Origin of the sequence: Actinomadura sp. 1N219, from assembly GCF_044326405.1 — a bacterium.
In the GTDB taxonomy this organism is placed as follows: Bacteria; Actinomycetota; Actinomycetes; order Streptosporangiales; family Streptosporangiaceae; genus Spirillospora.
The window spans coordinates 456,764-570,377 of record NZ_JBIRAY010000001.1; the positions used below are offsets into that span (position 1 = coordinate 456,764).

104 protein-coding genes and 1 tRNA gene (2 of these 105 cut by a window edge) are annotated in these 113,614 nt (G+C 70.2%); 55 read left to right on the plus strand and 50 right to left on the minus strand.

What is annotated here, in order from left to right:
• The 5 genes from ACH35V_RS02050 to ACH35V_RS02070 all read left to right on the plus strand — a co-directional run.
• Positions 1-270, plus strand: partial view of a GntR family transcriptional regulator gene (locus tag ACH35V_RS02050; protein ID WP_395969766.1) — the 3' end only. Its footprint begins 399 nt before the window's first position; the window shows 270 of its 669 coding nt (coding positions 400-669); the start codon falls outside the window, past its left edge; it ends in the stop codon at positions 268-270.
• A 122-nt stretch (positions 271-392) separates the two neighbouring features.
• Positions 393-1,379 carry a tripartite tricarboxylate transporter substrate binding protein gene (locus tag ACH35V_RS02055; protein WP_395969767.1) on the plus strand — a complete coding sequence of 329 codons (987 nt, stop codon included), beginning with the start codon at positions 393-395 and terminating at the stop codon, positions 1,377-1,379.
• A 3-nt stretch (positions 1,380-1,382) separates the two neighbouring features.
• Positions 1,383-1,901: a tripartite tricarboxylate transporter TctB family protein gene (locus ACH35V_RS02060; RefSeq protein WP_395969768.1), complete on the plus strand. Its 519-nt coding sequence runs from the start codon at positions 1,383-1,385 to the stop codon at positions 1,899-1,901.
• Positions 1,898-3,403, plus strand: a complete 1,506-nt coding sequence (locus ACH35V_RS02065) for a tripartite tricarboxylate transporter permease (protein ID WP_395969769.1) — start codon at positions 1,898-1,900, stop codon at positions 3,401-3,403. Before ACH35V_RS02060 ends, ACH35V_RS02065 begins: the two co-directional genes overlap by 4 nt.
• A 19-nt stretch (positions 3,404-3,422) precedes the next feature.
• On the plus strand, positions 3,423-6,134 hold the full coding sequence (locus ACH35V_RS02070) for an FG-GAP-like repeat-containing protein (protein ID WP_395969770.1): 2,712 nt from the start codon (positions 3,423-3,425) through the stop codon (positions 6,132-6,134).
• A gap of 71 nt (positions 6,135-6,205) precedes the next feature.
• On the opposite strand, the gene ACH35V_RS02075 is transcribed toward ACH35V_RS02070, so the two are convergent.
• Both ACH35V_RS02075 and ACH35V_RS02080 read right to left on the minus strand, forming a co-directional pair.
• Positions 6,206-7,432: an exo-alpha-sialidase gene (locus ACH35V_RS02075; protein WP_395969771.1), complete on the minus strand. Its 1,227-nt coding sequence runs from the start codon at positions 7,430-7,432 to the stop codon at positions 6,206-6,208.
• A 10-nt stretch (positions 7,433-7,442) separates the two neighbouring features.
• The gene (locus tag ACH35V_RS02080; protein WP_395969772.1) at positions 7,443-8,621 is read right to left on the minus strand and encodes an exo-alpha-sialidase; all 1,179 of its coding nucleotides are present in this window, start codon (positions 8,619-8,621) and stop codon (positions 7,443-7,445) included.
• A gap of 155 nt (positions 8,622-8,776) precedes the next feature.
• Here ACH35V_RS02080 and ACH35V_RS02085 point away from each other — a divergent pair, with 155 nt between their 5' ends.
• Positions 8,777-9,562 carry a hypothetical protein gene (locus tag ACH35V_RS02085; protein ID WP_395969773.1) on the plus strand — a complete coding sequence of 262 codons (786 nt, stop codon included), beginning with the start codon at positions 8,777-8,779 and terminating at the stop codon, positions 9,560-9,562.
• Between the two features lie 587 nt (positions 9,563-10,149).
• A complete protein-coding gene (locus ACH35V_RS02090) occupies positions 10,150-11,193 on the plus strand; it encodes a pentapeptide repeat-containing protein (protein ID WP_395969774.1) in 1,044 nt (347 codons plus the stop codon).
• Between the two features lie 258 nt (positions 11,194-11,451).
• Here ACH35V_RS02090 and ACH35V_RS02095 read toward each other — a convergent pair whose 3' ends face one another.
• A complete protein-coding gene (locus tag ACH35V_RS02095; RefSeq protein WP_395969775.1) occupies positions 11,452-11,946 on the minus strand; it encodes a transposase in 495 nt (164 codons plus the stop codon).
• A gap of 1,358 nt (positions 11,947-13,304) precedes the next feature.
• On the opposite strand from ACH35V_RS02095, the gene ACH35V_RS02100 reads away from it, so the two are divergent.
• Together ACH35V_RS02100 and ACH35V_RS02105 are read left to right on the plus strand one after the other, a co-directional pair.
• Entirely contained in the window at positions 13,305-14,234 is a 930-nt protein-coding gene (locus ACH35V_RS02100) for a NucA/NucB deoxyribonuclease domain-containing protein (protein WP_395969776.1), read from the plus strand.
• A 2-nt stretch (positions 14,235-14,236) separates the two neighbouring features.
• Entirely contained in the window at positions 14,237-14,734 is a 498-nt protein-coding gene (locus tag ACH35V_RS02105; RefSeq protein ID WP_395969777.1) for a hypothetical protein, read from the plus strand.
• A 1,341-nt stretch (positions 14,735-16,075) separates the two neighbouring features.
• Here the strand turns inward: ACH35V_RS02105 and ACH35V_RS02110 are convergent.
• Both ACH35V_RS02110 and ACH35V_RS02115 read right to left on the minus strand, forming a co-directional pair.
• Positions 16,076-16,151: transfer RNA gene (locus ACH35V_RS02110), tRNA-Glu, on the minus strand.
• 73 nt (positions 16,152-16,224) lie between these two features.
• Positions 16,225-18,108 carry a metallophosphoesterase gene (locus ACH35V_RS02115; RefSeq protein WP_395969778.1) on the minus strand — a complete coding sequence of 628 codons (1,884 nt, stop codon included), beginning with the start codon at positions 18,106-18,108 and terminating at the stop codon, positions 16,225-16,227.
• 32 nt (positions 18,109-18,140) lie between these two features.
• Here ACH35V_RS02115 and ACH35V_RS02120 point away from each other — a divergent pair, with 32 nt between their 5' ends.
• Both ACH35V_RS02120 and ACH35V_RS02125 read left to right on the plus strand, forming a co-directional pair.
• Complete coding sequence (locus tag ACH35V_RS02120; protein WP_395969779.1) at positions 18,141-18,482, plus strand: metallopeptidase family protein; 342 nt, start codon at positions 18,141-18,143, stop codon at positions 18,480-18,482.
• A 142-nt stretch (positions 18,483-18,624) separates the two neighbouring features.
• A complete protein-coding gene (locus ACH35V_RS02125) occupies positions 18,625-19,965 on the plus strand; it encodes an MFS transporter (RefSeq protein WP_395969780.1) in 1,341 nt (446 codons plus the stop codon).
• Positions 19,966-20,038: 73 nt separating this feature from the next.
• Here ACH35V_RS02125 and ACH35V_RS02130 read toward each other — a convergent pair whose 3' ends face one another.
• A complete protein-coding gene (locus ACH35V_RS02130) occupies positions 20,039-20,398 on the minus strand; it encodes a PspC domain-containing protein (RefSeq protein WP_395969781.1) in 360 nt (119 codons plus the stop codon).
• A 195-nt stretch (positions 20,399-20,593) separates the two neighbouring features.
• On the opposite strand from ACH35V_RS02130, the gene ACH35V_RS02135 reads away from it, so the two are divergent.
• Positions 20,594-21,613 carry an aspartate-semialdehyde dehydrogenase gene (locus ACH35V_RS02135; protein ID WP_395969782.1) on the plus strand — a complete coding sequence of 340 codons (1,020 nt, stop codon included), beginning with the start codon at positions 20,594-20,596 and terminating at the stop codon, positions 21,611-21,613.
• A 64-nt stretch (positions 21,614-21,677) separates the two neighbouring features.
• On the opposite strand, the gene ACH35V_RS02140 is transcribed toward ACH35V_RS02135, so the two are convergent.
• The 4 genes from ACH35V_RS02140 to ACH35V_RS02155 form a co-directional block, all read right to left on the minus strand.
• Complete coding sequence (locus ACH35V_RS02140) at positions 21,678-21,896, minus strand: DUF2277 domain-containing protein (RefSeq protein ID WP_395969783.1); 219 nt, start codon at positions 21,894-21,896, stop codon at positions 21,678-21,680.
• Positions 21,897-22,360: 464 nt separating this feature from the next.
• The gene (locus tag ACH35V_RS02145; protein ID WP_395969784.1) at positions 22,361-23,377 is read right to left on the minus strand and encodes a M28 family metallopeptidase; all 1,017 of its coding nucleotides are present in this window, start codon (positions 23,375-23,377) and stop codon (positions 22,361-22,363) included.
• 146 nt (positions 23,378-23,523) lie between these two features.
• Positions 23,524-25,065, minus strand: coding sequence for a M4 family metallopeptidase (locus ACH35V_RS02150; protein ID WP_395969785.1), 1,542 nt, complete (start codon positions 25,063-25,065; stop codon positions 23,524-23,526).
• 417 nt (positions 25,066-25,482) lie between these two features.
• Positions 25,483-26,532 carry an alpha/beta hydrolase gene (locus ACH35V_RS02155; protein WP_395969786.1) on the minus strand — a complete coding sequence of 350 codons (1,050 nt, stop codon included), beginning with the start codon at positions 26,530-26,532 and terminating at the stop codon, positions 25,483-25,485.
• A gap of 131 nt (positions 26,533-26,663) precedes the next feature.
• Between ACH35V_RS02155 and ACH35V_RS02160 the strand changes: the two genes are divergently transcribed.
• On the plus strand, positions 26,664-27,395 hold the full coding sequence (locus tag ACH35V_RS02160; RefSeq protein WP_395969787.1) for an isocitrate lyase/phosphoenolpyruvate mutase family protein: 732 nt from the start codon (positions 26,664-26,666) through the stop codon (positions 27,393-27,395).
• A 63-nt stretch (positions 27,396-27,458) separates the two neighbouring features.
• Here the strand turns inward: ACH35V_RS02160 and ACH35V_RS02165 are convergent, their stop codons facing one another.
• Both ACH35V_RS02165 and ACH35V_RS02170 read right to left on the minus strand, forming a co-directional pair.
• Complete coding sequence (locus tag ACH35V_RS02165; RefSeq protein WP_395969788.1) at positions 27,459-29,159, minus strand: BCCT family transporter; 1,701 nt, start codon at positions 29,157-29,159, stop codon at positions 27,459-27,461.
• Between the two features lie 125 nt (positions 29,160-29,284).
• Entirely contained in the window at positions 29,285-30,424 is a 1,140-nt protein-coding gene (locus ACH35V_RS02170; RefSeq protein ID WP_395969789.1) for a cytochrome P450, read from the minus strand.
• Between the two features lie 225 nt (positions 30,425-30,649).
• On the opposite strand from ACH35V_RS02170, the gene ACH35V_RS02175 reads away from it, so the two are divergent.
• A complete protein-coding gene (locus ACH35V_RS02175) occupies positions 30,650-31,456 on the plus strand; it encodes an SAM-dependent methyltransferase (protein WP_395969790.1) in 807 nt (268 codons plus the stop codon).
• Between the two features lies 1 nt (position 31,457).
• Here ACH35V_RS02175 and ACH35V_RS02180 read toward each other — a convergent pair whose 3' ends face one another.
• Positions 31,458-32,882, minus strand: coding sequence for a pyridoxal phosphate-dependent decarboxylase family protein (locus ACH35V_RS02180; RefSeq protein WP_395969791.1), 1,425 nt, complete (start codon positions 32,880-32,882; stop codon positions 31,458-31,460).
• A 70-nt stretch (positions 32,883-32,952) separates the two neighbouring features.
• On the opposite strand from ACH35V_RS02180, the gene ACH35V_RS02185 reads away from it, so the two are divergent.
• On the plus strand, positions 32,953-33,900 hold the full coding sequence (locus ACH35V_RS02185) for a GlxA family transcriptional regulator (RefSeq protein WP_395969792.1): 948 nt from the start codon (positions 32,953-32,955) through the stop codon (positions 33,898-33,900).
• A 169-nt stretch (positions 33,901-34,069) separates the two neighbouring features.
• Here ACH35V_RS02185 and ACH35V_RS02190 read toward each other — a convergent pair whose 3' ends face one another.
• The 4 genes from ACH35V_RS02190 to ACH35V_RS02205 all read right to left on the minus strand — a co-directional run bounded on the left by ACH35V_RS02190 (position 34,070) and on the right by ACH35V_RS02205 (position 35,715).
• Positions 34,070-34,492, minus strand: coding sequence for a hypothetical protein (locus ACH35V_RS02190; RefSeq protein WP_395969793.1), 423 nt, complete (start codon positions 34,490-34,492; stop codon positions 34,070-34,072).
• Between the two features lie 4 nt (positions 34,493-34,496).
• Positions 34,497-34,970, minus strand: a complete 474-nt coding sequence (locus tag ACH35V_RS02195; RefSeq protein WP_395969794.1) for a hypothetical protein — start codon at positions 34,968-34,970, stop codon at positions 34,497-34,499.
• A 233-nt stretch (positions 34,971-35,203) separates the two neighbouring features.
• Positions 35,204-35,416 (minus strand): hypothetical protein, encoded by a 213-nt coding sequence (locus tag ACH35V_RS02200; protein ID WP_395969795.1) that lies wholly within the window; start codon positions 35,414-35,416, stop codon positions 35,204-35,206.
• Complete coding sequence (locus ACH35V_RS02205; protein WP_395969796.1) at positions 35,413-35,715, minus strand: hypothetical protein; 303 nt, start codon at positions 35,713-35,715, stop codon at positions 35,413-35,415. Before ACH35V_RS02205 ends, ACH35V_RS02200 begins: the two co-directional genes overlap by 4 nt.
• 140 nt (positions 35,716-35,855) lie before the next feature.
• Here ACH35V_RS02205 and ACH35V_RS02210 point away from each other — a divergent pair, with 140 nt between their 5' ends.
• Both ACH35V_RS02210 and ACH35V_RS02215 read left to right on the plus strand, forming a co-directional pair.
• The gene (locus ACH35V_RS02210; protein WP_395969797.1) at positions 35,856-37,142 is read left to right on the plus strand and encodes a hypothetical protein; all 1,287 of its coding nucleotides are present in this window, start codon (positions 35,856-35,858) and stop codon (positions 37,140-37,142) included.
• On the plus strand, positions 37,139-37,708 hold the full coding sequence (locus tag ACH35V_RS02215) for a GNAT family N-acetyltransferase (protein WP_395969798.1): 570 nt from the start codon (positions 37,139-37,141) through the stop codon (positions 37,706-37,708). Before ACH35V_RS02210 ends, ACH35V_RS02215 begins: the two co-directional genes overlap by 4 nt.
• Before the next feature lie 44 nt (positions 37,709-37,752).
• On the opposite strand, the gene ACH35V_RS02220 is transcribed toward ACH35V_RS02215, so the two are convergent.
• Entirely contained in the window at positions 37,753-38,241 is a 489-nt protein-coding gene (locus tag ACH35V_RS02220) for an NUDIX domain-containing protein (RefSeq protein WP_395969799.1), read from the minus strand.
• Positions 38,242-38,545: 304 nt separating this feature from the next.
• On the opposite strand from ACH35V_RS02220, the gene ACH35V_RS02225 reads away from it, so the two are divergent.
• The 3 genes from ACH35V_RS02225 to ACH35V_RS02235 all read left to right on the plus strand — a co-directional run bounded on the left by ACH35V_RS02225 (position 38,546) and on the right by ACH35V_RS02235 (position 42,408).
• Positions 38,546-39,988, plus strand: a complete 1,443-nt coding sequence (locus tag ACH35V_RS02225) for a phosphodiester glycosidase family protein (RefSeq protein ID WP_395969800.1) — start codon at positions 38,546-38,548, stop codon at positions 39,986-39,988.
• Positions 39,989-40,594: 606 nt separating this feature from the next.
• Positions 40,595-41,065: a hypothetical protein gene (locus ACH35V_RS02230; RefSeq protein ID WP_395969801.1), complete on the plus strand. Its 471-nt coding sequence runs from the start codon at positions 40,595-40,597 to the stop codon at positions 41,063-41,065.
• 2 nt (positions 41,066-41,067) lie between these two features.
• Positions 41,068-42,408: a hypothetical protein gene (locus tag ACH35V_RS02235; protein WP_395969802.1), complete on the plus strand. Its 1,341-nt coding sequence runs from the start codon at positions 41,068-41,070 to the stop codon at positions 42,406-42,408.
• 46 nt (positions 42,409-42,454) lie between these two features.
• Here ACH35V_RS02235 and ACH35V_RS02240 read toward each other — a convergent pair whose 3' ends face one another.
• Genes ACH35V_RS02240 through ACH35V_RS02290 form a run of 11 tightly spaced genes read right to left on the minus strand, consistent with a single transcriptional unit; the run spans position 42,455 to position 50,722 of the window.
• On the minus strand, positions 42,455-43,231 hold the full coding sequence (locus ACH35V_RS02240) for an alpha/beta fold hydrolase (protein ID WP_395969803.1): 777 nt from the start codon (positions 43,229-43,231) through the stop codon (positions 42,455-42,457).
• On the minus strand, positions 43,228-43,890 hold the full coding sequence (locus ACH35V_RS02245) for a GntR family transcriptional regulator (protein ID WP_395969804.1): 663 nt from the start codon (positions 43,888-43,890) through the stop codon (positions 43,228-43,230). Before ACH35V_RS02245 ends, ACH35V_RS02240 begins: the two co-directional genes overlap by 4 nt.
• Positions 43,891-43,916: 26 nt before the next feature.
• A complete protein-coding gene (locus tag ACH35V_RS02250) occupies positions 43,917-44,540 on the minus strand; it encodes a malonic semialdehyde reductase (RefSeq protein ID WP_395969805.1) in 624 nt (207 codons plus the stop codon).
• Complete coding sequence (dapA, locus tag ACH35V_RS02255; RefSeq protein ID WP_395969806.1) at positions 44,541-45,473, minus strand: 4-hydroxy-tetrahydrodipicolinate synthase; 933 nt, start codon at positions 45,471-45,473, stop codon at positions 44,541-44,543.
• 37 nt (positions 45,474-45,510) lie between these two features.
• Positions 45,511-46,332: an ABC transporter ATP-binding protein gene (locus tag ACH35V_RS02260; protein WP_395969807.1), complete on the minus strand. Its 822-nt coding sequence runs from the start codon at positions 46,330-46,332 to the stop codon at positions 45,511-45,513.
• Positions 46,329-46,730 (minus strand): VOC family protein, encoded by a 402-nt coding sequence (locus tag ACH35V_RS02265; RefSeq protein WP_395969808.1) that lies wholly within the window; start codon positions 46,728-46,730, stop codon positions 46,329-46,331. The genes ACH35V_RS02260 and ACH35V_RS02265 overlap by 4 nt, the downstream gene beginning before the upstream one ends.
• Before the next feature lie 22 nt (positions 46,731-46,752).
• A complete protein-coding gene (locus ACH35V_RS02270) occupies positions 46,753-47,511 on the minus strand; it encodes an ABC transporter permease (RefSeq protein WP_395969809.1) in 759 nt (252 codons plus the stop codon).
• Entirely contained in the window at positions 47,508-48,050 is a 543-nt protein-coding gene (locus ACH35V_RS02275) for a VOC family protein (RefSeq protein WP_395969810.1), read from the minus strand. Before ACH35V_RS02275 ends, ACH35V_RS02270 begins: the two co-directional genes overlap by 4 nt.
• Before the next feature lie 50 nt (positions 48,051-48,100).
• Positions 48,101-49,144, minus strand: coding sequence for an ABC transporter substrate-binding protein (locus tag ACH35V_RS02280; RefSeq protein WP_395969811.1), 1,044 nt, complete (start codon positions 49,142-49,144; stop codon positions 48,101-48,103).
• Positions 49,145-49,199: 55 nt separating this feature from the next.
• On the minus strand, positions 49,200-50,147 hold the full coding sequence (locus ACH35V_RS02285) for a fumarylacetoacetate hydrolase family protein (protein ID WP_395969812.1): 948 nt from the start codon (positions 50,145-50,147) through the stop codon (positions 49,200-49,202).
• Between the two features lie 56 nt (positions 50,148-50,203).
• On the minus strand, positions 50,204-50,722 hold the full coding sequence (locus ACH35V_RS02290; RefSeq protein ID WP_395969813.1) for a hypothetical protein: 519 nt from the start codon (positions 50,720-50,722) through the stop codon (positions 50,204-50,206).
• 120 nt (positions 50,723-50,842) lie between these two features.
• Between ACH35V_RS02290 and ACH35V_RS02295 the strand changes: the two genes are divergently transcribed.
• Positions 50,843-51,544, plus strand: a complete 702-nt coding sequence (locus ACH35V_RS02295) for a TetR/AcrR family transcriptional regulator (protein WP_395969814.1) — start codon at positions 50,843-50,845, stop codon at positions 51,542-51,544.
• Here the strand turns inward: ACH35V_RS02295 and ACH35V_RS02300 are convergent.
• Together ACH35V_RS02300 and ACH35V_RS02305 are read right to left on the minus strand one after the other, a co-directional pair.
• A complete protein-coding gene (locus tag ACH35V_RS02300) occupies positions 51,507-52,559 on the minus strand; it encodes a hypothetical protein (protein ID WP_395969815.1) in 1,053 nt (350 codons plus the stop codon). The two genes, ACH35V_RS02295 and ACH35V_RS02300, sit on opposite strands and share 38 nt — an antisense overlap.
• 100 nt (positions 52,560-52,659) lie before the next feature.
• Positions 52,660-53,445: a phytanoyl-CoA dioxygenase family protein gene (locus tag ACH35V_RS02305; protein WP_395969816.1), complete on the minus strand. Its 786-nt coding sequence runs from the start codon at positions 53,443-53,445 to the stop codon at positions 52,660-52,662.
• A gap of 268 nt (positions 53,446-53,713) precedes the next feature.
• Between ACH35V_RS02305 and ACH35V_RS02310 the strand changes: the two genes are divergently transcribed.
• From ACH35V_RS02310 to ACH35V_RS02330, 5 genes are read left to right on the plus strand one after another with little or no spacing between them, the layout of a single operon-like run.
• Positions 53,714-55,312 carry an AMP-binding protein gene (locus tag ACH35V_RS02310; RefSeq protein ID WP_395969817.1) on the plus strand — a complete coding sequence of 533 codons (1,599 nt, stop codon included), beginning with the start codon at positions 53,714-53,716 and terminating at the stop codon, positions 55,310-55,312.
• Positions 55,309-56,541 carry an acyl-CoA dehydrogenase family protein gene (locus tag ACH35V_RS02315; RefSeq protein WP_395969818.1) on the plus strand — a complete coding sequence of 411 codons (1,233 nt, stop codon included), beginning with the start codon at positions 55,309-55,311 and terminating at the stop codon, positions 56,539-56,541. The genes ACH35V_RS02310 and ACH35V_RS02315 overlap by 4 nt, the downstream gene beginning before the upstream one ends.
• A 22-nt stretch (positions 56,542-56,563) precedes the next feature.
• Positions 56,564-57,322, plus strand: a complete 759-nt coding sequence (locus tag ACH35V_RS02320; RefSeq protein WP_131967243.1) for an enoyl-CoA hydratase/isomerase family protein — start codon at positions 56,564-56,566, stop codon at positions 57,320-57,322.
• 9 nt (positions 57,323-57,331) lie between these two features.
• Positions 57,332-58,270, plus strand: a complete 939-nt coding sequence (locus ACH35V_RS02325) for a VOC family protein (RefSeq protein WP_395969819.1) — start codon at positions 57,332-57,334, stop codon at positions 58,268-58,270.
• Positions 58,261-59,349, plus strand: coding sequence for an acyl-CoA dehydrogenase family protein (locus ACH35V_RS02330; protein WP_395969820.1), 1,089 nt, complete (start codon positions 58,261-58,263; stop codon positions 59,347-59,349). Before ACH35V_RS02325 ends, ACH35V_RS02330 begins: the two co-directional genes overlap by 10 nt.
• Positions 59,350-59,399: 50 nt before the next feature.
• Here ACH35V_RS02330 and ACH35V_RS02335 read toward each other — a convergent pair whose 3' ends face one another.
• From ACH35V_RS02335 to ACH35V_RS02345, 3 genes are read right to left on the minus strand one after another with little or no spacing between them, the layout of a single operon-like run.
• Positions 59,400-59,588 carry a hypothetical protein gene (locus ACH35V_RS02335; RefSeq protein ID WP_395969821.1) on the minus strand — a complete coding sequence of 63 codons (189 nt, stop codon included), beginning with the start codon at positions 59,586-59,588 and terminating at the stop codon, positions 59,400-59,402.
• Positions 59,585-59,902: a hypothetical protein gene (locus ACH35V_RS02340; RefSeq protein WP_395969822.1), complete on the minus strand. Its 318-nt coding sequence runs from the start codon at positions 59,900-59,902 to the stop codon at positions 59,585-59,587. Before ACH35V_RS02340 ends, ACH35V_RS02335 begins: the two co-directional genes overlap by 4 nt.
• Positions 59,899-60,099: a hypothetical protein gene (locus ACH35V_RS02345; protein WP_395969823.1), complete on the minus strand. Its 201-nt coding sequence runs from the start codon at positions 60,097-60,099 to the stop codon at positions 59,899-59,901. The genes ACH35V_RS02340 and ACH35V_RS02345 overlap by 4 nt, the downstream gene beginning before the upstream one ends.
• A gap of 209 nt (positions 60,100-60,308) precedes the next feature.
• Between ACH35V_RS02345 and ACH35V_RS02350 the strand changes: the two genes are divergently transcribed.
• Together ACH35V_RS02350 and ACH35V_RS02355 are read left to right on the plus strand one after the other, a co-directional pair.
• A complete protein-coding gene (locus ACH35V_RS02350; RefSeq protein WP_395969824.1) occupies positions 60,309-61,106 on the plus strand; it encodes a helix-turn-helix domain-containing protein in 798 nt (265 codons plus the stop codon).
• Positions 61,103-61,366 carry a DUF397 domain-containing protein gene (locus tag ACH35V_RS02355; RefSeq protein ID WP_395969825.1) on the plus strand — a complete coding sequence of 88 codons (264 nt, stop codon included), beginning with the start codon at positions 61,103-61,105 and terminating at the stop codon, positions 61,364-61,366. The genes ACH35V_RS02350 and ACH35V_RS02355 overlap by 4 nt, the downstream gene beginning before the upstream one ends.
• A gap of 102 nt (positions 61,367-61,468) precedes the next feature.
• Here ACH35V_RS02355 and ACH35V_RS02360 read toward each other — a convergent pair whose 3' ends face one another.
• From ACH35V_RS02360 to efeO, 5 genes are all read right to left on the minus strand, one after another.
• Positions 61,469-61,834 (minus strand): helix-turn-helix domain-containing protein, encoded by a 366-nt coding sequence (locus ACH35V_RS02360; RefSeq protein WP_395969826.1) that lies wholly within the window; start codon positions 61,832-61,834, stop codon positions 61,469-61,471.
• Positions 61,831-62,199, minus strand: a complete 369-nt coding sequence (locus tag ACH35V_RS02365) for a type II toxin-antitoxin system RelE/ParE family toxin (RefSeq protein WP_395971119.1) — start codon at positions 62,197-62,199, stop codon at positions 61,831-61,833. The genes ACH35V_RS02360 and ACH35V_RS02365 overlap by 4 nt, the downstream gene beginning before the upstream one ends.
• Positions 62,200-62,494: 295 nt before the next feature.
• A complete protein-coding gene (gene efeU / locus ACH35V_RS02370) occupies positions 62,495-63,319 on the minus strand; it encodes an iron uptake transporter permease EfeU (protein WP_395969827.1) in 825 nt (274 codons plus the stop codon).
• Entirely contained in the window at positions 63,319-64,566 is a 1,248-nt protein-coding gene (gene efeB, locus ACH35V_RS02375) for an iron uptake transporter deferrochelatase/peroxidase subunit (protein WP_395969828.1), read from the minus strand. The genes efeU and efeB overlap by 1 nt, the downstream gene beginning before the upstream one ends.
• Positions 64,567-64,576: 10 nt before the next feature.
• Complete coding sequence (gene efeO / locus ACH35V_RS02380) at positions 64,577-65,716, minus strand: iron uptake system protein EfeO (RefSeq protein WP_395969829.1); 1,140 nt, start codon at positions 65,714-65,716, stop codon at positions 64,577-64,579.
• Positions 65,717-66,196: 480 nt separating this feature from the next.
• Here efeO and ACH35V_RS02385 point away from each other — a divergent pair, with 480 nt between their 5' ends.
• Both ACH35V_RS02385 and ACH35V_RS02390 read left to right on the plus strand, forming a co-directional pair.
• Complete coding sequence (locus ACH35V_RS02385; protein WP_395969830.1) at positions 66,197-66,838, plus strand: hypothetical protein; 642 nt, start codon at positions 66,197-66,199, stop codon at positions 66,836-66,838.
• Entirely contained in the window at positions 66,835-67,563 is a 729-nt protein-coding gene (locus ACH35V_RS02390) for a hypothetical protein (protein ID WP_395969831.1), read from the plus strand. The genes ACH35V_RS02385 and ACH35V_RS02390 overlap by 4 nt, the downstream gene beginning before the upstream one ends.
• 45 nt (positions 67,564-67,608) lie before the next feature.
• Here ACH35V_RS02390 and ACH35V_RS02395 read toward each other — a convergent pair whose 3' ends face one another.
• From ACH35V_RS02395 to ACH35V_RS02410, 4 genes are read right to left on the minus strand one after another with little or no spacing between them, the layout of a single operon-like run.
• Positions 67,609-69,120, minus strand: a complete 1,512-nt coding sequence (locus ACH35V_RS02395; RefSeq protein WP_395969832.1) for a hypothetical protein — start codon at positions 69,118-69,120, stop codon at positions 67,609-67,611.
• The gene (locus ACH35V_RS02400; RefSeq protein WP_395969833.1) at positions 69,117-69,980 is read right to left on the minus strand and encodes an OmpA family protein; all 864 of its coding nucleotides are present in this window, start codon (positions 69,978-69,980) and stop codon (positions 69,117-69,119) included. The genes ACH35V_RS02395 and ACH35V_RS02400 overlap by 4 nt, the downstream gene beginning before the upstream one ends.
• Positions 69,977-72,463 (minus strand): Hsp70 family protein, encoded by a 2,487-nt coding sequence (locus ACH35V_RS02405; RefSeq protein ID WP_395969834.1) that lies wholly within the window; start codon positions 72,461-72,463, stop codon positions 69,977-69,979. The genes ACH35V_RS02400 and ACH35V_RS02405 overlap by 4 nt, the downstream gene beginning before the upstream one ends.
• A complete protein-coding gene (locus ACH35V_RS02410; protein ID WP_395969835.1) occupies positions 72,460-73,008 on the minus strand; it encodes a hypothetical protein in 549 nt (182 codons plus the stop codon). The genes ACH35V_RS02405 and ACH35V_RS02410 overlap by 4 nt, the downstream gene beginning before the upstream one ends.
• A 151-nt stretch (positions 73,009-73,159) precedes the next feature.
• On the opposite strand from ACH35V_RS02410, the gene ACH35V_RS02415 reads away from it, so the two are divergent.
• The 7 genes from ACH35V_RS02415 (at position 73,160) to ACH35V_RS02445 (ending at position 81,250) form a co-directional block, all read left to right on the plus strand.
• Complete coding sequence (locus tag ACH35V_RS02415) at positions 73,160-74,365, plus strand: sensor histidine kinase (protein ID WP_395969836.1); 1,206 nt, start codon at positions 73,160-73,162, stop codon at positions 74,363-74,365.
• A gap of 126 nt (positions 74,366-74,491) precedes the next feature.
• Positions 74,492-75,238 carry a LytR/AlgR family response regulator transcription factor gene (locus ACH35V_RS02420; RefSeq protein WP_395969837.1) on the plus strand — a complete coding sequence of 249 codons (747 nt, stop codon included), beginning with the start codon at positions 74,492-74,494 and terminating at the stop codon, positions 75,236-75,238.
• A gap of 74 nt (positions 75,239-75,312) precedes the next feature.
• Complete coding sequence (locus tag ACH35V_RS02425) at positions 75,313-75,684, plus strand: DUF485 domain-containing protein (RefSeq protein WP_395969838.1); 372 nt, start codon at positions 75,313-75,315, stop codon at positions 75,682-75,684.
• The gene (locus tag ACH35V_RS02430) at positions 75,681-77,411 is read left to right on the plus strand and encodes a cation acetate symporter (protein ID WP_395969839.1); all 1,731 of its coding nucleotides are present in this window, start codon (positions 75,681-75,683) and stop codon (positions 77,409-77,411) included. The genes ACH35V_RS02425 and ACH35V_RS02430 overlap by 4 nt, the downstream gene beginning before the upstream one ends.
• 224 nt (positions 77,412-77,635) lie before the next feature.
• On the plus strand, positions 77,636-77,986 hold the full coding sequence (locus ACH35V_RS02435; protein ID WP_395969840.1) for a DUF485 domain-containing protein: 351 nt from the start codon (positions 77,636-77,638) through the stop codon (positions 77,984-77,986).
• Positions 77,986-79,596: a cation acetate symporter gene (locus tag ACH35V_RS02440; protein ID WP_395969841.1), complete on the plus strand. Its 1,611-nt coding sequence runs from the start codon at positions 77,986-77,988 to the stop codon at positions 79,594-79,596. The genes ACH35V_RS02435 and ACH35V_RS02440 overlap by 1 nt, the downstream gene beginning before the upstream one ends.
• A 265-nt stretch (positions 79,597-79,861) precedes the next feature.
• A complete protein-coding gene (locus ACH35V_RS02445) occupies positions 79,862-81,250 on the plus strand; it encodes a hypothetical protein (RefSeq protein ID WP_395969842.1) in 1,389 nt (462 codons plus the stop codon).
• A gap of 27 nt (positions 81,251-81,277) precedes the next feature.
• Here ACH35V_RS02445 and ACH35V_RS02450 read toward each other — a convergent pair whose 3' ends face one another.
• From ACH35V_RS02450 to ACH35V_RS02460, 3 genes are all read right to left on the minus strand, one after another.
• A complete protein-coding gene (locus ACH35V_RS02450; RefSeq protein WP_395969843.1) occupies positions 81,278-82,669 on the minus strand; it encodes a beta-propeller fold lactonase family protein in 1,392 nt (463 codons plus the stop codon).
• Between the two features lie 111 nt (positions 82,670-82,780).
• Complete coding sequence (locus ACH35V_RS02455) at positions 82,781-83,431, minus strand: GNAT family N-acetyltransferase (RefSeq protein ID WP_395969844.1); 651 nt, start codon at positions 83,429-83,431, stop codon at positions 82,781-82,783.
• A 106-nt stretch (positions 83,432-83,537) separates the two neighbouring features.
• Complete coding sequence (locus tag ACH35V_RS02460) at positions 83,538-83,747, minus strand: DUF397 domain-containing protein (RefSeq protein ID WP_395969845.1); 210 nt, start codon at positions 83,745-83,747, stop codon at positions 83,538-83,540.
• Positions 83,748-83,826: 79 nt separating this feature from the next.
• Between ACH35V_RS02460 and ACH35V_RS02465 the strand changes: the two genes are divergently transcribed.
• Positions 83,827-83,997, plus strand: a complete 171-nt coding sequence (locus ACH35V_RS02465; protein ID WP_395969846.1) for a hypothetical protein — start codon at positions 83,827-83,829, stop codon at positions 83,995-83,997.
• An 86-nt stretch (positions 83,998-84,083) separates the two neighbouring features.
• On the plus strand, positions 84,084-84,710 hold the full coding sequence (locus tag ACH35V_RS02470) for a hypothetical protein (RefSeq protein WP_395969847.1): 627 nt from the start codon (positions 84,084-84,086) through the stop codon (positions 84,708-84,710).
• Positions 84,711-84,720: 10 nt separating this feature from the next.
• Here the strand turns inward: ACH35V_RS02470 and ACH35V_RS02475 are convergent, their stop codons facing one another.
• Positions 84,721-87,657 (minus strand): ATP-binding protein, encoded by a 2,937-nt coding sequence (locus tag ACH35V_RS02475; RefSeq protein WP_395969848.1) that lies wholly within the window; start codon positions 87,655-87,657, stop codon positions 84,721-84,723.
• A gap of 357 nt (positions 87,658-88,014) precedes the next feature.
• Here ACH35V_RS02475 and ACH35V_RS02480 point away from each other — a divergent pair, with 357 nt between their 5' ends.
• From ACH35V_RS02480 to ACH35V_RS02490, 3 genes are all read left to right on the plus strand, one after another.
• Positions 88,015-88,488: a hypothetical protein gene (locus ACH35V_RS02480; protein ID WP_395969849.1), complete on the plus strand. Its 474-nt coding sequence runs from the start codon at positions 88,015-88,017 to the stop codon at positions 88,486-88,488.
• A gap of 281 nt (positions 88,489-88,769) precedes the next feature.
• Positions 88,770-89,651 (plus strand): ATP-binding cassette domain-containing protein, encoded by an 882-nt coding sequence (locus ACH35V_RS02485; protein WP_395969850.1) that lies wholly within the window; start codon positions 88,770-88,772, stop codon positions 89,649-89,651.
• Positions 89,651-90,397, plus strand: coding sequence for a hypothetical protein (locus ACH35V_RS02490; protein WP_395969851.1), 747 nt, complete (start codon positions 89,651-89,653; stop codon positions 90,395-90,397). The genes ACH35V_RS02485 and ACH35V_RS02490 overlap by 1 nt, the downstream gene beginning before the upstream one ends.
• 29 nt (positions 90,398-90,426) lie before the next feature.
• On the opposite strand, the gene ACH35V_RS02495 is transcribed toward ACH35V_RS02490, so the two are convergent.
• Positions 90,427-90,696 carry a hypothetical protein gene (locus tag ACH35V_RS02495; RefSeq protein WP_395969852.1) on the minus strand — a complete coding sequence of 90 codons (270 nt, stop codon included), beginning with the start codon at positions 90,694-90,696 and terminating at the stop codon, positions 90,427-90,429.
• Between the two features lie 98 nt (positions 90,697-90,794).
• Complete coding sequence (locus ACH35V_RS02500; RefSeq protein WP_395969853.1) at positions 90,795-91,226, minus strand: hypothetical protein; 432 nt, start codon at positions 91,224-91,226, stop codon at positions 90,795-90,797.
• Positions 91,227-91,625: 399 nt separating this feature from the next.
• Here ACH35V_RS02500 and ACH35V_RS02505 point away from each other — a divergent pair, with 399 nt between their 5' ends.
• On the plus strand, positions 91,626-93,563 hold the full coding sequence (locus ACH35V_RS02505; RefSeq protein WP_395969854.1) for a sensor histidine kinase: 1,938 nt from the start codon (positions 91,626-91,628) through the stop codon (positions 93,561-93,563).
• Positions 93,560-94,228: a response regulator gene (locus ACH35V_RS02510; protein ID WP_395969855.1), complete on the plus strand. Its 669-nt coding sequence runs from the start codon at positions 93,560-93,562 to the stop codon at positions 94,226-94,228. Before ACH35V_RS02505 ends, ACH35V_RS02510 begins: the two co-directional genes overlap by 4 nt.
• A gap of 12 nt (positions 94,229-94,240) precedes the next feature.
• Here the strand turns inward: ACH35V_RS02510 and ACH35V_RS02515 are convergent, their stop codons facing one another.
• A complete protein-coding gene (locus ACH35V_RS02515) occupies positions 94,241-94,978 on the minus strand; it encodes a BTAD domain-containing putative transcriptional regulator (RefSeq protein ID WP_395969856.1) in 738 nt (245 codons plus the stop codon).
• 401 nt (positions 94,979-95,379) lie between these two features.
• Between ACH35V_RS02515 and ACH35V_RS02520 the strand changes: the two genes are divergently transcribed.
• The 11 genes from ACH35V_RS02520 to ACH35V_RS02570 all read left to right on the plus strand — a co-directional run.
• On the plus strand, positions 95,380-96,489 hold the full coding sequence (locus ACH35V_RS02520; protein ID WP_395969857.1) for a DegT/DnrJ/EryC1/StrS family aminotransferase: 1,110 nt from the start codon (positions 95,380-95,382) through the stop codon (positions 96,487-96,489).
• The gene (locus ACH35V_RS02525) at positions 96,486-97,502 is read left to right on the plus strand and encodes a Gfo/Idh/MocA family protein (protein WP_395969858.1); all 1,017 of its coding nucleotides are present in this window, start codon (positions 96,486-96,488) and stop codon (positions 97,500-97,502) included. Before ACH35V_RS02520 ends, ACH35V_RS02525 begins: the two co-directional genes overlap by 4 nt.
• On the plus strand, positions 97,492-99,120 hold the full coding sequence (locus ACH35V_RS02530) for a glycosyltransferase family 2 protein (RefSeq protein WP_395969859.1): 1,629 nt from the start codon (positions 97,492-97,494) through the stop codon (positions 99,118-99,120). Before ACH35V_RS02525 ends, ACH35V_RS02530 begins: the two co-directional genes overlap by 11 nt.
• 3 nt (positions 99,121-99,123) lie before the next feature.
• Complete coding sequence (locus ACH35V_RS02535; protein ID WP_395969860.1) at positions 99,124-100,446, plus strand: nucleotide sugar dehydrogenase; 1,323 nt, start codon at positions 99,124-99,126, stop codon at positions 100,444-100,446.
• Between the two features lie 62 nt (positions 100,447-100,508).
• Positions 100,509-102,098: a glycosyltransferase family 4 protein gene (locus tag ACH35V_RS02540; protein WP_395969861.1), complete on the plus strand. Its 1,590-nt coding sequence runs from the start codon at positions 100,509-100,511 to the stop codon at positions 102,096-102,098.
• Between the two features lies 1 nt (position 102,099).
• Positions 102,100-103,344, plus strand: coding sequence for a glycosyltransferase (locus ACH35V_RS02545; protein WP_395969862.1), 1,245 nt, complete (start codon positions 102,100-102,102; stop codon positions 103,342-103,344).
• Positions 103,341-103,892, plus strand: a complete 552-nt coding sequence (locus ACH35V_RS02550) for a hypothetical protein (protein WP_395969863.1) — start codon at positions 103,341-103,343, stop codon at positions 103,890-103,892. The genes ACH35V_RS02545 and ACH35V_RS02550 overlap by 4 nt, the downstream gene beginning before the upstream one ends.
• Positions 103,885-105,267: a glycosyltransferase gene (locus ACH35V_RS02555; protein ID WP_395969864.1), complete on the plus strand. Its 1,383-nt coding sequence runs from the start codon at positions 103,885-103,887 to the stop codon at positions 105,265-105,267. The genes ACH35V_RS02550 and ACH35V_RS02555 overlap by 8 nt, the downstream gene beginning before the upstream one ends.
• Before the next feature lie 20 nt (positions 105,268-105,287).
• Positions 105,288-105,869 carry a hypothetical protein gene (locus tag ACH35V_RS02560; protein ID WP_395969865.1) on the plus strand — a complete coding sequence of 194 codons (582 nt, stop codon included), beginning with the start codon at positions 105,288-105,290 and terminating at the stop codon, positions 105,867-105,869.
• Between the two features lie 254 nt (positions 105,870-106,123).
• Positions 106,124-108,628, plus strand: coding sequence for a hypothetical protein (locus tag ACH35V_RS02565; RefSeq protein ID WP_395969866.1), 2,505 nt, complete (start codon positions 106,124-106,126; stop codon positions 108,626-108,628).
• A gap of 114 nt (positions 108,629-108,742) precedes the next feature.
• Positions 108,743-113,614: the 5' portion of a DNA/RNA non-specific endonuclease gene (locus ACH35V_RS02570; protein WP_395969867.1), read on the plus strand. The gene runs 4,464 nt beyond the window's last position; the window shows 4,872 of its 9,336 coding nt (coding positions 1-4,872); the start codon lies at positions 108,743-108,745; the stop codon falls past the right edge of the window.

The window sequence follows — 113,614 nt, forward strand, 5'->3', positions numbered from 1 at the left end:
GCCGACCTGGAGTTCCACAGCCGCTTCTACGAGCTGTCGGGCCACCGCCGGCTGGTCAGCGTCTGGGAGCACTACCGGCCCACGTTCTCGGTCCTGCTCAGCGTCACCAACCACCAGGACTCCGACCTGCACCCCTCCGCCGAGGCGCACCTGGCGCTCCTGGACGCGGTGCGCTCCGGCGACGTCGAGGTGTCGCTCCAGGAACTCTCGCAGCACCTGCTCGGGGCCAAGAACCGGATGCGCGACGCGCGCTCCAAGGGCACCGGCTGACGCCGGGCCCGGCCCACATCGCGGCCGCCGTCCCGGGGGAGCGGCGCGCCGGCACCACCCCGTCAGTCACGTCTCAACCAGTCGTGCCCTCATCCCGAGGCATCTCCCGGAAGGAGGCGGCCATGGCCGCCATTCGCCGTGCCGCTCCAGCAACCGTCCTCGCCTGCGTGCTCGTCGCCGCGTCGGCCGCCTGCGCGGGCGACCGCTCGTCCGGCGGCTCCGCCGACGCCGACAAGTACCCCACGAAGGACCTGCACCTCATCGTGCACGCCGCTGCGGGCGGGGCGTCCGACATGACCGCCCGCGCGCTGGCCACCGAGATGGAGAAGGACCTCGGCCGCAGCATCGTGGTCGAGAACCGGCCGGGCGCCTCCGGCTCCACCGCGATGAAGTACCTCGCCTCGGCCAAAGCCGACGGGTACACGATCGGCTACCTGCCGGTCGAGGTGTCGATGCTGGGGCACCGCGGCTACGAGGTGAAACCCGGCTCGTACACCCTGCTCGGGCAGGTGGTGAACGTCCCGGCGGTCGTCGTGGTGCCGGGCAAGAGCGAGCACAAGACGCTGGACGACCTCGTCAAGGCGGCCAAGGCCGAGCCCGGCGAGGTCAGCGTCGCCAACTCCGGACCCGGCTCCATCTGGGAGGCGGCCACCACGCTGCTCGGCAAGCAGGCCGGCGCCACCTTCAAGCCGGTGCCGTTCGACGGCGGCGCCCCCGCGGTGGCCGCCGCGGGCGGCGGCAAGGTCGACGCGGCCGTGGCCGGGGTCAGCGAGGTCGCCCCGCTGCTGAAGGACGGCCGGGTGCGCGCGCTCGCCGTCCTCGACGGGGAACGGTCCAAACAGCTCCCGGACGTGCCGACCGGCAAGGAGCAGGGCCACGACGTCACCGTCGGCGGCTGGGGCGGGATCGGCGCGCCCGGCGGGCTGCCCGCCCCGGTCGCGCAGAAGCTGCGCGAGGCGGTGCGCAAGGCCGCGCAGTCGCCGGGCTTCACGCGGACGCTCACGAACGCGGGCGCCGTCCCGACGTACCGGAGCGCCGAGGACTTCGCGACCTTCGCCGAGCAGGAGTACGCGCGGTTCGGCGGGGTCCTGAAGTCCGCCGGGTCCTGACCGATGCGGAACCCGAAGATCGTCCGTGCGGCGCGTCCGGCCGCACGGGAGATCCTGATCGCGTGCGGCGCGCTGGCCCTGGCGGCGGCGGCACTGGTCTCGGCGGCACGCATCGACTCCGCGGTGCGCAGCCAGGACATCGGACCGGCCGCCTGGCCGCTGGCGCTGGCGGCCGGGATGGCCGTCTTCGCGCTGGCGATGCTCGCCCGCGCCCTCGCGACCGCGCGCGGCACCCCTGTCGACCCGCCACAAGCCGAGCCCGCCGAGCCTGCTGAGGGTGCGCAAGCGGCGGAGGAGATCGCGCCCGGTGGGGTCGTCAAGGTGGTCGCGGCGCTCACCGCGTTCGTGGCCTACGGGGCGGCGTGGCAAGTGCTCGACTTCCGGGTCTGCACGCCGCTGCTCGCCGCCGCGCTGGCCGCGATCGGCGGCGGCCGGAACCGGCGCTCGCTGCTGGCCTTCCCGATCGGCGTGACGGCCCTGCTGTGGCTGCTGTTCGGCTACCTGCTGGAGGTGCCGCTGTGAACGCCATAGCCGACGGCCTTGGCGCGCTCGCCGAGCCGGGCGTGCTGGCCGGGATGCTGCTGGGCACCGTGCTCGGAATGCTCGTGGGAACGTTCCCGGGGATCAGCGTGACGATGGCCGTGGCGCTGGCCAGCGGGTTCACTCTGACGCTGGAGCCGGTGCAGGGCCTGGCGGTGCTGCTGCCGATCTACGTCGCGGCCAGCTTCGGCGACCGGGTGCCCGCGATCCTGATCAACACTCCGGGCACGCCCGCCTCGATCGCGTCCACCTTCGACGGCTTCCCGCTCGCCCGGCAGGGCAAGGCGGGGCTGGCGCTGACGGTCTCGGCGGTGGGCTCCCTGGTCGGCGGGCTCGCCGGGATCGTGCTGTTCGTCGTCGCGGCCGACCCGCTCGCGGACGCGGCCCTGCGGTTCGGCCCGGCCGAGATGTTCGCCCTGGTGGTGTTCGGCCTCACCATGATGGTCAGCGTCGCCGAGGGGCAGCTGGTCAAGGGGCTGTTCGCCGGGCTGGCCGGGCTGCTGCTCGGCGTCGTCGGGCTCGACCCGATCACCGGCGATCCCCGGATGACGTTCGGCCTGGACGCGCTGACGTCCGGCCTGCCGTTCATCGCGGTGATCATCGGGCTGTTCGGGATCGCCGAGGTCTTCGAGCAGATGCTGACGCATCGCGAGGGCGCGAGCACCGTCGTCACCCAGATGGGCCGCTGGACGCCGACCCGCGAGGAGCGCAGGCTCATCCGAAAGCCGATCGCCATGGGCAGCGGGATCGGCGTGGTCGTCGGGGCGATGCCCGCGGCGGGCGGCGACATCGCAGGGCTCGTCTCGTGGTCGCAGGCCCGGCGCTCCTCCAAGCGTCCCGAGGAGTTCGGGAAGGGCTCGCTGGAGGGCCTGGCCGCCGCCGACACCGCCAACAACGCCCAGGTCGGCGGGGCGCTGATCACCTCGTTCGCGCTGGGCCTGCCCGGCGACTCGGTCAGCGCGGTGCTGCTCGGCTCCATGATCATCTGGGGGCTGACGCCAGGACCGACCCTGTTCCGCGACCATCCCGACCTGATCGCCACGGTCTCCGGGATCCTGCTGCTGGCGACCGTGCTGGCGTTCGCGCTCAGCCTGCTGCGGCTGCGCGGCGTCGTCCGGCTGCTGGACCTGCCGCGCCACTACCTGTGGGGCGCGATCCTGGTGTGCTGCGCGGTCGGCACCTACTCGATCAACAACAGGCCCGGCGACGTGCTGGTCATGCTGATCGCCGGGCTCGTCGGCCTGGCCATGCGGCGGTACGGCTTCCCGGCCGGGCCACTCGTCCTCGGGCTCCTGCTCGGGCCGCTCGCCGAGGCGAACCTGCGCCGCGCGCTGGTGATCGGCGGCCCCGGCGAGATCCTCACCAGTCCCATCGCCGGGGCGCTGCTGGCCGTCAGCGCGCTGGCCCTGGCCTGGCCCTTCCTGTCCCGCCGCCGCAGGCGTCCCGCCGTCGACCCGCGGGAACCCGCCGACATGGGCGGCTGACCTCCACCTGGAGGAGATCATGCACACCACTCACCCTCGATTCCGTCGTCCGTCCCGCGCCGCCGTCCTGCTCGGTTCGGTGCTGCTCGGCGCCGCCCTCGCGCAGGGCCCGCCGGCCGCCGCCGACCCGCCGCCCCGGCTCGCCAACCCGCCCTCCCTCGAACCGCTCCGGTACGGCACCCCCGGTCAGACCACCGACCTCGGCGTCGGGCTGTGGGCCTGGCCGATGCCGCTGGACGCCGACGGGGACGGCGACTTCGACCTGCTCGTCTCGTCCCCGGACGTCCCCTACAACGGCACATGGTTCTTCGAGAACACCACCGGCGACGTCGCCTATCCGGTGTTCGCCGAGCCGGTCAGGCTGAGCCAGGGGCTCCAGGACACCGCCGTCTCGCACGTGAACGGCAGGGCGATCGTCACCCGTCCGGGCGCGACCTATCCGGACGTCGGACGCACCGGGCTCACCCGCGCCGAACCCATCCCGGCCGAGCGCCCGGTGCACACGCCCGTCGTCCCCGGCGGGGACCTGCGCAACGAGCAGTGGATCTACTCCGACCTCACCGGCGACGGCGAGCTGGACCTCGTCGTCGGGGTGGGGGACTGGAGCGAGTACGGCTGGGACGACGCCTACGACGAGGACGGCAACTGGACCAACGGCCCGCTGCACGGCTTCGTCTACCTGCTGCGCAACACCGGGACCACCGCGAACCCCGCCTACGCGGACCCGGTGAAGATCCAGGGCGGCGGCAAGCCGATCGACGCCTACGGCAACCCGACCCCCGCCGTCGCCGACTTCACCGGCGACGGCAAGCCCGACATCGTCACGGGGGAGTTCCTCGACAAACTCACCTTCTACGGCAACGCAGGCGGGGCGACAACGTTCACCGAGGGCCGTCAGCTGCGCACCGACCGCGGCGACCCGCTGGCGATGGACCTCCAGATGATCATCGTCAGCGCCGTCGACTGGACCAAGGACGGCCACCCCGACCTGGTCGTCGGCCAGGAGGACGGACGCGTCGCACTGGTCGAGCACACCGGCCGCGTCCAGGACGGCACGCCCGTCTTCAAGGCCCCGCGGTTCTTCCAGCAGAAGGCCGGCCGGGTGAAGGTGGGCGCGCTGTCGACGCCCACCGCCGTCGACTGGGACGGCGACGGGCGGCAGGACCTGATCTCCGGCGACACCTCGGGCCGGATCAGCTTCGTCCGCAACCTGGGCGGCGGCGACCCGCCCCGGTGGGACCGGCCGCGCCCGCTGGCGGCGGGCGGCAGGCTGATCCGTCACCAGGCGGGCCCCAACGGCTCGATCCAGGGTCCCGCCGAGGCCAAGTGGGGCTACACCGAGCCGGTCGCCGCCGACTGGAACCACGACGGCCTGCCCGACCTGGTCGTCAACGACATCTGGGGCAAGGTCGTCTGGTACGAGAACATCGGCACCCGCCGCGCGCCGGAGCTGGCCGCCGCCCGCCCCGTCGAGGTCGACTGGCCGGGCACCCCGCCGAAACCTGCCTGGAACTGGTGGAACCCCAAGGGCCGGGAGCTGGTCACCCAGTGGCGCACCACCCCCTACGCCACCGACCTCAACCGTGACGGCCTGACCGACCTGGTGATGCTCGACCACGAGGGCTACCTGGCCTTCTTCGAACGCCGGCGGGACCTCCTGCTCAAGCCCGGCAGGCGGATCTTCATCGGGGAGGACGGATCGTCCAGGTTCACCGACAACGGCACCCCGCAGGCGGGCCCGCGCGGTCCGCTGCAGCTCAACACCGGCGTGGGCGGCAAGAGCGGCCGCCGCACGTTCACCATGGTCGACTGGACCCGCGACGGCCGCCTCGACCTGGTCGTCAACGACACCACGAACGTCGGGCTGCTGGAGAACGTCGGCACCGACGACGAACCGTGGGTGTTCCGCAACCGCGGCAGCATCGGCGAGGGCGACCTCGTCGGCCACACCACCTATCCGACCGTGGTCTCGTGGGACCGCTCGTCCCCGGCGGGCGACCGCCGTCCCGCCCTCCTCATCGGCGCCGAGGACGGCGGCCTCTACTACCAGCCCTGGAACGGAGACCGGCGTCCGGAGAGGATCTCCACCCCCGCTCCCGGGCCGCGTGCCCTGGTCGGCTCGTGGGGCTTCGGCGAACGGCACGGCACCGTGGCCCGCGACGCCTCCGGCTACGCCAACCACGGCGTCGTGGACGGCGCCGCCTGGCTCCCGTCGGGCGCCCTCCGATTCGACGGCTTCAACGACCACGTCGATCTCGACCGGACCGTGAGCCCGTACCTCGCCGGCGCGACCGGCATCACCCTCGCGGCCCGCGTGCGTCCCGACACCCTGGATTCGCGCCAGGCCCGTATCTTCGGCACCCGCATCAATGGCGGCACCGCCGGGTTCGAGGTCACGTTCGAGAACGACAACGGCCGTCCGCGGATCGCGATAGCCGGGCGCAGCGCCGCGTCCGACTCCTATCAGAAGGTCGCCTTCGACGCGGCGGGCGTCCGCCTCGGCGAATGGCACGAGATAACGGCGTCCATCGATTTCACGGCGAAGCGAATGCGCCTTTTCGTGGACGGCGCCGAACGTCCCGCGATAGGGACTCCGCAGCTCGCCTTCGATAGCCCGACCTACGTCCTGGGCACGCCGACCCAACCGGACACGATCGGCCGCGGCCCGGACGGCTCGGCCCCCTTCCGAGGCGCCCTGGACGACGTGCGCCTCTACCGCACCCCCCGCTGATCAAAGGAGCCGGGGACTGTGCCTGGCACAGTCCCCGGCTCCAATACGCACTACGCCGGTTTCAGGGGGTATCAGTTGCGGGCGGAACGGACGTAATGGCACTTGTCGAGCTGCCGGAAAGCGCCGTGGCGGTACTCGACGGGCTTGGTCCGGATCGGTTCGCCGAGGTACTGGCGGCGCCCGGACGCCGGGTCGGACACGATGTCGGGTCCCGAGCGCACGAACTCCTCGTTGAAGGTGACGCTGCGCATGTTCTTGGTCAGCCGGGTGTGGGTGTAACCCAGGTGGATGTAGCCGTCCTTTGACTGCCACAGATAGGGGTACTGGTACCGGTCGTCGCGGTTGGTTTCGACATCGACGGAGTAGGGCCAGGTGCCGCCGCCGTCCTCGGAGAGGAGCACCCGCATGGGCGAGCGTTCCGGCGCGGTGCCGTCGACGGGATTCATCGCGAACACGAGGTTCCCGTCGCGCAGCTTGATGAGGTCGACGCGGGCGCCCCGGTTGGGGAAGTCGGTCGGCCGTGCGGGCGTCCAGGTGCGCCCGTAGTCGAACGACTCGGTCCGGTAGACGAGGTCGGCGTCGGTGCGCATGAAGGCGAGCAGGTGGCCGGGGGACAGTTCGACGGTCGCGGGCTGGATCCCCGGGGTGGGCCAGTCGGCGGGGTCGGACGGGTAGGAGCGCCACGTCCTGAACCCGTCGCCGGAGACGATCCACCCGGACGCGCCCCGCTCGTGGTAGATCGGCAGGATCACCTCGCCGTTGGACATGCGCAGCGGGCGGTTCGCGACGTTCCAGCCCCACTCCTGCTGGAGGGTGGTCGCCGCCGACCACGTGCGGCCGTTGTCGCGTGAGGTGGCGAACTGGAGGATCGCCTCGTCCCACCCGTCGCCCTCGATCGTCGAGAAGAACAGGTAGATCGTGCCCTGTCCGTCGTGCCAGATGACGGGGTTGCCGTCGATGGCGTCCGCCGACTTGCGGATCGGGACCGGCGTCGACCAGGTCTTGGAGCCGCGCTCCATGCGGGACAGGAACGTCGCCTTGTCGCGGTCGATCTCCTCTGGCCCGCCGTAGAAGGCGTACAGCAGGTCGCCGTTGGGCGCTTCGGTGATCGACGCGACATGGACGAACTCGCCCGGCGATTCGCGGTCGTGGGGGTGGACGTCCTGGCGGCAGGCGTAGGCGCGGCCCGGGCCGCCCGCCCCCGCCGAGGCGGGGACGGCCAGCACGGCGCACAGCGCGAGGGGAAGGGCCAGGCCGGCCGCCCGTCGGGCGGCCGGCCTGCGCATGATCTGGTTCATCAGATCTGGTTCATCGCTTTCCGGTGTTGACGTAGTGGCAGGCCGCCGCCTCGGCGAGGCTGCCCTTGCGGTACTCGGTCCGCCCGGCCGCGTGCCGGGACGGGATGTCGATCCCCGCGCGCACGAACGCCTCGTTGAACACGACGTGCCGCATGTTCTCCCGGCGGTGGGTGTACGACAGGTGGATCATGTGGTCGGGCGTCTGGATCAGGTACGGGTAGGAGAACTCGGTGCCGTCCTCGGACTCGACGTCCGAGCCCTCGCTCCACGTCTTGCCGCCGTCGTCCGACAGCGAGAGCCGCAAAGTGCCGCGGCCGCTCGCCGCAGGGTTGTGGGCGAGCAGCAGCCGGCCGTCGTGCAGCTTCAGCAGGGCGATCCGGGCGTTGGGGTTGGGCAGCCCGGTGCTCACTGCCGGGGACCACGTGCGGCCGTAGTCGAACGACTCGGTCCGGTAGATCTCCTTGTCGCTGGTGCGCATGAAGGTCAGCAGGTGGCCGGGTTCGAGCTCGACCGTGGACGGCTGGATCGCGCCGTTCGGCGAGGTGGGCCAGTCGGCGTTGTCCGCCGGGAGCTGGACCCAGGTGCGGTAGTCGTCCTTGGGGATGTACCAGCCCGACGCCCAGGTGCGCTCGTCGTAGATCGGGACGAGGACCTCGCCGTTGGACATCGTGAACGGCCGGGTGCCGAACAGGTAGCCCCACTCGGACCGGACGGTCTCCGGCGCCGACCAGGTCCGCCCGTTGTCGTCGGAGCGGAGCAGCCGCAGGATGGCCTCCTCCCATTCGTCGCCCATGATCGTCGAGATCATCAGGTAGGTGGTGCGGCCCTCGGCCCACAGCACCGCGTTGCCGTCGGGCTTGCCGGGCTCGTCGAACGCCAGCACCGGGGGCTGCCACGTCCGGGATCCGACGGGCATGCGCGAGACGTAGGTCCCGACGTCCTCATCACCTTCTTGGGTGCCCGCGTAGAAGGAGTACAGCAGGTCGCCGTTGGGCGCCTTGACCATCGAGGCGACGTGGGTGCTCGGGTAGTTCGCGTCCTGCGGATGGATGTCCTGGCGGCACGCGTAGGCCCGATCGGTCCCGCCGCCGCCCGGCGCCGCGGCCCCCATGAGGAGGGGCCCGGTCAGGGCTACGGCCAGGGCGCTACCGGCCAGGGTTCTGCGCGTGCGGTGTGGGGGGCGTGGCATGGAGCTGCTCCCTCCGTCCCGTTTCGTTAACGGTAGACGGTAGTCGGTTGACTGGATAATCAACCAGAACCACCCCGACGTCAACCCCCCACCCGACCCTGACCTGGCCCGATGAGGCTCAGGCGAGGAAAGCGGGGCCGGTAGCATTCACGGCCGTGGGCATCGACTGGATCCGCATGCGGCCCCGCCAGAGTGATTCACGGCCGTTGCTGGTCGAGCTCATCAAAGGCCAGGCGGACGAATTCAGGATGCGACTCGGCTCGGTCTGGACTGCTTGGGATTTCCTCGGCGGCCCAGCGGCGGAGTCGTCCACCGAGCATGTGAACGGGGAGCAACTGCTCCGCCGAATAGAAGTGAACTCCGGACCCGGCTGTTGCCGCCGCCTCGCCATGTTCTCGCAAATCGAGGTGATTCCGGCCGAGTGGCGGCTGTCCGCCCACCGATCCCATCTACCTGACGAAGTGCCCATCCTGCTCGACACGTCCGTACGCCACATCGAGGAGGTGAGCAGAGGCGAGCATCGGGCGCACCTGGCGGCATGGCACGCCTACCTCACCATCCGCACGTTAAGAGAGGAGTGGGAGTTCGCCCGCTCGTCCGCTCTGTCGGCACAGGAGCGGCCACATCTTTGGGCGCGCAAGCCAGGAGTGCTCGCAGCCATTGAAGGGATATTGGCGCTGCCCGTTCCCGAGGCATCACCCCCACCGCACTGGGGCACCGAGCCCAAGTCACCACCGCCGTCTCTGAACTGGACGGACTACGCGGACGCGGCAAGAAATTGGAATGAACAGGTGCGCAGCAGCCGCCGCCTTCGGCTCTCGCCGATCCAATCGTTCGACGAGTTTACAAACGAACAATTGGCCGCCGACAACGTCGTCCATTGTCTCGACTGGTTGGAAATGACCTGCCGGCACGGCTACGGACTCTGGCTCGACTACTAGTGCTCCGCGAGCCGGTCGGCCACCGGCCCCGCCGACGCAGGCCGATGGCGGCCGTGAACCCTGATCCTGCGCATGTGAAGTGCCCCGGCTTCCGTGATGGGAGCGAAGCCAGGAGAAGCTCGTGCCGCCCTGGTCCGACGCTGTGCTGTCGTGCTAGGTAGGCCGGCGATGCGGCTGCGAGGATCCGGACGGTGGCCGCGCCCTGGGTGGCGCTGGCGTTGATGTAGGTAGTGGGCGATTTCGGCCTTGATCGCCGCCGCTTCGGCTTCGGGCTATCCGGCGACCGCCATCTCATCGGCCAGGTTGGCGTAGGCGCGACTGACGGCTGCGACGGGACGCACGAGTGGAGGGCCCTTCCGCAGAGACGAAACGCGCGCCGTAAACGTATGAGGAGTATGGCCGACTCCACCAGCCCCGCCGATTCCGGCGACGCTCCCGACCGGGAGCCCGCGCTGCCTTCGCCCTCTCCGAGGAGACGGCGCTTACCGTTCTGGCACCTAAGAGGCCGACGTCGGCGGCCGGCCCGGCCGACTCCGCCGACCCAGGCAGAAATCGACGCGATCCCGGCCGACCGGCGGCTGGAGCTGATGGACCTGGACAAACAACGGATCCACCGCCGGGTCAACACCTTGGTCCTGGTCGGAGGTGTCCTGGCCACGGTCGGCACGCTGCTGATCAGCGTGCAAACGCAACGCACGGCCCAGCAGGGACAGATCACCGACCGCTATACCAGAGCCGCCGAGCAGCTCGGCTCCGACAAACGCGACGTGCGCACCGCTGCCATCTACGCCCTGGAACGCATCGCCGCCGACTCCTCCCGCGACCGCCAGACCATCCGTAACGTCCTGGCCGCCTTCATCCGCGAACACGACCCCGCCCCCACCGTCAAAGACCACGAGCTGCCATCCGAACCCGACACCGACGTCGCCGCCGCACTCACCGTCGTGGCGCGCACCTCTTCTGAAGTCGACCTCCCTCGGCTGGACCTGCATGGCGTTCGCCTGCCCGGAGCCACTCTCGCCCACCACGAACCCCTGACCTGGCTGAACCTGGCCGGCGCGAACCTGCGCGGCGCCCACCTGAAAGGCGTGGACCTGGTCGCCACGGTGATGCCCGGCGCGCACCTGGAAGGCGCGCACCTGGAATACGCGCGCTGGTCAGGCGCGCATCTGGAAGGCGCGCACTTGAGCGGCACGCACCTGGAAGGCGCGCACCTGGAAAACGCGAACCTGGAAGGCGCGAACCTGCAAGGCGCGCACTTGGGCGGTGCGCGCCTGGGCGGCGCGCGCCTGACCGATGCGGACCTGACCGGCGCGGACCTGGAAGGCGCGGACCTGACCGGCGCGGGCCTGCACCAAATACCACGCCCGGACGGACTCAGACTGACCTACGAGGAAATGGAACTGCTCCCCGCAAAGCTGCCCGGCGCGGACCTGCGCGGCGCGAACCTGCGCAACGTGAACCTGACCGAGGTGAATCTGGCCGGCGCAGATCTTCAGGGAGCGGACCTGCGCGGCGCGAATCTTCGAAAAGCGGACCTGCGCGGCGCGGATCTTCGAAAAGCGAAGGGTGTGAGCCCGAAGGCCGCAGGAGATAGCGGCGCACGCACCGACGGCTTGACCCGGTGGTGAGGACTCCCCGTTGTGGCGATGAACTGCCGCTGTTGAATCCACGTCCCCTGGCGGGGTTCCAGCGCTGCACGAGGGGATCGAGGTCGAGGCGATGGCGGCGGTCGCGGGGTCCGGGCGAAGGATGCGGACATCGCCGTGCTGAGAGGGGTGACCAGATACTGGCCGGTGCTCACCACCGGATTGCCTTCCCAGGAGCGATAGACGACGTTTTCGTCCTCACACCGCAGGGCGCGTTATCCGGTGCGGTCCATGTGCGGGTCACGCCGCTTGTGCTGCGCCGGGACGGTTCGTGGTCCATCCCCGGGTGGGCTGCTTGCGGGTGATCCTGCGGGTCATGAGCGTGATTGCGGCCACGATCAGGTGGGCTTCGCTGTGGGTGGGTTTGCGTTCGTAGTCGATCACGTTGCGGCGGGTGTTGAGCAGCCACGCCAGTGACGGCTCCACGATCCACCGGCGGGCCAGCACAGCGAACCCGCTCTGCCCGGGCCGTTCAGTCACGATCCTGACGGTCAGGCCCAGGAGCCGCCGGGCCCAGGCCACCAGCGCGCCGGCGTAGGCGCTGTCGCCCCAGACCAGTCTCAGCTGCGGGTGCATCATCCGCAACCCGGCCAACACCTCCCGGGCGGCGTCACGGTCGGGTTGGCCGTGGGAGCGCAGGAGGTCGAGGGCGTGGGAGTAGGAGATGAGCGCGGCGACGGCGGCGACCGTGACCACCGCGAGCGCCGTGGTGGCTTTGATGAGCCGGTCGGTCACCGTGTAGTTCCTTGTGCGCCTCTTTTCGTGCCCCGGTGCGCGGTAGGGCGGGTGAAGCCGAGCAGGGTTCGGCGGCGGTACAGCAGCGATGCCGCCAGCAAGCGGCTACGACTGGGCCGCCGCCCTTGGCGCTGAGCGGTGGGCGACTCGGCGCCGGGCTGGTCGGTCGAAGGTCGCGGTGGGCGACCAATGGAGGAGCGTGAGCGGTCGCGGTGTGCATGGCAGCGTCTCCAGAAGTTGACGGCGAGTAACAGCTGCCAGGCGAGACCACCAGTGACGGCGCGACCGGGGACTGCGGGGTCCTCCCTAAAGGGGATGCGGGTGACGGTTGGATGCGGCGGGGACCGGGTTGTGACCGTCCGCCCCTGGCCGTACCGGCACCGGTGATCTCGACAGGCACCCCTGAAGCACCTCGCTCCGCCCCAGAATTCACCGCCGGCCGACGACCATTACCAAGATTTGACCCAGATCCCCGGTGGAACAGCACACATGGAAACCGCCTTACCCTCTGGCCCCGGTGCGCTCATGCTTCGTGAGTCGCGTTCCAAAACGTTGATGGCGGCGGCCGAGCAGGCTTGATCTGAAAAGCGATAAGACGCGCTCTATTTGGTGCAGCGGCGGCAGCAGACGGGCGCTGAGACTTTGCCGACGAAGACCAGGAAGTGCCCCTGGTGGCGGTGCAAGTTCCGGCAGTCGGTCGACGGGGCCACCGTCGGCTTGACCATCTCAATGACAAGGGTCGGCCACATCAGGACAGCGATCAGTTCACCTTGCTTCACCAGTAAGAACAAGGTTGTCAAGTCCCTTGTAGGGCCCACCACCACGAAGATTTCTAGCGAGCGGAGACTTGATCTCCGATGGCACTGTAGCTAGCGTCACAATCGAACCCCGCAGGCTCTTGTTCGACGAATTGCTCGGGGCCCTGTCGAGCATGGAACCCGAGCTCCCGACCACCCGGAAGGGGTTTCTACGTGCACAGATTACGCCCCGTATTCGCAACGATACTGGGACTCTGCGTTCTGGTCGCCGGACAGCCGGCGTTCGCTGAACCGTCACCCTCTCCAAGTCCGACCTCCCTCCGGTCGAAACTGCAGCCGAAGCTTCCACCTGGAGCTTTCAAGAGCAAGAAGGGTGCCACCTGCATCCCGAACTCGAACAGTGCGGGTACCCGCGGAAGAGCCAAGGGAACCTGCCAGATGCCCAGAAGGGTCGACGCACGCACCCTGCGCCGAGAAGTGGACCAAGCGCGCAGCAGACTCGCCCGCAAGCAAAACAAGAAGCTTACGGACTTCCCTGGATGCGAGCCTGAGCGGGGCCACACGGTTCTCGCGATCAGTCGAACCGAAACGTGCAGCGCAGTGACCTGGGTCGCCTTCAATTACGTCGGAGACCCCGACGACCCCTCGAACTGGACCGGGTCCATGAACATGCTGGACGTTCAATGGATCGACTACACCTGGAACCGGACCAACTGGAACCATGACGCCGTCATCCAAGGCACCAACGCCACGGGAGATCTAGCCGACGGCATCGATGTCTCCGTCGCCTCGAGCTGCCACATCCTCCTGGGTTTCTGTGGCGTCACTCAAGAATCCGTTCCGCCAGGAACCGTCCTCGCCATCAAGAACGATTCAATCGTCCTTCTGAACTGGCAGGAGGAACTTACCGCACCCCTGCGTCAGGGTTATGAGAACGCCGTCGAGCTCGACGGTCTGCTCGGAATGCTGATCACCTGGTTTCCGAATGCCCCGCACCGGCCGATCGTCGTCGTGGACAACGGGTCGTACAACACGGAAGGCGAGAACCTGACGGGCCGCTGCGACAACAATGACGGGCCAGTCCGGAGAAACCGCGGATGCGTCAACCAGCACTTCATCACCACGCTGACCTACGACGAACGCGAATACCCGGCCGTCGGTCCGGTTGCCGAACATATCTACGATCGGCAAGTGGACGTCTCGAAGGGCGGTCACCCCCTCCCGTCGCGCTGGGGCGTCCCCGCGTACGGGAACTTCCTGAACCGCACTCAGGACGAAGACGTTGAGGCCGACAACCGCAGGGTCGCCTGCCAGAACGTCCCGCCGAGCTGCGACGAATGGCCGCTCGCGACCACCTATCAAGGGGCGGCGCAGGTACCGCCGAATGATTGGTCGGCGCGTACTGTCCCGGACTCGGCCAACAGTTCCCAAGGCGCCATCACCGGCGCTTTCTACCGCACCGAACGCATGCTCGACGGAGACGCGTTCTGGGTCCGGGTCATCCTGAAGGACGGTCGGGCATCCTGGTAGGCATGTCCCACTCAGACGAAGAAACTCAGGAACTGGTCGTCGAGGCACGGGAAGGCCAGTACCTGATCGAGGCGGCGGCCGGGCGCGATAACGTCTGGCCGCCGCCCCTCGATGGACTCACCACCGGCGAAGACTCCTGGACCGCAGTGCTCACCGGCACCTCCTGGGGACCGGTCACCGTTCACCTCCAGAGCCTCGACCGCCAACCGGACACCATCGCAGGCGACTGGGAAATGATCGTTGAACGCGACATCGTGACCGACGAGAGCGGCGGCCTAGAGGTAAGAGGTATCTTCCAAGAGGGCGCCGCGGGAGGAGTACCGCTGCCTCCAGGCCGCTATCGCCTGCGAATCCACGTTCGCGGCCGCAGCGCCGCAGCGCCGCACAACATTCTAGAGACGCCCGTAGAAGCCCACCTGATCCAGTTGTGGCCCACCACCGCCGCACACCCGCCCGCCGTCCTGGTCGGCCCTGACGACGAGGCCTCTCGCAAATCATGAACTACCTCATCCTCTTTCGGTGTGTGCTGGAGGATGAGGATGGCCTTGACGGGTTGCGGCCGGACAGCAGGGTGAGCAATAGGTTTCCGCAGGACCTGCCAGGTCTTGGGCATGCCGACCCGCGGTGCTCGCCGACCGCGCAGGCTTAGCACCATGAAGCGCTTCTTGCGTTCTCCGAGCCTGTGCCGCTGGCGACATTCGCCTGCTCAGTGAGGTTCTGGACAAGGCTGTGCTCGCCGGCAGCAGTCAGGCCGTAAACCGACACGGCCACCGCGCAGCGCGTCGGAGGTCGACTTGGCGGCGTCGGAACATGGGCGACTACTCGGGGAGGTCTCGAGGGTCCTGTCCGGTCGGCGCATCCGACGAGCCCTCCGGGTCGATCTTCTCCCGACAAGCCTCCGGATCCCCTTCCTGCTCGATGCACTGCCGGATCTGTTCTTCCTTCGGCGGAACCCCCGGCGCCTCTTCGGTCTCTTCGGTCGACGGCTGAACCGGCTCAACCGACCCGACGCCCTCCGGCCCATACTTCTCGATGCAACTCTGCCGAACACTCCCTCCTGCCGGGTGCCTGCACTCGGCTGGAAGGCTCCGCTCGGGCTCGTGAGTCGTCCGCCGAGGGTTTGATGTCGAAGCGTCCCTAGTCGGGCTCGGGTCCGATGCCGTCGGGCTGGGCGCTTGAGTCGTCGGCGGCGCTTGAGTCGTCGGCGGCGACGGGGGTTCGGATGGATCCTCCTCCGCGCACCCCGCGGCCAGTATCGCCGCCGCCCCGGCAATCGTTGCGATCGCGATCTTCATACCTGGCTTTGGGCGGGTGCGCTCCGACCCGCCAGGGTGGCCGGTGATTGAAGGTCTTTCCGTTGATGGACCACATTCGGGGTGCGGTCCTCGGACTCGCACATCCGCGGGTACGGGCCTGGCCTGCCTCACCTTCATCGGCTGGCCCCCTCGTTGGTTCGTTTTCCCAGGTCATAGCAAGGATCTATATGAGGGAGTTCCCGGAGCGAAGTGGCTCGAACACGACCACCGCACATGGCGGCGGCAGGTGATTTGACCAGACCGTGACGCGGGTTCAGGTGAAGTTCGGGCCGGGTGGCGGTGCTTCATGGTGCACGGGGATCGGGTGGCCGTCTCGGGTCACCCAGCAGATGAACCACACACCGTCCAACCCGAACCACTCACCCACCGGGCCCGACACCACCGGTACCGCCCGGCACCGGATGGCCGGAACGCCAACGAGGTGGAGTGCGAAGTCACGATCACGTCCGAGATCGTGGGAACTCAGCAGGACGCAGCGTCTGCGGCGATCGGTGGTGACGGAACCGAATCGCGCGCCGGTCTGCGTGGTACCCCCTACCGGATTCGAACCGGCGCTACCGCCTTGAAAGGGCGGCGTCCTAGGCCGCTAGACGAAGGGGGCCTGGGTGTGGCGGAGATGGTCGCCACTAGACCTGGTCAAGTGTAGAGGACGTGGCGGGGCGGCGCGCAAACGGTTAGCCGGGGCGGGTGGTGCGGGGGACGGGGGTCGGGCTGCGGGACGGCCAGTCGGACGGGAACTCCGACGGGAACGGGGAGGTCGGGGACGGGGGAGGGGAGGTCGCCGGGGGCCGGGGAAGGATGGTGCGGTCGGGCTCGGGCTCCAGGTGGCGCTCGATTTGGGCGGAGGTTAGGCCCAGGCCGCCCAGGCGTAGGTCGTCCCAGCCCTGGAGGCGGTGGGTGGCGCGGCTGAAGTAGAGGACGGAGAGGTCGATGGACGTGGGCTTCTCGTGTTCGAGGCCGCGGAGGCCGGCGCCGCCGGTGGAGCCCTGGACGAAGAGGCGGGTGCCGGTGGGGAGGAGTTTGGTGGAGCGGGCGTGGGCGTGGCCGGAGAGGATGAGGGGCGTCAGGCCGGAGAAGGCTTCGCCTTCGGTGGGGTCGTGGACGACGGCGAGGTCAGGTGTCGTTCCCGAGGCGCGGAGTCTCTCGGCCAGGAGGAGGCCCTCGGCGCGCATCTGGTCGGCGCCGACGAAGTCGTCGCGGGTGCTCTTGTCGGGGGTGAAGCGGGGGTCGCCGACGCCGTAGACGCGCAGGCCCTTGACCTCGCGGGTGTCGTCGTCCAGGACGATGGCGTTCTTCTCGCGGCCGACGGCGCGCTGGGTCTCCTTGGAGTCGTGGTTCCCGCGGACGTAGACGTAGGGGACCTTCAGGTCGGAGATCTCGCCGGCGAACTTGTTCTCGGCCTTGCTGCCGTGGTCCATGAGGTCGCCGCTGTCGATGATGAGGTCGACCTTGAACTGGGTGGTGACGGACTTTATTACGTTCCACGCGGCGGGGTTGAGGTGGATGTCGGAGACGTGCAGGACGCGGATCGTGGACGGGTCGGGCTCGTAGGTCGGGAGGGTCGAGGTGGCCGCGTACAGCTCGGAGACGTTGCCGACGAGGCGGGCCAGCTGGGCGCGGTAGGCGGAGAAGCGTTCGACGAGGCTGCGGGTGTCGCCGACGATCTGGGGAGCGTTGGCGAGCAGGCCGGTGTAGCGGGGCTCGGCGATGGAGTGGGGGTTGAACGTCGCCCAGGTGAGGAGGGTGAGTGCGACGAGGCCGAGGGCGGCGGACGCGAGGCCGAGGAGGGCGCGGCGCAGGGAGCGGAACAGGACGAGGCCCGCGGCGAAGCCGGCGAGGAGGGCGAGGAGGACGGCGCGGACGAGGAGCTGGGTCACGCCGTCGGCGATCTGGTCCGCGATCTGGTCGGTGAGCCGGTCGACCTCGGCGTCGTTCTCGATGAGCTTCTGCGCCTGCTCGGGACGGACGTCGGTCAGGCTCGCCTCAAGGGCGACCGGGCCCCAGTGGGTGTCGAGTTGGAGGGAGCCGAGCGGCGGCAGTTCGAGGGTCGTCCCGCCGTGGAGGGACGGGCGGAGGGACAGTTCGACGTCGGTGGGGCCGACGGGGGTGACGTAGCGTCCGCCGAGGAGGAGGCCGGCGTAGGCGGCGGCGAGTCCGATGGCGAGGACGAGGAGGAGGCGCGTCCAGCGGCTGGTGACGACGGGGCGGGCGCGGCGGACGACCGGGTCGCAGAAGGCGTGGATGCGGGCCGCGGCGGGGGCCGTGCGGTGGCGGACGCGGGCGCCCCAGCGGCGGACGGCGCGGGAGGCGCCGGTGGTGCTCCGGGCGATGGCGCGGGGTCCGCGGGCGGCGGTGCGGGCGGCGCGGCGCGAAGCGCTGGCGGCGGCGCGGGCGGCGTTGCGGGAGGTGCGGGCGGTGTTGCGGGAGGTGCGGGCGGTGGCGCGGGACGCGCGGACGGTCTGGCGGCGGGCGGCGCGCGAGGCGTTGGCGGCGGCGCGGGCGGCGCGGCGGGCGCGGGTCGCGGGGGGCTCGGTCGACTCGTCGCGGGCCTGTGGCACGTGATCCCCTTCTGTCGAGCAGAATTGTCGGCGTGATGGAGTTGTCGCGCGATGAGTTCGAGGACCTGGTGGCTGAGGCCCTCGACACCATCCCACCCGAGCTGACCGCGCACATGCGCAACGTCGTCATCGTCGTCGAGGACGATGCGCCCGAGCGCGGGCTGCTCGGCCTGTACCAAGGCGTACCCCTCACCGAACGCGGCGACTGGTACGGCGCCGTCCTGCCCGATCACATTTCGATCTACCGTAATGAGATTCTCCAGATATGCGACACCCCGGACGACGTGGTGGAAGAGGTGAGGATCACCGTGGTGCATGAGATCGCTCACCATTTTGGTATCGACGACCGAAGGCTCCACGAGCTCGGCTACTGAGCCTTTCCTCGTACATGCCGGGTTCGGTGGCTGAAATAGCCGGCCGGTGCGAGGAATTGTGCACTGTAGGTCACATCAAGGCCACGCAGCGTGAGTTAATGGGAGGGCCGTCCAACACCGGGCGGGCTGAACTGGAGCGAGCGTGGCGGGAAGGCAGACCGGGCGGCATCGCCGTCCGCCGGAGGAGCAGGCGACCTACCGCGAGGTGTTCGCGGTGGGCGAGTTCCGCGCCCTCTGGCTGGCGCAGGCGCTGTCGTTCGTCGGCGACCAGCTGGCTCAGGTCGCGCTGGCCGTGCTCGTGTACGACCACACGAAGTCGGCGCTGCTGACCGCGCTGGTGTACGCGCTGACGTACATCCCGCCGATCGTGGGCGGGCCGGTGCTGTCCGGGCTGGCCGACATGTTCCCGCGCCGCACCGTCATGATCGTCTGCGATGTGGTGCGGGCGGGCCTGGTCGCGGTCATGGCGCTGCTGGAGATGCCGGTCGGCGCGCTGTCGGCGCTCGTGTTCCTGACCGTGCTGCTGGGGACGCCCTTCTCGGCGGCCCGTGCGGCGCTGCTGCCGGACGTCCTGGAGGGCGACCGGTACGTGGCCGGGTCGGCGATCAACAACATCACGCACCAGGGCACGCAGATGCTCGGCTTCCTGGCGGGCGGCGCGATCGTCGCCGTCGTCGGGACGTACGAGGCGCTCGCGCTGGACGCGCTGACGTTCGGCGCGTCCGCCGTCATCCTGGTCGGCGGGCTGCGGCGGCGAGGGGCGTCGCCGCGGCGCGAGCGCGAGCCGTTCGGGCTCTGGCGCGGGACGCGGGACGGCGTGCGACTCGTGTTCGGCGACCCGGTGCTGCGGTCGCTGGTGCTGTTCGCGTGGCTGTGCGCGTTCTACGTGATCCCCGAGGGCCTCGCCGCGCCGTACGCGGCGACGTTCGGCGGCGGCGCGGTCACGGTCGGGGTGCTGCTGTCGGCGATGCCGACGGGGATGGTGATCGGCGCGTTCCTGTTCAGCCGGTTCGTCCGCCCGGCGAACCGGCTGCACGCGATGGGCTGGATGTCGATGCTGGCCTGCCTGCCGCTGATCGGCGCGGGCCTGCGTCCGCCGCTGTGGTGCGTGGTGGCGCTGTGGGCGCTGTCGGGCGTCGGCAGCGCCTACCAGCTCGCGGCCAACGCCGCGTTCGTGGCGGCGGTGCCGGCGTCGGGACGGGGCCGGGCGTTCGGCCTGGCCCAGTCCGGCATCCTCGCCGGACAGGGCGTCGGCATCCTCGTCGGCGGCGCGGCGGCCCAGGTGCTCGGGCCCGAGACGGTGGTGTCGCTCGCCGGCGTGCTCGGGCTGTCGGTCGCCGCGATGCTCACGCTCGGCTGGAACCAGGTCCGCGGCGGCGTCATCGCCGGCATGCGGGAGCGCGTCGAGCCCGTCGTCGTCGCCGCGCCCCCCGCGGGCGACGACGAGCTGTCCGGCGTCAGCCGATCCGCTCCCGCCCCTTGACCCCCGTCAGCTCCTTGGCCCCGCCTTGACCCCCGTCAGCGCCTCCTTGGCCCCGTCGCGCCTCCTTGCCCTGTCAGGCGTGGGTGCGGGGCTTGTTGAAGGCGTCCTTGGTCTTCTTGACGGCGTCCTGGACGGTCGGGGAGTCGCTCGCCTTCTTGATCATGTCTTCGGCGATCGTCTTCTCGGCGCCTTCCTCGGGGATCAGCACCCAGCCGATCGCGTAGAGCGCGATCCCGGCGCCGCCGAAGAGGGTGAAGACCGCCAGGCCGGCCCTGATGATGTTGGCGTCGACGCCGAGGAAGCGCCCGGCGCCCGAGCAGACCCCGGCGAGGATCCGGTCGTCGCGGGTGCGTCTGAGCTTCTTCTCGCCAGCCGTGCTCGGCTCGCCGGCCTTGGTGGCGGCGGCGGTGGCGGTGTCCTTGTTCATGTCCATGCCTCGATCATGCCCACAGCCGGGTAACCCTGACATCCGGATTCGCCCTGATTCACCCCTGAATGCACCCCTGGCGGCTCAGGGTGGCGTCCCCGAGCTTGAACCCGCTGCGTAGGGTTATTGATTGGACGACCTGAACGGCCTGGGCGACACTCCAGGTCAAAGCGATCTACCAGACCTACCAGAGGGAGCGGCATGAGAATCGGGATCGTCGGGGCCACCGGCCAGGTCGGGGGCGTGATGCGCGAGATCCTGGCCGAACGCGGGTTCCCGGTCGACGAGCTGCGGCTGTTCGCCTCGGCCCGCTCGGCCGGACGCAGGCTGCCGTGGAACGGCTCCGAGATCACCGTCGAGGACGCGGAGTCCGCCGACTACTCGGGCCTCGACATCGTGCTGTTCTCGGCCGGGAAGACCACGTCCAAGGAGCTGGCGCCGAAGGTCGCCGCCGCCGGCGCCGTCGTGATCGACAACTCGTCGGGCTGGCGGATGGACCCGGACGTGCCGCTGGTCGTCGCCGAGGTCAACCCGCACGCCGCGACGCGCCGTCCCAAGGGGATCATCGCCAACCCGAACTGCACGACGATGGCCGCGATGCCGGTGCTGCGGCCCCTGCACGCCGAGGCCGGGCTGACCGCGCTCGTCGTCTCGACCTACCAGGCGGTGTCGGGCAGCGGGCTCGCAGGCGTCGCGGAGCTGCACGACCAGGCGACGAAGGTCGTCCAGAACGCGGACCGGCTGACCCATGACGGGTCGGCGGTGGAGTTCCCCGAGCCGTCCGTGTACGTGCGGCCGATCGCGTTCAACGTGCTGCCGATGGCGGGGTCGATCGTGGACGACGGGCTCGCCGAGACCGACGAGGAGCAGAAGCTCCGCAACGAGAGCCGCAAGATCCTGGAGATCCCGGACCTGAAGGTGTCGGGCACCTGCGTCCGCGTCCCGGTCTTCACCGGGCATTCGCTGCAGGTGAACGCCCGGTTCGAGCGTCCGGTGAGCCCTGAGCGGGCGAGCGAGCTGCTGGCCGGCGCGCCCGGCGTCCTGCTGTCGGACGTCCCGACGCCGCTCCAGGCCGCGGGCCAGGACCCGACCTACGTGGGCCGCATCCGCCGCGACGAGACCGTCGAGAACGGCCTCGCCCTGTTCTGCTCGGGCGACAACCTCCGCAAGGGCGCGGCCCTCAACACCGTCCAGATCGCCGAGCTGGTCGCCGCCGAGTAGCCCGGCAAGAGCCGCCCGGTAGACCCCGGCTAGGCCGGGGCAGGCCGGGTGGGTCCCGGCGGGGTCAGCTGGCGCGGCGGCCGCGGATCTCCAGGGAGTCCAGGAGTGCGGCGGTGCTCTGGGCGATCTCCTCGACGGCCCGTTCGAACGCCTCGGCGTTGTGGGACGCGGGCGCGCGGAACCCGGAGATCTTGCGGACGTACTGGAGCGCGGCCGCCCTGACGTCCTGGTCCGTCACGTCGTCGGAGAAGGGCGGGCGGAGAGTCTTGATACTGCGGCACATGCCCCCATTGTGACCCCTGGGCCCGACATCCCACTCCGGCGCCCGGCGGCGCGGGGGATTTGAGGGCCCCGGGCCCCCGTCCGGCGAAGGGCCGGACGAGGGCGCCAGGGGCCCGGCGGGGGGCGGGGCCCCGTCTGGGCGGCGGTACACGGGCCGGGCCGAGATTCGTACCGTGTGACCGCCTTAGGTCAGCCCTTGGGAGTGGTGTCGGGCTGTCCAAAATTGGACCGTGGCGGCGGGTCGGGTGTCAACGGATCCATCCGCCACTGGATTTTCAACATCGCTGAACGGGGCCATCGAAAATTCTGAAAAGCCTCGTTGAGCTGGGCGAATGAATTGCCTCGCCCGGTGGTCTCGATGGAGTCGAGGCCGACCTCGACGAGACCGTCCGAGCGCGCGTCCGCGGCCTGCACGACGAGACGGACGCTTTGCCCGCCATATGCGGAGACATTCGCCGTCTGTGGTTACCGCGTGCCGCCGCCACCGCCCAGCGTCCAGACCGCGTACGCGATGGCGTCCGCGTTGCGGTCGAGTGCCGGGTCGTTGATGTTGGACGTGGTGTCGCAGGACGCGTGGTAGCACCGGTCGTACGCGGTGCCCGCCGTGCCGCCCCACTTCTGCGCCTGCGCGGACGTCTTGCGTCCCTCGGCGCCGGTGAACAGGCCGCCGGCGGCGATCCCGTACCGGATGAAGGGGCCGTAGTCGGAGCGTCCGTCGAACGCCGTGTCCTCGACGGGGACGTTGATCGTGGCGAAGTGCGCGCGGAGCACCCGCTCGATCTCCGCGGACCCGGCGGGGCCGCCGCCGCCGCTCGACCCGTCGCCGTCATAGGCGAAGTAGCCCGGGTTGGGCGAGCCGACCATGTCGAAGTTCAGGTAGCCCTTGATCTTCGACCGCTCGGCGGCCGGCAGGTTGTTGACGTAGTACGTCGACCCGATGAGGCCGAGCTCCTCGGCGCCCCACCAGCCGAACCGCAGGTGCCGGTCCGGCTTGTAGCCCTCGCGGGCGACGGCGAGCGCGACCTCCAGGTTCGCGGCGGAGCCGGAGCCGTTGTCGTTGATGCCGGGGCCCGCGTTGACGCTGTCGAGGTGCGCGCCGGTCATCAGGGTGTTGTTGACGTCGCCGCCCGGCCAGTCCGCGATCAGGTTGTAGCCGGTGGCGCCGTTGTAGCTGAACGACTGGATGGACGTCGTGTACCCGGCCGCGTCCAGCTTGGCCTTCACGAAGTCGACGGACGCGCGGTAGCCGGGACGGCCGTGGGCGCGGTTCCCGCCGTTGCTGCTGGCGATGCTCTGCAGCTGCGACAGGTGCGCCTTGACGTTGGCGACCGGAATGTCGGGCGCGGCGGCCCGTGCCGCCGGAGGCGCGGCCGGGGCCGCGGGGGACGCCGCGGGGGACGCCGAGGCGCCCGCGCCGGGCAGCAGGGCGGAGAGGGCGAGAGCGGCGGTCGCCCCAATGGCCGCGATAGTGCGCGATCTCATGAGATTTCCTCCAGGGAAGGGAGCGGCCCGCGACGGGGGAGCGGGCCCCGTCACGGGCCGCGAGTTTTGACGGCGGTCTGGAAGCAGTGGTCACCCAGCCGCAGGGGCTCAGTGGTCACTCAGCCGCAGGTGGACTCAGTGGTCACTCAGCAGGCGGGCTCACCGGACTGCGCGGGGACGGTGACCGCACTCCACGCCGCCTTCACCGACTCGCACTCGGCGGTGGAGCCGGGGAACAGCTGCTTGGCGGCGTTCACGGTCGCCGTCCGGGCGGCTGCGTGGCTCCAGGCCGTCGTCTTCCGGTTGAGGCCCTCCATGAAGACCTTGCCGGCCTTCTGGATGCCGATCCCGGTGACGGTGGAGTTGTTGCACGTCGGGCTGGACGGGGATCCGTTCGAGCCCACCGCCAGCAGCACGAACCAGTGGTTCTGCGGGCCGGCCGCCGCGTGCACCTCGGTGCGCGGGATCGACGACGAGTAGCAGTTCGGGTCGCCGAGCGCGCTCGGGTTGTACATGTTGCGGATCGGGCCCGAGCCGACCAGGTCGATCTCCTCGCCGACCAGGTAGTCCGGCGGGTCGAGGTCGGCGGGCTCGTTGGCGTAGAACTCGACCAGCGTGCCGAAGATGTCGCCGGCGGACTCGTTCATCCCGCCCTTCTCGTTGCCGTTGCCGCCGCTGGAGCCGCCGGGCGTGTTCTGGAAGATGCCGTGGCCGTTCTCGTGGCCGACGACGTCCATGCCCGTGGCCTGCTTGGTGCCTGCCTGGTTACGGCCGTAGTTGGTGTAGCTGCCGTTCCAGAACGCGTTGGCCTGGTTCAGGCCGACGCGCATCGGGAAGCCGCCGCCGCTGCCGTTCATGCCGTTGCGGCCGAGCCACTCCTTCAGCATGTCCCATTCTTTTTGGGCGGCGTACATGGCGTCGACGCAGGCGGTCTCGAGGTTGGTGCCGCTGCCGGTGCCCCAGACGTTGTCGGTGCCGGTGAACGTCTGGCCGTCCTGGCCGCCGCACCGGAGTCCGCTGCGCGTCGGGTCCTGCATGGACGTGGCCGCGGTGCTGATGTCGACGGTGCCGTGGTAGAAGCTGCGGTCGTCGGGCGCGGCGTCGACGACCTCGTCGAACGTCCGGACGACCTTGCCGCTCTTGGCGTCGACGAACACGTGCAGCTTCGTCGGGGCCTTCTTGTGGACGCCGCTGACGACGGTCTCGTAGGCGAGGCGTCCGGCGCCCTCGGCCATCACCGTCAGCTGCGGCGCGGAGGCGCTCTCGACCTTGGACACGCGGGCGCGGGACGTCTTCGCGGCCTGCGCCGCGGAGACCTTCGCCGTCGTGTCGACTTCGAGCGCCTTGGTCTGGCTGACGGAGCTGCTCAGCACGGCGCCGCCGGCGTTGGTCGTGACGACGAAGTCGCCGCCGAACACGGGGAGGCCGGCGTGCGTCCGCTGGTAGGACACGTGCTGGAGGCCGTTCAGGCTGGACACGACGCCGGTGCGGTAGATCTTGTCCTCGGGCGCCGTCTTGAACGTGGCGGGCTGCGCCGCGACGACGCGGTCGGCCGAACCGGCGGCGACGGTGCGTGGGTCGGGCTTGGCGGGGGCGGTGCGGGTGGTCGCACCTGTGGCGGGGGCGGACAACGCCACGGCGAGGCAGGCGGACAACGCCGCAGCCCCGATCGCGGTCTGGTGTCTCACGGGGGTGCTCCTTCCACGTGCCGGGCATGGCGCGGCACATGGAGGTCCTTGTGGGAGCGCCTCCGCGTGGACCGCCACCCGTCCGGCGGGGGTTGGGATGGGGGTGTGCTCATCCGGATGAGCTGTCCCGAAGTGCACTCCTAGTTATGAAATGTGTCAATGAGTCCAAGTAGGACTGGATTTTCAATCCGCGACGCGTTGTTAAGTGAAAGCTCGAAACCCCGCCTCTGCGCAGCGCGGACGCAGGCGAGCGCAAGCGGACGTCAGCGAACGCCCCTGGAACGTCAAGGGGAGGCGGAGGGGAGGGACAGGGGAGGCTGAGGGTCAGGGCGCGAAGCGGCAGGGGTGGCGGAGCGTCAGGGAGAGATGCGGAGCGTCAGAGGGATATGCGGAGCGTCAGAGGGTGATGACGCGGCGTCAGGGGGAGATGACGCGGCGCCGGGGGGCGATGGCGCGGCAGAGCCAGGCGAGGGCGAGCGGGTAGCGGTAGTCGATCCCGCCGTGCCCCGCCTCGAACAGCTCGAAGTGGATCACGTCCTCCCGGACGCCGGCGTCCAGCAGCGCCTGGCGGTACGCCTGCGCGCCGACGTCCAGGAACCACTCGTCGCGGGTCCCGCCGTCGATCCAGATCGCCCGCTGCGAGCGCATCGCCTCCGCGTGCCCCGGCACCATCCGGACCGGGTCCCAGGCCAGCCAGCGGTCCCAGACGTCCTGCCGGATCGCGCCGGTGACCGGGTCGAACGGCAGCTCGGGCGTGCCGTCGTCGCGCGCGGAGTAGCACAGCGCCATGGCGAGGACGTTGAGCAGGTCCATGTCCTCGGGCCTGGTGAACGAGACGCGGCCCTGGAAGTCGTCCCACCAGCGCCAGATGTCGCCGTCGTACTTCCGCAGATGCCGGACGCACTTGGGGAACTCGGGCATGTAGGAGTACTCGAACAGCGCGTCGCCCGCGTGCGTCGCGAGGGCGCCGAACAGGTCGGGACGCAGCATCGGCGTGATCATCGCGCCGTAGCCGCCGCTGGACTTGCCGCTGATCCCGCGGTGCTCCGGGGCGTCGAGCGTCCGGTAGTGGGCGTCCACCCACGGGACGACCTCGTCGCAGATGTAGGAGTGGTAGCGGCCCGTGCCCGGCGAGTCGACGAACTGGCTGCCGCCGTGCGCCGTCCAGGCGTCCACGAACACCACGATCGCGGGCGGGGCCTCGCCGGACGCGAACACCGCGTCCGCGGTCTCCGGGAACGGCTGCCGGTACGGCATCCGGTTGCGCCACATCTCGAGGTGCCCGGTGAACCCCTGGATCGCGTACACGCTGGGGTAGCGGCGCTCCGGATCGTCGTCGTAGCCGGGCGGGACGTACACCAGGACGGGCCGCTCGTGCGGGTCGTCCAGCGGGTTGCCGCGCAGCAGCTCGCTGCTGACGACGTGCTCTTCCAGGCGGCCGGCGAGCTCGGCGGACCACGGCAGCATGCGCACTCCCTCATCGCGGACAGCTGATCATCTTGACGCTAACCCAGCTCGGCCTGGCTGGGAAATGTCCGGGGCGGGTGTCACACTTCAGCGGTCTGCCTAGTCCATTTGATGATGGGAAAGGAGACCGAATGACCAACCACGCCGCACTGCTCCGTGACCTGCACTGTCCCGGTGATCCGCTGCTGCTGCCGAACGTCTGGGACGCGGCGAGCGCCACGACCGTCGAGGAGGCGGGCTTCCCCGCGCTCGCGACGGCCAGCGCCGCAATCGCCGCGATGCTCGGCTATCCCGACCACGAGGGCGCGCCCGCCGAGGAGATGTTCGCCGCCGCCCGGCGCGTGATCCGCGCCGTGTCCGTCCCCGTGACCGTGGACGCCGAGGCCGGGTACGGGCTGCAGCCGGGCGAGCTCGTCGCGCGCCTGCTCGCCATCGGCGCCGCGGGCTGCAACCTGGAGGACACCTATGCCGGGGAGCTCGCCGAGCCGGAGACGCAGGCGGAGTACATCGCCGCCGTCCGGGCCGCCGCGGGCGACGCGCTGGTGATCAACGCGCGGGCCGACACGTTCGCCGCCAAGGTGCCGGACCCGGTGGACGCCGCGATCGTCCGGGGCCGCCTGTACCTCGAGGCGGGCGCGGACTGCGTGTACCCGATCATGGCGCCGCTGGACGCCGTCCCGACCCTGGTCAAGGAGCTGCCGGGCCCGATCAACGCGAACCAGATGCCCGGCTCGTCCCTCGCCGACCTGACCGCCGCCGGCGTCGCCCGCGTCTCCTACGGCCCGATGCCGTACCTCCGGGCCCTGGACGCCCTGAAGGAGTTCGCCAACCGCGTCAAGGAGGGCCAGAACCCCTACGCCTGACCCGGCCGCAAGGGTGCCCGTCCCCGGGCGCCCTTGCCGGTCCGGATCAGCGATCGGTCCGGATCAGCGATCGGTCGGGGTGTCGTCGTCGGGGGACGGCTGGGTCACCAGTTCGAAGTCGCCCTCGTGCCGCTCGGAGCCGGAGACGACCGCGTCCTCCAGCACCTCGGCGCCCTTGATCTGGCGGCGCATCATCGGGTCGTCGCGGACGTCCTTGGCCAGCGAGAAGCACAGCAGGATCAGCACGATCGCGAACGGCAGCGCGCCGATGAACGTGATGTTCTGGATGCCGTTCAGCGCCTTGTCCCCGCCGATCACCAGCATGATCGCGGCGACGCCGCCGGTCATCGCGCCCCAGAAGATCACCATCCAGCGGGCGGGCGAGGTCGAGCCGCGCTGCGACAGCGTGCCCATGACGATCGACGCCGCGTCCGCGCCCGACACGAAGAAGATCGCCACCAGCACCATCACCACGATCGCGGTGAGCATCTCCCACGGCAGGTTGCCGAGCACGTTGAAGGTGATCTGCTCCTCCGAGCCGTCCCCGTACGGGTCGAGGCCGTCGCGCTGCTGGTTGATCGCCGTCCCGCCGAAGATCGCGAACCAGACCAGGCTGACCACGCTCGGCACGATGATCACCCCGGCGACGAACTGGCGGATGGTGCGGCCGCGGCTGATCCGGGCGAGGAACATGCCGACGAACGGGGACCAGGAGATCCACCACGCCCAGTAGAAGATCGTCCAGTCGGCGAGGTAGTCCTGCATCGGCGTGCCGCCGGTCGCGCCCGACCGCGACGCCATCTCGCCGAAGTCGCGGATGTACACGCCGATAGAGGTGGGCACCAGCTCCAGGACGAACACCGTCGGCCCGACCACGAACACGAAGAACGCGAGGACGGCCGCCAGCACCATGTTGATGTTGGACAGCCACTGGATGCCGCGGGCGACGCCGGACACCGCCGACAGGATGAAGCAGATCGTCAGCACCACGATGATCAGCACGAGGATCGTCGTGCCGAGCGTCTCGATCCAGCCGGCCTCCTGCATCCCGGTGCGGATCTGCAGGGCGCCGATGCCGAGCGACGCCGCCGACCCGAACAGCGTGGCGAACAGCGCCAGGATGTCGATGAGCTTGGCGAGCGGGCCCGTCCCGTGCCGTCCGATCAGCGGTATGAACGCCGAGCTGATCAGCTGGCTGCGGCCGCGCCGGTAGTGCCCGTACCCGATCGCCAGGCCGAGGACGGCGTAGATCGACCACGGGTGCAGCGTCCAGTGGAACATCGTCGTCGCCATCGCCGTCTCGATCGCCGGCTCGCTCTGCGACGGATCGGTCCCCGGCGGCGGCTCCACATAGTGCGTGAGCGGCTCCGCGACGCCGAAGAACATCAGCCCGATGCCCATGCCCGCGCTGAACATCATCGCGACCCACGAGACCGTCCGGAACTCCGGCTCCTCGTCCTCCTGGCCGAGCGGGATCTTGCCGTACTTGCTCAGCGCCAGCCACAGCGAGAAGATCACGAACCCGGTCGCGGCGAGGACGAACAGCCAGCCCAGGTTCGCGAGCAGCCAGTCCAGGACGGACTGCGCCGTCGAGCTGAGGTTGTCCGTCCACACCGCGCCCCAGACCACGAACGTCGTGGACAGCCCCGCGGTCAGCCCGTACACGATCCAGTCGGTGCGCGCCGGCCCCTCCTTCTGGAGGGACGCGGGCAAACCGCCGGGTTCGTCGTCCCGCCCACCGGATCCGCTCTTGAGGGTCTCCATGACCCTCACTCATTCCCCGATCATCCGCCGATCATTTTCACGAACGAGTAATTCGTTCGCGACCAGCGTTTTCGGCCCGCGTGAGGCTTTCAGCGTCCGCCGCGAGGACGGGGCCGCCAGGTGTTTCAGCGGCGAGGGGTGATGTGGGTGGGGAGGGAGGCGAAGCCTCGGTCGTTGGAGGAGCGGACTCGGCGGGCCTGGGGGATGTCGATCTCGTAGTCGGCGATCGCGGCGGTGAGTTCGGTGAGGGCTATGCGGGCCTCCAGGCGGCCGAGGTTCGCGCCCAGGCAGTGGTGGCGGCCGTTGCCGAACGCGAGGGAGGCGCCGGTGTCGCGGTCGAGGTCGAAGCGGGACGGGTCCTCGAACACGGCCGGGTCGTGGTTGGCGGAGCCGACGAGCAGCAGGACGCGCGCGTCCGCGGGGATGGTCGCGCCGTGCAGGTGGACGTCCTCGGTGGTGGTGCGGGCGAGGGCCTGGGACGGCGGGTCCCAGCGCAGGGTCTCCTCGATCCAGTCGTCGATGCGTCCGGCGAACGCCTTGGCGCGCTCGTCCGGGTGCCGCCATGCGGCGTGCCAGGCGTTGCCCAGCAGGAGCATCGTCGTCTCTATCCCGGCGCCGACCAGGAGGATCAGGACGCCGACGATCTCCTCCGGGGTGAGCCGGTCGTCGCCCTCGGCGGCGTCGAGCAGGCCGGACAGGAGGTCGTCCCTGCGCTCCCTCGCGCGCTCGATCGTCAGCTCCGTGTAGTAGCCGACGAGGGCGCCGATCGCCTGGAGCGCCTCGGGGGGAAGCTCGCTGGGAGGAGTGTCGCCCGTTTCCTCCCGGTACATGATGGCCATGCCGAGGTCGCGGACCTTGTCGCGGTCGGCCTCCGGGACGCCGACCAGCTCGGAGATCACGTCGGTGGGGAACCGGGCGGCGAAGTCGGTCATCAGGTCGAACGAGCCGGCCTCCAGGTGCGGGTGGAGGCAGTCCCGGGCGATCTGGCGGAGTCGCGGTTCGAGTTCCTGGACGCGCTTCCGCGTGAAGGCGCGGGAGACGAGGCCCCGCATCCGGGTGTGCTTCGGCGGGTCCATCGCGACGAACGAGAAGAACCTCTCGGCGTCCGGGCCCCAGAACGCGGGCTCCAGCCGGAGGCCGTTCCTGCTGGAGAAACGGTCCGAATCCTTGAGCGCCGCGACGACGTCGGCATGCCGTGACAGCGCCCAGAAGTCGTCATTGTCGTTCCGGTGGACCGGTGACTTCTCGCGCAGTTGTGAATACACCGGGTAAGGGTCGTCCTGAATCGCAAAGTCGAATGGACTGTAGAAGAGGCCCACTGCCCCGCCTTCCGTGTGAGCGATCTCTTTGCGTTCCCTGCGCGTCCTCGCCGGCCTGGCGCAAGGAGCGGACCCCGGTAGTGTGAACTCCAGTGTCCCCCCTGCACAATAGGGAGTTGCGATCTTCAAATCCGCCGCGGGGCGCCGCGGCGGCGACGAATCGAGGGCATCGTGGAGGTTCCGCCGGGGGTCGACCCGACGAAGGCGCACCCGTCACGCCGCTACAACTACTGGCTCGGCGGGAAGGACAATTTCGCCGTCGACCGGGAGTCGGCCGAGGTCGTCGCGTCCGCCTTCCCGACCGTCGCGCTGTCCGCCCGCGAGAACCGCGCGTTCCTCAAACGCGTGGTGACCTACCTGGCCGGTGAGGCGGGCATTCACCAGTTCCTCGACATCGGCACCGGGCTGCCGTCGGCGGGCAACGTCCACGAGGTCGCGCAGTCGATCGAGCCGACGTCCCGGATCGTCTACGTCGACAACGACCCGGTCGTCCTCGTGCACGCCCGCGCCCTGCTCACCAGCGAGCCCGCGGGCCGGACCGCCTACATCCAGGCCGACCTGCGCGACCCGGACAAGATCCTCGCGGACGCGGACCTGGCGCGCACCCTGGACATGTCGCGTCCCGTGGCGCTGATGCTGGTCGCGACCATGCATTTCATCACCGACGACCACGACCCGTACGACATCGTCGCCCGGCTGCTCGGCGCGCTTCCATCGGGCAGCCACCTCGTGATGACGCACGCGACCAAGGACTATCTGACGGCCGAGCAGTACGCCTACAGCGTGGAGGCGAACGAGCGCAGCGGCGTCCCGTTCCGGCTCCGCAGCCGCGACGAGTTCACCCGGTTCTTCGACGGCCTTGAGCTGCTCCCACCGGGTGTCACTTCGGTTGTCGATTGGCGTCCGGAGGTGCCGGAGGAGAAGCGTCCCTCCGTCGAGGACGTCTCCATGCTCTGCGCCGTCGCCCGCGTCCCCTGACTCACTTCCTCGCGTCGTCCACCGCCTGGACGAGTTCGTCGATGTCGGACGGCGTCGTGCGGTGGCTGATGACGCAGGCGCGGAGGGCGGCGCGTCCGGCCAGCCGGACGGGGCTGATCCAGGCCCGGCCGCTGCCGACGACCCGGCGGGCGAGCGCGTCGTGGTGCTCCCACGTCCCGTCGGCGGGGTCGGCGAAGCAGACCACCGGGAGTGGGGTGTCGTTGACGATCGTCCAGCCCGTGCTCTTGAGGCGCTCGCGGAGGTCGTCCGCCAGGGCGGCGTCGTGGTCGAGCTGCTCGGCGTATCCGCCGCGGCCCGCGACGGCCAGGCTGAGGAACAGCTTCAGGCCCATGAACCTCCGCGACCACTGCTGGCTGGACGTGTACGGGTCGACGGTGTCGGGGACGTCGTCCGGCATATAGGACGTCGTCACCCGGAACGTCTCCGCCAGCCCCGCGCCGTCGGTGGTCAGCAGCGCGCCCGCGCCCATCGGGACGCTCAGCCATTTGTGCGCGTCCACGGTGATCGAGTCGGCGCGCTCGATGCCGGACAGGGCCGGGCGCAGCCTGTCGGAGAGCGCCGCCGCGCCACCGTACGCGGCGTCGACGTGCAGGCGGAGCCCGAGGTCCGCGCAGAGGTCGGCCAGCTCGGGCAGCGGGTCGATCGCGCCGGCTCCCGTGGTCCCGGCGGTCGCGACGACGAGGAACGGCAGGTCCCCGTCCGCCCGGTCGGCGGCCACGCGCCGTGCCAGTGCTTGGACGTCCAGCCGCAGGTCAGGCCCGGTCGGGACGAGGTGGACGGCGTCCCGCCCCAGACCCGTGCCATGCGCGATCTTGAGCCAGGCCAGGTGGCTCTCCGCGGACGCGTACATCACCGGACGGCCGGGCAGCCCCCGCAGACCGTCCTCGCCGTACCGGGGCCACGTCCTGGTGAGCGCCAGCAGCACGCCCGTCAGGTTCGCCTCCGCGCCGCCGCTGGTGAACGACCCGGCCACCTTCTCGGACGGGTAGCCCAGCCGTCCGCCCAGGAAGCGCAGCAGATGGGCCTCGATCTCGGCGGCGGCCGGAGCGTGCGACCACGCCGCCATCTGCGGGTTGAACGCGGCCGCCAGCGTTTCCCCGACGACGCCCATCAGCGTCGGAGTCGGGTTGAACAGGCCGAAATAGCGCGGATGCGTCGTGTGGACGGTCGTCGCGCGCAGCAACCCCGCGACGTCATCGATCACATCGTCAGGCGACGCCGGACGTGCGAAGTCGTACGCGCCGACCGCGTCCCGCAACCGCCGGACGTCGACCGGTGCGCTCACGTCCCGTCCGGCGATCTCCGCGCGCTCGCGCTCCAACAGCTCAACGACGTGCCGCCATACCCGCTCGGCGACAGCCGGGGCCGGGTCGAAGGACCCCCGCCCCACAGGGAAATCGTCCATACCCTCACCTTCGCCCCACCGGACCTGCACTCCAAGTGGCACAAACGACCATCAGCGCTAAATTAGTGACATGCACAAACTCGCCGTCGCCGTGACCGAAGGGGTGCCGATCTTCGAGCTCGCCATCCCGTGCGAGGTGTTCGGGTACGAGCGGCCGGGCCTCGCCGACTGGTGGTACGACTTCCGCCTCTGCGCCCCCGCCGGGACCCGCACCGCCGCCGGATTCGCCGCCGACGCCCGGCACGGCCTCGACGCGCTGGCCGAGGCGGACACGGTCGTGATCCCCGCGTGCGCGAACGTCGTCGACGACCAGCCGTCCGACCTGGTCGAGGCGATCCGGGCCGCCCATGACAACGGCGCCCGCATCGTGTCGCTGTGCACGGGCGCGTTCGTCCTCGCCGCCGCCGGCCTCCTGGACGGGCGTCCGGCCACCACCCACTGGATGCACGCCGACCAGCTCCGTCACCGCTACCCGAAGGTCAAGGTGGACGCGTCCGTCCTCTACATAGACGACGGCGACATCCTGACCAGCGCGGGCACCGCCGCCGGACTCGACCTGTGCCTGCACATCGTCCGCGCCGACCATGGCGCCGCCGTCGCCAGCGCCCTCGCCAAACGACTCGTCATGCCCGCACACCGTCCCGGCGGCCAGGCCCAGTACATCGACGCGCGCGTATCCGTCCACGATGCGGCCGACCTGGGCCCCCTCCTCGACTGGGCCCGCCGACGCCTCCACGAACCCCTGACCGTCCCCACCCTCGCCCGCCGCGCCAACGTCACCCCGCGCACCCTGATCCGCCGCTTCCACGCCACGACCGGCACGACCCCGATGGCCTGGCTCCGCGGCATCCGGATCGACCACGCCCGCGAACTCCTGGAGACGACGTCCCTCCCCGTCGACCAGATCGCCCAACGCTCCGGCCTGGGCAGCCCCGCCAACCTCCGCCACCACTTCACCCGCGTCGTAGGCGTCCCCCCGACCACCTACCGCCGCACCTTCTCCGCGACCACCCGCTGATTTCCGTCAAGATGTGGAGGGCGGCATGACGCTGACCACCGCTCGGATCTCCGCTTACGGCGGCTCGCCGTCCGCCGGCTGCTGACACGTCGCGGACGAGACGCGGTAATCCCGATACGGCGAGCGCCCCTCGCCCACGTCGGTGGTGAGGGGCGCTCTTTTGCCGTGCTCAGTGGCAGGTACCGTCCGTGCCGACGACGGCCATGAGCGCGATCACGCCACCGGCGAGCCACTGGCTGTAGGACGGCCAGCACCCCGTCTCGATCGCCCGAAGCGCACGCGCCGCCCGCTCCTCGCGGCACACCCAGTCGGGGACGGGGTTAAGCGCCTTCTCGCACGCCTCTCCCCACTCACTCATCAGCCAGTCGCACGCGGCCCTCGCGTCGGCGTGGACGGCCGCGATGAACCGGGCCGACTTGATCAGCCAGTCGACCGTCCGCACAGGCGGCCGGTCCGGACTGTTGAGGTCGAGCGTGTCGGTCCTCCCGAGCCGCTCCCATTCCCGTCCGGCGGCCGACCACGCGTAGCAGTGGTAGTGCGTGGGCTGGACGCCGGTCCGCTTGGTCGTGTCCGGGGCGATCTGGTGGGTCACGGTGCTACTTTCCGCCCATGTTGTTGCATTCGGGCGGGCAGCACGGCGACCGCTCGCCGTGCCAGAACTCCACGTCCACCCGGTACCCGGTCGCCTCCAGCACCGGGATGGTGGCTTCGAGGGCCTCGCCGTTGAGCATGGCCACATCCTGGTACGGGACGTGGTGGATGTACTCGCCCGCGTGCTCCTGGCAGAACGCACCGTAAGCCTGGGAGCGGAGGATGAACGCGTGCCATGCGGGGTCGACCGGCGTGGTCGGGACGATCCGTTCCCATGGCCGTCCTTCGCGGCGGGCGCGGACGATCTCGGCCTGCGCCCTGAGGAAGACGAGCGCCTGGCCCATCATCTGCTCGGCGTAGGCGAAGGTGACGTGGTGGTAGCGGCGCAGGTCCTCGACCAGGACGCGCCACACCTCGGGCGGGACGAGCTCACGCGGTTCCTTGGCAGTCTGTGCCGCCCGGTCGGTGGTGATGGTCATGGTGCCCTCCGGCAGCGCGCCTGATGGTTGATGCCGCGGTCCGGGTGCGCGCCTGCCGGCCCGGGGCCGCGGGGTCTCTTGGGATCTATGGGCCGCGCACCCCTGGGCACCCGCGCGTTGAGCCCGGGAGTGCGGCGTCTAGAAGGGGCGGCGCACCCAACCGGGGGTTTGTGGGCACGCCGCCCCGCCCGCAGCCCTGGCCGCCGCGTTTATGACCTGGGGCCGCGGGAGTCTCATCGCGGTTGCCGCGCCGACTTGATCTGCTCGCCGAGCGCCTGCGGGGTCGTGGCCGCGACGAGTTGCCGCTTGTCGACCAGCGCCCAGTACAGGCCGGTGAAGCCGCCGAACCAGGCCAGGACCCCGAAGCGGCGCTGCATCTCGGCCGCTGCGGCCGCCCGAATCTGCTCATCGGTGCGGAGGTCCCGCACGTACCGCGGCGCGCTCACCGGACGCACCCCGCGTCGGTCGCCACGGTGGCCTTGGTGCCGCGCCCGGTCTCGATCTCGTGCGCCGCGGCGAGCAGTTCGCGGAGCCGCTCCTCCGATTCGGCGCGGATCCAGGCGAAGCCCCCGCTGACCGGACCCCGGTAGGGACGCCGGTGCGCCTCCCACGGCAGCAGCTTGACCCATAGCTCGTACCGGCACGCCCACTCGGGGAAGTCCTTGAGGAGCCCGGCCAGTCGGGCGTCAATGTCGTCCGGCCGGTCGGACTCGGCGTCCTGGGGTCGCGGGGTAGGGGCGTGCACCGTGCGCTCCCTTGCTCGTGGCGGTTTGGTCACAGCAAGTGAAAGCCCGTGTACCTGTGGCGCGGTAGGCCGGATACTGCGGTCAGAGGGCGGTCAGTTCGGAGAGCCCGCCTGTCCGTCCGGCGAATGGTGTGCGCAGGATGAGCGACGTGGAACGCCCCGAATGGGCAATTCGGCTGCAGGCAGAACGAGAGGCGCGCGGCTGGTTCAAGCCCGACATGGCCAGAGCCCTCTACAAGGCGCGTGACTTACGCCCCAATCAGACGCAGGTGAAGTCGCTCGCCCGGCAGATCCGCAAGTACGAGCATGGTGACCACCACCCCCGGGACTGGGCGGCCGAGTACGCCACGGTGTTCGAAACGAGTAAGGAGGACCTGTTCGGGCGAGCTGATGACGATGACAATGAAGATATGAACCGCCGCACTCTTCTCGGCCTCATGGCTACCGCTACCGCCAGTTCCCTGGCCAGCGATGCCGAGCCGCTGCGAGACGCGTTCGAGACTGCACTCGCCGCTGACGCGAGCGACCGTGACGCAGATACATGGGAGCGCGTCGCCTACGAATACGCCCGCGAGGTCGGCTTTTCTCCCGCCGCTGTCATCCAGCCGGAGCTCGCGGCGGACTTTGCCGAACTGACGCGCCTGATCCCGTCCGGCCAGGGAACCGCCCGGACTCGCCTGATCCATGTGGCCGCGCAGTTGGCCGCGCTCATGGCGATCAATCTGACCAGCCTGGGAGAGAGACCAGCCGCGCGCCGCTGGTGGCGCACCGCCGCCCGCGCCGCCGACCAGACCGGCGACCACACCGCAGCCGCCTTCGTCCGCGGCCACGCCGCCATCTCCGGGCTCTACACCCAGACCCCCCGTCTGTCGGTCATTGAGGCGGCCGAAGAGGCGATCGGTGTCGGGCAAGGCTCCCCCACCGGCGTCATCTCCGCCCACGCCGCCAAGGCTCAGGCTCTCGCCGAACTCAATCGGCACGACGAGGCCGAGGACGCAATCAAGGACCTGCGCGGCGTATTCGAGAGGCTTCCTGACACGGTTCGGACGTTGCGGGGCAGCCAGTGGGGATGGTCGGAAGGCCGTCTCCATTTCGTCACCAGCCTCGTCCACACCTGCGCCGGGAACGTCGAACCCGCGATGGCCGCCCAAGACGCCGCGCTGGCCCTCTGCCGAGGAAACCCGAAGAGCTTGTTCGCCGGACAGATCGAAATGCACCGGGCCGGAGTGATGATCCGTGCCGGAGACATCGACGAGGGCACCCGGCACATGACGCGAATACTGGAGAGCATGCCAGCCGAGCAGCGCGGTGACGGATACCTGCAAGGCAGCGCACTTACCTCGCTGCAGCTCGTGACACCCACCCAGGCCGGGCGACCCTCGATCCGGCAGGCGCACGAACTACTCGCATCGACAGGAGACCGATGATCTCGGGCCTCACCTTCACCCGCCATGACCCCGCCGAGGCGGAGAAGATCCTCGACAGCGTGATCGTGCCGATCTATGTCGCGTCGCATCAGGAATTGATCGACCAGCCGTTCTTCACCGCGGAGCGGTTCGCCGAACGGTTTCCCGGCTACGCCAACGCTCCCGGGTTCCAGATCGTCATCGCTCACATCGGCGGGGAGCCGGTCGGGCAGGCCTTCGGGTACGCGCTGCCGATGAAGGCCCGCTGGTGGGACGGGCTGACCACGCAGGTCCCGGACGGGTTCACCACCGAGACGGGGTCGCGGACGTTCGCGTTCAACGAGCTGATGGTCGTCCCGCAGTGGCAGGGCAAGGGGGTGGCGCACGCCCTGCACGATGCCCTGCTCGGCGGCCGGGCCGAGGAGCGGGCGACGCTGCTGGTTCGCGAGGACAACGAGTCGGCGCAGCGCGCGTACGCGCGGTGGGGATGGCGCAAGGCCGGGAAGGCGCAGCCGTTCCCGGATTCTCCGCACTTCGATGTGATGATGGTCGACCTGCCCCTCGGGACCACTTCACCCGCGTCGTAGGCGCCCCCAACCACCTACCGCCGCATCTTCTCCACCAGAATCCGCTAGCTCCGCGGAGTCGCCCAATGCGGCTCGATGTGGCTCAGCCAGGCGTCCTGCCCGTCCGCCAGCGGCTTCTCTAGTGGCAGTGTCAGAAAGCGGCAGGCGAACGTCATGCCCGCGTCGGCCCCCTCCCCGCGCACGGTGTGGATCCACGCGCCGGCCGTGCCCACGGGAACCCGGAGATGGAAGAACGCTGTTCTTCGCGGTTGCCCGGTGTCGGGATGCGGCTTGTCCTCCAGCGCGACCTGCCGAACAACAGAGGCGGTGAACAGACCGGTCTCTTCCGTTAGTTCCCGTAGGACCGCCTCCTCCAACGCCTCCCCGGGACGGACGCCTCCGGCAGGAACCTGAGTACCCGCCTCGGGCCTGCCGACGTGGTCGAAGACCAGAAGTTCAGGGACGAGAACTTCCCTGATCACATAGGCCGCAACACGCTTCCTCGGCCGGGTTACCACCGCATTCTCCGCCCGGCCAAGCCTGCGGTCACCCACCGCCGGGATTGGGCGATGCCCGCCGTGTGGTCGCCTGCTCTGGCAGCTGTTTCCGTGTCGTTACGCACAGGCCGCTTTTAGGTTGATTTCGGGCAAGGTGCGGAGCCTTTGATGATCGCGCTGTTCCGATCTTGCCTGATCAGAGAGGTTCTCAATGCGCTCGAAACCCGTCCCGGCCCTGGCGGCGGTTGTGACCGTGCTGGCCGTGAGCCTACCCGTCGCGGCGACTGCCCAGACTGCTCCCAATACCTGGAGCGCTCCGGAGTCCTTCGCCGGGGGCGGGCTTCCGCTGAGCGCCCCACCGGTGACCACCACGGTCGCGCCCGGGGTGACGCTGACCTCGATGTCGCTCGGGGCCAAGGACGCCGACGACTACTGGACCGTCCATGTGTACCTTCCGGCCACGATCGACGGGCCGCTGAACAAGGCCGCCACGGCGCTGGGCCCGGAGGAGATCGCCCGCCGGGTGGCCGGCGCGGTGCGGGACAAGGGGTTCGAGCCGCGGCTGGAGCGGGTCTCCACGCCCGCGTTCGCCGACCGTCCCGCCGGCCCCCTCGGGTGGACGGTCCGGATCGGCCGGTACGCCACCGGCGCCGAGGCGTCGGCCGCGCTGTCCGCGATCAGAACCGCGGGGTTCGCGGGCGGCACGCGCTACACCGCGCAGGACGGCACCGACCGGCGTGCGCCCCAGAAGGTGCACGTGATCCGCGTGGACTTCGGCGAGTTCCGCGGCACGGTCGGCACCGAGTTCGGCCCGGCCCTGAACGGCACCGAGAAGCTGACCGACCTGGCCGCCGCGACGGGCGCGGTGGCGGGGATCAACGCGCAGTGGTTCTACAACAGCGCGCCCGGCGGCCTGTACGTCAAGGACGGCAAGCTGATCGGCGGGGCCACCCAGGGCCGCGGCGGCATCAAGATCACCAAGGGTGGACGCGCGGTCGACGTTGACGCCTACACCGCGCACGTGACGCTGCGGGCGGGCCGGAGCACCGTCGAGCTCGACGGCGTCAACCGGGTGCCGGGCGAGATCTGGAACTGCGGCGGCGTCGGCGGCGACCAGCCGACCGAGAAGGCGCAGCACGACCTGAAGTGCACCGATGACAGCGAGCTGGTGCTGTTCACCCCAGAATGGGGCGTCCCGCCCACGGGCGCGGGCGCCGAGGTCGTCCTGGACGCCGACGACCGCGTGACGGCGGTGAACACCTCGCGCGGCGCGGGCGTCCCCGCCGGGGGTTCCACCGTCCAGGCCACCGGCCAGAGCGCTGCCTGGCTGCTCGACCACGTCAAGCCGGGGGACCGGCTGCGGGTGAGCGAGCGAGTCGAGGACAGCCGGGGCCGCCGTGTCGCGCTGACCCCGGACACCACGATCCTCCAGGTCGGCCCGACCCTGGTCAGGGACGGGAGGGTGTCGGTGAACGCCATGGCCGACGGGCTGATCCGCGAGGGCGGCGACCAGACGTTCACCTACAACTGGACCGTGCGCGCCAACCCGCGCTCGATGATCGGCATGGATCGGCGCGGACGGCTCATGCTGGTCGTGGTCGACGGCCGCCAGGACGGCTACAGCGAGGGGCTCGGAATCGCCCAGACCGGCGAGCTCATGAGGCTGCTCGGCGCACAGGAGGCGATGAACCTCGACGGCGGCGGCTCCAGTGTCATGGTCACCCGGGACGGCGGCATCGTGAACCGCCCGTCCGACGCCACGGGCCAGCGCTCACTGGGCAACGTCGTCCTCGTCCGCCCGTAGTCGCGCCGTCGCGGTGCCTTAGTGAAATGCGTAGAACGTACCTATTGTCTGGCGCTAAATGATCTGCATCGGTCGACGCAAGGCTTGGCTTTTCGGTCGGCCTTGATAGGAGAAGTGGCGTATCCGTAGGCGAATTCCGCTTTTTCGGGTTCGGTGTCGTGGTGGATATGGGATGCTCGGCCACGCACTTCACCTGCTCTCGCCGATTCGTAGTGTCGGCGCGTCGAGTGGTGGCCCGGTCCCGACCAAGTAGCTGGTTTGCCGCGGAATATGATGAGACCAAGATCTCGTGTTGGGCGCAGCGCCCGCCGGACAACGAATCCTCCTGCTCGCGCCCATGAGCGCCAGGGGTTGCCCAAACGTTTTCGCAGGGCTGCCTGGGGAGTGGCGGCAGCGGTGCTGTTGGCCGTCACCACCAACTCTCTCACCGGCGTGTTCTCGACGGGACTTCGATCCGTGACGGAGCGCATGACCGGCGGAAAGTCATTGTCGGTTCATTCGAAACCATACGTCACTCCGTGTAGTAACAGCTGGGTAATCCCTGATCGGAAACCCACTCCGGAGCCACCGACCATGCCTTCCTCGGCGCTGCGGTCGCAAGAGACGATGGAGACCTGGCTCCGCCGCAACAAAGCCGTGGACGCGGGCGACACCACGGTCGAATTGACCCTCCGAGGCAGGTCGGGCACTGCGCTCGTGCTCAAGGAGATACGAGTCAGAATCGTGCAGCGGCAGGCACCCGTCCCGGCCATGGCAATCAGTAACAGATGCGGGGGCGATCCATTGCCCCCGCGCCTCTATAAGGTGGATCTCGATGCCGTCCGGCCCGTCGCACGCCCCGTCCGAGACGCCGGTGAGCTCCAGGGGGCTCCGGCCGTGCCGTTTCCGTACAAGGTGACCAACGCCGATCCGGAGGTAATCCGGGTGTTGGCTGTGACGGATGCCTACGACTGCCGCTGGACGCTTGAGCTGGTGTACGTCGACGGCGACAAGGAACTCGTCAAGGTGATAGACGATCACGGCAAGCCCTTTCGGACCATTGGTGCCGGAAAAGGGCCGGCCACGGAGACGAACTAACGATGTCGACGAGCCGATACACGCGTCCACTGGTCGTGGTGGCGGCCACGGACCTGGTCCTCGCCGTGACAGCCGGCAACCCGTGGATGTCGCAATGGGTACTGTCGTGGCAACATGAGGGCGGCGGTTCGCTCGCCAAAGAGGCCGCCCAGGTCTTCCTTTTCTCGGCGTGGGGGGCGGAGGAGAACTGGGAGCTGACCCAGCCGTCGGGGCACTGGCGCATCGGGATACTGCTCCGCATCCTCGTCTTCTTGATCCTTCACCTGTGGGTCGTGCGCTGGTTCGCCAGGAGAGCCGCCGCTGCCGGTTCCCGTCCCAGCTGGATATTTGAACGCTCGGCGGCGTGGGTATTCGCTCCGGCCGTCGGGGCTGTCGCCGGGCTCGCCCTGGTCATACCGGACGCATTCGATGGGACCGTCACCGACGAGGAACGGGGGCTGATACGTCTCGTCGCCGTCCATTCCGCCGAACGCGGAGCGTACTGGGGGCTTCTCTCCGGCGCCGTATGCTGGATCGTCTTGACGATCTTTTCGCGGTTCGCTTACCGCCGCTCGGAGGTCGTGAGCCCGGATGCCGCGAACGGTGACCGTCCGGCCCCCCGTCTTACCGGATGCCTGCCCGTTCTCCTGGTCCCGTCCTTCGCGCTGATCGCTGCCGCCGCGGCCGCCTTCGCGGGAGGGGCGGCCGCGCCCGACGATGCGGGAAGAGCCGAGGAATCCAACTATCCGACCGCGCACGGCCAACTCGGGATGCTCGTCTCTCATCTGCACTGGCCGACCCACAATCAGGACGACGGCGACACCGGGCTTCATACGATGGCGCCCACCGTGGCATTGACGATGTACCTCGTGATGCTTTTCGGGCTGCTGATGACGCGACTCGGGGAATACAGCGGCAATAAGCGGCCGTCGTCAGCGCAGTATCCTCCGGCCCTGCCGCTGACGAGTCCCGATACGGTCGCCGCCTCCCCCGGATTGGTCGCCTTTGCCAAGGGCTGGCACGCAGCCATCTGGGCCGCGATCCTCGCCGCACTGGCCGCTGCGGAGATGGACACACTGATCAGCATCGTGACACCGGTGACCTCCGGCGGGGAACGAGGGATCAACATCCTGGCGAGAGAATTCGTTGAGGAGTTGCCCGGCACCGCAGCGTATGCGGCCGTTCTCGGATGGGTGCCGGCCGTTGCCGTCCTCCTTGCCGCCCGTGTCCTACGGGGTCTTCTCAGACTGCTCGATGACGACGACGAGGAGAATGAGGAGCCAGCCGACGCGGCCCACAACGAAAGGGTCGCTGAGCAGAGCAATACTGATGGCGGCTTGCCCGAACGTGACGACTCGGCTTGAATTCATGGCCGGCGGGCCGGACCAGGGGCGTGCGAAAAAGAGAGAGCTAAAGCCGTCCGGCGTGGCGAGTTATCAAGTTGGCTAGGGCGATGGGGGACTCTAGCTCGATTATGTGGCCCAGGTCTGGGAGCAGGACCAGTTCTGAGCCGGGTAGAGCGTCGGAGATTGGGTGGGCGTGGTCGGCGGGTGGGGCGACCTTGTCGGCGGTGCCGCAGACGATCAGGGTGCGGGCTTGGATGTGCGGGGTGTAGGTGAGGATGTCGCCGCTGGCCAGGGCGTGTGCGGCTTGCATGTAGGCGGCGGGGTCCAGGGCTCGGGTCGCCGCCTTGACCGCGTGGAGTGGGCCTGGCGGGTTGCCTGCGATGAGTTGGGGGGCTCGCGTTTCCGCCATGCGTTCGGGACCCAGGGCTATGAGGTCCGCGCGGGCGGTCAGTTCGGCTTGGCGGGTTTGGGGCGTCTGGCCCGCGCCGGTGGCCGGCGCCGTCAGGAGGAGGGACTCGACTCGGTCGGGGTAGGTGGCGGCGATGGCAGCGGCTATCAGGGCGCCTAGGGAGCTGCCTACCAGGTGGCAGGTTGGGAGGGCTAGGCGGTCCAGGAATGCGACTAGGGCGGTGGCGTAATCGGTGACTGTTGGGTGGGTGGTGGGTAGTGGGTCCGAGCCGCCGTAGCCGGGCAGGTTTGGGGCGATGCCTTGGTGGGCGGGGGTCAGGAGGTCTAGGACGTCGCCGAACGCGTTCGCGTTGGAGCCGATGCCGTGTAGGCAGACCACGGCCGGGGCGTCGGGACGGCCCGTCCGGACGTACGTGATCGGCTCGCCGCTCACTTGTGGAGGCTTTCGCGTAGGAAGCCGATGACGTTGACCGACGAGTTGGCGATGTGGGAGTACATGGCGGCGTAGGCGGCCTGTGCGTCCTCCTGGACGATGGCCGCCAGCAGCGCCCCGTGCTCTGCGTAGGAGTTCTTCATCCGGTCGTTCGTGATGTAGAACTGCGGCACCCGGAACGGCGCGGTGCGGTGACGGAGCCCGCGGACGATCTCGTACAGGGCGTGGTTGCGGCTGCCCTGGTAGATCGCGTTGTGGATCTGCTCGTTCAGCCGCGCGTAGCCCTCGTGGTCGCCCGCGGTGACGTACGACTCCGACTCCTCGTGGAGCAGTTCCAGCCGCCGCCGGTCGATCACCGAGAGCCGTACCGCGCACAGCCGCGCGCACAGCGCCTCGATCTCGGCGAACGCCTCGAAGAGCTCCTCCAGCTGGTCGGAGTCGATCTCGGCGACCCAGGTGCCCCGGTTGGGGCGGATCTCGACCAGCCCCGTGCCGCTGAGCTCGCGCAGCGCGTCGCGCACCGGGGTGCGGGACACGTTGAACTGATCGGCGAGCTGCAGTTCCTCCAGCCGCTGGCCCGGTCTGAGCCGGCCGGAGACGATGTCCTCCGCGATCCGCTGCCGGATTTCCTCCGACCTAGTCCCAGCGATGTGGACCATCCTCCATATCGGTGTCCAATTCCCGGCTACAGAAGCGCGCAGGCTTCGTCGAACGGCAGCCGGGGAAGCCTCGGGAACTGCGCGGCGCGATCGGCGAAGCCGAGGTTGCACAGGAAGTTGACCCGCGTCTTCCGGTCGGGAAAGAAATCCCTTTCGATTACTTCTGGGTCGAAACCCGACATCGGCCCGCAATCAAGGCCCAGCGCTCGGGCGGCAATGATCATATACGCTCCCTGCAGGCTGGAGTTCCGGAATGCGACCTCCCGCCGGGCCTCCTTCCGCTCGTCCCCCGCGTGGACGGCGACGAGGTCGGGCCGTCCGGGGAAGAGTTCGGGTCCCCGGAGATGAAAGTCCTCGGCCCAGCCGACGATCACGGTGACCGGAGCCTCCCTCGTGCGCTCCACGTTCCCCGGATCGAGCGCGCGAAGCAACCGTTCCTTGGCCTCGTGTCCGCGCACAAAGGTGAATCGGGCCGGACATAGATTGCTTGCGGTCGGGCCGAATTTCACCAGGTCGTAGAGTTCGCGCAGCAGGCGGTCGGGGACGGGACGCGCCGAGAACCGGTTCGCCGTCCTGGCCCCGGTGAACAGGCGCTCCAGCACATGATCCGCGAGAGCGCCCGGCGCGGCCGCGTTCATCACCTCCGCCATTCACGCCCCGCTTATCGCCGGAACGGCGGCCCGCTCGAATTCCCTGATCTCCGCCACGACGGCGTCGAGCTGAGCTCGACGCTCGGGCGGGAGCGGGGAGATGGGGGCGCGGGCGGGGCCGGGGTCGCGGCCGACCGCCGCCATCGCCTCCTTGATGACGACCGGGAACGAGCCCAGTCCCCAGGCCCGGCGCAGCGGCGCCAGCGCGTCGTTGATCCGGCGCGCGGTGGCCAGGTCGTCCGCGCGGACGGCGTCGTACATCCGGCACACGAGCTGCGGGAACACGTTCGCCGCCGGTGAGATCGCGCCCGCGCCGCCGTGCGCGAGCAGCGCCATCGTGATGGTGTCGCGGCCGGAGAACAGCAGGCAGCCCGAATCGGCGAGCAGGTACTCGACGGCCTGGCTGAGGTCGCCGCTGCTGTCCTTGACTCCGATGATGTTGCCGGAGCGGGCGCAGTCCGCGTAGACGTCGGGGGTCACGTTGACGCCGGTGCGCGGCGGATTGTTGTAGAGCAGCACGGGCAGCGAGGTGGCGGCGGCGACCGTCCGGAAATGCTCGGACAGCTCCCGTCCGGACGGCGACAGGAAGTACGGGGTGATCACCATCGCCACGTCCACGCCGATGGACTCGGCCGCCCGGGTCAGCGCGATCGACTCCCGCGTGGAGACCGTCCCGGTGCCCGCGTACACCGGGACCCGTCCGGCGACCGTCTCGACGGTGATCTCCATCAGCCGCAGCCGCTCGGCCGTGTCCAGGACGTAGAACTCGCCCTGGCTCCCGGCCACGGAGACGCCGTGCACGCCCGCCGCGACGTAGCCCTCCACCAGCTCGCGGAAACGGCCATCGTCGAGGTCGCCGCCCGCGTCGAAGGTGGTCGGCGTGGCGGTGACCACGCCGTGGAGGCGCTCGCGCGTCCGGTTCTGTTCGTTCAAGGTCGTTCCTCCTGGACGGCCATGTGATCCTGCATGGCTACGTGACGCCCATCAGGCGGCTCAGCCGCTGTGCGGTCTCGGTGAATTCGGGGAGCGCCCGGGTGGTCGCCGGGTCGCGGGGGCGCGGGATGTTCACCCGCAGGTCCTCGACCACGGTCCCGGGACGCTGGGACATGACGATGATCCGGTCGGCCAGGAACACCGCCTCGGCGATGCTGTGCGTGACCAGCAGCACGGTCTGCCGCAGCTCCTGCCAGATCTTCAGCAGCTCGACGTTGAGCCGGTCGCGGGTGAGCGCGTCGAGGGCGCCGAACGGCTCGTCCAGCAGCAGGATGTCCGGGCGGCACACCAGCGCCTGGCCCAGCGCGGCCCGCTGGCGCATGCCGCCCGACAGCTCGTGCGGGTGCTTGCCGGCGAACCCGGACAGGCCGAGCATCTCCAGCATGGGCGGCACCCGGCGGGCGACCTCCGCCTTCGGGATCCCGGCGAGCCGGGCGCCGAGGCCGACGTTCGCCTCGACGGTCCGCCACGGGAGGAGGTTGTGCGTCTGGAAGACGACGCCGAGGTCGGGCGGGGTGGTGCCGTCGACCGGACGGCCCTGCACCTCGACTCGTCCGCCCTTGTCGGCGTCCATCAGCCCGGCCACGATGCGGAGCAGCGTGCTCTTGCCGCAGCCGCTCGGCCCGACGATCGCGACGAACTCCCCGGCCGGGACGGTCAGGTCGATCGGGTCGAGGGCGCGCACGTCCTCGCGGCCCCGGAAGGTCTTGGACGCCCCCGCCAGCCGGACGGCGGCCGACGCGCCGTCCGCCGCCCCCGCGCCTGGGGGCTCCATGACCCGCCGGGTGGACCGGATCATTTGGCCGCTCCCACCCAGCCGTTCTCGGAGATGTCGAAGATCACGCCGTCCGGGTCGCGGTACTTGGCCTCGTAGTAGAGGGAGTCCTTGGCCAGCGGGAGGTCCATGAAGAACCGTCCGCCGTTGGCCTCGATCCGCTTCCCCTGCTCGTCGAGGTCGTCGCACCAGAACCCGAAGTGGTGGACGCCGACGTACTCCTTGCCGCGTTCCAGCCCGGCGGCCTCGTCGGTCTTGTAGTTCAGCAGCGCCAGGCAGACCGTGCCGTCGGTCAGGTAGACGCCGGACGCGATCGGCGACTCCGTCTCGCCCGCGACCTCCATCTCGAACGTCTCCTGGTAGAACTTCGACGCGGACTCCAGGTCGTTGACCGCGATCGCTATGTGCCGCAGCTTGGCCACGGGGATCAGCTCCAATCAGATTTCAGGCGGCCGCTCGGCCCCGCCACCACACCAGGCGGCCGAGCAGCTCGATGACGCCGTACAGGACGAAGGACAGGACGGTGACCAGCAGCAGGGAGGCGAAGACCAGGTCGGTGCGGTTGCTGGACGCGGCCGACTGGATCAGCATCCCGAGCCCCTCGTCCGCGCCGACGAACTCGCCGACGATCGCCCCGATCACCGCGAGCGGCATCGCGACCTTGCAGCCGTCGATCACCGCGGGCAGCGCGTATGGGACGCGCAGCTGCGCGAACGTCGCCCACCGGGACGCGCGCAGCGCCCGGAAGTGCTCCTCCAGGTGGGCCGGGGTTCCCGCCAGCCCGCCGAGCGTGGAGATGGCCACCGGGAACAGCGCGAACAGGAAGGCCATCAGCACCTTCGAGCCGAGCCCGTACCCGAACCAGATGACGAACAGCGGGGCCAGCGCCACCTTGGGCAGCCCCTGAAGGGCGACCAGCAGCGGGTACAGCGTGCGGCGCAGGAAGGCCGACCCGTAGATCAGCACCGCCAGCAGCAGCCCGCCGGCCGCCGCGAGCAGGAAGCCGAGCAGCACCTCCCGGGAGGTGATCCAGAGGAAGTCGGTCAGGCTCGACCGGGCCGTCCACCCCGCGGACAGGACGTCGCTGAAGGCGGGCAGCAGGTAGGGCTTGACGTCCAGCGCGCCTGGGATGAACTCCCATGCGGCCAGGATGACGGCCACCAGCAGCACCGGCTCCGCCACCCTGAGCGCGCGGCGGATCATGGGCGGCCCTCCGCCTTCTCCTCATAGAGGGCCGGGGCCGGGACGCGGAAGCGCTCGAACCGCCACTGGTCGTACGCCTCGACCGTGTCGTCCCACACCTGCGCCGTGTGCGGGTGGTCGGCGTCGACCTTCACCATGTCGGCGTAGAACTCGACGTAGTTGCCGTCCGGGTCGAGGAAGACGAGGAAGAGGTTCTCGCCCGGCCCGTGCTTGCCGATGCCGCGGACGATCTCCACGTCCCGTTCGGCGAGGAAGTCGGCGGCGGCCTCCAGCTCCTCCAGCCCGCCGACCTCGTAGGAGAAGTGCTCCAGCCCGGCGCGCTCGCCGACCCGGCGCGGCGGCTGCGCGGCCTCCTCCGGCGGAAGCTGGGCGAGGCCGAGGTCGTGATGGTCGGGCCCGCAGCGCAGGAAGACCATCTGATCGGCGATCCAGTCGGACACGGTGAGCCCGACGATCTCGGTGTAGAACTCGACGGACTTGTGGATGTCGCGCACCTGGAGCACCAGGTGGCCGAGCTTTCTGGGACGTGCGGCCGGCATCGCGGTCACCTTCCTCGCGGGGTCTGACGGGCCCGGGGTCTGACGGGGTCTCACTTGAGGTGGTCGTTGGTGTAGACGTCGGAGGGCGCGATCTCCCGCTCCACCTTGAAGGCGCGCCGGATGGTCTCGACGGTCGACTTCATCCGGGCCGCGTCGAACCAGCCGGGGCCCTGGGACGCGGTGCGCGGGTCGTTGATCAGCTTGTTCATGTCGGTGGCCTGCTGCGTCAGGACCTTCGGGTCGAGCTGCGGGTTCTTCGACGAGATGTACTCGGCGACCTTGTCGGGGTTGTCGCGCATGTACGCGTAGCCCTTGTACGTGGCGCGCAGGAACGCCTTCACCACCGCCGGGTCCTGCTGGATCTTCTGCGCGGACGTGACGATCCCGTTGCCGTACATGTCGAGCTTGTGGTCGCGGTACTCGATCCACTTGACGTTCTTGCCTGCCTGCTCGGCCAGCTTCAGGACGTTGGCGCGGTTGCTGGCGGCCCAGCAGTCGTCCAGGTCGGTCTTGCCCTGGATGAAGGAGGTGTCGACGACGGCCGGGTCCATCTTGAGCAGCTTGACGTGGTCGCGGGGGAGGCCGTTCGCCTCCAGCCACACCGGCAGCAGGCTCTGGATCGGGGACGTGGCGCCGCCGCCGAGCACCAGGCCCTTGAGGTCCTGGAGGGTGTTGATCTGGTGCTTTCCGGCGTCGTAGCACAGCCCGCCCGGCCACACGGTGTTGAGCGCGCCGACCATGACGGCCTTCCCGCCCGCCGCCCGGTTGAGGATGACGCTGACCGGGTCGCCGTAGCCGAAGTCCCACTTGCCCTGGTCGATCTCGTTGACCGTCCGGGTGCCGCCGTAGCCGCGGACGGCCTCGACGTCGAGCCCCTCGGCCTTGTAGAAGCCCTGGTCGATCGCGGCGAACACGCCGCCCGTGCTGCCCTGCGGGAAGTACGCCAGATTGAAGGTGATCTTGCGGAGCGGCTTGCCGGACTCCGTCTCGCCGTTCGAGCCGCACCCGGCCAGCGCCGCGATCAGCGCCGCGATGAGCGGCACCGCGATCATTATGCGGCGCGAGCCGGCCGGACGCCGGTCTGCTTTGTTCATGGGGACTCCCACACAGGAATGGACGAAGGAAGAAGCACCACCCCCCGATGACCGGTCAGCGGACCGGGTTCTCCAGGGCCCCGATGGCCTCGATCTCGGCGCGCATCACGTCGCCGCTCTTGAGGAACACGCCCCGTCCCATGCCGACGCCGTCGGGGGTGCCCGTGGCGATGAGGTCGCCAGGCCGCAGCGTGAGGATCCCGGACAGGTAGGCGATCTGCTCCGCGATGGTGAAGATCATTTCGTTGGCCTTGGCGTCCTGCATGACCTCGCCGTTGACGGCCAGCCGCAGGGTGAGCGACTGCGGGTCCGGCATGCACCCGGTGGGCACCAGCCAGGGCCCGAGCGGTGCGAAGGTGTCGAAGCACTTGCCGCGGAACCAGTCGAACTTGAAGGGGAAGTCGTCCCGCATGTTGAGGTCGCGGGCGGAGACGTCGTTGATGATCGTGTACGCGACGACGTGGTCGAGGGCCTCGTCCACCGGGATGTTCCGGCCGCCTCCGCCGATCACGGCGGCGAGCTCGACCTCCCAGTCGACCTGCTCGGACGACTCCGGCATCACCACGGTCTCGCCGGGGCCGATGACGCTGGAGTCGGCCTTCATGAACACGTACGGCTGGCTGTTGGCCTTGGCCGCGAGCACCGTGCCCATCTCGTCCGCGTGGTCGACGTAGTTGGAGGTCGCGGCGAAGATCCGGGCCGGGCGGTAGGGCTCGGCCAGCCGGTCCGCGCCGCCGGGGACCTCGGTCAGCGCGTCCGGACGGGCTTGGGCGGCGGCGGCCAGGGAGCGGAGCGCGTCGAGGGTCCGCGGCCAGTCGGCGAGCAGGTCGGCCACGGAGCCGGCGAGGGCGTCGCCGCCGTGGCCGAGGGCGTCGCGCGTTCCGGCGAGGTCGTAGATCCGCCCGTGGTCGAGGACCAGCGCGGGACGGATCGCGCCCTCCGCCCCGGAACGGTACGAGGCGAGCGCGAACCAGTCCACATCCGCTTCATTTCGTGTGCTCATAGCTCAGTATGTATACATGTGGCCCTCTGGGCGTGCAATAGGTCACACGGGATTTCTCAGCCGAGGGTGACGGCGAGGAGGGCGACGGCGGATCCGGCGAAGACCGTCGTGTTGCGGACGTGGGTCTGCGCGCGCACCCAGCCGGGGAAGGCGTTCTCGGCGGCCTTGAGGAAGGGCGCGACCTCGACGCGGGCCAGCTCCGGGTCGTTCTTGCGGCGGAAGGCGGCCTGCACCGACTTCACGGCGGTGCGGTTGCTGTGGACGATCGCGAGGTTCATGAGGATGACCAGGGACGAGAAGATCCAGGTCAGCGGCCGGGCCAGGTCGGCGCCCGCGAGGTTGAGCGCGGCGACGGAGATCATGATCGCGGCGACCGTCGCGGGCGCGGCGGTCTCGTGGCCGCTCGCGTCGAAGCGGAGCCTGTTCTCGTCCAGGACCTCCGGACGGACGTTCTGGCGCCGCAGTTCCGCCACGGCGGCGGCCTTCGCGGCGGGCCCGAAGCGGTGCCGGACGACCGGGATGCTGACGAAGGCGGCGGCGACGAGCAGCTGCATGGCGGCGGCGAGGGCGGTCATGGGCTCTCCCTGACTTGTACATAGTTCAAGTTCTCGATCGAGCTGACGCTAACCCACGACTTGAACTAAGTGCAAGACCTGGCTTGAACTTAGTGAAAGAGGCTGCGTACGGTGGTGGCCATGGCACGCGACACGCTCACCCGGGACCGCATCGTCCAGACCGCCGTCGAGCTCCTGGACGCCGAAGGACTAGAGGGCCTGAACATGCGCGCCCTGGGCAAGCGGCTCGACTCCGCCGCCACGGCCATGTACTGGCACGTCAAGAGCAAGGACAACCTCGTCCTGCTGGCCACCGACCGGGTGTGGGGCGAGCTGGCCCTTCCGGACCCGGCGGCGGTCGGCTGGCGCGCCGCTGCCGCCGCCATGGCCGCCGACCTGTTCGGGATGTTCACCCGGCACCCCTGGCTGGTCCCGGCCTTCGCGGCCCACGTCGTCTACGGGGAGGGCAAGGCCCGTCACGACGATCACCATCTGGCCGTCTACGAGGCCGCGGGCTTCACCGGCGCCCAGGCCGACCAGGCCGCCGCCGCCGTCTTCACCTACGTGCTGGGCAACGCGGCCGGGGCCGCCGCGTCCGCCTCACACGCCCGGAGGCTCAGCCGGGACGGCGCCAAAGCCGAAGCGCAACTCAACGACGCCATGACCAAGGCGCAGGAGATCGCCATGAATTACCCGCACCTGCGCGCGCGCTTGGACACCGCAGCGGCGGCCGACTATGCCGCCGCTCCCGCCGAAACCTTTGAATTCGGTCTCCAAGCCCTCCTCGACGGCCTGGAGCGAAACGTCACGAACTGCGGTTCCGGTCTCGATGGTTCGCGATGAAGTCGCGGAGCATGACGACGAGCATTCCGACGTTGGCCGTGTCGCCCCATGACCGCACAAGCCGCTGACCTCCCTGGCCACGGATGACGATGCGGCCGTTCTGGATGTCGACGGCGGCGAGTTCCGAATAGGGGATCAGGCCGTCGGCGCCGCCCACGCCATGAGGGGTGAACTCGGTGTAGCTCGCCGATCCCCATTTCGGGAACAGGTACGTCTCGCCTTGCCGCAGCATCTCCAGGACCTTGGGCCGCAGATGGTCGGTCACGTATTGGACGATGTCCTTGCCGAAGCCGGCGAGGTCCTCGATCTGCTGGTCGGTGAGGGTGAGCCAGGCGTCGCCGCCCGTCCAGACGACGTACTGGCGGCCGACCTTGTTCCGGACGGTCTCGTACCGCTCGAACACCCCGCGGATCTCGTCCCAGCGGTGGACGTCGATCTCGCCGTCCCAGGAGAACGCGAACCCGTGCTCGAACGTCACGACGCCGCGCGTGGCGCTGCTGGGCGCCCAATATCTCGTCCGCTCGGCCCCGAGGTCGCGGGACTGGGCGAGCGTTGTCATCTCGTCCGGGAGCGGGCGATCGCGCGCCTCCGCCCAACGCGCCTTGCCGGGACGGATGGCGAACGCCAGCGCCAGCGAGACGGCGCCGACGCCGCCCGCGAACGGCGCGGGGAGCCCGATCGTCTTGATCCACGTGCTCGGCTCGGCGTAGGCCGTCCCGCCGCCGGCCCGCAGCGTGACGGTCTGGCCGAGCCGGACGTCGCCGAGGGTGCCCTCGATCGACCCCGTGTGCTGCTCTCCGTCGGCGCTGGTCCAGCTTCCCCGGCAGTCCGAAAGGGTGCCCGAGCCGGACAGATACGAGCACGACTTGGCCACCTTCACCCGCACTTCCTCGCCCAGCTTCCAGCCCCAGGCATGCTGGATGGAGCCGAGCGCCGCCAGCCCGCAATAGAGGAGAAGAACACCGCTCAGCGGAGCGATCAGCGCGAACGCCGAGGCCCTTTTCTCAATCGACATACCGCCCCGTCGAGCACGATCCGGATCGTCTGACGGAAGGTAACGGGCTGCCGCTGTCCGACGGCTATCTGTCGGCTATCAGCCCTGGTCAGGGCTAATCTCAGCGGGGTTGGAGCGCCTGGATGATCGCGGTTTCCACCGGGGATGCCGCCTCGGCCGGGCCGTTAAGGCGGAATGGCTCGGACGGGCTGAGTTTGGGTTGGGCGAGAAAGCGCGGAGTCGTCCCGTGGTGGGGCTGGCCGGCGTGCACCAGGAATGGATGGCATAGGTAGACGTCGCCCGCGCGGCCCGTGGCGAGGGCGGTCGGGAGATGACCGGTGGCGGCGTCCGCGCGCCGGGCCAGTTCTCGTGCGTCCAGGCCGTCCTCGCCCTCGGGTTCGAGGACGCGCGCCACGTGCCGGTGGGAGCCGACGCGGAGCCGGGTCGGGGCGTCGTCGGGGCCGACGTCGGAGAGCAGGAAGAACATCAGCAGCGCGCGGTCTCTCGACGCGACGTTCGCGCGCCAGGTCATGTAGTCGTCCGGGGACGAGCCGGGTCCGGGGAAGCTGACGTCGACGTGCCACCCGTCGACGACCGCCGGTTCGTCGGCGGGGAAGCGGATCACGAAACCGCCGAGGCTTTGGCGCGGCGTCCAGCGGCCCTTGCCGGCGAGGGCGTCGAACGCGGCGTGGAGGCGCGGGGTGTTGGCGGCGGCGACGAAGGGCGCGTCCGCGTGGTCGGGGCGGGCGGCGACCGGGCGCGGCCAGGTGGACGGGTCGCCGGGCTCGGCGCCGAGGTCGGCGCTCAGGTCGCGCCAGATGATCGTGCGGCAGTCGTCCGCGAGCCTCCTGGGGAACGCTTCCCTGAGGTGGACGAAGCCGTCCTCGATGAACGAATCGACCTGCATGACCCCAACGATGACCGCGGTGGCGGCGGTGCTGCCACCCATTAACGGCCGGGGTGGCGGACGGGGTCAGCCGTCCGAAATGAGGCCCCCGGTGGGGTGTGGTTCTTGTCACAGTGATCGACTGCTGTCCCAGTAGATTCCCTGCAGAACGCCCTTGTTCACTTTCGTCGCTGTTGCCGGGTATGACGTTTCGTGTTCATCTATTGAGGGCGATGTCCGGTTGCGGCCAGCCACCGTCCGAAGAGCCGACGGCGACAGCGGAGGTCCGATGCGGAAGGAGACGCTGGAGAGTTTCGTCCTCGGGGACGTTCTCCGGTCACAGGCGCAGATCCACCGACGACAGACGTTTCTCAAGTTCCGGGACGGCGAGATCACCTACGGCGAGGTCGACGCCGCCGCCGACCGGATGGCCCGCGCGCTCGCCGGGGCCGGGATCGGGCGCGGCGACCACGTCGGGCTGATGCTGCCCAACTGCGCCGACTTCGTCCAGCTGATCTTCGCCCTGGCGCGGCTCGGCGCGGTGGCCGTGCCGATCAACATCGCGTACCGGGGCGAGCTGCTGCGGCACGTGCTGGACAGCTCCGACTCCCAGTGGCTGATCATCGACGGCCCGTACGCGGAGCGGATCGCCGAGATCGCGGAGCGGCTGCCGAAGCTGGGCGGGGTGCTCGTCCGGGACGCCGCCGCCAGCGGGGTCCTGCTCGAACGGCTCGGCAAGCCCGCGCGGGACCTGGCGAGCCTGCCGGACGACGGCCGCGGCGGCGGGCGCGTCGAAGTGCCGGTCGGGTTCGCGGACATGCAGGCGATCATGTACACGTCCGGGACGACGGGCCCGTCCAAGGGCGCGATGGTGCCCCATGCCCTGGCCTTGACCTGCGCCTATGACTCGCTCGACTTCCTCGACCGCTGGGGCAAGACGATCTACTGCCCGCTGCCGCTGTTCCACGCGGCGGCGCTGTGGGACGGCATGCTGTCCGCGCTCCTCGGCGGCGGCTCGATCGCGATCGTGGAGCGTTTCAGCGCGTCCAGGTTCTGGGACGACGTCCGCCGCTTCGACGCCCAGGTCTGCATGAGCGTGTTCTCCATGATCCCGATCTTGCTGAACCGGCCGCCGACGTCCAGGGACCGGGACCACCGGCTGGAGACGTTCTACATGGGCAAGTCGAACCTGGACGAGCCGATGCGGGAGCGGTTCGGCGTCCGGTCGGTGGAGACCTACACCAGCACCGAGGCGGGGATCGCGACGGGCAGCCCGTACGGGGAGTGGCGGCTCGGGTCGTGCGGGCAGGCCCACGAGGAGCGCTTCCAGGTCGCCGTGGTGGACGAGCACGACCGCGAGCTGGGCCCAGGTGAGCCGGGGGAGCTGGTGCTGCGGCCGAAGCAGCCGTTCGTCCTCACGACCGGCTACTACGGGAACTGGGAAGCGACCACGCACTGCTTCCGGAACATGTGGTTCCACACTGGAGATCGGGTATGGCGCGATGACGACGGGTATTTCTTCTTCCTCGATCGGATGAAGGACGCCATCCGCCGGCGTGGTGAGAACATCTCCGCCTTCGACCTGGAGACGGAGATCAACCAGCATCCGGCGGTCTTGGAGTGCGCCGCGATCGGCGTGCCCTCGGAACTGGAGGACGAGGACATCAAGGTGTCGATCGTGGTGCAACCGGACACCGGCATGGACCCGGCCGAGCTGGTCGCCTACTGCGAGGAGCGGCTGCCGCGCTCGATGGTGCCCCGCTACGTCGAGTTCGTGGAGGCGCTGCCGCGCACCCCGACCGACAAGGTCGCCAAGTACAAGCTGCGGGCCGAGGGCGAGCGCGGCATCACCGACACGACCTGGGACCGGGAGGCGGACGGACGGTGAACTGGGACGACACGCCAGAGGAGGCCGCGTTCCGCGAGGAGGTGCGAGCCTTCGTCCAGGAGCGGTTTCCCGAGTCGTACCGTCCGGCCGGGGACGAGGAGCAGAGCCTGGAGCCGGAGGACGTCGCGGGCTACAACTGGCCCGTCGACCGCGTCGCCGACGATCCGGGCCGCCGCGAAGGCGCGCGCGCATGGGCCGATGCCCTGGCCGAGCGCGGCTGGATAGCCCCGCACTGGCCGAAGGAATACGGCGGCGCGGGCCTGTCGGCGCTGGAGGAGTTCGTCCTGCACGAGGAGATGATGCGGGCGCGGGTGCCGACCGTGAACGGCATCGGCGCGTTCCTCCTGGGCCCGACCCTCCTGGTCCACGGCACGGACGAGCAGAAGGCCGCACACCTCCCGCGCATTGCCAAGGGCGAGGCGACCTGGGCGCAGGGCTTCTCCGAACCGGGCTCAGGCTCCGACCTGGCGTCCCTGCGCACCCGGGCCGTCCGAGACGGCGACGACTACATCGTCGACGGCCAGAAGGTATGGACGTCCCTAGGCCAGTACGCCGATTGGCTATTCGTTCTAGTCCGCACCGACCCCAACGCAGACCGCCCGCACCGCGGCATCACATTCCTGCTCATCGAGGCGAATGCGCCCGGCGTGACGATCCGTCCCATCACCGACATCCGGGGCGCGGTGCCGTTCTGCGAGATCTTCTTCGAGGGCGTCCGGGTGCCGGTGGCGAACCGGGTCGGGGAGGAGAACCGCGGCTGGTACGTGGCGATGTCCGCGCTCGGCTTCGAGCGGGCCGGCATCGGCGCGACGATCAAGTACGAGCAGGCCCTCGCCGAGCTGGTCACATACCTGCGCTCCCCGGACGGGCAACGCTTCGCCCGCCGCAGCCCCGCCCTCCGCCAGGAGATAGCCCGCCGCCAGACGGAGATCCGCGTCCTGTACAACCTGGCCCGCTACACCGTGTCGCGCCAGGCCGCAGGCGACGAACCCGACTTCGAGGCGTCCATCAACCAGCTTTTCGGTGCCGAACTGCACCAGCGCCTAGCCCGGACGGGCGCGCGCGCGTTCGGACGATCCGCCGCGCTATGGGAACGCGACGGCGCACCCATGAACGCGACATTCACCCACATGCGCAGAGACTCGGTGGCGTCCACCTTCCTAGGCGGCACCACCGAGATCCAGCGGAATGTCATCGCCACCCGGGGCCTGAACCTGCCCCGCAGCTGATCACCAGGAGGAGCGAGCACGCATGCCCGACGAGAACGCCTACGAAACCGTCGATCTGCGGATCGAAGAACGAGTGGCCTGGCTGACGCTGAACCGGCCGGAGAAGCTCAACGCGCTGACGCCGACGACGATGACCGAGCTGCGCGACATCTTCACCCGCGTCGACGATGACGAGGACGTCTGCGTGGTGGTGCTGCGCGGCGCCGGCGAACGCGCGTTCTGCGCCGGGATGGACCTCGGCTGGTCGGAGAAGCTGACCCCCCGCGAGCGGATCGAGCAGGGACGCCTGGGCGAGAAGACGTTCGCCATGATGGAGCGGCTGTCCGTCCCCGTGATCGCCGCCGTACACGGCTACGCGGTCGGCGGCGGCCTGGAGCTGGCGCTCGCGGCCGACTTCATCGTCGCGTCCGACAACGCGAAGGTCGGCCTGGTCGAGATCACGCTGTCGGCGCGCCCGCCGTACCGGCCGAAGATGACCGAGGACGGCGACCCCGACCAGCCCGAGTTCGGCGGCTCCGCCCCCGGCTGGGGCGGCGTGAAACGCCTGCCCGAACGCATCGGCAAGGCCCGCGCCAAGGAACTGCTCTTCACCGGCGCCCGCATCGACGCCGACCGCGCCTTCAAGCTGGGCCTGGTCAACGACGTGTACCCGGCGGACGAGTTCGACAAGCGGGTCGGCGAGCTGGCCGAGCGGATCGCGGCGATGAACCGCTACAACCTGCGCCTCGTCAAGGAACTGGTCAGCTACGGCTACGACTGGATCGAGCCGCACCCGAGCTAGGAGGACCCCGTGCAGATCTACCGCATCGATCACGTCGCGCAGGTGACGGGCGACCTCGACGCGCAGGTCGCGCTGCTGGAGGGGCTGTTCGGGTTCCGGCGCGTCCGGAGCTGGGACAGCCCCGACGAGGGCGCGCGCGGCACCCGGCTGGAGATCCCCGGCAGCCACGGCCAGGCGTGGGAGGTGGTCGCGCCCGCCGGAGAAGGCTCCGCGCTCCAGACATTCCTGGACGACCACGGCGGACGCCCCGGCCTGCACCACGTGGGCGCGGAGGTGCCCGACCTTGAGGCCGTCCGCGCGGAACTCGAAGTACGCGGCATCAAACCGACCGACGGCGCACGCGGCCGCTGGCTGGAGGCGTCGCTGACCCCGCCCGAGCACGGCCCCGGCGTCCTGTTCCGGCTGCGCGGCCCCGGCAACCTCGACATGTGCGGCGACTCCTCGGCCTCCGTCCCAGAGTCTTCATCGCCGCCCGGACCGTCCCTGGGCATCGTGGCGCTGGACCACATCTGCCAGGCGTTCCCCGACCGCGACCTCCTGGCGGGCTGGTACCACGGCCTGGCCGGGTTCACGCAGGTATGGCGGACGCCGGACGACGAGCATCCCGACATGGCCGACCTCGTCCTGAACATCCCCGGCTCCGCGATCTGCTGGGAAGTGATCATGCCGCGCGGCGAGGACTCGTTCATCGAACGCTTCCTGGACCGCAACGGCGCCGCCGCCCACCACGTCACGTTCGAGGTGGCCGACTGGGACAAGGCCCTGGCCGCCTGCGAACACCACGAAATCCCCACCTTCGATGACGAAGAGGGCGTCACCGACGGCGCCGCCTGGAAGCACACGTTCATTCATCCGAAGCACACCGGCGGCGTCCTAGTCCAGTTGTTCTGGGAAGAGCGCCCCGGCGTGTGGGTCCGCTCCGACAAGGTCCCGCCGCCATGGACCTGAGCCTCACCGAGGACCAGGAGCTGATCGCCGCCACCGCCCGCGAACTCCTGGAGTCCCGCGCCCCGACCGCCGGGGCGCGGGCGATGGACGGCGACCCGGCCGGCCATTCGGCCGCGCTGTGGAAAGAAATGGTGGAACTAGGCTGGACGGGCCTGGCCTTCCCCGAAGAACACGGCGGCGTAGGCGGCGACTTCCTGGACGTATGCCTCCTGTTCGAGCAATTGGGCTACGCCCAGGTCCCGAGCCCACTTCTCACCTCAGTGGCGTCCTGCGGCATGCCCATAACCCGCCATGGCACCCCCGACCAAAAGGAACGCTGGCTGACGGCCCTCTCAGAGGGCCAAATAGCAACCGCAGCCCCCCTCCCCTGGGACCGTCCCGACGAAGGCCCAATCGCCTCACCCGACGGCACGGACTTCGTCCTCAACGGCACGGCCGAGTTCGTCCCGTTCGCCGCGTCCGCCGAGAGCCTTCTCATGGCGGCCCGCGTCGACAACGAGCCCCGCGCGTTCTGGGTGGACGCCTCATCGCCAGGCATAGCAATCCGCCCCCTGAACGCGATCGGCCTGGACCGTCCCTGCCACGTAGAACTCTCTGACGTCCGCGTCCCCGCCACCGACGCCCTCAACGCGGACGCCGCCCACGCCATCTCCCATTTCGGCGCCGCAGCCACCTGCGCCGAAATGGTCGGCGCCGCCCAGCGCGTCCTGGACATGACGGTGCAGTACGCGACGGAACGGGAGCAGTTCGGACGCCCCATCGGGTCGTTCCAGGCCGTCCAGCACCACTGCGCCGACATGGCCATCGACGTCCTGGGCTCCCGCTTCATCGCCTACGAAGCCATTTGGCGCCTCTCAGCGAACCGGGACGCAGAACAAGAAGTGTCAATGGCCAAGGCATGGGTGAGTGAGGCATACGAACGCGTCTGCGCCCTAGGCCACCAGGTACACGGCGCGATCGGCTTCACCCAGGAACACGACCTGCACTGGTTCTCCCAACACGCCACGTCCGCGTCCCTGTCCTTCGGCGACGGCGAAGCCCACTACGAATCCCTGGCAACCAACCTCAACATCCCCTAACAACCGCAACGAAAGCCCGGCCGGACCACCCACCGGCCGGGCTTTCCGCATCAACGGCGGGCCAACTCAAGAAGCCGCTGGCGCAGAACAAACCTGTCGCTGGCCCTGATGAATATGTCATTGCCCCTAACGGCCATCCAGATGGGACGGGCCGGGTCGGCGATGATGCCGAACGTCGGGAACTCGGCTCTCAACTCGGCCAGCTCGCGTCGCCACGCCCCGTCGTCGGCGGCCTTCAAGCCGGGGCTCCCAGGTACCCCTTGATCATCACCAGGGCGTCGGTGATGCGCTCGGACTCGGCGATGGGCTGCTGCCAGGACGTGAAGAACCAGTACCGCCCCTCGTCCTCGTCGTACGGACGGCACGTGATCGTGTCCCCGGCGACGCCCCGCGCCCCGCAGCAGGTCCGCGCGGTGGACGTCAGGTTGCGGACGACGAGCCCACCCGCGACCTGATGCTGGACGACCGTGAACCCATGCGCCCTGAGGTGCATCCCCAGAGCCTTGAGCCGGACGTACGACTCCACGGCCTCGTTCTCCTCGGAGACGCTCACGGCCGCCCCCTCGTGAACTCGGCGAACGCGATCCGCTCGGACAGCCGGGTCTGCGCGTCGCACAGCAACCACAGCTCGCCCTCGTCCTTGGCCCGCACCAGGTCCAGGCAGCCGTTCGACACCTGGTAGTCGCTCAGCTCGCCGACCCGTCGCGCCAGGAACCCATCGTCCAGCGGCTCACCTCGCCAACCGGACATGAGGGGCATTCCCCTCTCTTTCTCGGAATTGGTCGATACCGACGCCTTTGCCATATCGAAGACCTCATTGTCGTGTCGCTGCGCCGAAATGCTTGCAACACGCTCGCAGGCAAGGTAAAAGGAAACCAGTGACCGTTCCACACTTCCGGTCAATCCAAGTAGAGATCACCTCAACCACCACCCCCAGGTGAACCCTCCGGAGGCCCCCGATGAGTGAAAATCAGGCACGCATCTTTTTCGGCGGGGAACTCCGCCGCATGCGCGAAAAGGCCGGACTGACCGGCAAGGAGCTGGCCGACGCGCTCGGCTGCACCCCGCAGTGGATCAGCACCATGGAGAGCGGCCGCAAGGTCTCCGAACCAAGCGCCCAGGACCTCGACACCTTCTTCAAGACCGACGGCCACTTCCACCGCCACTGGAAGCTCGCCAACGACATCGAGATGCAGTTCGTCCTCCCGCCCGGCTTCCCGGAATACCTGGAGTACGAGAAGAAGGCGGCGACGTACCGCATCTACTGCGCACTTCTCATCAACGGCCTCTTCCAGACCGAGGACTACACCCGGTCCATCCTCCTCGCCAACGACGGGACCAACGTTCCGGAACTGACGGCGAAGCGCATGGAACGCCAGGCGGTCCTCATCCGAGAAAATACGCCGCACACGTGGCTGGTGCTGGACGAGACCGTTCTGCACCGCACCGTGGGAAGCCCCGCCATCATGCGAGAACAGCTCAACTACTTGCTCACGGCATCCGAACGAATCAACACCATGATCCAGGTCGTGCCGAATGGATCGGGCTACCACACAGGACTCGAAGGAAGCTTCACCATCCTGGGCTTCGACGATGGGACAAATCTCGCCTACACGGAATCGGCCGGTGAAGGGCTTCTGATCGAGAAGTCTGCCAGGATCAGGGACAAGGTCGTACGCTGGGACCTGCTCCGAGGCTACGCACTCCCCGTCGAGGAGTCGCGGGTCAAGATTAGGACGGCAATGGAGAGCCTATGAAGGACATGCCCAGCGTCCACTGGCGTAAGAGCAGCCACAGCGGCCACAGCGGCGGCGACTGCGTCGAGGTCGCCGGACTTTGGCGCAAGAGCAGTCACAGTGACCATCAAGGCGGCAACTGCGTCGAGGTGGCAGGGCTCGCCCCGTTGATCGGTGTGCGGGATTCCAAGGATCCGGACGGGCCGAAGCTGACCTTCTCCCCGGCCGCCTGGAGTGCCTTCACCACCAGCATCAAGTCCGGCGCACACACCCCATCCTGACGTCCCCCTGCACGGTGAGCCCTCGGCCGACCAAAGGCCGGGGGCACTTCTCATGCTCGCCAACACGGACCGATGAGGAACTCCCATCGGGGACGGGCCGTGTTATGCCGCCGAGGTGTGTCCGCCACTGGACGCGTCGGGGCCCGGCGGGTGGTGGGGCGTGAAGACGAAGTTGGAGTCGCCGTCGTCCAGCTGGATGGTCAGGGACGCGTCCAGCGCAACGGCGAGCCGCGTGAGCAGAGGCAAGGTGGGCACCGAGTCTCCGCCCTCGATATTGGAGATCTGTGGCTGAGTCATGCCGGCGCGGTGAGCCAGTTCGGCCTGGGAGATGCCGAGTGCGACGCGACGGTCATGGACGGCCTGGCCAAGCGCGAGGGCGTGTCCGGCCTCGACGTAGGCAGGGGACTCATCGACCGTTTCGCCAAGAAGTCTCTTGGTCTGGCGGGTCTTCCACTGGGAGTGGTTCACGGCGTCTCCTCCTTGCTCCGGTCGTAGGTGTGCTCGGCGGGATCGTGCTCGGCTTCGCACACTTTCTGCGCCTGCCGTGCCCGTTCGATCTCCGCCTCCTCGCGTGGCCGGGTCTTGCGGAACACGGTGAGCAGTACGATCCGTTGCTGCGGGGCGAGCCAGTAGGTGATGCGGACGGAGTTGCCGTCCAGGATGAAGCGTAACTCGCGCACCTTGCCGCCGAGGTGGCGCGAGTACGGTTCGCCGAGCGTGGTCGGCTCGGACGCGAGCATGTCGGCCGCCCGTTCGGCCTTGGCGTAGTGCCGGTCGGTGAGGAGCTCCAACCATTGCCGAACCTCCGGCTCGATCTCGATGCGCCACATCATGCTCACGCTCCGATTATACAAAAATTCATATGACACGGCACCTGCGCGGCTGCACCGTCTGGTCCGACCAGGCCACCGGAATCGCCATGGCGGTGGCCGATGCCGACCAGGTCCAGGGTGATTGGTCGGCGCACACGGCGGCGCGGGGACAGTTGGTGATGTCGGCGGCCTACACCGAGGCGCATGACGGTGACCGGACCGGGAGGCGTGATGCTGACTGGCTTTGGCGATGGCGCTCGTCGTGCGCAAGCTGTAGGTAGGGCCTTCTACGTGTACACGCTGGGGTGTGACCGGGTTAGGAGGACGCGGCTGGGACGGGCTTGCGTCGGGTGGGGAGGAGGAACAGGGTCAGGGTTGGGATTACGTATAGGAGCCAGACGGTCACTTGTAGGACTGTGGGGTCGGGCTGGAAATTGACCGTGCCCTTTAGGAGGGTGCCGTACCAGGTTTCTGGGGGGATCGTTTCGCTGATGTCGAATGCCTTGGTGTTCAGGCCCGGTAGGAAACGGGCCTCTTGGAGGTCGTGGAAGCCGTATGCCAGGACACCGGCCGCGACTATCACCAGCATCGCGCCCGTCCAGGTGAAGAAGCGGGCCAGGTTGATCTTCAGGGCGCCGCGGTAGAACAGCCAGCCCAGGACCACTGCGGTGGCCAGCCCTAGGAGCGCGCCTCCCAGGGGGCGGACGCCGTCGCCGGTGGCCTGGACTGCCGACCAGATGAACAACGCGGTTTCCAAGCCCTCTCGGCCTACTGCCAGGAAGGCTGTGACTACGAGGGCGCCGGTGCCCATGACCAGGGCGCGGTCCAGTCTGCCGTGCAGTTCGGCCTTCAGGTAGCGGGCGGTGCGGCGCATCCAGAACACCATCCAGGTGACCAGGCACACCGCGATGATCGACAGTGTGCCGCCGAGGAATTCCTGCGCCTCGAAAGTCAGGGTGGTGGTGCCGTACTGCAGGATCGCGCCGAAGGCCAGGCTGACGGCGACCGCGATGGCGACGCCCGTCCAGATGGCGCGCAGCGCGTCCCGCCGCTCCGTCTTGACCAGGTAGGCGATCAGGATGCAGACGATGAGGCTGGCCTCCAGGCCCTCCCGCAGTCCGATCAGGTAGTTGGCGAACATCAGGAGAACAGCTCCTTGCCCCACCAGCCGGTGGCGTCCCGGACACCGGGCGGAACCGCGAACACGGCCGAGCCGACGTGCTGGATGTACTCGTTGAGGGCGTCGATCCGCGCGAGCCGGGTCTGGACGGGGAGGAAGCCACGGCGGATGTCGCGCTGGTAGGCCAGGAAGAACAGGCCCGCGTCGAGCCGTCCGAGCCCGTCGGTGCCGTCGGTGAAGGAGTAGCCGCGCCGCAGTAGCCGGGCGCCGTTGTTGCTGTCGGGATGCGCCAGCCGGACGTGTGCGTCAGGGAGCATCGCTTTCAGGTCTGGTGCGTCGTGCTCGCGTTCGTGGCCTACCGGTGCGCCCTCGCCCTTGGTGCGGCCGAAGATGTCCTCTTGTTCTTTGAGGGAGGTGCGGTCCCAGGTTTCGATGCGCATCGCGATCCTGCGCGCGACGAGGTATGAGCCGCCGGCCATCCATGGTGGGCCGTCCTTGGCCGACACCCACACGTGGTCGTCGAGGGCCGATGCGTCGGTGCCGGAGATGTTGCGGGTGCCGTCCTTGAAGCCCATCAGGTTGCGCGGGGTCTGCGCGTCCGGCGTCGTCGAGGACGTCTTGCCGAACCCCAGCTGCGACCAGCGCACCGACACCTTGCCGAAGCCGATGCGGGCCAGGTTGCGGATCGCGTGCACCGCGACCTGCGGGTCGTCCGCGCACGCCTGGACGCAGATGTCGCCGCCGCCGCGCGCCGGGTCCAGGTCGTCGCCGGGGAACACCGGCAGGTCGACCAGCGCGGGCGGGCGGCGCGCGGCGACGCCGAAGCGGTCCTTGCCGTCCTTGGTGAACAGGGTGGGGCCGAAACCGACGGTCAGGGTGAGGCGGGACGGCTTGAGCCCCAGCGCCTCGCCGGTGTCGTCCGGCGGTCCCTCGGGCGGGCCGCCGACCGCGCCGCCGCCGACCGCGTGCCCGGCGGTCATTTTCGCGGCGGCCTGCGTCCACTCCTTGAGCATCGCGATGAGCTTGTTCCGGTCATCGGTGGTGACGTCGAACGCGGCGAAGTGCAACCGGTCCTGGACGGGTGTGGCGATCCCGGCCTGGTGCGCGCCGTGGAACGGCACGGCCTGCCCCGGCTCGGCGTCGTCGGCGATGCCGATCGCGGCGGCGGCCACGCCGCCGGAGGCGGTCACGCCGAGCGCGAGCCCGGTGCCGCCCCAACCGAGCAGCGCGCGGCGCGAGACCGACTTCGGTGCGCGTTCGGAACTCACGGCGCCCTCCTCACGACGCGACCGCGGCGGCCAGCTTCGAAAGCGGTTCGGCGAGCGCGTTGACCGCGTCCGACAGTTCCTTGCGGTCGTCCTTGCCGACGGTGTCGTAGGCGACGAAGCCGTCAGGGGAACCCTTGTCGCGGTACTTGCCGAGCAGGGTGAACAGTGCCTTGAACTGCTTGTCCAGTTCTGTCGACAGTGCCGGGTTCCGCTCGGAGGCCACCGGCTTGAGCAGCTCGTAGGACTTGTACGCGCCCTCCACGTTGGCGTGGAAGTCGACCAGGTCGGTGTGGCTGTAGCGCTCTTCCTCGCCGGTGACCTTGCCGGTGGCGACCTCGTCCAGCAGTTCCTTGGCGCCGTTGGCCATGCTCGTCGCGTTGATCTCGGCGGTGCCGACGCGCTTCTGCCAGTCCCGCAGATCGGTGATCAGCTGGTCGGCGAGCTTCTTCTCCTCGGCGCCGATCTTCCCGTCCGTCCACAGCGCCTTCTCCAGGCGGTGCCAGCCGGTCCAGGTCTGGCCCTGTTCGAGACCGTCCTCCCGCACGTCCACCTTGGGGTCGATGTCGCCGAACGACTCGGCGACGGGCTCGGTGCGCTCCCAGCCGACGCGGGAGACGGCGTAGGTCTTCTTGGCGCCCTCGACGTCGCCCGCCTTGACGGCGGCGGCGAACTTCTCGGCCTTCGGCAGGGTCTCGTCGGCCTGTTCCTGGACGTACTTGCGGTAGTCGGCGACGGACTTGTCCAAACGCGGATCCTGCGGCTTTGCCGCGCCCTGCCCGGTGGCGGTCACCTTCTGCCGGATGCCGTCGCCCTTCATGCCGGGCTTGCAGGCGATCTCGTACGTCCCGGCCTTGACCTCGGCCGTGATGTCGGCCTTGGTGCCGGGCCCGATGTTCTCCCGCTCGGTGACGATCCGGTCGCCGGGCGCGTAGATGTAGACCTCGGTGACCTTGGAGCCCTTGTTCTCCACGGCGAGCTTGACGTGCCCCGCCGGGAACTCGGTGCGCGAGACCTTGCATTCGCTGTCGCTCGCGGTGACCTGGACGGCGCCCGCCTCCCCGCCGCCGTCCTTCTCGGCGCAGCCGGAAACGGCCAGGAGGGTGACGGCGGCAGCGGCTGCGGCGCCGCGGAGGTGATGGACGGCTCTCATGCTGTGAGCTCCAGAAGTCGGTGGCGCGGCCCCCCAACCCGCCAGGAAACTTAGGCAAACCTAATTTAGCTTAACTTTGCCTAACCTTCCGCCTCCGGGTCGGTGATCCGTCCCACCGCTGACCTGCATGATCATCAATCTGGGCGGCGGGCCCGCGGTCTCGCCGGCGGCGAATCCTCGGGTTTCGGGCCGATGGTGGACGCGGATTCGAGATTCCTTTCCAGTGGTGAGCGCGGACTAAGGTGCGTGCGCCTGTTGACCACATTAGGTCAATGTTCTGTTAATTCAGTTTTGATTGGACATGGACAACCTGTGAGCGCGTGGCCGTTGGCACGGTCTAAAGGGTTCTGCGGTGCCTGTTCGGAACGGTGTTGGTGATCTTTGGTGGGGTCTTGTCGGCATTTGGGGCGGGGGTGATCATGGCGATGTCCGTGATCATCGAACGAGAGGACTTCAATGCCCGGCTCGCTGAGGAGATCCATGCGAACGCCGATTGGCATCATCGCCGCCGTGACCACCGCGTTAACGCTGATATTGGCGCCTGGGACCGCGTCCGCCGATCCATGGGGAACGGTTCGTGACCGGAATGGCGTCCCCATCCACCCCGACGGTGAATATCACTGGTGGTGCATGTGGACGGACGGAGCCTGGGGTATCCCGCAGAACATGCAGGACAACGCCGATGCGGCGACCCGCGACGCGCTGGGGAACCGGACGCAGGCCACGGTCAGGCGGGATTCGGAGTGCGACCTGGTCGCCGACGACGGCCGCACCGACACCGTCTTCGAGGAGATCTATCTGGAGGAAGGGGTCCTGGGCGAGACGTGGTGCCACGAGCGGTGGCCCCAGAGTCACCAGTGGGCCGGATACTGCGATCGCGTGGCGGCCGTGCTCAACCAGCAGGTGATCGACGAGAACGCGAACAATGACGAGAGCCAATACACCAAGACGGCCTGCCATGAATTGGGACATTCGGTCGGCCTGTCTCATTACCCTGACGACCCGCCCGGTAACGGTCATGACTGTATGAGAAGCGGGATCTGGGACAACGGCGACATCGCCTACCGCACCTATAATGGGCATCATGTCGGCCATCTCAACGATTGGTTCGACGAGCAATGAGCGGAGGTATCCCGATGAAGGCGAAGCTCGGCGCTCTCGGTTGCGCGTTGTTGCTCGTCGCCGGCTGGGCCGGTCAGTCGCAGGCCAAATCCGACTCAGGCACGCGGAAGTCGCGGGACGCGGCGCCCGCCGCGCATGGTCAGCGCCTTGACACCTCGGTGCTGCGGGCCGGCCACGCCGACTACATTTCCTTCGCCACCCCGGCGAAGCTGGCGAAGGCCCGAGCCGGAAGCGGCGGGACGGTCGTCGTCGGCGTCGTGGAGGGATTCGAGCGGGGCCGGCGGCTCTTCAGCTTCGATGACGAGCCGATGAACCGGGTCGTGATGCGCGTCCGCGTCGGCGAGACCATCACCGGCGACAGCAGGTACGTCTACGGTGGGCGCGCCTACTTCGAGCTGTGGGGCGGTGTTGGGTGGGCCGACCCGTCCGAACGGTTCCGCCGGGCGATTCCCGCGGGGACGCCTGTCGTGGTGTTCGGCGCGACGAAGTTCGTGCCCAGCGACTCGCGCACCCAGGGGGTGGACGACGGCCACCCCAAGGGCACCCGTGTGCAGTCGGCCACCCATCCGCAGAGCCTCTTGTTCGAGGAGAGCCGCACCGTGCGAGGGCAGAAGCAGACCCGGCTGGTCGGCGGGCGTGAAGATCTTGACGAGTTCGGGACGGGCTGGTCCCGGCACGCCACGCTCGAAGATCTCGTCGCTGCGATGAAGCGGGAACTCGGATAGCACCCAGGAGGGGCGATCTCGCGAACGGTGCGGATCGCCCCTCCGTTATTGGACGCCCGGCGGCTTGTGGCCGAAGGTCCAGCCTGCCTTGAACTTTTCCTGGATGGCGGGGAAGGCGTGCAGGACGTCCTGGGCGTCGCGGGAGAGGGGGGTGGTGGCGGCGAAGCCGGTGGTGAAGGCGAAGCCGGCGAAGGTGAGGATCATCAGGACGATGCCCGCGCCGAAGGCGTCCGTCGAGGTCAGGACGAGGCCGAGCATGAACAGGGCGACGTTGGAGCCCAGGCCGTAGGCCCAGACTTTGGCGCGGCGGGTTCGGTGGGCGGACGTGCAGGCGGTGCAGCGCGGCACCGAGATCGTCAGTTTCCGCCAGGTGATCCGGCGGGTGTAGTACTCGGTGATCTCCTCGTTGACCTCGCCGTGCATCTTCACCTTGAAGCCGGAGCCGTCGTGGCTCGGGTGCTCCTTGCAGAACCAGCAGGTGGCGTAGACCTGGTTCTCGCGGACGGTCTCCAGGTTCTCCGCGATCCGCGTCCGGATGTTCGCCGAGACGGCGGTTTTCTCGGCGCGCTCCAGGACGCCCTCCGCCGGGTGCCAGTCGTCGGTCTCGTTGCCGTAGAGGATGACGCAGCGCATGGCGGAGTCGGCGATCTCGTCTCGCAGGCCCTCCAGGATGGAGTGGTCGCTGGGCAGGATTGTGCTCAGTCCTGCGAGGACGGGGTCGGCGCGTTCGAGGAGGCGTATCGCCTCGCCGTAGCCGGTTTCGGGAGTGGCGTCGGCGCGTTCTAGGGCGGTCCGGCTCTGCGATCTGAGCCGGGACACATCGGGGTTGACGGCGTCGCGGAGCGCGGTGTCGACCAGGTCGGCGTGGAAGCCGGAGCCGCGCATCAGGTCGACGTGGGCGGACGCCTTCTCGTGCTCCCCATCCTGGGATTCCTGGACGGCGAGGCGCGCGCTGATCGAGAGGAGCGCGGCGGGCAGGCGTTCGCGCAGTTCGGCGGCGGCGCCGGGGCCGATGCGGGGGTCGTCGGCGGTGCGGGCGCGGGCGGCGACCAGGTCCCAGAACGCGTCGGTGTTCAGGGTGGTTCGCCAGTGGCGCAGTGCTTGTTTCCAGAGCTTGGGGTCGTCGTCGTCCAGGGCTCGGGCGTGGGCCAGGACGGCGAGGTTGTGCGCGGCGACTGCGGACGGGCGTCCGGGGCCGGGGTTCGTCCAGAGCTGCTCGGCGTCCTCTATGCGGCCGTCGCGCAGGGCGTTGAGGGCCTCGTCGTCGTTTTGGGAGGGCCAGAACCAGAACAGCTCGTCCTCCAGGCGGCGGACCGGGTCGCGGAGGCGCTGGATCGCCCGCTGAGCGGCGTCGGCGTCGGGTGGCGGGTCCAGGGGCAGGAGTGGTGAGCCGGTGCCGGGTGCTGTGCCGAGCTTGGCCTTGACCTGGAGTTCCTCGGAGCGGCGGCGGATGTCGCGGGCGGTGGCGTCCACCGCTAGGCCGGTTACTCGGAAGGGGTTTTCCCGGTAGAGGTCTGGGCCGATCTGGTTGAGGTAGGGCGTCTTCGTGGTGTTCATCGTCCACCTGCCGCGGAGATGCGGACGCTGACCGTCCGGTTGCGGGGATCGCGGGACGCCCCATCGCCTGGGTGCGGGGGCAGGAGACCGGCCAGCGTCGAGATCGAAAACTGGGCGGTGGGGATCCGCGCGGACGAGCGCAGCACCTCCCGGACGACCGTGGCCCGCAGCATGCCCAGCTCGGCGTTGCTCGCGTACCCGCCGCCAGGGTGGACGGCGCGGTTGTCGGTGTGGCCGATCACGGTGACGGAGAGCTGGTCGGCGTAGGGGCGGAGTTGCCTGCCGAGGTTCGCCAGGACGGCCCGGCCGCGTGGGGTCAGCGTCGCGTCGCGGCGGAAGAGGCCGCGGTCGAACGTCACCTCGATCTCGCCGGTCCGGTGGACGGCGTGCAGGCCCGGGCCTTTGAGCTTCAGGGCGGCGATCGGGTCTGTTGAGGGGGTGGGCGTGGTGGCAGGGCGGCTCGACGGGACGGGCGCGGGGGTGGCGGGCTCGTCTCGGTCCTGCCAGATGTCCGCCAGCATGACGAAGGCGAGCAGGATCACGGCCGCCGTTCCCAGCCGGAACACCGAGCGGGCGAGGACGAAGCGCCGGGGAGACGCCGCCGCCCGGATCTGGGCGATGCGGCGGCGTCCCTCCGCGGCGCCGGGGTCGCCGGGGGAGAGGGCGGCGACCTCGGCCCAGCAGCGGTCGGCCTCGTCCAGCCGGCCCTGCTGCGCGTACATGCGCGCCTTCAGGTCGAGCACGACGGGGCCGTGCTCGCCGTCCAGCAGTTCCTCCGCCTCGGCGTAGCGGCCTGCGCGGGCCAGCGCGCGGGCCTGCGCGACCGTCACCTCCCGGACGGCCTGTGTCGCGGCGGTCATCGGCCCGCCCTCACCGTGCTGAACGGGTCGGTCGGGGGCGGGGCCGAAGGCAGCAGGTCCGCGAGGGCCGTGTTGACGTCGCGGAGCGTGCTCGTGTCGCCCGCGTCGGCGGCGCGGCGGCCGGTGGCGATCAGCGCGGACGCCTCCCGCTGGTCGCGCATGTCCGGCTGCAGCGAGCACAGCTCCCGGAAGGCGATGAACGGCAGGTCGCCGGACGCGTCCAGCACCCGGGTCGCGAGCCGCCGCAGCTCGGTGACGCGCTGCCGCAGCAGGTCGGCGTCGTGCGCGGCGATGGCCTCCTGCACCGCGGCCTCGGCGGCCTCCAGCGCCGGGACGTCGGCCGCCCGGCCGCGGTCCTCGACGACCTCGCGGACGAGGGGGAGGACCTCGCGCGCCTCGCTGACCAGGCCGGGCCATTCGAGCTCGTCCTCGACCTCGTCGGCGGCTGCGCGCAGGTCGAGCAGGCGCTTGCCGCCCGCGACGGCGGCGTCCGGGTCGACCTCGGCGGCGTTCACCTCGGCGTCCAGGTTCGCGACGATGCCCTCCGCGTCGATCCGGGCCAGCACCTCGGCGGCGCGCGAGTCGCCCAGCTCCCCGGCCTGCCGCCGCGCGGACTCCAGCCGGCGCTTCTCCGCGGCGGCGTCCTTCGCCAGCGCCGCCGGGTCGGGGACGGTCTCCGTCTGCAGGTTGACGGCGCTCTGGAACTCCTCGTCCAGGATCGGGACGTAGGCCCGGGCGACCACCATCCGGGACTCGTCGATCAGGATCGTGAAATCGACCTCGCTGCCCTCCGGCACGTCCCGCCTGACCTGCTCGGGGTTGATCTCCAGCCGCCCGATCCTGCGGTTGCGGTCGGCGCGGTGGTGCTCGCCCTCCAGCACCGGGATCCGGATCATGCCCTCGCCGGGGCCGCGGAGGACGCCCACCGTCGTGCTCAGCAGGATCCGCCGCCGGGCGGGGAGCGGGGTGCCGCGCTTGAACAGCCACTCCACCTCGTTGCCCTCCAGCCCGACCCCGATGGAGTGGGTGAGCGGCGGCTGCGTGTCGACGGCGCCGACCGTGTACGTCAGCGTGTTGGGGGTGACGGGACGGCCCGCGCCGGTCGCGTCCGTCAGCTCGATCTGGAACGTGTTGGCGCGGCCCTTCTCCGCCCACAGCGTCGTCGTGAACGTCCCGTCTGCGGGCAGCGGGATCAGTCCGCTGCGCCAGACCGGCAGGGTGTGCGGGTTGACGAACTCGATCGAGCATCCGGCCGGGTCGGCGCCGGTCACGCGTCCGCCGACGAACGGCTCGATGTCGGGCCCGAGGGGGCGGTACTCCAGCTCGACCGCGTACTCGCCGCTCGGCGGCGGCGGGCCCGCGAGGGACGGGTCGAGCCGCTGGCCGCCCGCGAAGACGGCGGCGCCGCGGGCGACGGTGGTGATCGGGTCCTGGGTGTGGTCGAGGGGGATGCCGAGTCCCGCGCGGGGGTCGGCGAGCCGTTCCCGCAGGTACGGCGACAGGGTCGGGCCGCCGACCAGCAGTGCCCGCTCGACGTCGCCGGGCCCGAGGCCGCTCTCCTCCAGCGCCTTGCGGCACAGGTTGACCGACCGGACGATGAACGGTTCCGTGAGCCGCTCCACGTCCGTCCTGGCCAGCTCGTACTCGAACTCCACCGACCGGCCTGACTCGTCCTCCAGGTCCAGGAACAGCTCGGCCGACTCCGCCCGGGACGCCTGGATCTTCGCGGCCTCGGCGGCGACCTTCAGCTTGTTGATGTTCTTGCGCCAGCGTGGGTTGCCGCGGCGCAGGTCGGCGAGCCCGTGGTCGCGGGTGACCGCCGGGATCAGCAGCTCCTCGACGATCGCCCAGTCCAGCAGCTTGCCGCCGAGGAAGTTGTCGCCCCGGTGGTTGACGACGGTGAACTCGCCGTCCCGCATCTGGATCACGGCGGCGTCGAACGTGCCGCCGCCGAAGTCGTACACCAGCCAGAACGCGTTGTCGGCGTCCTGCTGGAAGCCGTGCGCGAGCGCCGCCGCGGTCGGCTCCTGCAGCAGCGGCGCGTGGACGATGCCCGCCATCTCGGCGGCGCGGCGGGTCGCGTCGCAGGCGCTGAGCTCGAAGGCCGCCGGGACGGTGATGACCGCCGCCTTGATCTCCTCGCCGGTCCGCTGCCCGACGTCGCGGCGCAGCGACCGCAGCACCTCCGCGGACAGCTCCTCGGGCTCCATCGACCGGTCGGCCGCCGTGAAGTGCTTGGGCTGGCCGGTCGTCCCCATCCGCAGCTTGAACTCCACGCAGGTGTTCTCGGGGTCGTGCTCGCTGCGGTCCTTGGCGGCGCGGCCGACGGTGAGCCTGCCGCGGCGGTCGACCAGCACCGCGGAGGGCGTGGTCTCGGCGCCGTCGTTGTTCTTGATGATCTCCGTCTCGACGCCGTCCAGCCGCGCGATGGCGCTGTTGGTGGTGCCGAGGTCGATGCCGAAGTCGATCGTGGTCCTGTTCATCGCTTGTGTGCTCTCTCCGTCACTCCGGTCGGCGGCGTCCCGGGGGTGCCCGGGGTGCCGACGATCACCTCCGCCATCTGGACGGCCCGTCCCTCCAGGTACACACCGGGCCGCAGGGCCTCGGTGATCTGCTCGCGCGCCAGGCCCGGCGTGGGCTCGTACGCCACCACCGACATCGCCAGCCCGGGGTCGAACGGCTCGCCGACGTGGTCCCTGATCGTGATTCCGGTGCCGGCGAGGACGTCCCAGGCCGCCTCCAGATGGCGGACGACCGGGCGCGGCGGGTCGTCCATCCGCTCGATCCGGGTGCGCAGCCGCCACAGGTTCGTCGCCAGCTCCGCGAGCAGGCGGTCCGGCAGTTCCGGAGCGCCCGCGTGCGGGACGTCGGCCGGGACGTCGGCCGCCGGGCCCGCGCCGTGGACGGCGACGGAGCGGGCGAGTTCGGCGAGCGCGTCCGCGGGCCACGCGGACGCCCTGATCCTGAATTCCGGCGGGTGCCGCCACTGCCGGAGCGCACCCCCGGCCCGTGCAAAGACACGCCCCATGTTCGTGAGTCCTCCCCATCGGGCCCGCGGCCCGTCCCGGTCTCGCGGCGGGCGTCCGATCGGCCCGCCGGGGTGCCTGGTCCGCCGTCACGGTGGCAGGGACGCCGCGGGACCCCTCCCGGGAGAGGCGCGCCACCGCTAACTTCGCGGTATGAATGTGGGCATAGCGGTCGTCGCGACGCTGCTGGTGACGTGGGTTCCGGCGCTGGTGTGGCTGCGCCGCCGCGGCCGTGGCGGCGATCTCGGCGGGCCCGCGCGGCGCGCGACGTTCGAGACGCTGCACACCGCGTCGCGGGCCGCGCCCGCGTTCCGGGCCGGGCTGACCGAGCAGGGCGCGCAGAAGGCCGCCCGGCACCTGCGGACGCTGCTCGGCTGCGCCGCCCTGGCGATCACGGACGGGGAGCGCCTCCTCGCCTGGGACGGCGAGCACGACCACCACATCGAGGAGGGCCCCAAGCACGCCGGGGACACGCTGGCGAGCGGGCGCACCCAGGTCCACGACGTGGTCTGCGACCGGCTCGACTGCCCGATCCGCCGCGTCGTCGTGGTGCCGCTCGCCACCGACGACCGCGTCGTCGGGACGCTCGCCGCCTACGGCGAGGAGGTCCCCGCCGGGCTGATCCGCGCCGCCGAGGAGGTCGCCCTCTGGGTGGACGCGCAGCTCGAACTCGCCGAACTCGACCATTCCCGGACGCTGCTGATGGAGGCGGAGATGCGGGCGCTGCGGGCCCAGATCTCACCGCATTTCATCTACAACTCGCTGACCACGATCGCGTCGTTCGTCCGGTCCGACCCGGAGCGGGCGCGGGAATTGCTGCTGGAGTTCGCCGGGTTCACCCGCTACTCGTTCCGGCGGCACGGCGACTTCACCACGCTCGCCGAGGAGTTGCGGTCCATCGACCGGTACCTGCTGCTGCAGCGCGCCCGGTTCGGGGAGCAGCTGCGGGTGACGCTGCGGATCGCGCCCGAGGTGCTGCCGGTCGCGGTGCCGTTCCTGTGCCTTCAGCCGCTCGTGGAGAACGCCGTCCGGCACGGGCTGCAGGACAGGTCGGAGCCCGGCCTCATCACGATCGTCGCGGAGGACGCCGGGTCCGACTGCGTGATCAGCGTGGACGACGACGGGATCGGCATGGAGCCCGACGACGTCCGGCGGCTGCTGTCCGGGGAGTCGCGCCCGCTCGGCGACGACGGCGAAGCGGCCGGAATCGGCCTCGCGAACGTCGACGGGCGGCTGCGCCAGGTGTACGGCGACGAATACGGCCTCGCCGTCGAAACAGGGCCTGGCGCGGGGACTAAGGTGACCGTTCGCGTCCCTAAATACCGCCCCGGAGTGACGGCTTCGTCGGGTCCGCTCTGAAGGCTTCAGGACGAATCGACCAGGTGAGGCGCGTCCCGGCCCCTTGACTCGCGGACGTCCTTTTACTGGAATGTGGCGGGCGGCACAGGAAGGGCGGGGTTTGTCGTGGGCCTTCGTGTCCTTGCGGTGGATGACGAGGCACCCGCATTGGACGATCTCGTCCACCTCCTGCGCGCCGATCCGCGCATCGGCGAGATCCACACCGCGCGGGACGGCGCCGCCGCGCTCCGCAAGCTCGACCGCGCCCTCGCGGAGGGACGCCCCATCGCCGCCGTGTTCCTCGACATCCGCATGCCGGGCCTGGACGGCACCGTCCTCGGCCGCGTCCTCGCGCAGTTCGCCCGCGCGCCGCAGATCGTCTACGTCACCGCCTACGAGGGGCACGCCGTCGACGCGTTCGAGATCAAGGCGACGGACTACATCCTCAAACCGGTGCGCCCCGAGCGGCTGAACGAGGCGATCAGGCGCGTCACCGAGTCGACCGAGGACTGGATGGTAGAGGACGACGGGACGGGTGCGCCGACGCCGTCCGAGCCCGAGCCGATGCCCGTCGAGCTGGGCGGCGTCACCCGGTTCGTCACTCCCGCCGAGGTGTTGTACGTGGAGGCGCAGGGCGACTACGCGCGGCTGCACACGTCCGGCGGGAGCCACCTCGTGCGCATCCCGCTGGCGGCGCTGAGCGAGCGGTGGAGCGGTGCGGGATTCGTCCGGGTGCACCGCAGCCACCTGGTCGCGCTGTCGGCGATCAAGGAGCTGCGGCTGGACTCGGGCCGCTGCACCGTCATGGTCGGCGGCGCGGAGCTGCCGGTGAGCCGCCGGCACGTCCGGGAGCTGCGCGACCTGCTGGTCCGCAGGGCGAGGCGGTCCCCCTGAGCCCCGCCGACCGGCGAGCCGCCCCCGCCGACCGGCCGCCCGGGGCCGCGCCTCCGGCGAAGGGACGGGTGCTGGTGACGGGCCCGCGGACGCGCGCCGTCCGCCGCCCCCGCTACCCCGTCACGCGGGAGATCGACGAGCAGACCGGGCTCGGCGAGGCGTACATGCGCTCGCTGGTCCGCACCCAGCTCCGGCTCGCGATGCGGCTGTGCCTCGTCCTCGCCGTCGTCGTGGCCGGGCTGCCGCTGCTGTTCGCGGTGTTCCCCCAGGTCCGCGAGCAGGAGGTGTTGGGCGCGCCGCTGCCGTGGGTGGTCCTCGGCGGGCTGATCTACCCGTGGTTCGTCGGCTGCGGCTGGTGGTACGTCCGGCAGGCCGAACGCAACGAGGACGACTTCGCCGAACTCGTCGACCGCACTTCGTCCACCCGCGACAAGGATCGAGCGTGAGCGCCGCGTACGGGATGGCGGGCGTCCTGCTGGTCGTCGTCGCCACCGTCCTGATCGGGGTGCTCGGGGTCCGCATCTCCCGGACGACGTCCGACTTCTACGTCGCGTCCCGGACGGTCACGCCCCTGCGGAACGCGTCCGCGATCGGCGGCGAATACCTGTCGGCCGCGTCGTTCCTCGGCATCGCGGGCCTGATCCTCGCCTACGGCGCCGACATGCTGTGGCTCCCCGTCGGCTGGACGGGCGGCTACCTGGTGCTGCTCGTCCTGGTGTCGGCGCCGCTGCGCCGCTCCGGCGCGTACACGCTGCCGGACTTCGCCGAAGCGCGGCTGGAGTCCATGGCGGTGCGGCGCGTCGCGTCCGTCCTCGTGGTGCTGATCAGCTGGCTTTATCTGCTGCCGCAGTTCCAGAGCGCCGGGCTCGTGCTGCGGACGGTCACCGGCGCCCCCGTCTGGACGGGCGGCGTCCTCGTCGCGGTCGTCGTCGCCGTGAACGTGTGGGTCGGCGGCATGCGCAGCGTCACGCTCGTCCAGGCGTTCCAGTACTGGATGAAGCTGACCGCGCTCAGCGTCCCGCTGATCTTCCTGCTGCTGGCGTGGCGGTACGACGGCGCGCCCGGCCTGACGACGGAGACCCCGCCGCGCTTCGACGACCGCACCACCGTGGCGGTCGGGACGGCCGTCACCGTGGACGTCGCCGCGCCCGTCCAGGTCGTCGTCGACGGACGGCTCGACGGCCGCGCCTACGAGGACGTCCCGCTGACCCTGAACCCCGGACGGCACCACCTCGACCAGGACGCGTCCGTCACCTTCCCGGCGGGCGCCGCCGTCCCGCACGTCACCGGCGAACCCGTCACCACCGACCGCGAGTGGGCCCTGCCCCTGCACGGCCGCGAACACTCCCTCTACGCCACGTACTCGCTGATCCTCGCCACGTTCCTCGGGACGATGGGCCTCCCGCACGTGCTCGTCCGCTTCTACACCAACCCCGACGGGCGCGCCGCGCGCCGTACGACCGTCATGGTCCTGTCGCTGCTCGGCGCGTTCTACCTGTTCCCCGCCCTGTACGGGGTCCTCGGACGCCTCTACACCCCGGAACTCCTGATGACCGGACGCGCGGACGCCGTCGTCCTCACCCTCCCCGGACGGCTCATCGGCGGCGTCGGCGGCGACCTGCTCGGCGCGCTGGTCACGGGCGGCGCGGTCGCGGCGTTCCTGTCGACGTCGTCCGGGATCACCGTGTCGGTCGCCGGGGTGCTGGCGCAGGACATCCTGCGCGGCGGGGTCCGCTCGTTCCGCGCCGCGACGCTGCTCGCGCTCGCCGTCCCGCTGGGCCTGGCGATCGCGGCGCGCTCCCTCGCCGTCGCCGACGTCGTCGGGCTCGCGTTCGCGGTCGCCGCGTCCACGTTCTGCCCGCTGCTCGTCCTCGGCGTGTGGTGGCGGCGGCTGACCGTCCCCGGCGCGCTCGCCGGCCTCGTCACGGGCGGCCTGCTCGCGGGCACCGCCGTGATCGTGACGATCGCGGCCGGGCCGCCGGACGGCTTCGTCGGCGCGATGCTCGCCGAGCCCGCCGCCTGGACGGTCCCCATCGCGTTCGCCGTCATGATCGCCGTGTCGTGGTGCACGCCGGGACGCGTCCCGCGCGGCGTGGCCCGCATGATGGTGCGCCTGCACACCCCCGAGTCGCTCGACGTCGACCGGGGCACCTGGCGTCCGAAACGAGTGTGACCGCCGGGGCCCGGCGACCGAGACGGGCGCGACCATCGGGACGGCCCGGCGGCCGGAACGGGTGCGACCGTTCGTCGCGCCAAACGGACCGTTCACCGACACGGCACGCAGACCAGCGACGATGAGCGGCAGCTGAACGCACCCTCCCGCCGGTCCCCTTCGCCTGCGCTGACACTCTCCTTACGGTGGCGCGTGACCGGCGTCACTACAGAGGAGGGACGGTCGTGTCCGTCGATAAGAGTGCCTCCGGGACCGTCTACGAACGGTTCCAGAGCAGCACGGAGTTCCAGGAACTCCGACGCAGATTCCGCAGATTTGCATTCCCGATGACCGCGGCTTTCCTCAGCTGGTACCTGCTTTACGTCGTCCTGTCCGGATGGGCGCGCGGCTTCATGGGCACCGAGTTGGTCGGCTCCATCAACGTCGCGCTGGTGTTCGGCCTCCTCCAGTTCGTCTCGACGTTCCTCATCGCATGGCTGTACGCGCGGCACGCCGACCGCAGCCTCGACCCGCTCGCCGACAAGATCCGCGGTGACATCGAGGCCGAGGCGGCCGGGAAGTCGGGGGACGCCTGATGAGCCACGAGACCCTGTCGATCATCCTGTTCCTGACGTTCGTCGCCGGGACGCTGGCCATCACCGTCTGGGCGAGCCGGAACACCAAGAACGCCACCGACTTCTACGCCGGCGGACGCTCCTTCTCCGGCGTCCAGAACGGCCTCGCGATCGGCGGCGACTACATGTCCGCCGCGTCCTTCCTCGGCATCGCCGGCCTGATCGCCCTCTACGGCTACGACGGCTTCCTGTACTCGATCGGGTTCCTCGTCGCGTGGCTCGTCGCGCTCCTCCTCGTCGCGGAACTGCTGCGGAACTCGGGCCGGTTCACGATGGCGGACGTGCTGTCGTTCCGGATGAGCCCCCGTCCCGTCCGGACCGCCGCCGGAGTCTCCACCATCGTCGTGTCGATCTTCTACCTGCTGGCGCAGATGGTCGGCGCGGGCGCGCTGGTCTCCCTGCTCTTCGGCTTCACCAGCGAGTTCGCGAAGGGCGCGACGATCGCGCTGGTCGGCGTGCTGATGATCGTGTACGTCGTGTTCGGCGGGATGAAGGGCACCACCTGGGTGCAGATCGTCAAGGCCGTCCTGCTGATGACCGGCGCGACCCTCATCACGGTCCTCGTGCTGAGCGAGTTCGGCTTCAACCTGTCGTCGCTGCTGAACGACGCGGCCAACGAGAGCGGCAAGGGCAAGAGCTTCCTTGAGCCCGGCCTCCGCTACGGCACCGAGGCGCAGGGCCTGGAGGGCAAGCTCGACCTGATCAGCCTCGGGCTGGCGCTCGTCCTCGGCACCGCCGGGCTGCCGCACATCCTGATCCGCTTCTACACCGTCCCGACCGCCCGCGACGCCCGCAAGTCGGTGCTGTGGGGCATCGGCATCATCGGCGCCTTCTACCTGCTGACCCTCGTCCTCGGGTTCGGCGCCGCCGCCCTCGTCGGCAGCAAGGAGATCGCCAAGGCGAACCCGGCGGGCAACACCGCGGCGCCGCAGCTCGCCGAACGCATCGGCGAGATCGTGTTCGGTGAGGCGGGCGGCACCATCCTCCTCGCGATCATCGCCGCGGTCGCGTTCGCGACGATCCTCGCGGTCGTGGCGGGCCTCACCCTCGCCTCGTCGTCGTCCTTCTCGCACGACCTGTACGCCCACGTGTTCCGCAAGGGCAAGGCCACCGAGCGGGACGAGGTCCGCGTCGCCCGGATCTCCGCGTTCGTCATCGGCGCCGTCGCGATCGTCCTCGGGATCTACGCGCAGCGCCTCAACGTCGCGTTCCTCGTGGCGCTGGCGTTCGCGGTGGCCGCGTCCGGGAACCTGCCCGCGATCCTCTACAGCCTGTTCTGGAAGAGGTTCAACACCGCGGGCGCCGTCTCCGCCATCTACGGCGGCCTCGGCTCCGCGATCTTCTTCGTCACCTTCTCCCCGGTCGTGTCCGGCTCTCCGAAGGCCCTGTTCACCGACGTGGACTTCCACTGGTTCCCGCTGGAGAACCCGGGCATCGTCTCCATCCCGATCGGCTTCCTGTGCGGCTGGCTCGGGACGATCCTCAGCAAGGAGTACAACGCCGAGAAGTACGCCGAGATCGAAGTCCGCTCCCTCACCGGCGCGGGCGCCGAGCAGGCGGTCAAGGACTGACCGCTTCGACGCCGACGCTGTGCCGCGCGGGCGACCGTCGCCCGGCCCCGCGCGGCCCGCGGCCCCGCCCCCGTACCTCCCGGGACGGGGCCGCGCCCCGCGTCCCCCTGACGCTCAGCGGACGTCAGGGGGACGCGCCATTTCACCGCCCTTTGTCGGCGACGTCGGGATGGTTGCGTCTCGGTGAGTGAGATGGGCCGGCCGGTCTCTGCGTTGCGGCGCCTTTAATCGCCGGGATGGTCAGGGCGCCTTTGGTGGAGGGTCGATGCGTCGTTCTGGGAAGCTCCTTGCTCTGGTCGCCTTCGGCGGTTCTGCTCTGTGCCTTGCGGTGATTCCGGCGGAGGCGGCGGCGCGGGACGGGCGGAATTGCCGGGACTTCCGGCCGGACGGAGCGCTCGCCGCGGGCGGGCAGGCCGCGGGCGGGCAGGTCGCGAAGGAGAGGCTCGCGGCCCGGCTCGTCGCCGACGGCGAGGTCCAGGCCGCGGCGCGGGCCCTGGTGCCGGTCTTCAAGAACGATCCACAGGGCAGGACGCCGAGCGGAGCCGCGACGCTCCACAGCGCGATCGGCAACACGGCGCTCGCGGCCGCCCAGTACGCGCTGACCGAGGACGGCGCCAGGCCGTCGTTCATGTGGACGGTCAACGCCGCGCACTGCTGGTTCGGCCAGAAGGTGAACGGCTCGGGCTACGGCATCGACAATCCCGACAGCGTCTACCGGCAGACCGCGATCGACGGATCGTCCCGCTATGTGATCCGCGGGAAATTCAACGGGCCCGCCCCCGTGGACACCTCCCTCGTCCTCTACGGAGAGATCCCCGGGACCGGAGAGGTGCGCAAGGAAGGGGCGCCGGTGCTCGGCGGGCTGACGAGCGACCAGATGCGGATCGCGCCCGACGGGTCGTTCGAGATCACCGTCGGTCCGGATCCCGCCGGCGGGCCGAACCACATCCAGACCACGTCCGAGGCGAAGCTGCTGATCGTCCGCGACACGCTGTCGGACTGGTCCACCCAGAACCCGCCCGCGTTGTCGATCAGCCGTGTGGACGGCCCGGCGCCCGAGCCGCAGCCGGACGAAAAAGCCCTGGCACGGCGGACGGCCGAACTGCTGAAAGCGATCGCACCGTACTGGCTGAAATACAACAACACGTACTACTACCAGTATCCCGCCAATCGGATCAGCAGCCCTCGTTCCCGTCCGGGCGCGCTCGGCCTCGCGACGTCCGGACGATTCTCGCTCAGGAACGACCAGGCGCTCGTCGTCACCGTCGACCGGCTCAAAGGCAGGCACCTCGGCTTCCAGGTGACCGACCCGTGGGGCGTCGCCCGCGACTATCCCACCCGCACCAGCAGCCTCAACAGCGACCAGGTGCGGCCGGAAACCGGTGAGACCGCGACCTTCGTGATCTCCGCCCGCGACCCCGGCGTGTGGAACTGGCTCGACACCTCCGGACTGACCTCGGGCCTGATGGCCGTCCGCTGGCGCGGCGTGCCGGCCGGCGCCGACACGGACGGGGCCATTCGCAGCGTCCAGGTGACGGACCTGAAGGACCTCCGCGACCACCTGCCCGCCGGGACGGTCTTCACCGACCGGCGCGAGCGCCACGCTCAACAGGAAGCCCGCGCCGCCGACTACGAACGACGCCTCACGACATAAGAACCTCGGCCGAATGGCTTCTTCGGCCTATTCGACAGTGACGGTTCGGGTTGTGCGGGCCGCCGGGGAGCCGGTGCAGTGCGGTGTCTGGCCGGTGAATATCAGGGTGGCACTGCATCCCTCGTCGTCGGTGACGGTGAGGGTGACCTGGTAGGCGCCTGGACGCCGGTAGACGTGAGCCGGGGTCGGACCGCCGTTCTGGAGTGCGGTGCCGTCGCCGAACTCCCAGTCGTAGCGGGCGATCGTGCCGTCCGGGTCGGCGGAGGCGGTGCCGTCGAAGCGGGCGGTGCGGTCGGTAATGGTGGCCTGGAAAGCCGCCTTCGGGCCCTGGTTCGGTGGGACGGCGACGCCCTGGAATGTCGGATTGCTGCCGCCGGTCGGGAATGGGGAGCCCGCGAGCTGGGTGAGCACCCCGGTCCTGCCGATGTCGAAGGCCGCCAGGTCGTGGGTCTCGAAATTGCCCACATAGAGGTTCCGGCCGTCCCGGCTGGGAGTGATTCCCACGGACGCCCCGGCCGATTCGAATGGCGATCCCGGGACGGGCCGCAGCGCGCCGTCACGTCCTATCGAGAAGGCGGTGACATTGCGTGTGACGGTGGTGTCGTGGTTCGGGCTGGTGACGTAGAGGTGCCGGCCGTCGGGCGTGACCGCCGCGTCCTCGGGGAAGACGGCCGTGGGGAATGGCGAGCCGGGGACGGACGACAGGCTCCCGTCCTGGGCTATGCGGAAGCCGTACACGACGTCGGATCCGGTGCTCGCGACGTAGATGAAACGGCCGTCCGGGGTGATGTCGGATCCGTTTCCGCCCGAGCCGACCGGGACCGGCGGTGCCAGGGTGCGCTCCAGGCTCCCGTCGGGGCGGACGGCGAATACGACCATGACGTCCGCGCGTCCTTTGGCGGGGAGGCCGTGGCTGACGAAGACGAAACGTCCGTCCGCGGAGGCCGAAACGGTTCGTGGTTGGGGCGCTCCTGTGGGCACCGGCTTGCCGATGAGGTGGGGTTTTCCGTTCGCGTCGAGCGACAGGGCCGACACTGTGCCGGATTCCAGATTGGCGGTGTAGAGCGTCCTGCCGTTCGGGGATATGGCGATGCCGAAAGGCACCCGCCCTCCGGCCGGTGCGGGATCGCCCAGTGGGGCGAGGTCGCCGCGCTCGTCGACGCCATATCCGGAGATCGTGCTGTCGCCGCCGTTGGCCGTGTAGACCCTGCGTCCGTCGGGTGTGAAGACGAAACCGCGCGGCATGGCGCCGGTCGCCACGCGGTCGCCGACCGGGGTGGGGCGTCCCGTGGCGCCGAGTGTGAACGTGGTGATGTCGTTGGAGAAGAGATGCAGCACGTACAGCGCGTTCCGGCGGCTCGGCGGCTCGGCCTCCGTTTCCGCCGAGGCGGGCGATTGGACGAGCGGCGGTGTCAACATGACTGCGCTCAGTAAGCAACCCAGGACGCGGCTTCGACCCTTCATCGGCTGACCTTCCCGTCGCCATCTTTGTGACTTCGTCAATGGTCACGGAAGGCGCGCCGCCTCGGTTCAATCCAGGCCGGTTCGCGGTGCCGCGGTTCCGTGCGCGGCGGTTCCGTGCGCGGCGGAGAACTCCTCGGCCGTGAGGCCGAAGATCAAATTGTCGCGGTAGCGGCCGGCGAAGAAGTCGTGCCGTCGCAGCCGGCCCTCCAGAGTGGCGCCGAAGGCGAGCATGCCCGCTTGTGAGACCTCGTTGAAGTCGTGCACATAGGCCTGCGCCTTCTGGTAGCGGCGTTCGCCGAACATGTAGCCGAGCAGCAGGATCCCGGCCTCCCAGGCATATCTCTTACGCTGATGCTCCAGAGCGACCGCCAGACCCAGATAGAAACGTCCCGCCACCGGATCGGCTTGGGTCGTATTGATGCAGCCCACCATGCCGCCGTGCTGCCGATCGGTGATCGCCAGGATGAAGTTGTCGTCCAGGGGGTCCTTCGCCGACTCCTGCTTCAGCCATTCTCGGCAGTTCTCAGGCGAGCGCGGCGCGGTGACGCGTTCCCAGGCGCGCTGATAGGAAGACGAAGCTTCGAGGGCCATGACGACTTCCCAGTCGCCGGGTTCCACGCGGCGCAGAACGGTATTCTCTCCCCGCCAGACAGGACGTGACATGTCCCCGCACTCTGTGTCCTTTGGCGGGTGCGTCGGCAGTTCGTTATCGATCACGTGTCACCCCAGGTTCCGTGAGTGATCCGACGTTGCAAAAGGGCCGAACACCGGCAGGCGGCCCATGGCCGTCCGCCGGTGCCCGGCCGCTAATATCCCCGAAGGTTCAGAACTCGCCCGCGCGAATTCCCTCGCGGAAGGCGTTCCACTCCTCGGCGGTGAAGCGGAGCTCGCCCATGCCCGGGTTCTTGGAGTCCCGCATCGCCATGGCGCCGCCGCCGATCTCGGCGACCTCGACGCAGATCACCAGACTGTGGCTGCTCTTGCGCCACTGCGCGCCACTGATGTCCCGTGCGTACAGTTCCTCTTTCTCCATGCTTCGCTCCTAAGAATGCGGATGTGTCCGCACCAGTGGGTGCCCCGCACGTCGATCAGAGGTGAGGCATCATGGATCTATGAGCGATGGCGAGCAGGCGCACGAGCCCGGGGCGGAGCGGTGGCGCAGCCTTCCGCCGCGCATCCGGCTGGAGGACACGGTGGCCGGGCAGGAGGTTCCGCCCAAGCCCCAGGTGATCGCGGATCCGAGCAGCACGGAGGTCGACGAGGCCACGCGATACCCGGCCTGACCTCGGTAAACGCCGTCCGGCGTCTCGGTGGGATCTTCAACCGGGGATGACGTCGGGTTTGCGCCGCGATCGGTAGCGTCAGAAAGGTGTTTGGCCAGCGTAAGACGTGTGTCCAGGTGGTCAAGGGCCGGACGAACGACGCGACGGGCCTGTCCGAGGCCGCCGACCGCTGGCACCGGGAGGTCGCTCCCGGGGCCCGGGGCTGGCTCGGCAGCACCGGCGGAGTGACCGATGACGGCGTCTACTTCAACCTGATGCGCTTCGACTCCCCGCGCGCGGCGCACCGCAACGACAGGCGGCGCGAGCAGGGGCAGTGGTGGGACCAGGTCGCCGACCTGTTCGAGGGCGAGGTCACCGTCGAGGAGTCCACGGACGTGGAGACGTTCGGGCAGGGCGGCTCCGACCAGGCGGGATTCGTCCAGATCCTGCGGACCCACGTCCGCGACCGGGAGGCGGTGCGTCCACACGTCCCCGAGGAGGCCCAGCGGACGCTGACGCGGCTGCGGCCCGACATGATCGGCGGCATGTTCTGCATCCACCCCGACGGCACGTGCACGGGCGTGGCCTACTTCACCTCACTCGAGGCCGCCCGCGAGGGCGAGCGCACGGAGATGCCGCCGGACTACAAAGCCTGGCGCGACGAGCAGATGACCCATTTCGACCAGGAAGCCGTCTTCTACGACCTGGACGAATTCTGGCTGCAATCCCCGTGACGGCCGCCGGCTACGACACCTTCCCGAACTCCGCGACCGCCCCGCCGGAGGACACACCCTGCTCACTGACCCGGCGGAGCGCGCCGGAGACGCCCGCGCGGGAGGTGACGCCGAGTTTGGCGAAGACGTGGCTGAGGTGGCCCTCCACCGCACGGACGCTGACGATGAGCGACTCGGCGATCTGCAGGTTCGTCCTGCCCTCCGCGACCAGGGCCGCCACTTCCAGTTCGCGCCGGGAAAGTCCGTACGGGGCGGCGGACCGGCCGGGAGGCGCGGGGACGGGGACGCCGAGGCGGCGCAGCCCCGTGACGGCCCGCCGGGCGAGGAGATGGGCGCCGCACTCGGCGAGTGCCTCCGCGGCCGCTTCGAGCGATTCCCGCGCGGGTCCGAGGTCCTTGGCCCGTGCCCCCGCGGCGCCGGCGGCGAGCAGCGCCCGGCCGGCGTCGAGCCGCATCTCCGCTTCGGTGAACGCGCCGGCCGCCTCGCGTGCCTTCGCGGCGGCCGCGCGGGGATCGGCGCTCTCCAGGGCATGCGCACGCGCCAGGGCGGCGAGCCCGACCGTGCCCGGCAGGACGGGGTGGGCATGTGCCTCGGCCCGGTCAGCCCACCGTGCCGCCTCTCCCCGGAGGCCACCTGCCGCGTTCAGGGCCGCCAGGGGCTCGGCGCAGCGCAGGACCGTGCTCGGGTCGAGAACGGAGAGACTCGGGGAGAAGCGGCACGCGGCGAGGAGCAGCTCACGACCCTCGTCCGGACGGCCGGCGCCGGCCAGCGCCAGGCCGTAGGCGTACTCCGCCTGCCTGCCCCACCACTCACGGATCTCACCGGACGCCCGGACCGCCTCCCTGCCGATGGTGAGCGCCGCTTTGACGTCGCCCGTCCAGTGGTCCACGAGGCACTGCTCGGTGTGGGCGAACACCAGCTGCTGGGGGGAGCCCAGCAGCCGGGCCGACTCGGTGGACTCCCTGACGGCCCGGGCCGCGTCGGCGAGCCGGCCGAGCCCTATGTACGACCGTGCCTTCCCGGCAAGGGCGACGGGGATGATGAACTGCCGGCCGGTGGCCTGGGCGACGGCCATCAGCCGGTCGAAGCACCGAACGGCGCCGGCGTGCAGGCACATCAGGCATTCCGTCCAGCCGAGCCAGGCCAGCGAGTCCAGGCAGTCGACGAGATGCTCGTCCGGAGTGGCGGCCAAGGCCTCTTCGGCGGCCCGCACACCGGCGAGGGCCTCGTCGACGTGACCGCTCACATAGTCGGCGATCGGCCGGATCGCCAGCCGGGAGAAGGTCAGGCTCGGGTCCCAGCCGCTCCGGGGCTCGGGGATCAGCGCGATCGCGTCCAGCGCCGCCCTGCCGTCCAGCCTCAGGAGGGTGTCGTTGACCAGCCGCATCCTCAGCCGGACCGCCGCCTCGGACTCTCGGTCGGGGATGGCGCGCAGCTCGCTGACGAGCAGGGCGTGGCTCTGGTCGAGGCCGCCCAGCAGCCGCTGGGTGATGGCGCAGAACCGTACGGCGACCGAGCGGCGGGCGTGGTCGTCGGCGGGCAGCAGCCGGAGGACCTCGGTGGCGGTCTCCCTGCCCTCCTCCAGGCATCCGCTGACGGCCTGGGCCTCGGCCATCTCGAGCATGAGCGTCAGCCGTCCGGCCGCGTCGTGCGGCATGAGCCGCAGCGCGGACGCGAACCACCGGGCCGCGGTGTGCGGGGCCTGGGGGGCCACGTCGCGGGCGGCCTCGATGAGGACGCCGGCGGCCGCGTCGTCGCCGGGGCTCGCCGACCGGTCGACGTGGTGGGCCAGCTGGGCGGCGGGGACGCCGAGCCCGGCGAGATGCGCGGCGACGCGGGCGTGGGCCGCCAGCCGCCGGCCGGGCGGAGCGGAGCCATAGACGACGTGCCGGATCAGCGGGTGCCGGAACCGGAACCGGACGCCCCCGGCGGCCGGCCGGACGACGTCGCGGGCCGCGAGCCGGTCGAGCGCGGTGAGGGTCTCCTCCTCGGAGGTCCCGGCGGCGACGGCGACGAGGCCTGGATCGAACTCGTCGGCGACGATCGCGGCCGCCTGCGCGACCAGCGAGAGCGAGTCCGAAAGGCCGCTCAGCTCTGCCTGGATAGTGGTCTGGACGTCATGGGGCAGTTCGTCGGGTCCGCCGGCCGATGCCGTCCGGACCAGTGCGTCCAGATAGAAGGGGTTGCCGCCGCTGGCCTCGTACAGGGCCTCGCAGCGGGTACGGCCGACGCCCGGCCCCAGGAACTCGGCGGCCTCGTCGAGGGTGAGCGGGGCGACGGTGAGGCTCGGCCCATGCTCGGCGGCCGTGCGGAGAGGGGCCGCCAGGGCGGCGCCGACCTGGTCTGGACGGAAGGCGACGGCGAGGAGCACCCCGGTGCGCGGCGGCCGGCGGACGAGATGGCTCAGCAGCTCCAGGGAGGAGTCGTCGGCCCAGTGCAGGTCGTCGAGGACGAGGACGAGGCCGTCGGGAACGGCCAGCCGCTCGATGAGATCGCGGACGGCGCTGTAGAGCCGGTAGCGCACGAGCCCGGCCGGCCTGTCGTCCTCCGCCGCGAGGGTGTCGCCCGGCTCGGCCGCGGACTCGTCCGAGATCGCCGGGAACACCATCGCCAGCTGCCGCACGGCGGTGGGACCGAGTCCTGAGACCAGCGCGGGGAGGTTCTCCTCGACCGCGTCGTCCAAGGCGTCGACGAACGCGCCGAAGGGCATCTCCTGCTCGTACTCGGAGGCCCTGCCGGCCGACACCGGCAGCCCGCGTTCCTCGGCCGCCGCGGCGAGTTCGCTCAGCAGCCTGGTCTTTCCCATCCCGGGCGTCCCGGCCAGGGTGAGGACGTGGAACCCGCCGCCGGCGGCGCCGTCCAGTACCTCGCGCATGGTTCGGAGGACGTCCTGGCGCCCTACTAAGGGACGTCGTGAATACGCCGATTCCCGGCCCGGTTTCCCCATGTGTGAACCTCGCTGTTCCGGAGAGTCGACTCGCCCCTGCCCCGATGATTCGCAAGGATTTACACGACATATTACTCGATTTTGAGGTCATGTCAGTTCTCGCTCCGATGCCTTGTTCGGCGCGGCGATGAACGGCAGGACGCGGCCGTCACCAGGCCGAAATCGGCCAATTTTGTGACCGCGCGTGCTTAAGCGGTCGATGTGCTCCCGGCCTGTTTTGGGAGACGGCCTGGAGATGGACCGTGCCGAACCGGGCGACGGCCGGGAGACGCTGCGGAGACAGCGTGCCGTTTGGCTCTCCCCATAGCCCAGATCGGGCTTTGGCGGCCGAATCGCCGTCGATGGAAAGGGGCACGTATGAGCAAGAGAACTCTCGCCGCCCGCACGGCCGGGGTGGCGCTGGCGGCCGCGCTCGGCCTCGGTGTGGCAGGTCCCGCCGCCTCCGCCGCCACGGCACAGAGCGCGCGCACCCCCGCCGCGCTCCAGCAGGCCCCCGCCGCGCTCCAGCAGGCCCCCGCCGCGGTCCAGCAGGCCGGCCTGCCGGCGACCAGCGGCGTCACCGTTCCGCAGAGCTCCCCGATCACCGCCGCTCAGCAGGCCGAACTCCAGCGGGCCATCGTCGCCGGAAAGGTCCCCGCGTGGCTCAAGAGGGTGATCAAGGAGCTGCGGAAGTCGCCCGCCATCGTCATGGCGTTGCGGAAAGCGGCCAGGCAGGGCTACCAGACCTTCAAGCTGACATGGGACGCGCGGGTGCCCAAGTACATTCGCAAGCTCGTTGGTTCGGGCATCAAGCTGCGCTTGGTGTACGCCTACTTCCGCACCCTTCGCTGACCGAGCTCCACGAGTCGGCCTAGCGAGAATTCTTCACCCGTCATCGCCCCGGACGGGGTGTTCCTTCCGGGACGCTCCGTCCGGCGGCGCCTCCACCCACGGGTGGACTCCGCCGCCGCCCAAGGTTCGAGCCGGTCTCCGTTCCACCGGAGGAAGCGACCGCAGCCGATGAATGGTCGACTCGATCAAGACAACCGGGTGGACGGCCCGGCGTGCGCGGAAAGAAGGCGACATTGATAGTCGTTGAAGGATTGACTAAACATTTCCGGAGGAGAACGGCGGTGGACGGACTGTCCTTCACCGTCCGCCCCGGCGTGGTGACCGGTTTTCTCGGGCCGAACGGCGCGGGAAAGTCGACGACGATGCGGATGATCGTCGGACTCGACCGTCCCGACGCCGGTTCGGTGCTGGTCGACGGCAGGCCGTACGCCGAACTCGACGCGCCGCTGCGAACCGTCGGCGCCCTGCTGGACGCGGGCTGGGCCCGGTCGCGGAACTCGGCGCGCACGCACCTGCGCTGGGTCGCGAGCCTGAACGGGATTCCCCCAGCACGGGTCGAGGAACTGCTCCGGCTGGTCGGCCTGACGGCGGTGGCCCGCCAGCGAGTCGGCACGCTCTCGCTCGGGATGCGGCAGCGGCTCGGCATGGCGATGGCCCTTCTCGGTGATCCCCGGATCCTGCTGTTCGACGAGCCGATGAACGGCCTGGACCCGGAGGGGATCCACTGGGTCAGGCAACTCCTGCGGGGTTTCGCGGCCGAAGGGCGCACGGTGCTGGTGTCCAGCCATCTGCTCTCGGAGATGGCGATCACCGCCGACGAGGTCGTCGTCATCGGCGCCGGGCGGCTCATCGCGAGTGGCCCGACCAGGGAGTTCGTCGAGCGCACCACCCGGGCCGAAGTGCTGGCCCGCACACCCCGCGGTGAACGTCTGACCGAGGCCCTCCGGCGAGCGGGACACCAGGTCGACACCCGCCCGGACGGAACACTCGCCGTCACCGGGGCCACGGCGGCGCGTGTCGGCGAACTCGCCGCCGAATGCGGTGCGGTGCTGCATGAGCTGCGCACCGACCACGGATCCCTGGAGGAGGCGTTCATGCGGACGACCCATGACGCGGTGGAGTACCGGGCGGCGGCCGTCGCCCCGACGGGAGGTGACGCGTGATGGGAGGCGCGATGAAGGGCGCGGTGGCGGCGGAGTGGATCCGCCTGTTGTCCAGCAGGTCGACGTGGTGGGGGCTCGGTGTGTCAGGTGCGCTCGCCCTCGGGGTGGCCGCGCTGGCCGTCCGGGTCCCGCCCGGGGAGGGGGAGGTCACGACCCTCGTGGACGTGGTGTCGGGGGCCGTGTTCGGCCAGCTTGTCCTGCTCGTGCTGGCGGTGCTGGCCATGACGTCCGAGCACCGGTCCGGCACCGTCCGGCTGGCCTTCCAGGCGATCCAGGGCCGCTGGCAGGTGGTGGCCGCGAAGGCGGCGGTCATGGGGGCCGCGGGCGGTGTCGCCGGGTTCGCGCTCGGGTTCGCCGCCTACGGGTTCGCCCTGATGCTGGCGCCGTCCGGTCTCGATCTGGGCCTCGGCACCGTCGCGGAGTGGCGCCAGGTGGCGGGTGTCGGCCTGGTCTACGCGATCACCGCGGTGATCGGCGTCGCCGTCGGGACGCTGGTGCGCAGCAGCGCCGCCGCAGTGGGCGGGGCGCTGATCTGGGTACTGGTGGCGGAGAGCGCGATCGGCCTGCTCCCCAGGGTCGGGGACGCCCTGGCCCGCTGGATGCCGTTCGCCATGCTCGTGTCCCTCACCGACTCCGCGAAGATCGACGTACCGTTCGGCGCCGCCGGAGCCGCCGTGTACTGCATCGCGGTGGCGGCCGTCCTGCTCGCGCTCGCCATGACGCTGGTGCGCAGCCGCGAGCTGTGACGTCCTGGGCCCAGCGCGCCGCGGCGGTCCTAGAGCAGCAGGCGGATAAGTGCCGCGGTCACCAGTGACAGCGCGACGCTCGCCCAGGACCACGATTCGGTCCCTTTCCGTAACGAACGCACCAGGAGGACGACCGAGAGCGTTGCGGCGATCGCCGTGAGTGCGAGACTCGCGTACCAGAGGAAGCCGTCGTGGGACAGCATTCTCGCTCCGAATGCTGCGAGGGCGATGAATGACGTCGCCGCCCAGGCGGCTTCCGATACGCGTGCGGGTGATTTCGTGTCCGGTTCTGCGTCCATTGACGACCTCGCTCTATCGATTTGCCGATGTCCGTGGCGGGCCCGAAACCGGGCCCTGGCCGGGGCCCGGTTTCGGGTGTTTCAGTGGCCGGGTATTCCTACCAGCCGCGCATGACCCGGTAGAGGTCCCATGCGCTTCCGCCCCAGCCGGCGGCCCGCATCGCCCAGCGCACCGGGCGCGGGATCTTGTTGAGCCACTTCTTGAAAGCGGCGTAACCCTTGTCGGCGGCCTTGATACCGCTCTTCAGCTTTCCCGCCCTCTTGAGGACGTTCCAGACCACCGAGGGCCAACCGCGCTGGGCCGAGATCTGGTTGAGCTCCTGGATCTCCCGTGAGCTGAAGCCGATCTGGCCGAGGGCGGCGGTCTCGGCCGGGGTGAACGGGCGGGCGACCGACTGCGCGGCGACGGGGGCGGGGACTCGCTCGGCCGGCGCCGTGCCGGCCGAGGCCGCCGGGCCCGCGATGCCGAGGCCGAGCGCGGCCGCGAGGGTGACCCCCGCCGTGCGCTGTGCGAGACGCTGTTTGTTCATCCGGGAATTCCCTTCGATCTGCGGGTCGATGCCCGCCGTAGCCCGATGTGGGCTCCCGGAACATGACAGCGGGGGCGCGTCTCATCACCGTCCCTTCGCCGTCGTGCGGACGACTCGACCGCGGTCTCCGCGGTATCTCCGGTCCTGATCAGGTCGTACTACGAAATTAATGGTGGTGGGGGCCGTCGGCCTCCTCCGGTGGAACGGACGCGTGCCAGGCCGGGAGTTCCAGGAAAGGTCCGTCCACGGGTGGAGGCGTTCGGCCTTTTGTGGCCGATATCGGCGGCCGGTCGTTGACGGCGCCGCGCGGATCGGGATTAGAGTCGCGGAGTGCCCTCGTCCCGCGAGTCGACACAATGGCCAGGCGCGAGTGACGTAGCGCTTCCCCTGGTTCTTCTGATGATCCAGCTCGTCATGGGTCCGAGCCTGGCGGCGTTTCTGGAGGAGCCCGCGGGCCTGCGGGAACGGGTGCCCGGGCTGATCGCCGGTGCGGCCGTGGCGGTGGTGCTGTGCCTGCGCAGGGAGCGTCCGGCGGCGGTGCTGGGCGTCACGGTGGTGATCGGGGCCGCGGCCGACCTGACGCTCCCGTCCTCCGCCGGAGCCCCCGTGCTCTGGGCGGCCGACCTCGTGGCGCTGTACTCGCTGGCCGTGCACCGCCGGGCCCGGACCGCCGTCATCGGCGGTGCGCTGGCCGCCTCGGCCGCATGCCTCGTGACCGCGGTGATGGGAAACGCCCCGGTGGAGGTCCTGGGCATCGCCGTGTTGACGGCCGCCGGCTACGCGGCCGTCATCGCCTTCGGCCAGTTGCGCCGGCAGCGGGTGGACGTGCGGCGGCGGCTCGCCGCGCGGCTGGACGCGGCCGAGCGGGAACGGGCGCTGCTGGCCGCCGCCGAGCGGGAGAGACTGGCCCGCGACCTGCACGACGTCGCCGGCCACCATCTCAGCGCCGTCAGCGTGCACACGGCCGCCGCCATCCGCCTGGCGGACCGGCGGCCCGAGATGGTCGCCGAGGCCCTCGACGTCGCCGTCGGCATGGGCCGGGAGGTCCTGGCGGCGCTCAACCGCCTGGTGGACGTGGTGGCCCGGCCGCCAGAGGGCGGGACGTCCGATGGCCGGCCGTCCGAGAGCCTGCCGGACGCCGACCTGCCGGCGCTCGTCTCGCGCCTGTGTACAGGGCTGGCGCGCCTTGGCATTCCGGTGTCGGTGACCGTGTCCGGCGGCTCGCGCCCGCTGCCCGGCGAGACGGTCGCGGCCGCTTACGGTGTCGTCCAGGAGTCCCTGACGAACGCGATGCGTCATGCGATGGGAGCGCCGGTCACCGTCCGCGTCGAATACCGCACCGGTGCGGTCGATCTGCTCGTGTGCAACGAGAAGGGCGAGGACTGGAACGACGGCGCGGAGCTGGGCGGAGGACGCGGGGTCGAGGGCATGCGGAGCCGCGTGGCGGAGGTCGGCGGCATGCTGCGGGCGGGGCCGACCGGGGCGGGCGGCTGGTCCGTCGATGCGAGCTTCCCGGCGCCGGGCCGCTCCCGCCGCGAGTTCGGCTGGCCCGAGCTGGTGGACGTGATGGCGGTGAGCATGTGCGTCGGGCTGCCGCTGCTCGCGGTCGCCCCGCTGGACCCGGCCGGGCGCGCCGCTCCGCTCGGCCTGGCCGGGCTGCTGTCGGCGCATGCGCTCGTCCTGTGGTGGCGGTGGCGGGCCCCGGTGGCGACCCTGGCCGCCGTGGCCGGTGTCGACGTCCTCTGGGCCGCGCTGACCCTGGCCGGTGCGATCCCCGCGAGCTGGCTGCCGGCGCTGGCGTTGGCGTGGACGACCGAGGCGATCGCCGTGTACTCGCTGGCCGCCTACGGGCCTTCGGTGGCCGCGGGGCTGCTGGGCACGGCCGCGGCCGGTGCGGCGGGCGGTCTGCTCGCGGTGACGGGGCTCTCCGCCGATCCGGCCGGGGAGCCGTTCACGGCGGGGGACGCCGTCGCCGGCCTCGTGTTCTTCGGGGTGATCGTCACGCTCGCGATGCTGCCCTTCTGGGGGTGGGGCGCCGCCGTCAGGTCCGGGCGGAGCCGGAGCAGGAAATGGGAGCGGTCGATGGCCGAAGCGGTGGCGGTGCGCACCGACCACATCGTGCGAGCCGAGCGGTACCAGGTCGCCGTCGGGCTGCGGGGCGCTGTCTTCGGCCACACCGTCCGGCTGGTGCGCACCGGCGAGTCGGCGCTGGGCGGTGGGTCGGCGGGCGACCGGCGGGCGGCGCTGGCCGTGGTGGCGGCCGAGGCGCGGGCCGCGCTGGCGGGCATGCGGGAGCTGCTCGACACGATGGACGCGGCGACGGGAGCCAGGCCGTGACGATCCGCGTGCTTGTCGCCGACGACCAGCCCGTGGTCCGGGTGGGGTTCGCCGCGATCATCGACGCGGAGCCCGACCTGACGGTCGTCGGCCAGGCGGCCGACGGGGCCGAGGTCCTGCGGACGGTCGGGGACCGCCGCCCGGACGTCGTGCTCATGGACATCCGGATGCCCGGCATGGACGGGCTGGAGGCCACCCGCGAATTGGCCGCGGTCGCGCCCGCGACGCGGGTGCTGGTGCTCACGACGTTCCGGCGCGACGAGTACGTGTTCGGCGCCCTGCGCGCCGGCGCCTCGGGCTTCCTGCTCAAGGACTGCGAACCGCAGGAGCTCCTGGACGCGATCCGCGTCGTGGCGGCCGGTGAGGGGATGCTCGCCCCGGCGGTGACCCGCCAGCTCATCGACGCGTTCGTCGCGGGTTCGGTCGGCGCGCGGCCCCGTCCGGACGAGCGTCTCGGGCTGCTCACCAACCGGGAGATCGACGTGCTGCGCAGCGTCGCGCAGGGCCTCACCAACGCCGAGATCGCCGCGTCCCTCGGCATCGGGACCGCGACGGTGAAGACCCACGTCAACGCGATCTTCGGCAAGCTCGGTCTCCGCGACCGGGTGCAGGCCACGATCTTCGCCTACGACATGGGCCTCGCCAGCCCCCGGGGGCGGACCTGACGCGGCGGGCCGCTACGGACGGGGGCCGGACGGCGCGGGGAGATGAAGGCCGGAGACGAGTTCCCGGAGGGCCGGGCCGGGCTCCACGCCCAGCTCCCGGCGCACCACGGCGGCGTAGTCGAGATAGGTGCGGTAGGCGGTCACGGTGTCGCCGCGCCGCAGGTGGGCCTGGACGAGGACGCGCGGCGGGGTCTCGGCGAGATCGTCCACCTGGGCCGCCAGCGTGGCGAGGACGACGGCGTTCTCGGTGTCGCCGATTTCCAGGGCTGTCGTGGCGAGCCGTTCGAGGGCGAGCAGGCGGAGCCGGTCCCATCGGCCGCGCTCGTTCAGGACCTCCTCGTCGTAGCCGTCGCGGAGGAGTTCGGTGCTCAGCAGGCGCACGATCAGTGGATCGACGTCGTGCAGGGTCGCCGGGGCGATGTGGAGGATGTGCTGGGCCAGGCTCTTGGCCGCGTGGTAGTCGACGGTGACGTCGTCGGCCAGGCGGAGCGAGTCCGTGCCGATGACGATCATGGACCGGGTCTCTGGGCGGAGGCGCCAGAGGAGCTGGCGGAGCCGCTTGGCGGAGTTCGCCGTGTCCAGATCGGGCCAGAGGCGTGCGCCGGCGGCCTGGCGTGACAGGCCGCCGCCCTCCAGTGCGAGGTGGACGATCAGCCTGCCGACGGTCTCCTCGGGGCCGACCTCGTGGCCCACCAGGCAGCAGGCGAAGCGGGGGAGTAATTGGATCGTGTCCTCATCGGGGTCCTGCATACCCGCCTCCTGTGGTCGGCGTCGGTCGGATTTCCAGGGCACTCGGGCCGCGTCCCATCGCCTTCGGCGGACGCGCGGGCGCGCCCGCACATCGCTGTCGGGCATGCGCCCCATTAAACGGGTGATGTCGGACGTCTTGGGCCGTGAGGCCGCCGGTGGGCGTGGCGACCCTCTTTGCGCGTCGAGATGCCGGCGGCCCGCTGTAGGCGAGCTGTTTACCGTTGGCGACCGATTGGGCGCCCACCTTCGGGGAACGTGATCAGCAACGTCCTTACTGCCATAGGATTTGGCTAGAATCCGTCTGTTAGGCGAGGCTTCCGGCCAATTTGTGAGCATCTTGTTGCGCTCCGTTTTCCTTCAGGAAGCCGCCCGCTCACCGTTATGCCCTAAGGAGTCTGTGCATGCCCGTGGAATCTGAAGGGCTCGTCCCCGCGGCGAGCCCCGTGATCGGGGAGGCGGAGATCGAGGCCGCGGTGCGCGTGCTGCGCAGCGGACGGGTCGTCCAGGGGCCGGAGGTCGCGGCGTTCGAGGAGGAGTTCTCCGAGATCGTGGCGGGACGGCACTGCGTGGCGGTCAACTCGGGGACGTCGGCCCTGCACCTGAGCCTGCTCGCGCTGGACGTCGGACCAGGTGACGAGGTCATCGTCCCGTCGTTCACGTTCGCGGCCACCGCCAACGCGGTGCGCCTGGTGGGCGCCGAGCCGGTCTTCGTCGACATCGACCCGCGCTCGTTCTGCCTCGACCCGGACGCCGTCGCCGCCGCCGTCGGCCCCCGCACCGCCGCGATCATGCCGGTGCACCTGTACGGGCACCCGGCCGCGATGGAGCGCATCGGGCCGCTCGCTGAGCGGCACGGGCTCGCCGTCGTCGAGGACGCCTGCCAGGCGCACGGCGCGTCCGTCGGCGGGACCCCGGCCGGGGCGCTGGGCACGGTCGGCTGCTTCAGCTTCTACCCGACGAAGAACATGCACGCCCTGGAAGGCGGCATGATCACCACCGCGGACGCGGAGACGGCGCGGACGTTGCGGCTGCTGCGCAACCAGGGCATGGAGCAGCGGTACGCCAACGAGATCGTCGGCGCCAACATGCGGCTCACCGACGTCGCCGCGGCCGTCGGGCGCGAGCAGCTCAAGAAGCTGGCCGGATGGACGGAGCAGCGCCGCGCCAACGCCGCGTTCCTCGACGCGAAGATCACCGCCGCGGTCACGCCGCCGGTCGCGGAGGGCGCGAAGCACGTCTACCACCAGTACACCGTGCGGGTGAGCGGGGACCGGGACGCCGTCCAGCGGCACCTGGACGCGCGGAAGATCGGCAACGCCGTCTACTACCCGACGCCCGTCCACCGGCTCAGGCCGTTCCTGAAGGACGGCGGCCCCGATCCGCGCTGGGACCTGCCGGAGACGGAGCGGGCGGCACGGGAAGTGCTGTCGCTGCCGGTGCACCCCACCCTCGGCGAGGACGACCTGGCCCGCGTGGCCGACGCCGTCAACGAGACGGGGAGCGCGTCGTGAGCGCGCCGCTGCGCGCGGGCCTGATCGGCCTCGGCGTGATGGGACGCAACCACGCGCGCGTCCTGGCCGGCCTGGACGGCGTCGACCTCGTCGGCGTCGTCGACCCGGCGGGACAGCCGGACGGCGCGCCGCACGGCGTCCCGATGCTGGAGTCCCTCGCGGACCTCCTCGCCCTCGGCATCGACTACGCGGTGGTGGCGTGCCCGACCGCGCTGCACGAGGAGATGGGGCTGGAGCTGGCGGACGCCGGCGTCGGCGCGCTGATCGAGAAGCCGCTCGCCGACTCGGTGGAGGCGGCGGAGCGGCTGGTGAAGTCGTTCGAGTCGCGCGGCCTGGTCGCGGGCGTCGGGCACATCGAGCGCTACAACCCGGCGCTGCAGAGCATGCGGAAGCGGCTGGAGGCGGGCGAGCTCGGCGACGTGTTCCAGGTCGTCACGCGCCGCCAGGGGCCGTTCCCGCACCGCATCGCGGACGTCGGCGTCGTCAAGGACCTCGCCACCCACGACATCGACCTGACCGCGTGGGTGACCGGCCAGGACTACGTGTCGGTGTGCGCGCACACGGTGGCGCGCAGCGGCCGTCCGCACGAGGACATGGTCTCCGCCGTCGGACGCCTGACCGACGGCAGCATGGTCAACCACCTCGTGAACTGGCTGAGCCCGCTCAAGGAGCGCACGACCGTCGTCACCGGTGAGCGCGGCTGCTTCGTCGCCGACACCCTCACCGCCGACCTGACGTTCTACGCCAACGGCGAGCTGAGCACCGAATGGGAGGCGCTGCGGGCGTTCCGCGGTGTCTCGGAAGGCGACATGATCCGGTACGCGATCCCGAAGCGAGAGCCGCTGCTGGTGGAGCACGAACGGTTCCGCGACGCCTTCATCGCGGGCAGCGGCGACATCGTGACGCTGCGGCAGGGCCTGCGGACGGTCGAGGTCTCGGCGGCCGTGCTGGAGTCGGCGAGACTCGGCGAGACGGTCACGCTCCCGAGTTCGGGGGTGCTTGGTGCCGTCTGACCCGGGAGGCGGCGCGGAGGGCGTCGACGTCACGGTCGTCGTCGCCGTCTACAACACGATGCCGTACCTCACCGACTGCCTGAACTCGCTGGTGAAGCAGAGCATCGGCGCCGGCCGCATGGAGGTCGTCGCGGTCGACGACGGCTCCACCGACGGCAGCGGAGCCGAGCTCGACCGGTTCGCCGAGGAACACCCGGACATCGTGAAGGTGCTGCGCCAGCCGAACTCGGGCGGCCCCGCGGCCCCCAGCAACCGCGCCCTGGACGTCGCCCGGGGCCGCTACGTGTACTTCGTCGGCGCCGACGACCATCTCGGCCGCGAGGCGCTGGAACGGATGGTCGAGGCCGCCGACGGATGGGGCTCGGACGTCCTCGTCGGCAAGATGAAGGGCGTCAACGGGCGCGAGGTCAAGCAGGACCTGTTCGCCGAGAACCGCGTCGACGTCGACCTGTTCGACTCGCCGCTCCCGTGGCTGCTGTCCAACTGCAAGCTGTTCCGCCGCGACCTGGTGGAGCGGCACAAGCTCCGCTTCCCCGAGGACATGCCGATCGGCAGCGACCAGCCGTTCACCATCGAGGCGTGCGTCCGCGCCGAGCGGATCTCCGTCCTGGCCGACTACACCTGCTACTACGCGATGCTCCGCGACGACGGCGGCAACATCACGCAGGGCGCAGTCGAGGTCTACACCCGCCTGGAATGCGCCGAGCGGCTCTTCGAGTTCGTCGCCGGGCTGCTGGAGCCCGGCCCCGGACGGGACGCGATCGTCCACCGGCACGCCAAATGGGAGCTGACGAAGCCGATCCGCGAGGGCCTCCTCGAACTGGACGACGACGCCCGCCGCGACGTGTGCGCGCGAGTCGGCGCCATCGTCGACCGGTACGTGCCCGACGACGTCCTGGCCCTGCTGCCCATCAAACGGCGCGTCCGGCTCCGCCTGGCGCAGCGCGGCGACGTCGACCGCCTCTGCGAGGCCATCAGGGCGGACGCGGCGGAGGAGACCTTCGCCGTCACGCTCAAGAACGGCCGCGCCTACCACGCCTACGAGGGCTTCGAGGACGCCGGCGCCGGCGTCCCCGACGACCTGTACGAGATCACCAAGGGCCTGCGCAGGCGGCTCATCGACGAGGTGCGGGCGGTCGGCGCGCGGCGCGCGGACGACCTCCTGGAGATCACCGTCCGGACGCCGATCAACGGCCCCGACGCCGCCGACCCGAAGGTCGTGCACCTGGCGTTCGCCGTCCGCGGCCGCGACGGGCGCGTCCGCCTGGACGAGGCGTCCGGCGCGGAACTCGACCGCGACCTTTCCGGCGACGGACTGACGCTGACCGTCCGGATGCCGAAATCGCTGCTGTTCGCGTCCGGCACGGCCAAACGCACGTTGCGGCTGATCGTCCGTGCGTCCGGTGAAACCTACGACGTGGCCGTGCAGGCCGGACTGCCCGGTCCGTGCAAATCGCTCGTCTGGCACCGGATCAGGCCCTACCGTCTGTCGGTGCGCGGCGACGGGCGGGGCACCACGGCGATCGAGACCCGCCCGTCCTTCCCGGTCCGGGCCGTCGTCAGGCGGCTCCGGCGCGCCCTGCACCTGAGAAGCGCCGTGTCCCTTGGAGGTAAGTAGCACATGCGGATCTGCGTGGTCGCGCTCGGCAAGATCGGTCTCCCGCTCGCGGTGCAGTTCGCCCGCAAGGGCCACCGGGTGACCGGCGCCGACGTGAACGAACGCGTCGTCGCCGACGTGAACGCCGGCCGCGAGCCGTTCCCCGGCGAGGCGGACCTCGGCGTCCACCTCGGCGAGGCGGTCCGGGCCGGGCTGCTGACCGCGACGACCGACACGGCGGCGGCCGTCGCCGAGTCCGACGCGGTCGTCGTGGTCGTGCCGCTGTTCGTGGACGAGGCCGGCACCCCCGACTTCGGCTGGATGGACGCCGCGACCCGGTCGATCGCGGCGGGCCTCCGTCCGGGAACGCTGGTCAGCTACGAGACGACGCTGCCGGTCGGCACCACCCGGGGCCGCTGGGCGCCGATGCTGGCGGAGGGGTCCGGCCTGACCGCCGGCACCGACTTCCACCTGGTGTTCAGCCCGGAACGCGTCCTGACGGGCCGCGTGTTCGCCGACCTGCGCCGCTACCCGAAGCTCGTCGGCGGCGTCGACGACGCGTCCGCCCGGCACGGCGTGGAGTTCTACGAGCAGGTCCTCGACTTCGACGACCGGCCCGACCTCGACCGCCCGAACGGCGTCTGGGACCTCGGCTCCGCCGAGGCCGCCGAGCTGGCCAAGCTCGCCGAGACGACCTACCGGGACGTCAACATCGGCCTCGCCAACCAGTTCGCCCGCTACGCCGACACCGTCGGGGTGGACGTCACCAAGGTGATCGAGGCCTGCAACACGCAGCCGTACAGCCACATCCACCGGCCGGGCATCGCGGTCGGCGGCCACTGCATCCCGGTCTACCCGCGCATGTACCTGTGGAACGACCCGGACGCGACCATCGTCCGCGCCGCCCGCGACGCCAACCTGGCGATGCCCGAGTACGCCGTGGGCCTCCTCGCGGACGCCTACGGCGACCTCACCGGCGCCGAGGTCCTGGTCCTGGGCGCCGCGTACCGGGGCGGCGTCAAGGAGACGGCGTTCTCCGGCGTCTTCCCGACCGTGGAGGCGCTGCGGAAACGCGGCGCCGTCCCGTACGTGTCCGACCCGATGTACACGGCGGAGGAACTGGAGGCCCTCGACCTGCCGCCGCACCGCGGCGAGCCGGTCACGGCCGCGATCGTCCAGGCCGACCACGCCGCCTACCGCGACCTGAACACCGACGACCTCCCCGGCGTCAAGGCCCTGGTAGACGGCCGCCGCACCACCGACCCCACCCGCTGGACGGGCGTACACCGCGTCGTCATCGGCGCCCCCGACCAAAGCGGGGCCGAGGCGCGGCGAACGCCCCGCTGAGCGCGCCGTACACGCCATTGCCCGACGCCGACGGATCCTGCCGACCACGACTGGAGCAAGCGATGCAGAACGAAGACGAGACGGTCCCGAGCGCGCGCGGCCGCATCGTCATGCTCGTCGACAACGACATCGTGCGCGACTCCCGGGTGCAGAAGGCGGCGAAGTCGATCGCCGACGCCGGCTGGGAGGTGCACCTCCTCGGCGTCCACTCGGCCAAGAGGCCCCGGACCTGGATGCTTGGCAGCGCCCACGTGCGTCACCTCAAACTGCACCACACCCTCCTCCGGAACAGGCACAGCGTCTGGCGCGCCGCGCTCCGCCGCCCGCTCGCCTACGCGCACCCGAACGTGGCGAACTACCGGCGCCGGCTCGTCCAGTCCCGGCGCGCGGACCTCGCCGCGAGCCGCCTCGCTCCGGGGGCCGGCCGGCCCGTGCGCAGGACGTGGTTGCTGGCCCGGCGCGTCACGGCGAAGCTGCAGGCGCGGTGGTTCGCGCTGCGCGCCCGCCAGACCGACTCGCTCGCCAAGGCCCGCGGCAACCCGCGCGCCCCGGTGGAGCGGATCACGCTCAAGTTCTGGCAGGCGCTTCTCGGCGACCGGGCCTGGCGCGTTCTCGACCGCAACCTGTGGGACTGGGACAGCGCGTACGGGAAGGTCATCGACCAGCTCGAACCCGACATCATCCACGCCAACGACTTCCGGATGCTCGGGGTCGGAGCCCGCGCCGCGCGGCGGGCCCGCGCCAAGGGACGGACGGTGAAGCTCGTGTGGGACGCGCACGAGTTCCTGCCCGGCATCAGGCCCTGGGGCATCGGGTCGCGCTGGCTCCCCGCCATGTGCGCGCACGAGCGCGAGTACGCCGGCGACGCCGACGCGGTGGTGACCGTCTCGGAGGAGCTCGCCGACAAGCTCGTCGCGGCCCACGGCCTCCGGCACAAGCCGACCGTCGTGCTCAACGCCCCGGTCACCGAGGGCGAGCCGACCGGCGACGAACCCGTTCCCGACCTTCGGGAGCTGTGCGGCGTCGGCCCGGACACCCCGATCGCCGTCTACAGCGGCAGCGCCTCCGTGCAGCGCGGCCTGGACATCATGATCGAGGCGCTGCCGCGGCTGCCGCGGCTGCACGTCGCTCTGATCGTCGCCACGGCGCGGTCCGAGTACGTCCAGGGCCTGCGCGCACGCGCCGCGGAGCTCGGTGTGGACGACCGGGTGCACACGCTGCCGTACGTCCCGTTCGACCAGGTCGCTCCGTTCCTTTCGGCGGCCGACCTCGGCGTCATCCCGATCCACCACTGGCCGAACCACGAGATCGCGCTGATCACGAAGTTCTTCGAGTACGCGCACGCGCGGCTGCCGATCATCGTCAGCGACGTGCAGGCGATGGGCGACATGGTGAAGGCCACCGGGCAGGGCGAGGTCTTCCACGCCCAGGACCTCGACGACTACGTGCGGGCGGTCGAAGCGGTGCTCGGCGACCCGCAGCGGTACCGGGCCGTGTACGACGACCGGCCCGACCTGCTCCACGAATGGACATGGGAGGCGCAGGCCGAAATCCTGGACGGCGTCTACACCGGCCTGCTGCCCTCCGCCGCGAAGCCCTCCGCCCCCGCACCGTCGGCGTCCGGCGACCAGCTGATCGGGGCCCAGGACTGACATGACGACGGATCGAGCCGACGACCGGAACGTGGCCGTCGTCACGCCCTGGTATCCCAACCCGCAGCAGGAGTGGGCCGGGGCGTTCGTCCAGGCGATGGTCGAGGCCACGGCGCCGGGCTGCGATGAGGTCACCGTCTACCACAACGAGGCGTGGCTGATGAGGCAGGCGCCCGAGGAGGTGGAGGCCGCGCGCGAGGCACACCGGCGGCTCCTGCCGGTCGCGCTGCATGACGCGCCGACCGTCGCGGGCGCCCGGCTGATGCGTCTTCCGGTGCCGACGGTGCCGGACTACACTTTCGCCGAGCTCGCTCAGCAGCACGCGTCGTGGCTGCGCGAATCGTTGGGCGGCGAGCCGATCCCGGCGCGGGTCGTGCACGCGCACGTGGGTCTGCGCGGCGGCTGGACCGCGCTGGAGAACGCCCGCCCGGACGCGCGCGTGTTCGTCACCGAGCACGCCTCCTTCATCGACAAGGTTCTTGAGCAGCCCGACTCCCGGGACATGTACGAGCAGGTCCTGGACCGCTGCACCGGTTTCTTCGCGGTGACGGACGTGCTCCGGGACAGGCTCGCCGAGACCTTCCCGGCGCTCGCCCACAAGATCGAGCTGATCTCCAACCCGATCTCCTTCGAGGCGCCGCGGCCGCGCCCCGTCACGGAGCTTCGCCGCTGGTTGTACGTCGGCACACTGGTCGAGCGCAAGGGCGTCGGCTGGCTGCTGGAGGCGTTCGCCGAATGCCACGCCGGGGACCCCGAGCTGACGCTGACCATCGCCGGGCCCGGCGTGCTGGCCGGCGCGCTCGCGAAGCGGGCCGCCGAACTCCACGTCGACCACGTCGTGACATTCACCGGCGAGGTCGCCCCGGATGAGGCCACCCGGCTCATGCGGGAACACGATCTCCTCGTCCACCCGGCCCGGTGGGAGACCTTCGGCGTGTCGATCATCGAGGCGGTCGCGGCCGGCATGCCGGTGCTCGTCACCCGCTGCGGCGGTCCCGAGCGGACACTGGCAGGCATAGAAGACGCGGTCGGGGAAATGATCGACGTCGAGGAGAACTCGGAATCGATCGTCGCGGGTTACCACCGGTTGCGCGACCGCTTTCCGGACGGGCTCGACCTCGCGAAGGGCCGTAGGGTCCTGGACGAGCGATTCGGGTACCGCACGGTGGCCCAGGCGCACTACCGGCACTGGTTTTCCGGGCCGGAGGCGGGCGAGGGCGCCGCCAGCGGGGGAGAAGAAGCGTGAACGTGCTTTTCGTGGCGCTCGGCGCTTCCCGCAAGCCCGCGGTCATCAGGGAGTCCGCCCGGATCGTCGCGGACGGCGGAAGCGCCATGGTGCTGGTGAACAAGTCGTCCGCGTGGGCGAAACAGCCGCTGCCGGACGGCGTCGACACCGTCGAGTTGCCCGCGCTTGAACGCCGCCACCGTCCCGCCGTGCCACGGACCCTGCTTTACCGGATCCCGCGGCTCCTGGTGCGCATGTGCTTTCCCGGACCGCTTCGCGGCCTCGGCAACCGGATCGAATCCGCGTACCGTCGCCGCGTCGCCGGGCCCGTCGAACGCCGGCTCGGCCGTATCAGCCGGGGGGACCCCGGCGCGGTACGGCGGCGGGCGATCGAACGCGAGGTGTTGCGCCGCCGGTCCGTCGACCTCGTCGTGATCGGCGATCCTCAGTCGCTGGTGACCGTGTCCGAGCTCGCGGACGTGATCGCGGAGACGGGAGCGCGGCTGGCCTACTCCATCGCCCATGAAAGGCCACCGGCCGGTTACGCCAGGGGATCGCTCGATGACTGAACGCCGCCCGCGCCTGCTGTACCTCGCGTTCTACTTTCCGCCGTCCCGCGCCAGCGGGGTGTACCGACCCCGGGCGACCGCCAACCGGTTGACCGAGTTGGGCTGGGACGTCACGGTCTTCGCGGCGCCGCTGTCGTTCCTGCACGACGCGATCGGCTCGGTCGACGACAAGCTGATGGAGACGATCGACCCGCGGATCACGCTGGAGCGGCCCGAACTGAACCGGTTCGTCTGGCAGACGAACGTGCGCGACTACAGCAGATTCAGGGGGGCGTTCCCCCAACTGGCCCAATCGATGTACACGTGGGGGCAGAAGCACGTGTTCCCGGAGCATTACGCCTCCTGGGCGCGCGCCAGCGTCCGGCGAGCGCTGCGGTTGCACACGCGGCAGAAGTTCGACGTGGTCCTCGCGACGGGGAACCCTTTCGCCTCGTTCGCCGCGGCCTGGCTGTTCCACAAGCTAACCCGCACCCCTTACATCATCGACTACCGGGACTCCTGGACCCTCGATCAGTTCAGCGAGGAGCCGAGGTATGAGGACGGGCACCCCGCCTGGCGCTGGGAGCGGCGGGTGCTGAAGTCCGCGGCCAACTCGCTGTATGTCAACGAGGCCCAGCGGTCCTGGCACGCCGACCGCTACCCCCGGGCTGCCGACCGCATGATGATCGTCCTGAACGGCTGGGACACCGACACCCTCCCGGCGACCGCCGAGCCGCCCCCGTTCGCCCGTGCGGCGGCGGGCGAGGGCGCGCCCCGGTTCTCCTTCGTCGGGACGATCACCGACCAGCAGCCCATCGAGGAGATGGTCGAGGGATTCACCCGTGCCCGGGAACATTTCGAGATGAAGTCCGCTTCCTTGGACCTCTACGGATATTTCGGGTTCTTCAGAGGCGCCGACAACGCGCTGCGCAAGCGTTTCGCCGCGGACGACGGGAGCGAAGCGAGCGCCGGGAGCGAAGGTGAACACACCTTCGCCCCTGGAGTGCGTTACTGCGGACCGGTGTCCAAGACCGAACTCGCCGACGTCTACCAGAATTCCGACGTGCTCGTGTTCCTGAACGGCGGCGGACGTTACGTCACGTCGGGCAAGATCTTCGAGTACATGGCGGCGGGGCGGCCCATCGTGTCGGTCCATTCGCCCGGATCGGCGGCGGAGGAACTCCTCCGGGACTATCCGCTGTGGTTCAACCCGGGCGGGCTCGACCCGGCGGACATCGCCGATTCGATGATCGCGGCGGCGAAGGCGGCGGCCGGCCTCGACGCGCCGCAGGTCGCCGCGGCGCGCGACTACGCGAACCGTTTCGAACGCAGCGTGGCGCTGGAGCCGCTCGTGCGCCGGCTGACCGAACTGGCCGCCCGCCGGGGCGCCGGTTGATCATCTCGGGAGACGACGACGTGAACGGCACGCAGGCTCCTCGGGTGCTGGTTCTGGCCATGGACCCCAGGCTGACGATGGACCCCAAGCCGAACGTGAAACCCAGCCGCCACTACAAGCGGATCATCGGATTGACCGCCCACTTCGCCGAAGAGGAGGGGGCGCAGGTCGATCTGGTGACCGCTGAATCGGGCGATTGGGCGGAGCTGGACGAGCGGGTGCGTCTGCACCGGCTCGACAGGGCCGAGGCCAGGCACCCCCTGCCCTGGCTTGAGCACACGATCGTGGTCAGGGTGCCCAGGCTCATCCTGTGGCCGATGGCGCGGCTCGGCCGTCCCGGCGCCCTGGTGGAGAGCACGCGGACCAAGGGCTCACGCTTCGTCCACCGGCGGTTCTTCGTGCCCTTCTACCGGCACGTCCGGCCACACCTGCTGGCCCGCGTCGCGCGGCGGCGCGTCCTGCGGGAGATCGAGATGGCCGAGGTCGTCCGAGTCATCGTGATGGACCGGACGTCGGTGCCGTTCGCCCGACGCCTGGCCCGCCGCCATCCGGATCTCGTCGTCACGACACGCCAGGACCGCAGCCTCGACTCCAAGCCCTGACTGCCCTCGGCCCTGCTGGATCGACGAGGGTTGACCATGCGCACCGAGATCCTAGAGGCCCCAAAAGGCTAAAAGCTCCTCGCCCTATAGCCATGTAAAGTCGACCGGAAACCGTTGTCACATCCCGTTCGTCCCGCACAACCAATGCGGCCGGTGTCCGTATATGGCCACACCGGTCGACTGCTCCACTGGTTTGACCGCGTTATCGCCCATGTCAGTGACGGTCGTATGGCCTGTTTGGGCCATCAGGTGTGGTGTTCTATCCAAATCGAACATTCGATGATCCCTCTTACCTTGCTGATCTTGCATGCCTAGCATCCCCATCGTGCCTTGACCGCTCGGGTCACGGGTCACGGTGGAGGTGCGCGGTGAGAAGCCGTGGATTGAATGGGCTGATCGGCATCGCGGTCGCGATGGCGTTGGTGCTCGCGTCGGTTGTGGTTCCGGTCGGCCATGCCACGCCGGCACGGGCGGAGGCCCCGTCGGTGCAACCGGCGGCGGGCCAGTTCTACGGGGCGCGAACCCGGGTGATGAACGGCGTCACCATCAACGCGGGCGCGACGGCGACGGTGCAGATCGCCGGAGTCGACGATCTGCCGGCCACCGGGCTGGCGTCGGCCTGGCTCAACGTGGCGTCGCGGGCGATGGCGGCGGGCGGCAACGGCGCCCTGACCGTGTACCCGTCGGGGGCGAGCGTTCCTGCGGCGACCGGCGCGCAGTACCAGCAGGTCGGCTGGAACCAGGATCTGCTGCTGGTCAAGGTCGGATCCGACGGCAAGATCATGATGAAGAACCAAGGGGCCGGCGCGACCGCCGTGAAGGTCTACATCGACGTGTACGGGTACACGCTCACGTCCCCGGGTGCGTCGGCCGGCTCTTCCTACGTCGGCGTCACCCCGGCGAGGCTCGCGAACGAGGTGACGGTCGCCGCCGGAGGCTCGACCACGGTCGAGGTGCTGGGCAAGGGGGGCGTGCCCGCGTCCGGGGTTTCCCACGTGGCCTTCACCCTGACCGCCAACTCCACGGGCCCGACCAAGCTCGTGGCGCATGCCTCCGGCTCGCCCGCCCCCACCGCTTTCGCCAACCTCGACACGTGGACGGCGACACACCGAGAGAACCTGGCGCTGATCCCGGTCGGTGCGGATGGCAAGGTGACGATCACCAACATCGGGACGTACCCGTCCACGATCCTCGTGGACGTCTCGGGCTACTACGCATCCCCGTCGGCCACGCTGGCGGGTTCCGTCACACACGCCGTGCAACCGGCCCGGTACGGCGGCACGGTGAACATCCCGTCGGACGGCTCGTACACGCTGTCGCCCCTGGGCGCCAACGGGATTCCGGCCAGCGGTGTCACGGCCGTCGCGCTGAACCTCACGATGCGCAGCACCTCGACGGGATTCGTCCGGGTGTACCCCTCCGGTGAGGCGTTGCCCCCGACAAGGACCGCCACCTACCCGGACGCCAACCTCACCCACGCCGGGTTCATCGCCGCGAAGCTCGGGTCGGACGGGAAGCTCGTCATCAAGAACTGGAAGAACGGCGCGGTGACGGTCACGTTCGACGTCTACGCCTACTTCTCGCCGACTCCGTCCGGATGCGCGGCCGTGGCGCGGACGCGCACTCCCTCGCAGACGACCGCGGGTGCGCCGGCCAAGGCGGCACGGGCCGATGCCGATCCTGAGCCGTACAACCCGACGACGGTGTTCCAGGCGTCGCCGAACGCCGTCGGGTCGCAGGGAATCCTCGAGTTCGCTTACACCGATGGCATTGGGCGTCTGATGCACGGGCGCGCGGATCCGGGTGCGCTCGGCTCGTTGCAGTGGACGCCGATCCACGAGCAGGAGGGCTATTACGGGCAGCCTGCGCTGGGTGAGCAGGCCGATGGTCGGCTCAACGTGCTGGCGCACAACCTGAGCGGTGACGTCTGGTCGCGGACGCAGGCCACGAAGGAGCCGGCGGCCTGGGGCAACTGGGTTGGCGTGCAGAAGCCGATGGGTTCCACGGTCACGGTGGCACGGCTGGATAACACGCTCGTCGCGTTCGCGGTCGATGCGGGCGGAGCCCTCTGGGCCTTGCCGCAGCACGCCGCCAACGACCCGTACAAGGGCTGGATCGGTCTGGGCGTGGCCGGGTTGTCGACCGCCACCGCGCCGCTTGCCGTTCCGGTCGCGGGGGGCTTGAAGCTGTTCTTCCTTGATGCGTCCGGTACGTGGCGCACCGCGCTCTACGTGGGTGGCATCGTGTCGAGTTGTGCGGTGCTGAGCGGTCCGGGCTTCTCCGGGAACGCGTCGGTCGTGACGTATCCGGGCAGTCGGCTGCGGATCTTCGTGCGCGGTGCCGATGGTCACGTCCTGACCAAGACGCAGGATGGTTCCGGCGCCTTCCCGCAGGAATGGGACCAGGTCGGCGACCTGGTCGCGGCGGGCTCGCCGTCCGCCCTCATCAGCCCGCGCAGCGGGAAGACCGAGGTGGTCGTGCGCGGCGCTGACGGCCGGATCCACAGCACCGGCGAGACGGTTCAGGGGACCGGCGAGTGGCGTGCGTGGGCCGATGCCCAGCCGGACGCCTCGGTTCCCGCGACGGACCCGACCGCGTTCCAGTACGTCGGACCGAACGGTCCTACCTGGTCGTACATCTTCCGCACCATCAATCAGGAGATGCGGCTGTATTGGCCGGAGGGCGAGTCCCTGCAGCTGAAGGCGGCGGCTCCGACGTTCAAGGGCCGGGCACTCCCCAAGCCCCCGCCGGCCCGCTGACCCTGTGCGATGCCCGCCCTGGCCCTCCCCAGGGCGGGCTCGCACCCTCGCCTGGATTCTCGATCGCTACCACGGACGGGTCCGCGGACGCCGCCTCGTGACCGGGAGTGAGACATGGTGCGGCCAAACCGGCTGATCATCGGTGGCCGAGCCCGGCTGACCGGACGGTATTCGGTGTATTTCCGGATCGTCGCGGCCGCGCTCGTCCTGATGCTCGTCGCCACCCTCGACAGCAGCGGGCACGACGCCTTATCGGCGTGGCGGGGCTCACCGGACCCGCATGGGCCCAAGCAGACCTGGGGCTCGGCCGAGGGGCGCGGCGGCGACGTGGCCACCGGCGGGCGCAACCGCACCGAGCCGAAGTCGCTGCGATCGCAGTATCCGCTGGTAGCGCGGAAGGCCGCGCCGCAGCCGCCGCGGAACGTCGCCAGCGTGGCGCCCGCCCCGGTGCCCGAACCGCGGAAGGTGTCGGGTTTCGACGCCAAGACGAGCCGGGAACTGCCCGGACGCCGGGACGCCCATGCCCGCACGTTCGTCAACGCCGACGGCACCGAGTCCACCGAGTTCTCGCCCCGGCCGATCAACTACCGGCGACCAGACGGCTCGTGGGCACCGGTCGACACACGCCTCGTCCCGGTCGGCGGCACGTCCGGCACCGACGGCACGGGCGGCGCGCAGGGGTGGCGGAACGCCGCTGACTCGGTCGACATCCGGCTCGCGCCAGCCGCCGCCGGGGTGGCCGGTGCACCGGTTGTCCGGATGGGGCTGGGCGGCGGTCAAGAGATCGGCTATTCGATGCAGGGCGCCGCGGCCTCCGCCGGGAAGGCGGGGGAGCGGGGCGTCACCTATCCGGGTGTGCGCCCGGACACCGATCTGAAGATCGACGTCGGCTCGGGCGGCGTGAAGGAGACGATCGTCCTGCGGTCGCCGAAAGCGTCCGGCACGTTCGTCTTCCCGCTGTCGCTCAAGGGGCTGACGGCGCGGGTCGTCGGTGACCAGGTCGTGTTCGCCGACGCGTCCGGGCAGGCGAAGGCGGTGGTCCCGGCCGGTTCGATGACCGACTCGGCGGACGAGCCGGCGACGTCGGCGAAGGTGTCCTACAGCCTGATTTCGGTCGGCGGCACGCCCGCTCTCCAGGTGACGGCGGATCCGGAATGGCTGGCCGATCCCGCGCGGGTGTTCCCGGTCGAGGTCGACCCCAGCGTGGAGATCAGCGCGGCGTCCACCAGCCTGACCGTCAACGACGGCGGCCAGGTCGGCGGTGGCCAGGTGCTCACGGTCGGGTCTCGCTCGGCCGCCTACCTTGGTTTTCCTGGCCTGGACGACAGGCTGCGTTATCACAAGATCTTCGGCGCGTCGTTGTGGATGGTGAACTACGACGCGCAGACCTGCGAGTCGCGTCCGGTGAGCGTCCGGCCGGTGACCGAGGCGTGGGCGGGGAGCACCGGGCTGAAGTATCCGGGGCCGTCGGTCGGCGGGTCGCTGGTGCGCAAGTCGTTCTCCTATGGGTACTTCGAGTTCGGCTCGACGAAGTCGAAGTGTCCGACCAGACCGGTGACGTTCAATCTGGGCAAGGGCGGACGCGACCTGGTCCAGCGCTGGGCGAACGGCTCACAGCCCAACTACGGCCTGTCGGTGCGGGACGAGTCGTCCGACGGCCGCGGCACCAAGGGGTTCACCGGGCACGACACGCGGAACCCGCCGCGGCTGATCGTCACGCACAGCCCGTACAACGCCTCGTACGCGATCACCGACCCGGTGCCGAACCCGCCGGTGACGCAGGCGCAGAGCGGCAAGGTGAAGGTCACGGTCACCAACACCGGCGCCGAGACCTGGACGCCCAGCACGTACTTCCTCGCCTACCGGGTCTATGACAGCAAGGGCAAGCTGGTCACCCAGCAGCGTTCGGCGAACCTGCCCGGCAACGTCGCGCGCGGCGGCAAGGCGACGCTGGACGCGGTGATCAAGCCGCTGAAGCCCGGCACCTACTCCATCGATTTCACGATGGCGCACACGGGTGGGCCGGTGTTCACCGACGAGCAGGTCCCGCCGATCCGCCTGGTCATCAAGATCATCGACATCGCGCCGGTGCTGCAGGAGCTGTACCCGCCGAACGGGTACCAGGCCCCGACGCTGACCCCGCAGTTGTGGGCGACCGCCGTCGACCTGGACGCGCCGCCCGGCACGTCGCTGAGCTACAAGTACGAGGTCTGCGAGAAGGCCCCGGACGGCAACCCGGTCAACTGCTGGGATTCCGGTTACCTCCCCACCTACGCCTGGACGGTACCGGCCGGAAAGCTGTCGTGGAGCGAGACCTACCTGTGGCGTGTGATCGTCAAGGACGGCGGCAACGAGGTCCCCTCACCCCACGTGATGCTGCAGACCGCGATTCCGCAGCCGGAGCTCACCGCGCAGCTCGCCCCGGGGCAGGACCGCGAGTTCGAGCCGTCCTCGGGCAACTACTCCACCACTGCGATCGACGCGAGCGTGGCCACGGTCGGCCCGGAGCTGACGGTCGAGCGCACCTATAACAGCCTGGACCCGCGCCGCGACTCGCCGTTCGGGGCTGGCTGGACGACCCGGTTCGACATGCGGCTGACCGAGGACCGGGACGGCTCGGGCAACGTCGTCGTCGGATATCCGGACGGCCGGCAGGTCCGCTTCGGCAAGAACCCCGACGGCACCTACGCGCCGCCGATGGGGCGCCAGGCCACGCTCGTCGCCGAGCCGGGCAAGTGGAGGCTGACCGACAAGGCGGGGACGGCCTTCGAGTTCGTCAACGGCCGCCTGACCTTGATCACCGACGCGTCCAAGAACACCTTGCGCCTCACGTACGACCCGCTCACCGGGCTGCTCGCCAAGGCGACCGCGGCCGGTGACCGGACGCTCACCTTCACCTGGTCGGACGGCCATGTCGCGTCCGTCAGCACCGCACCGGTCGACGGAAGGGCGCTGACCTGGACCTATACCTACACCGGTGACCTGCTGACCAAGGTCTGCGGCCCGGCGTCCCGCTGCACCACTTACGACTACGCGCCCGGATCGCACTACCGGACGGCCGTGCTGGACGACCGTCCCGAGTCGTACTGGCGGTTCGGCGAGGACGAGGGCGCCGGCGCGGCGAGCCAGGTCGCGGTCAACCTCGGCAAGGACGTCGGGACGTACAGAAGTGTCACCCTGGGCGCGGACGGGGCGCTGGCCGGCACCGGCAACACCGCGGCCGGTTTCGACGGATCGTCCTCGCAGGTGCAGCTACCCGCCGGGACCGTGAAGAAGAGCCGGGACCTCGCCGTCGAGGTCTGGTTCAAGAACACGGGGACAAGTTCGGGCGGGCCGCTGATCGGCTACCAGGACAAGCCCCTGGACGCGGCGTCCGGGGTGGGCGTCCCGGCTCTGTACACCGGGTTGGACGGCAAGCTGCACGGGCAGTTCTGGAGCGGCGGGCCGATCTCGCCGATGGCCTCCACCAAGATCGTCAATGACGGCAAGTGGCACCATGCGGTCCTGTCGGCGATGGGCTCCACCCAGACCCTTTACGTCGACGGGCAGCAGGTCGCGACCCTCACTGGCCAAACCCCGAACCATCTGGCCCTCACCCAGAACCAGATCGGCGCGGCGTTCGCGTCCACGCCCGCCTCATGGCCCGGCTGGGGCGCCGCCCAACGCCGCTTCTACAACGGCACCATCGACGACGTCGCGGTCTACCACCATCCGCTCGGCCCGGAGCAGGTCGCGACCCACTACAAGCAGGGGCTGACCGCCGCCGATCAGCTCACCAAGACCACGCTGCCGAGCGGGAAGACCGCCTCCGAGGTCGACTACGACACCGAGCAGGACCGCGTCGGCGAGTACACCGACGGCAACGGTGGAACCTGGAAGATCAAGACCCCGACCGTCTACGGCGGCGGCACCGACCTGCGGCGCGCCGTCGAGGTCCGTGACCCCGCGGGCCGCCCGCACCTGTACGAGACTGACGCGCTGACCGGCCAGATACTCCGCGTCGGGATCCCGATGGGCCTGGACGTCCGGGACGAGGACAAGCAACCCGCCACGCCCACCGCGACCCCGTCCCCCACCCCCACCTACGTGTGCACGACCCCCGACCCGGGAGACCCGAGCTTCTGCACCAACCTGCCCGGCAACACCGGCGGCGTCCCAGACTGGATGGGCATGACGCTCGCCGGGATGGGCATCCGGACGTTCGGCTACGACGACAAGCGGCACCCGGTCACCATCACCAACGAGAACGGCGACTCGGTCAAGCTCACCTACGACGACCGGGGCAACACCCTGACTCGCACGGCGTGCCGGACCAAGGACGTCTGCCACACCGCCTACTACACGTTCCCAGCCGTCACCAACCCGGCCGATCCGCGCAACGACCAGCCGATCGCCTACCGCGACGGCCGCTCCACCAGCGCCACCGACAACCGCTACAAGACCGGTTACACCTACATCTCGACCGGCCAAGTGCAGACCCAGACCAACCCTTCCGGTGGCGGCCAGGTCGGCTATGCCTACACAGTCGGGGGCGAGACCGCGGTCGGTGGCGGGACCATGCCCGGCGGCCTGCTCCGTACCGAAACCGACCCGCGTGGCGCCGTCACCCGCTACGCCTACACCAGCGCGGGCGACCTGGCCCAGATCACCGATCCGTCCGGCCTGGTCACCACCTACACCTTCGACGCCATCGGACGTCGCAAGTCCGTCACCAAGACCTCCGACAGCGTCCCCGCCGGAGCCACCACCCACTACGGCTACGACGACTGGTCCAGCCTCACGAGTGTCACCGAGCCCGCCACCACCAACGCCGTCACCGGCACAGTCCAGCAGCAGCGCACCGACTACGCCTACGACCCCGACGGCAACCTGATCAGAACCCAGGTGTCCGACACCGCCGGCGGCGACCCCCGCGTCACGACCTACGACTACGACGACCACAACCTCGTCGAACGCGTCACCGACGCCTACGGCCACGAAACCGGC

What these genes read in the sequence shown, in the direction of transcription:
- ACH35V_RS02275 (WP_395969810.1), bottom strand. Translation starts at nt 48,050, where the DNA reads ATGCCGGCCGCACGTCCCAGAAAGCTCGGCCACCTGGTGCTCCAGGTG.
- ACH35V_RS02130 (WP_395969781.1), bottom strand. Translation starts at nt 20,398, where the DNA reads ATGGACATGAACAAGGACACCGCCACCGCCGCCGCCACCAAGGCCGGC.
- ACH35V_RS02185 (WP_395969792.1), top strand. Translation starts at nt 32,953, where the DNA reads ATGCACAAACTCGCCGTCGCCGTGACCGAAGGGGTGCCGATCTTCGAG.
- ACH35V_RS02395 (WP_395969832.1), bottom strand. Translation starts at nt 69,120, where the DNA reads ATGAACACCACGAAGACGCCCTACCTCAACCAGATCGGCCCAGACCTC.
- ACH35V_RS02405 (WP_395969834.1), bottom strand. Translation starts at nt 72,463, where the DNA reads ATGAACAGGACCACGATCGACTTCGGCATCGACCTCGGCACCACCAAC.
- ACH35V_RS02165 (WP_395969788.1), bottom strand. Translation starts at nt 29,159, where the DNA reads ATGGAGACCCTCAAGAGCGGATCCGGTGGGCGGGACGACGAACCCGGC.
- ACH35V_RS02330 (WP_395969820.1), top strand. Translation starts at nt 58,261, where the DNA reads ATGGACCTGAGCCTCACCGAGGACCAGGAGCTGATCGCCGCCACCGCC.
- ACH35V_RS02230 (WP_395969801.1), top strand. Translation starts at nt 40,595, where the DNA reads ATGGAGACCTGGCTCCGCCGCAACAAAGCCGTGGACGCGGGCGACACC.
- efeO (WP_395969829.1), bottom strand. Translation starts at nt 65,716, where the DNA reads ATGAGAGCCGTCCATCACCTCCGCGGCGCCGCAGCCGCTGCCGCCGTC.
- ACH35V_RS02555 (WP_395969864.1), top strand. Translation starts at nt 103,885, where the DNA reads ATGACTGAACGCCGCCCGCGCCTGCTGTACCTCGCGTTCTACTTTCCG.
- ACH35V_RS02385 (WP_395969830.1), top strand. Translation starts at nt 66,197, where the DNA reads ATGCGAACGCCGATTGGCATCATCGCCGCCGTGACCACCGCGTTAACG.
- ACH35V_RS02290 (WP_395969813.1), bottom strand. Translation starts at nt 50,722, where the DNA reads ATGACCGCCCTCGCCGCCGCCATGCAGCTGCTCGTCGCCGCCGCCTTC.
- ACH35V_RS02350 (WP_395969824.1), top strand. Translation starts at nt 60,309, where the DNA reads ATGAGTGAAAATCAGGCACGCATCTTTTTCGGCGGGGAACTCCGCCGC.
- ACH35V_RS02480 (WP_395969849.1), top strand. Translation starts at nt 88,015, where the DNA reads ATGAGCAAGAGAACTCTCGCCGCCCGCACGGCCGGGGTGGCGCTGGCG.
- ACH35V_RS02285 (WP_395969812.1), bottom strand. Translation starts at nt 50,147, where the DNA reads ATGAGCACACGAAATGAAGCGGATGTGGACTGGTTCGCGCTCGCCTCG.
- ACH35V_RS02415 (WP_395969836.1), top strand. Translation starts at nt 73,160, where the DNA reads ATGAATGTGGGCATAGCGGTCGTCGCGACGCTGCTGGTGACGTGGGTT.
- ACH35V_RS02145 (WP_395969784.1), bottom strand. Translation starts at nt 23,377, where the DNA reads ATGAGATCGCGCACTATCGCGGCCATTGGGGCGACCGCCGCTCTCGCC.
- efeU (WP_395969827.1), bottom strand. Translation starts at nt 63,319, where the DNA reads ATGTTCGCCAACTACCTGATCGGACTGCGGGAGGGCCTGGAGGCCAGC.
- ACH35V_RS02355 (WP_395969825.1), top strand. Translation starts at nt 61,103, where the DNA reads ATGAAGGACATGCCCAGCGTCCACTGGCGTAAGAGCAGCCACAGCGGC.
- ACH35V_RS02310 (WP_395969817.1), top strand. Translation starts at nt 53,714, where the DNA reads ATGCGGAAGGAGACGCTGGAGAGTTTCGTCCTCGGGGACGTTCTCCGG.
- ACH35V_RS02440 (WP_395969841.1), top strand. Translation starts at nt 77,986, where the DNA reads ATGAGCCACGAGACCCTGTCGATCATCCTGTTCCTGACGTTCGTCGCC.
- ACH35V_RS02195 (WP_395969794.1), bottom strand. Translation starts at nt 34,970, where the DNA reads ATGACCATCACCACCGACCGGGCGGCACAGACTGCCAAGGAACCGCGT.
- ACH35V_RS02250 (WP_395969805.1), bottom strand. Translation starts at nt 44,540, where the DNA reads ATGGCGGAGGTGATGAACGCGGCCGCGCCGGGCGCTCTCGCGGATCAT.
- ACH35V_RS02460 (WP_395969845.1), bottom strand. Translation starts at nt 83,747, where the DNA reads ATGGAGAAAGAGGAACTGTACGCACGGGACATCAGTGGCGCGCAGTGG.
- ACH35V_RS02450 (WP_395969843.1), bottom strand. Translation starts at nt 82,669, where the DNA reads ATGTTGACACCGCCGCTCGTCCAATCGCCCGCCTCGGCGGAAACGGAG.
- ACH35V_RS02260 (WP_395969807.1), bottom strand. Translation starts at nt 46,332, where the DNA reads ATGATCCGGTCCACCCGGCGGGTCATGGAGCCCCCAGGCGCGGGGGCG.
- ACH35V_RS02300 (WP_395969815.1), bottom strand. Translation starts at nt 52,559, where the DNA reads ATGTCGATTGAGAAAAGGGCCTCGGCGTTCGCGCTGATCGCTCCGCTG.
- ACH35V_RS02445 (WP_395969842.1), top strand. Translation starts at nt 79,862, where the DNA reads ATGCGTCGTTCTGGGAAGCTCCTTGCTCTGGTCGCCTTCGGCGGTTCT.
- ACH35V_RS02540 (WP_395969861.1), top strand. Translation starts at nt 100,509, where the DNA reads ATGCAGAACGAAGACGAGACGGTCCCGAGCGCGCGCGGCCGCATCGTC.
- ACH35V_RS02295 (WP_395969814.1), top strand. Translation starts at nt 50,843, where the DNA reads ATGGCACGCGACACGCTCACCCGGGACCGCATCGTCCAGACCGCCGTC.
- ACH35V_RS02245 (WP_395969804.1), bottom strand. Translation starts at nt 43,890, where the DNA reads ATGGTCCACATCGCTGGGACTAGGTCGGAGGAAATCCGGCAGCGGATC.
- ACH35V_RS02235 (WP_395969802.1), top strand. Translation starts at nt 41,068, where the DNA reads ATGTCGACGAGCCGATACACGCGTCCACTGGTCGTGGTGGCGGCCACG.
- ACH35V_RS02535 (WP_395969860.1), top strand. Translation starts at nt 99,124, where the DNA reads ATGCGGATCTGCGTGGTCGCGCTCGGCAAGATCGGTCTCCCGCTCGCG.
- ACH35V_RS02400 (WP_395969833.1), bottom strand. Translation starts at nt 69,980, where the DNA reads ATGACCGCCGCGACACAGGCCGTCCGGGAGGTGACGGTCGCGCAGGCC.
- ACH35V_RS02105 (WP_395969777.1), top strand. Translation starts at nt 14,237, where the DNA reads ATGTCCCACTCAGACGAAGAAACTCAGGAACTGGTCGTCGAGGCACGG.
- ACH35V_RS02055 (WP_395969767.1), top strand. Translation starts at nt 393, where the DNA reads ATGGCCGCCATTCGCCGTGCCGCTCCAGCAACCGTCCTCGCCTGCGTG.
- ACH35V_RS02500 (WP_395969853.1), bottom strand. Translation starts at nt 91,226, where the DNA reads ATGAACAAACAGCGTCTCGCACAGCGCACGGCGGGGGTCACCCTCGCG.
- ACH35V_RS02305 (WP_395969816.1), bottom strand. Translation starts at nt 53,445, where the DNA reads ATGCAGGTCGATTCGTTCATCGAGGACGGCTTCGTCCACCTCAGGGAA.
- ACH35V_RS02545 (WP_395969862.1), top strand. Translation starts at nt 102,100, where the DNA reads ATGACGACGGATCGAGCCGACGACCGGAACGTGGCCGTCGTCACGCCC.
- ACH35V_RS02475 (WP_395969848.1), bottom strand. Translation starts at nt 87,657, where the DNA reads ATGGGGAAACCGGGCCGGGAATCGGCGTATTCACGACGTCCCTTAGTA.
- ACH35V_RS02345 (WP_395969823.1), bottom strand. Translation starts at nt 60,099, where the DNA reads ATGTCCGGTTGGCGAGGTGAGCCGCTGGACGATGGGTTCCTGGCGCGA.
- ACH35V_RS02140 (WP_395969783.1), bottom strand. Translation starts at nt 21,896, where the DNA reads ATGTGCCGCAGTATCAAGACTCTCCGCCCGCCCTTCTCCGACGACGTG.
- ACH35V_RS02135 (WP_395969782.1), top strand. Translation starts at nt 20,594, where the DNA reads ATGAGAATCGGGATCGTCGGGGCCACCGGCCAGGTCGGGGGCGTGATG.
- ACH35V_RS02075 (WP_395969771.1), bottom strand. Translation starts at nt 7,432, where the DNA reads ATGAACCAGATCATGCGCAGGCCGGCCGCCCGACGGGCGGCCGGCCTG.
- ACH35V_RS02505 (WP_395969854.1), top strand. Translation starts at nt 91,626, where the DNA reads ATGATCCAGCTCGTCATGGGTCCGAGCCTGGCGGCGTTTCTGGAGGAG.
- ACH35V_RS02090 (WP_395969774.1), top strand. Translation starts at nt 10,150, where the DNA reads ATGGACCTGGACAAACAACGGATCCACCGCCGGGTCAACACCTTGGTC.
- ACH35V_RS02210 (WP_395969797.1), top strand. Translation starts at nt 35,856, where the DNA reads ATGAGCGACGTGGAACGCCCCGAATGGGCAATTCGGCTGCAGGCAGAA.
- ACH35V_RS02180 (WP_395969791.1), bottom strand. Translation starts at nt 32,882, where the DNA reads ATGGACGATTTCCCTGTGGGGCGGGGGTCCTTCGACCCGGCCCCGGCT.
- ACH35V_RS02410 (WP_395969835.1), bottom strand. Translation starts at nt 73,008, where the DNA reads ATGGGGCGTGTCTTTGCACGGGCCGGGGGTGCGCTCCGGCAGTGGCGG.
- ACH35V_RS02320 (WP_131967243.1), top strand. Translation starts at nt 56,564, where the DNA reads ATGCCCGACGAGAACGCCTACGAAACCGTCGATCTGCGGATCGAAGAA.
- ACH35V_RS02070 (WP_395969770.1), top strand. Translation starts at nt 3,423, where the DNA reads ATGCACACCACTCACCCTCGATTCCGTCGTCCGTCCCGCGCCGCCGTC.
- ACH35V_RS02515 (WP_395969856.1), bottom strand. Translation starts at nt 94,978, where the DNA reads ATGCAGGACCCCGATGAGGACACGATCCAATTACTCCCCCGCTTCGCC.
- ACH35V_RS02270 (WP_395969809.1), bottom strand. Translation starts at nt 47,511, where the DNA reads ATGATCCGCCGCGCGCTCAGGGTGGCGGAGCCGGTGCTGCTGGTGGCC.
- ACH35V_RS02215 (WP_395969798.1), top strand. Translation starts at nt 37,139, where the DNA reads ATGATCTCGGGCCTCACCTTCACCCGCCATGACCCCGCCGAGGCGGAG.
- ACH35V_RS02390 (WP_395969831.1), top strand. Translation starts at nt 66,835, where the DNA reads ATGAGCGGAGGTATCCCGATGAAGGCGAAGCTCGGCGCTCTCGGTTGC.
- ACH35V_RS02155 (WP_395969786.1), bottom strand. Translation starts at nt 26,532, where the DNA reads ATGCTGCCGTGGTCCGCCGAGCTCGCCGGCCGCCTGGAAGAGCACGTC.
- ACH35V_RS02520 (WP_395969857.1), top strand. Translation starts at nt 95,380, where the DNA reads ATGCCCGTGGAATCTGAAGGGCTCGTCCCCGCGGCGAGCCCCGTGATC.
- ACH35V_RS02465 (WP_395969846.1), top strand. Translation starts at nt 83,827, where the DNA reads ATGAGCGATGGCGAGCAGGCGCACGAGCCCGGGGCGGAGCGGTGGCGC.
- ACH35V_RS02365 (WP_395971119.1), bottom strand. Translation starts at nt 62,199, where the DNA reads ATGATGTGGCGCATCGAGATCGAGCCGGAGGTTCGGCAATGGTTGGAG.
- ACH35V_RS02160 (WP_395969787.1), top strand. Translation starts at nt 26,664, where the DNA reads ATGACCAACCACGCCGCACTGCTCCGTGACCTGCACTGTCCCGGTGAT.
- ACH35V_RS02080 (WP_395969772.1), bottom strand. Translation starts at nt 8,621, where the DNA reads ATGCCACGCCCCCCACACCGCACGCGCAGAACCCTGGCCGGTAGCGCC.
- ACH35V_RS02280 (WP_395969811.1), bottom strand. Translation starts at nt 49,144, where the DNA reads ATGAACAAAGCAGACCGGCGTCCGGCCGGCTCGCGCCGCATAATGATC.
- ACH35V_RS02060 (WP_395969768.1), top strand. Translation starts at nt 1,383, where the DNA reads ATGCGGAACCCGAAGATCGTCCGTGCGGCGCGTCCGGCCGCACGGGAG.
- ACH35V_RS02490 (WP_395969851.1), top strand. Translation starts at nt 89,651, where the DNA reads ATGGGAGGCGCGATGAAGGGCGCGGTGGCGGCGGAGTGGATCCGCCTG.
- ACH35V_RS02495 (WP_395969852.1), bottom strand. Translation starts at nt 90,696, where the DNA reads ATGGACGCAGAACCGGACACGAAATCACCCGCACGCGTATCGGAAGCC.